The 88,723-nt window shown below is 72.5% G+C and carries 75 protein-coding genes; 26 read left to right on the plus strand and 49 right to left on the minus strand.

The window, feature by feature from the left end:
* Window positions 1-502: 502 nt before the first annotated feature.
* Entirely contained in the window at window positions 503-1,885 is a 1,383-nt protein-coding gene (locus tag D3P35_RS20225; protein WP_118137250.1) for a phosphomannomutase, read from the plus strand.
* A 490-nt stretch (window positions 1,886-2,375) separates the two neighbouring features.
* Here the strand turns inward: D3P35_RS20225 and D3P35_RS20230 are convergent, their stop codons facing one another.
* Both D3P35_RS20230 and D3P35_RS20235 read right to left on the minus strand, forming a co-directional pair.
* Window positions 2,376-2,921 carry a DUF3291 domain-containing protein gene (locus D3P35_RS20230; RefSeq protein ID WP_118137252.1) on the minus strand — a complete coding sequence of 182 codons (546 nt, stop codon included), beginning with the start codon at window positions 2,919-2,921 and terminating at the stop codon, window positions 2,376-2,378.
* 603 nt (window positions 2,922-3,524) lie between these two features.
* Window positions 3,525-4,841, minus strand: coding sequence for a UDP-glucose/GDP-mannose dehydrogenase family protein (locus D3P35_RS20235; protein WP_118137388.1), 1,317 nt, complete (start codon window positions 4,839-4,841; stop codon window positions 3,525-3,527).
* Window positions 4,842-5,230: 389 nt separating this feature from the next.
* On the opposite strand from D3P35_RS20235, the gene D3P35_RS20240 reads away from it, so the two are divergent.
* Complete coding sequence (locus tag D3P35_RS20240; RefSeq protein ID WP_157982238.1) at window positions 5,231-8,872, plus strand: hypothetical protein; 3,642 nt, start codon at window positions 5,231-5,233, stop codon at window positions 8,870-8,872.
* Window positions 8,873-9,240: 368 nt separating this feature from the next.
* Window positions 9,241-10,188 (plus strand): helix-turn-helix domain-containing protein, encoded by a 948-nt coding sequence (locus D3P35_RS20245; RefSeq protein WP_118137256.1) that lies wholly within the window; start codon window positions 9,241-9,243, stop codon window positions 10,186-10,188.
* Window positions 10,189-10,264: 76 nt separating this feature from the next.
* On the opposite strand, the gene D3P35_RS20250 is transcribed toward D3P35_RS20245, so the two are convergent.
* The 10 genes from D3P35_RS20250 to D3P35_RS20295 all read right to left on the minus strand — a co-directional run bounded on the left by D3P35_RS20250 (window position 10,265) and on the right by D3P35_RS20295 (window position 17,571).
* On the minus strand, window positions 10,265-10,525 hold the full coding sequence (locus D3P35_RS20250) for a hypothetical protein (protein ID WP_118137258.1): 261 nt from the start codon (window positions 10,523-10,525) through the stop codon (window positions 10,265-10,267).
* A gap of 62 nt (window positions 10,526-10,587) precedes the next feature.
* Window positions 10,588-11,022, minus strand: coding sequence for a hypothetical protein (locus D3P35_RS20255; protein WP_118137260.1), 435 nt, complete (start codon window positions 11,020-11,022; stop codon window positions 10,588-10,590).
* Window positions 11,023-11,025: 3 nt separating this feature from the next.
* On the minus strand, window positions 11,026-12,117 hold the full coding sequence (locus D3P35_RS20260; RefSeq protein WP_118137262.1) for a flagellar biosynthesis protein FlhB: 1,092 nt from the start codon (window positions 12,115-12,117) through the stop codon (window positions 11,026-11,028).
* Window positions 12,114-12,944 carry a flagellar biosynthetic protein FliR gene (locus D3P35_RS20265; protein WP_118137264.1) on the minus strand — a complete coding sequence of 277 codons (831 nt, stop codon included), beginning with the start codon at window positions 12,942-12,944 and terminating at the stop codon, window positions 12,114-12,116. Before D3P35_RS20265 ends, D3P35_RS20260 begins: the two co-directional genes overlap by 4 nt.
* Before the next feature lie 127 nt (window positions 12,945-13,071).
* Entirely contained in the window at window positions 13,072-15,162 is a 2,091-nt protein-coding gene (gene flhA, locus D3P35_RS20270; protein WP_232830576.1) for a flagellar biosynthesis protein FlhA, read from the minus strand.
* A gap of 12 nt (window positions 15,163-15,174) precedes the next feature.
* Window positions 15,175-15,930: a lytic transglycosylase domain-containing protein gene (locus tag D3P35_RS20275; RefSeq protein ID WP_157982239.1), complete on the minus strand. Its 756-nt coding sequence runs from the start codon at window positions 15,928-15,930 to the stop codon at window positions 15,175-15,177.
* 70 nt (window positions 15,931-16,000) lie between these two features.
* The gene (locus D3P35_RS20280; RefSeq protein ID WP_118137268.1) at window positions 16,001-16,267 is read right to left on the minus strand and encodes a flagellar biosynthetic protein FliQ; all 267 of its coding nucleotides are present in this window, start codon (window positions 16,265-16,267) and stop codon (window positions 16,001-16,003) included.
* 170 nt (window positions 16,268-16,437) lie between these two features.
* Window positions 16,438-16,734 carry a flagellar hook-basal body complex protein FliE gene (locus tag D3P35_RS20285; protein WP_118137270.1) on the minus strand — a complete coding sequence of 99 codons (297 nt, stop codon included), beginning with the start codon at window positions 16,732-16,734 and terminating at the stop codon, window positions 16,438-16,440.
* A 34-nt stretch (window positions 16,735-16,768) separates the two neighbouring features.
* Window positions 16,769-17,158, minus strand: a complete 390-nt coding sequence (gene flgC / locus D3P35_RS20290; protein WP_118137272.1) for a flagellar basal body rod protein FlgC — start codon at window positions 17,156-17,158, stop codon at window positions 16,769-16,771.
* Between the two features lie 11 nt (window positions 17,159-17,169).
* Entirely contained in the window at window positions 17,170-17,571 is a 402-nt protein-coding gene (locus tag D3P35_RS20295; protein ID WP_118137274.1) for a FlgB family protein, read from the minus strand.
* A 106-nt stretch (window positions 17,572-17,677) separates the two neighbouring features.
* On the opposite strand from D3P35_RS20295, the gene D3P35_RS20300 reads away from it, so the two are divergent.
* Window positions 17,678-19,027 carry a FliI/YscN family ATPase gene (locus D3P35_RS20300; protein ID WP_118137276.1) on the plus strand — a complete coding sequence of 450 codons (1,350 nt, stop codon included), beginning with the start codon at window positions 17,678-17,680 and terminating at the stop codon, window positions 19,025-19,027.
* Window positions 19,028-19,057: 30 nt separating this feature from the next.
* On the opposite strand, the gene D3P35_RS20305 is transcribed toward D3P35_RS20300, so the two are convergent.
* From D3P35_RS20305 to D3P35_RS20320, 4 genes are all read right to left on the minus strand, one after another.
* Entirely contained in the window at window positions 19,058-19,906 is an 849-nt protein-coding gene (locus D3P35_RS20305) for a DUF1217 domain-containing protein (RefSeq protein ID WP_118137278.1), read from the minus strand.
* Entirely contained in the window at window positions 19,903-20,334 is a 432-nt protein-coding gene (gene flbT, locus D3P35_RS20310; RefSeq protein WP_118137280.1) for a flagellar biosynthesis repressor FlbT, read from the minus strand. The genes D3P35_RS20305 and flbT overlap by 4 nt, the downstream gene beginning before the upstream one ends.
* Window positions 20,334-20,711, minus strand: coding sequence for a flagellar biosynthesis regulator FlaF (gene flaF, locus D3P35_RS20315; protein ID WP_118137282.1), 378 nt, complete (start codon window positions 20,709-20,711; stop codon window positions 20,334-20,336). Before flaF ends, flbT begins: the two co-directional genes overlap by 1 nt.
* A gap of 128 nt (window positions 20,712-20,839) precedes the next feature.
* Window positions 20,840-22,051, minus strand: a complete 1,212-nt coding sequence (locus tag D3P35_RS20320; RefSeq protein ID WP_118137284.1) for a flagellin — start codon at window positions 22,049-22,051, stop codon at window positions 20,840-20,842.
* 361 nt (window positions 22,052-22,412) lie between these two features.
* Between D3P35_RS20320 and D3P35_RS20325 the strand changes: the two genes are divergently transcribed.
* Window positions 22,413-23,873, plus strand: coding sequence for a sulfotransferase (locus D3P35_RS20325; RefSeq protein WP_118137286.1), 1,461 nt, complete (start codon window positions 22,413-22,415; stop codon window positions 23,871-23,873).
* 174 nt (window positions 23,874-24,047) lie between these two features.
* Here D3P35_RS20325 and D3P35_RS20330 read toward each other — a convergent pair whose 3' ends face one another.
* Window positions 24,048-24,419 (minus strand): hypothetical protein, encoded by a 372-nt coding sequence (locus tag D3P35_RS20330; protein WP_118137288.1) that lies wholly within the window; start codon window positions 24,417-24,419, stop codon window positions 24,048-24,050.
* Window positions 24,412-24,747, minus strand: coding sequence for a rod-binding protein (locus tag D3P35_RS20335; RefSeq protein WP_118137392.1), 336 nt, complete (start codon window positions 24,745-24,747; stop codon window positions 24,412-24,414). Before D3P35_RS20335 ends, D3P35_RS20330 begins: the two co-directional genes overlap by 8 nt.
* A 1,326-nt stretch (window positions 24,748-26,073) precedes the next feature.
* Between D3P35_RS20335 and D3P35_RS20340 the strand changes: the two genes are divergently transcribed.
* Both D3P35_RS20340 and D3P35_RS20345 read left to right on the plus strand, forming a co-directional pair.
* Window positions 26,074-26,670: a flagellar hook-length control protein FliK gene (locus tag D3P35_RS20340; RefSeq protein WP_157982240.1), complete on the plus strand. Its 597-nt coding sequence runs from the start codon at window positions 26,074-26,076 to the stop codon at window positions 26,668-26,670.
* A 17-nt stretch (window positions 26,671-26,687) separates the two neighbouring features.
* Complete coding sequence (locus D3P35_RS20345) at window positions 26,688-27,362, plus strand: flagellar hook capping FlgD N-terminal domain-containing protein (protein ID WP_118137292.1); 675 nt, start codon at window positions 26,688-26,690, stop codon at window positions 27,360-27,362.
* A gap of 185 nt (window positions 27,363-27,547) precedes the next feature.
* On the opposite strand, the gene D3P35_RS20350 is transcribed toward D3P35_RS20345, so the two are convergent.
* The 10 genes from D3P35_RS20350 to fliL all read right to left on the minus strand — a co-directional run bounded on the left by D3P35_RS20350 (window position 27,548) and on the right by fliL (window position 36,453).
* Entirely contained in the window at window positions 27,548-28,072 is a 525-nt protein-coding gene (locus D3P35_RS20350) for a flagellar basal body-associated FliL family protein (RefSeq protein ID WP_118137294.1), read from the minus strand.
* A gap of 12 nt (window positions 28,073-28,084) precedes the next feature.
* Window positions 28,085-28,828, minus strand: a complete 744-nt coding sequence (gene flgH, locus D3P35_RS20355) for a flagellar basal body L-ring protein FlgH (protein ID WP_118137296.1) — start codon at window positions 28,826-28,828, stop codon at window positions 28,085-28,087.
* Window positions 28,825-29,256 (minus strand): flagellar basal body P-ring formation chaperone FlgA, encoded by a 432-nt coding sequence (gene flgA, locus D3P35_RS20360; RefSeq protein ID WP_118137394.1) that lies wholly within the window; start codon window positions 29,254-29,256, stop codon window positions 28,825-28,827. The genes flgH and flgA overlap by 4 nt, the downstream gene beginning before the upstream one ends.
* A gap of 5 nt (window positions 29,257-29,261) precedes the next feature.
* Window positions 29,262-30,047: a flagellar basal-body rod protein FlgG gene (gene flgG, locus D3P35_RS20365; RefSeq protein ID WP_118137298.1), complete on the minus strand. Its 786-nt coding sequence runs from the start codon at window positions 30,045-30,047 to the stop codon at window positions 29,262-29,264.
* Between the two features lie 19 nt (window positions 30,048-30,066).
* Window positions 30,067-30,789, minus strand: a complete 723-nt coding sequence (locus tag D3P35_RS20370) for a flagellar hook-basal body complex protein (RefSeq protein WP_118137300.1) — start codon at window positions 30,787-30,789, stop codon at window positions 30,067-30,069.
* Between the two features lie 16 nt (window positions 30,790-30,805).
* Window positions 30,806-33,436: a hypothetical protein gene (locus tag D3P35_RS20375; protein ID WP_118137302.1), complete on the minus strand. Its 2,631-nt coding sequence runs from the start codon at window positions 33,434-33,436 to the stop codon at window positions 30,806-30,808.
* Entirely contained in the window at window positions 33,433-34,302 is an 870-nt protein-coding gene (motA, locus tag D3P35_RS20380; RefSeq protein ID WP_118137304.1) for a flagellar motor stator protein MotA, read from the minus strand. The genes D3P35_RS20375 and motA overlap by 4 nt, the downstream gene beginning before the upstream one ends.
* 129 nt (window positions 34,303-34,431) lie before the next feature.
* The gene (locus D3P35_RS20385) at window positions 34,432-35,031 is read right to left on the minus strand and encodes a MotE family protein (protein ID WP_118137306.1); all 600 of its coding nucleotides are present in this window, start codon (window positions 35,029-35,031) and stop codon (window positions 34,432-34,434) included.
* Complete coding sequence (locus tag D3P35_RS20390; protein WP_118137308.1) at window positions 35,028-35,840, minus strand: hypothetical protein; 813 nt, start codon at window positions 35,838-35,840, stop codon at window positions 35,028-35,030. Before D3P35_RS20390 ends, D3P35_RS20385 begins: the two co-directional genes overlap by 4 nt.
* Window positions 35,841-35,925: 85 nt before the next feature.
* Window positions 35,926-36,453 (minus strand): flagellar basal body-associated protein FliL, encoded by a 528-nt coding sequence (gene fliL, locus D3P35_RS20395; protein WP_118137310.1) that lies wholly within the window; start codon window positions 36,451-36,453, stop codon window positions 35,926-35,928.
* Window positions 36,454-36,600: 147 nt separating this feature from the next.
* Here fliL and fliF point away from each other — a divergent pair, with 147 nt between their 5' ends.
* From fliF to D3P35_RS20420, 5 genes are all read left to right on the plus strand, one after another.
* On the plus strand, window positions 36,601-38,193 hold the full coding sequence (fliF, locus tag D3P35_RS20400; protein WP_118137312.1) for a flagellar basal-body MS-ring/collar protein FliF: 1,593 nt from the start codon (window positions 36,601-36,603) through the stop codon (window positions 38,191-38,193).
* A complete protein-coding gene (locus tag D3P35_RS20405) occupies window positions 38,190-38,807 on the plus strand; it encodes a hypothetical protein (RefSeq protein WP_157982241.1) in 618 nt (205 codons plus the stop codon). Before fliF ends, D3P35_RS20405 begins: the two co-directional genes overlap by 4 nt.
* Window positions 38,800-39,120: a FliM/FliN family flagellar motor switch protein gene (locus D3P35_RS20410; protein WP_118137317.1), complete on the plus strand. Its 321-nt coding sequence runs from the start codon at window positions 38,800-38,802 to the stop codon at window positions 39,118-39,120. The genes D3P35_RS20405 and D3P35_RS20410 overlap by 8 nt, the downstream gene beginning before the upstream one ends.
* Before the next feature lie 64 nt (window positions 39,121-39,184).
* Complete coding sequence (fliP, locus tag D3P35_RS20415; protein WP_370032052.1) at window positions 39,185-39,955, plus strand: flagellar type III secretion system pore protein FliP; 771 nt, start codon at window positions 39,185-39,187, stop codon at window positions 39,953-39,955.
* Window positions 39,952-41,037, plus strand: a complete 1,086-nt coding sequence (locus tag D3P35_RS20420; protein WP_118137321.1) for a flagellar motor switch protein FliG — start codon at window positions 39,952-39,954, stop codon at window positions 41,035-41,037. The genes fliP and D3P35_RS20420 overlap by 4 nt, the downstream gene beginning before the upstream one ends.
* A gap of 240 nt (window positions 41,038-41,277) precedes the next feature.
* Here the strand turns inward: D3P35_RS20420 and D3P35_RS20425 are convergent, their stop codons facing one another.
* The 10 genes from D3P35_RS20425 to D3P35_RS20470 are packed head-to-tail and all read right to left on the minus strand — an operon-like array spanning window position 41,278 to window position 51,528.
* Entirely contained in the window at window positions 41,278-41,658 is a 381-nt protein-coding gene (locus D3P35_RS20425) for a response regulator (RefSeq protein ID WP_118137323.1), read from the minus strand.
* 28 nt (window positions 41,659-41,686) lie between these two features.
* Window positions 41,687-42,775 carry a chemotaxis response regulator protein-glutamate methylesterase gene (locus D3P35_RS20430; RefSeq protein ID WP_118137325.1) on the minus strand — a complete coding sequence of 363 codons (1,089 nt, stop codon included), beginning with the start codon at window positions 42,773-42,775 and terminating at the stop codon, window positions 41,687-41,689.
* Window positions 42,775-43,371, minus strand: coding sequence for a chemoreceptor glutamine deamidase CheD (locus D3P35_RS20435; RefSeq protein WP_198670719.1), 597 nt, complete (start codon window positions 43,369-43,371; stop codon window positions 42,775-42,777). Before D3P35_RS20435 ends, D3P35_RS20430 begins: the two co-directional genes overlap by 1 nt.
* 23 nt (window positions 43,372-43,394) lie before the next feature.
* Window positions 43,395-44,219 carry a protein-glutamate O-methyltransferase CheR gene (locus D3P35_RS20440; RefSeq protein ID WP_118137327.1) on the minus strand — a complete coding sequence of 275 codons (825 nt, stop codon included), beginning with the start codon at window positions 44,217-44,219 and terminating at the stop codon, window positions 43,395-43,397.
* A 2-nt stretch (window positions 44,220-44,221) separates the two neighbouring features.
* Entirely contained in the window at window positions 44,222-47,254 is a 3,033-nt protein-coding gene (locus tag D3P35_RS20445; protein WP_118137329.1) for a methyl-accepting chemotaxis protein, read from the minus strand.
* Window positions 47,255-47,285: 31 nt separating this feature from the next.
* On the minus strand, window positions 47,286-47,774 hold the full coding sequence (locus tag D3P35_RS20450) for a chemotaxis protein CheW (RefSeq protein ID WP_118137331.1): 489 nt from the start codon (window positions 47,772-47,774) through the stop codon (window positions 47,286-47,288).
* On the minus strand, window positions 47,771-49,918 hold the full coding sequence (locus tag D3P35_RS20455) for a chemotaxis protein CheA (RefSeq protein ID WP_118137333.1): 2,148 nt from the start codon (window positions 49,916-49,918) through the stop codon (window positions 47,771-47,773). Before D3P35_RS20455 ends, D3P35_RS20450 begins: the two co-directional genes overlap by 4 nt.
* Before the next feature lie 16 nt (window positions 49,919-49,934).
* The gene (locus D3P35_RS20460; protein ID WP_118137335.1) at window positions 49,935-50,294 is read right to left on the minus strand and encodes a response regulator; all 360 of its coding nucleotides are present in this window, start codon (window positions 50,292-50,294) and stop codon (window positions 49,935-49,937) included.
* On the minus strand, window positions 50,291-50,566 hold the full coding sequence (locus D3P35_RS20465; protein ID WP_118137337.1) for an STAS domain-containing protein: 276 nt from the start codon (window positions 50,564-50,566) through the stop codon (window positions 50,291-50,293). The genes D3P35_RS20460 and D3P35_RS20465 overlap by 4 nt, the downstream gene beginning before the upstream one ends.
* Window positions 50,563-51,528, minus strand: coding sequence for a FliM/FliN family flagellar motor switch protein (locus D3P35_RS20470; protein WP_157982242.1), 966 nt, complete (start codon window positions 51,526-51,528; stop codon window positions 50,563-50,565). Before D3P35_RS20470 ends, D3P35_RS20465 begins: the two co-directional genes overlap by 4 nt.
* A 263-nt stretch (window positions 51,529-51,791) precedes the next feature.
* Here D3P35_RS20470 and D3P35_RS20475 point away from each other — a divergent pair, with 263 nt between their 5' ends.
* The 7 genes from D3P35_RS20475 (at window position 51,792) to D3P35_RS20505 (ending at window position 60,860) form a co-directional block, all read left to right on the plus strand.
* Window positions 51,792-52,652: a flagellar motor protein MotB gene (locus tag D3P35_RS20475; protein ID WP_232830577.1), complete on the plus strand. Its 861-nt coding sequence runs from the start codon at window positions 51,792-51,794 to the stop codon at window positions 52,650-52,652.
* Between the two features lie 263 nt (window positions 52,653-52,915).
* Complete coding sequence (locus D3P35_RS20480) at window positions 52,916-54,205, plus strand: flagellar hook protein FlgE (RefSeq protein WP_118137341.1); 1,290 nt, start codon at window positions 52,916-52,918, stop codon at window positions 54,203-54,205.
* 37 nt (window positions 54,206-54,242) lie between these two features.
* Window positions 54,243-55,703, plus strand: a complete 1,461-nt coding sequence (flgK, locus tag D3P35_RS20485) for a flagellar hook-associated protein FlgK (RefSeq protein ID WP_118137343.1) — start codon at window positions 54,243-54,245, stop codon at window positions 55,701-55,703.
* A gap of 4 nt (window positions 55,704-55,707) precedes the next feature.
* The gene (locus D3P35_RS26945; protein WP_118137345.1) at window positions 55,708-56,715 is read left to right on the plus strand and encodes a flagellin; all 1,008 of its coding nucleotides are present in this window, start codon (window positions 55,708-55,710) and stop codon (window positions 56,713-56,715) included.
* A gap of 79 nt (window positions 56,716-56,794) precedes the next feature.
* Complete coding sequence (locus D3P35_RS20495; RefSeq protein WP_118137347.1) at window positions 56,795-57,913, plus strand: flagellar basal body P-ring protein FlgI; 1,119 nt, start codon at window positions 56,795-56,797, stop codon at window positions 57,911-57,913.
* 268 nt (window positions 57,914-58,181) lie between these two features.
* Window positions 58,182-58,847, plus strand: coding sequence for a sulfotransferase (locus tag D3P35_RS20500; protein ID WP_157982243.1), 666 nt, complete (start codon window positions 58,182-58,184; stop codon window positions 58,845-58,847).
* A gap of 510 nt (window positions 58,848-59,357) precedes the next feature.
* Window positions 59,358-60,860 carry an oligosaccharide flippase family protein gene (locus D3P35_RS20505; protein WP_118137351.1) on the plus strand — a complete coding sequence of 501 codons (1,503 nt, stop codon included), beginning with the start codon at window positions 59,358-59,360 and terminating at the stop codon, window positions 60,858-60,860.
* Between the two features lie 111 nt (window positions 60,861-60,971).
* Here D3P35_RS20505 and D3P35_RS20510 read toward each other — a convergent pair whose 3' ends face one another.
* Window positions 60,972-61,898 carry a glycosyltransferase family 2 protein gene (locus D3P35_RS20510; protein WP_118137353.1) on the minus strand — a complete coding sequence of 309 codons (927 nt, stop codon included), beginning with the start codon at window positions 61,896-61,898 and terminating at the stop codon, window positions 60,972-60,974.
* A gap of 404 nt (window positions 61,899-62,302) precedes the next feature.
* Here D3P35_RS20510 and D3P35_RS20515 point away from each other — a divergent pair, with 404 nt between their 5' ends.
* A complete protein-coding gene (locus D3P35_RS20515) occupies window positions 62,303-63,193 on the plus strand; it encodes a hypothetical protein (protein WP_118137355.1) in 891 nt (296 codons plus the stop codon).
* Window positions 63,194-63,204: 11 nt separating this feature from the next.
* Here D3P35_RS20515 and D3P35_RS20520 read toward each other — a convergent pair whose 3' ends face one another.
* The 6 genes from D3P35_RS20520 to D3P35_RS20545 all read right to left on the minus strand — a co-directional run bounded on the left by D3P35_RS20520 (window position 63,205) and on the right by D3P35_RS20545 (window position 71,431).
* Complete coding sequence (locus tag D3P35_RS20520) at window positions 63,205-64,656, minus strand: hypothetical protein (RefSeq protein ID WP_198670720.1); 1,452 nt, start codon at window positions 64,654-64,656, stop codon at window positions 63,205-63,207.
* Between the two features lie 7 nt (window positions 64,657-64,663).
* Window positions 64,664-65,473 (minus strand): glycoside hydrolase family 16 protein, encoded by an 810-nt coding sequence (locus D3P35_RS20525; protein WP_118137357.1) that lies wholly within the window; start codon window positions 65,471-65,473, stop codon window positions 64,664-64,666.
* A 69-nt stretch (window positions 65,474-65,542) separates the two neighbouring features.
* Window positions 65,543-66,631 carry a glycosyltransferase gene (locus D3P35_RS20530; RefSeq protein ID WP_118137359.1) on the minus strand — a complete coding sequence of 363 codons (1,089 nt, stop codon included), beginning with the start codon at window positions 66,629-66,631 and terminating at the stop codon, window positions 65,543-65,545.
* 200 nt (window positions 66,632-66,831) lie between these two features.
* On the minus strand, window positions 66,832-67,515 hold the full coding sequence (locus D3P35_RS20535) for a sugar transferase (RefSeq protein ID WP_118137361.1): 684 nt from the start codon (window positions 67,513-67,515) through the stop codon (window positions 66,832-66,834).
* A 302-nt stretch (window positions 67,516-67,817) separates the two neighbouring features.
* A complete protein-coding gene (locus D3P35_RS20540) occupies window positions 67,818-68,963 on the minus strand; it encodes a polysaccharide biosynthesis/export family protein (protein ID WP_118137363.1) in 1,146 nt (381 codons plus the stop codon).
* 182 nt (window positions 68,964-69,145) lie between these two features.
* Entirely contained in the window at window positions 69,146-71,431 is a 2,286-nt protein-coding gene (locus tag D3P35_RS20545) for a polysaccharide biosynthesis tyrosine autokinase (RefSeq protein ID WP_118137365.1), read from the minus strand.
* Between the two features lie 438 nt (window positions 71,432-71,869).
* On the opposite strand from D3P35_RS20545, the gene D3P35_RS20550 reads away from it, so the two are divergent.
* Window positions 71,870-73,414, plus strand: a complete 1,545-nt coding sequence (locus D3P35_RS20550; protein ID WP_118137367.1) for an O-antigen ligase — start codon at window positions 71,870-71,872, stop codon at window positions 73,412-73,414.
* Window positions 73,415-73,996: 582 nt separating this feature from the next.
* Here D3P35_RS20550 and D3P35_RS20555 read toward each other — a convergent pair.
* Window positions 73,997-75,637 (minus strand): hypothetical protein, encoded by a 1,641-nt coding sequence (locus tag D3P35_RS20555; RefSeq protein WP_118137369.1) that lies wholly within the window; start codon window positions 75,635-75,637, stop codon window positions 73,997-73,999.
* A gap of 438 nt (window positions 75,638-76,075) precedes the next feature.
* Between D3P35_RS20555 and D3P35_RS20560 the strand changes: the two genes are divergently transcribed.
* Window positions 76,076-77,374 (plus strand): NAD(P)/FAD-dependent oxidoreductase, encoded by a 1,299-nt coding sequence (locus D3P35_RS20560; protein ID WP_118137371.1) that lies wholly within the window; start codon window positions 76,076-76,078, stop codon window positions 77,372-77,374.
* Between the two features lie 412 nt (window positions 77,375-77,786).
* Here D3P35_RS20560 and D3P35_RS20565 read toward each other — a convergent pair whose 3' ends face one another.
* From D3P35_RS20565 to D3P35_RS20575, 3 genes are all read right to left on the minus strand, one after another.
* A complete protein-coding gene (locus D3P35_RS20565) occupies window positions 77,787-79,163 on the minus strand; it encodes a glycosyltransferase family 4 protein (protein WP_118137374.1) in 1,377 nt (458 codons plus the stop codon).
* The gene (locus tag D3P35_RS20570; protein WP_118137376.1) at window positions 79,160-80,416 is read right to left on the minus strand and encodes a polysaccharide pyruvyl transferase family protein; all 1,257 of its coding nucleotides are present in this window, start codon (window positions 80,414-80,416) and stop codon (window positions 79,160-79,162) included. Before D3P35_RS20570 ends, D3P35_RS20565 begins: the two co-directional genes overlap by 4 nt.
* Before the next feature lie 348 nt (window positions 80,417-80,764).
* Window positions 80,765-81,754, minus strand: coding sequence for a replication initiator protein A (locus D3P35_RS20575; protein WP_232830579.1), 990 nt, complete (start codon window positions 81,752-81,754; stop codon window positions 80,765-80,767).
* 688 nt (window positions 81,755-82,442) lie between these two features.
* Between D3P35_RS20575 and D3P35_RS20580 the strand changes: the two genes are divergently transcribed.
* The 4 genes from D3P35_RS20580 (at window position 82,443) to D3P35_RS26820 (ending at window position 88,458) form a co-directional block, all read left to right on the plus strand.
* Entirely contained in the window at window positions 82,443-83,831 is a 1,389-nt protein-coding gene (locus D3P35_RS20580; RefSeq protein WP_118137380.1) for an AAA family ATPase, read from the plus strand.
* Entirely contained in the window at window positions 83,831-84,853 is a 1,023-nt protein-coding gene (locus D3P35_RS20585) for a ParB N-terminal domain-containing protein (RefSeq protein ID WP_118137382.1), read from the plus strand. The genes D3P35_RS20580 and D3P35_RS20585 overlap by 1 nt, the downstream gene beginning before the upstream one ends.
* A 117-nt stretch (window positions 84,854-84,970) precedes the next feature.
* Window positions 84,971-86,242 (plus strand): nucleotide sugar dehydrogenase, encoded by a 1,272-nt coding sequence (locus D3P35_RS20590; protein ID WP_118137384.1) that lies wholly within the window; start codon window positions 84,971-84,973, stop codon window positions 86,240-86,242.
* A 941-nt stretch (window positions 86,243-87,183) separates the two neighbouring features.
* Complete coding sequence (locus D3P35_RS26820; RefSeq protein WP_118137386.1) at window positions 87,184-88,458, plus strand: glycosyltransferase family 4 protein; 1,275 nt, start codon at window positions 87,184-87,186, stop codon at window positions 88,456-88,458.
* Window positions 88,459-88,723 lie beyond the last annotated feature (265 nt).

Genomic DNA, 88,723 nt, shown 5'->3' on the forward strand with positions numbered 1-88,723 from the left:
GGGGGCGTGCCGCGCGGTGGCTGCGCGGGGGCCGCGCGGTGGCTGCGCGGGGGCCGCGCGGGGGCGTGCCGGGCCCGCGGGGCTCGTGCCGGGGAAGGGTGACGGGCGCGGCAGGAGAGATCCGCTGCCGCATCGGTCCCCCCGGGAGCAGGGGGCCGGGGACGCAGGGCAGGGCGATCCTTCCGGGGGGCAGTGCCGGGGGCGGGCCGGTGGCGCTGCGCGGGGAGGCGGTGGCGGGGAGGGGCGCGCCCCCCGGGCGGCTCCGGACGCCCGGGGGGAAAGATGGCGGGCGGGCGCGGGACAAGGCGCTTGATGTGGCCGGGCTTTGCGCCGAGACTTGGGGCTGCGGTCCGCGGGCGCGCCTGCGGGTGCGCGGGAATTTCCCCCGCCGGTCCCGGGCCGCGACGACCCCGCCCGCCGGGGCGGCCGCCCGGGAGCGGCCGGCGCGGGGGGCGGGCAGACGGCCCTTTTCATCATGCTTTCCCGCTACAAGGACATTGCCATGCCCGCGTCAGACCTCACCCGCCCCGCCGCCCCGCTCACCTGCTTCAAGGCCTACGACATCCGTGGCCGGCTGGGGATCGACCTCGACGAGGCGATCGCCCGGCGCATCGGCCTCGCCTTCGCCCGGGTGATGCTGCCCGGCACGGTGGTGGTCGGCGGCGACTGCCGGGCCTCGAGCACCGCGCTGAAGGCCGCCCTCGCCGAGGGGCTGCGCGACGGCGGCGCCGACGTGATCGACCTCGGGCTCTGCGGCACCGAGGAGATCTACTTCGCCACCGCGCACCTGCGCTGCGGCGGCGGCATCGAGGTGACCGCCTCGCACAACCCGATCGACTACAACGGCATGAAGCTGGTCGCCGCGGGCGCCCGCCCGCTCGACCCCGCGGCCGAGCTCGGCGCCATCCGCACCCTGGCCGAGGCCGGGCCCGCCCCCGCCCCGGTGCGCGGCAGCTACCGCGAGGCCGACACCCGCGCGGCCTATGTGGAGAAGGTGCTCTCCTTCGTCGATCTCTCCGCGCTGAAGCCGCTGAAGATCCTGGTGAATGCCGGCAACGGCACCGCGGGCCCCGCCTTCGACGCCATCGAGGAAGCCCTCGCCGCCGCCGGCGCGCCGCTCAGCTTCGTGAAGCTCCACCACACTCCCGACGGCAGCTTTCCCAACGGCATCCCCAACCCGCTCCTGCCCGAGAACCAGCCGGTGACCGCGGAGGCCGTGCGCGCGCATGGCGCCGATTTCGGCGTGGCCTGGGACGGGGATTTCGACCGCTGCTTCCTGTTCGACGAGACCGGCGCCTTCATCGACGGCTACTACATCGTCGGGCTGCTGGCGCAGCAGGCGCTCACCCTCGTGCCCGGGGCGACCATCATCCACGACCCGCGCATGACCTGGAACACGCTCGACATCGTGGCCGCGGCCGGCGGGCGGGCGGTGCAGTCCAACACCGGGCACGCGCTCGTCAAGGCGGCGATGCGCCGGGAGGGGGCGGTCTACGGCGGCGAGATGAGCGCGCATCACTATTTCGCCGGCTTCATGAACTGCGACAGCGGCATGATCCCCTGGCTGATGATCGCCGAGCTGGTCTCGCGCGCCGGGCGGCCGCTCTCGGCCCTGGTCTCGGAGCGGCTGGCGCGCTTCCCCGGCTCGGGCGAGCGCAACTTCACCATCGCCGACCCCGAGGCGGCGCTGGCGCGCGCCCATGCCGAATACGCCGGGGCGGCGCTGGCGGTGGACTGGTCGGACGGGCTGAGCATGGAATTCGCCGACTGGCGCTTCAACCTGCGCCGCTCGCAGACCGAGCCGCTGGTGCGCCTCAACCTCGAGACCCGCGGCGACGCCGCCCGGGTGGAGCCGCTGGTGGAAGGGATCGTGGCGCTGCTCTGAGGGCGGCGCGACCCTGGCCGGCCAGGCCGCCGCCATGGCTTCAGCGCGGAATGGGGACCTGCGGGGCCCGCCCGGGCGGGGGTGCCCGGCGCGCCTCGGCCGGAGCCGGGACATACCGTGTGGGGCCGCGCCGGAAGCGCGAGGCGCGGGGGCGCCCGGGCGGGCCGGGGCTCCATCTGTCCGTCACGGCGGTGGTGACGGGGCCATGGTGTCCGGGCTGGGGCCGGGAAGGGATTGGCGGAGGACCGGCCCCGTCGCACCCGGCGGGGATCTTCCCCCCGGGGGCACCGAGCCCCGTCGAAGAAGAGCCGTCGGGGAAGGGCCGGGAGGACCGGCCCCGTTGCTCCCGGCGGGGATCTTCCCCTCGGGGGCATCGAGCCCCGTCGGGGAAGGGCCGGGGGGGCCGGCCTGCACGTCGCCGTGGCGCAAGGGCCGGGCGTGCAGGGTACGGGTACAAGGCAGGGGCACGAGGCAGGGCGCGCGCGGGCGGTCAGAGCCCGGCGAGCCGGGTCTCGTTGGCCCGGGCATGGCGGGCGAGGAGGGCGGTGTCCTGACCGCAGGGGGCACCGGCGGCATCGAAGAGCGGCCGGCCGCCGAAGGCGCCGGGGCCCGGTCCGTGGTCGGCCAGCTGCTCGAGCCGGGCCACGCCCTCCGCCCAGTCCGGCACATGGCCCCCCGCCACCCACCAGAACACGAAGGGCGGCCAGGCGGGGGTCTCGAACCACTCCCGGCCGCGGGCCATCGCCTCGCGGTGGATCGCGGCGCGGTAGGTGAAGGCCAGGGCCGCCTCCGGGCTCTCCCAGAGCGACAGCGTGGCCGGCGACCAGCCGTCGCCCCGCTCGGTGTAGAAGCGCGGCCAGACCTGCGGGCCCCAGCTCGACGGCCCCGGCTCCCCGGCATAGCCCGAGCGGCCGAGAAAGCCCGAGGCCGCCTCCGCGGCGCGGAAGTTGCGGTCGTTGCGGGCGTGGAACCCGTCGTTCTCCGGCGCCGCGGAGGGGCGGGAGAACATCCCGAACGTGTAGAGGGCAACCGGCATCCGCCTGCTCCTGTGTCGAATTCCTGTCCCGGAAGGCCGGGAGCCTGTGCCCCCGGCCCGGGCCCGGGCCGGGCAGGAGCGCCCGGGCATCGCCGCCCTGCGGCGTGCCGCCCGCCAGCCCGCCCGCCCGTGCAGGCCGCCCGTGCAGGCTGATCGTGCAGGCCTGCCGCGTAGTGCCGGGGGCGCTGGCCCTGCCGCCCCCCCCGATGGGCCCCGTGAGCCCCCGCGGCGCCGCTGTGCCCGCGGAAGGCAGCACCGTGCCTGCCCTGGCCGGGCCGCGCGGGACCCTGCCCGGGGGCTGCGCCTCGCTGCCGGGTGCGGGTGCGCGCCGGCTGAGCCCCGGGGCGGCCCCCGTGCGCGCCATCGGCCCGGCGCACCGGGCGGGGCTGCGGCCCGCGACAGCGGGCTCGTTCCCCGAGCGGGGGCTCGATGCCCCCCGAGGGGAAGCCGCCCCGCGCTTCGGCCGGGGCGGGGCGCCTCGGCCGAAGCGCCGCAAGGGCGCCGAGCGGCAGCGGATCGCGCGGGCGGGCGTCCGGGGGCTCCCGCCGCAATCCCTCTCGCCTGGCGGGGAAAGGGGACCCCGCGCAACGCCCCCCGGGGGCCTCAGCCCCCCACGGGCGCCCGGCCCACCGAGACATAGGCGAGCCCGGCGCGGGCGGCCTCCTCGGGGGAATAGATGTTGCGCAGGTCCGCCAGCCGCGGCTCGGCCATCGCACCGGCCAGCCGCGCGAGGTCGAGGGCGCGGAACTCGTTCCACTCGGTGAGGATGACCGCGGCCACCGCGCCCGAAGCCGCCTCGTAGGGGTCCTCCATCCAGGTGACGCCGGGCAGGAGCGCCTCGCCCTCCTTGCGCCCCTCGGGGTCGACCACCCGCACCACGGCGCCCGCGCCCACCAGCGCCGGCACGATGGTGAGCGAGGGGCTGTCGCGCATGTCGTCGGTGTTGGGCTTGAAGGTCACGCCGAACACCGCGATCACCTTGTTCGCCACCCGGCCGCCGCAGAGCTCGAGGATCTTGTCGACCATCGCCCGCTTGCGCGCCTCGTTCACCGCGATCACCGTCTCGACGATCTCCATCGGCGCGGCATGGTCCTGGCCGATGCGCGCCAGCGCCTTGGTGTCCTTGGGAAAGCACGAGCCGCCGTAGCCCGGCCCGGCATGCAGGAACTTGTTGCCGATCCGCCCGTCGAGCCCCATGCCCTTGGAAACCGCCTTCACATCGGCGCCCACCTTCTCGCACAGCGCCGCGATCTCGTTGATGAAGGTGATCTTGGTGGCGAGGAAGGCATTGGCGGCGTACTTGATCATCTCCGCGCTCTCGAGCCCGGTGTAGACCATCGGCGCCTCACGCAGGTAGAGCGGCCGGTAGAGCGCGCCCATCACCTCGCGGGCCCGCTCGCTCTCCACCCCGACCACCACCCGGTCGGGGCGCATGAAATCGTCGATCGCCGCCCCCTCGCGCAGGAACTCGGGGTTGGAGGCCACGTCGAACTCCGCCTCCGGGTTCGCCTCGGCGATGATGCGCGCCACCTCGCGGTTGGTGCCCACCGGCACGGTCGATTTCGTCACCACCACCGTGTAGCCCTTCAGCGCCGCGGCCACCTCGCGCGCGGCGGCGTAGACGTAAGTGAGGTCGGCATGGCCGTCGCCGCGGCGGGTGGGGGTGCCGACCGCGATGAACACCGCGTCGGCCGCGGCCACCGCGGAGGCGAGATCGCCGGTGAAGCTCAGCCGCCCGGCGGCGACGTTCTTGGCCAGCAGCGCCTCCAGCCCCGGCTCGAAGATCGGCACCTCGCCGCGGGTGAGCTGCGCGATCTTGTCGGCATTCGTGTCCACGCAGGTCACGTCATGGCCGAAATCCGAGAAACACACACCCGAGACCAGGCCCACATAGCCGGTACCGATCATTGCCACGCGCATGGCGGTCATCCTTGTCCTGGGGAGCCCGCGGCGCGGGGCTCCGGCCCGTCCCCGGGGCCCGCAGGCCACTGATGCGCCGGGAACATCGGCTGCCTGTTTATCCGCTTCGCGGCATGAACGGAACCCGTGCGCGGGCGGGGCTGCCCGGGGCTGCGGGGGGCGCAGCGGGGCCGGGTCGAGGTTAATGGATCGTCAGCAATTGCTTGCTAGCGTCCCTCCCGGCGGCGCCCCCGGAAGGTTTCGGGGAGAGACCGCATTTCGAGTCGGCCCTGCCCGGCTCCGAGGGCAGAACGCCCCGAGGCCCGCGGGCCACGGCGGCCGCACGGCTCCCGGAGGCGGCCGGGCCCGGGCCCCGGGCGCCGGTCCCGGCCCCCAGAGCGGAGCGGAGCATGGACGGAAGCGGATCTCCCGAAGACATGACCGGGGACATGAGCGGCGACATGGCCGAGCGACTGGCCCGCGCCGGCCTCATCACCCATCGCATCGAGCTGGACCCGGAGGCGCTGGCCGCCCCGGAGGATCCCGGCCTCGAGACCGCCCTGCTGGAGGCGATCTGCGAACGCGTCTCGGGCCAGGTGTTCCGGCTGGGCGCCTTCTCCTACGGCGTGCAGGTCGAGGGGGGGGAGGAGCCCGGCGCGGAGGAAACCCTCGCCGCCGGGCTGGCCGGGGCGCTCGGCCTCTCCACGGGGTTCGGCGTCGTGCGGGTGGAACCGCTCGCGCCCGCGGGGGGGCCGCTCCCGTCGCTCTCCTCGCTCGACGACCAGGCGCTGATCCTCGTCGGCGCCCTGCAGGACGCGGCGCGCAGTGCCGCCGGCCCGGGCGTGCGCTCGGTGCTCGACGCGGGCTATGCCATCGCCGCGGCCCGGCTCACCGCCGGGCGCATCACCGAGCTGGTCGATGCCGCGCTCTCCGGCGTGGCCGAGCGGGTGCGCGCCATCATCCCCGCCCCGGTCGCCGTGCCCGCCTCGGAGGACGGGGCGCGGATGGTCGAGCGGCTGGAGGCGATCGAGGCCCGGATCGGCGAGACCGACCCGCAGGCGCTCTCCGCCCTCGCCGAGGCGCTCTCCGGGCTCGACCCGCGGCTCGCCGCCCTGCAGGAGGCGGTCTCCGCCCCCGACCCGGAGGAGCTCGCCACCGCCCTTGCCGCCGCGCTCTCCGCCCGGTTCCCCGCCCCCGAGGCGGAGCCGGAAGAGACCGGCGAAGAGGCCGGCCGGCTCGCCGAAGCCCTCGCGCCGCTGCTTCCCGGCCCGGACCCGGAGGCCCTCTCCGAGGCGCTCGGTGCCCGGCTGGACGCGGCGCTCGCCGCCCTTCCCGAACCCGCCTCCCCGGAGGCCCTCGCGGAAGCCCTCACTGCGCTGCTGACGCCTGCGATCACCGAAGCGCTGCCGCGGGGCCCCGACGCCGAGATCCTCTCCGAGGCGCTCGCTGCCCGGCTGGACGCGGCGCTCGCCGCCCTGCCGGCCCCTGCCGAGCCCGTCTCCCCGGAGGCCCTGGCGGAAGCCCTCACCGCGCTGCTGACGCCTGCGATCACCGAAGCGCTGCCGCAGGGCCCCGACGCCGAGGCCCTGTCCGAGGCGCTCGGTGCCCGGCTGGACGCGGCGCTCGCCGCCCTTCCCGAACCCGCCTCCCCGGAGGCCCTGGCGGAAGCCCTCACGGCGCTGCTGACGCCTGCGATCACCGAAGCCCTGCCGCGGGGCCCTGACGCCGAGGCCCTCTCCGAGGCGCTCGCCACCCGGCTGGACGCGGCGCTCGCCGCCCTTCCCGAACCCGCCTCCCCGGAGGCCCTGGCGGAAGCCCTCACGGCGCTGCTGACGCCTGCGATCACCGAAGCCCTGCCGCGGGGCCCTGACGCCGAGGCCCTCTCCGAGGCGCTCGCCACCCGGCTGGACGCGGCGCTCGCCGCCCTTCCCGAACCCGCCTCCCCGGAGGCCCTGGCGGAAGCCCTCACGGCGCTGCTGACGCCTGCGATCACCGAAGCCCTGCCGCAGGCCCCCGACGCCGAGGCCCTGTCCGAGGCGCTCGCCGCCCGGCTGGACGCGGCGCTCGCCGCCCTGCCGGCCCCTAGCGAGCCCGCCTCCCCGGAGGCCGTGGCGGAGGCGGTTGCGGCCGTGCTGCCGGCCGCCCCGTCTGCCGAGGCCTTCAGCGCGGAACTCGCACCCCGGCTCGCCGCCACCCTGGCCCCGGCGCTGGCCGCCGCCCTGCCGCCCGGGCCGGATACGCAGGCGCTCTCGGATGCGCTGTCCGACGCCCTGGGCACCCGGCTGGACGCGGCCTTCGCCGCCCGTCCCGCCCCGCCCGAGCCCGATGAGCAGGCCCGCAGCCTCGCCGAGGCGCTGTCGGGAAGCTTCACCGCCCGGCTCGCCGCCGATCTCGCCCCCATGCTCGCTGCCGCCCTGCCGCCGCCGCCCTTCGAGGCGCTGGACCGCCGGCTGGAGGCGATCGAGGCCCGGCTCGCCGCCCTCGCCCCCTCCGGCCAGGAGGAGGCCGGGCGCCTCGCCGCCGGGCTGCGCGACACCCAGCGCCGGCTCGACACCCATGCCGCCGATCTGGAGGAGGCCCTCTCCCGCCTGCTCGCCCGCGAGGAGGAGCGCCAGGGCCGCACCGTCGATCTCGACGAGCGGCTGGGGGTGATCGAACACGCGCTGATGCGCTTCGGCGATGCCGCGCTCTCGCGCCGTGCCGACCCGCCCCTGGGCGAGAAGGCCATGGCCCGGCATGTGGAGATCGTGCAGGCGCGCCTCGCCGATCTCGCCGGCAGGGTGGAGGCGATCGCCGCCCGCCCGCAGCCCGAGGCGCCGGACATCGAGGGGCTGAAACAGGCGCTCGAGGCCGGTTTCGAGGCGGGGTTCGGCCGGCTCGACGGCACGATGGCCGCCCTTCCCGCGCCCGAGCCGGTGGACCTCGCCCCGCTCGAGGCCCGGCTCGCGGCGCTTTCCGACCAGCTCTCCGGGGCGCTCGGCGGGCTCGCGCCCGGGGTCGCGGCCGAGCTTGCCGCCCCGCTCGAGGCACTGGGGCGCGAGCTCTCCACCCTCGCGCACTCCCTGCCGCAACCGGAGGACCCGGAAGCCCTGCGCAGCGCCCTCGCCGAGGAGATCCGCGCCGGCCAGGCCGCCGCCGAGGCCCGGATGGAGCCGCTTGCCGCCCGGATCATGGCCCTGCCCGAAACCGCCGATGCCGCGCTGGAGCCGCTCACCCGCCGGCTCGACCGCATGCACAAGACCCTGCAGAGCCTCTCCACCCGTGCTGCCGTCGTGGGCCAGAGCATCGGCCCCGAACGCGCCCGGCTGCAGGGCATCGTGCTCTCGCTCCAGGCCGTGGCCGAGCACCTGCAGGGCGGCGGCGAGGGCGGCAGCGCGCCCGCGCCCGATTTCTCCGCCCTTGAGGCGGCGATCGCCCGGCTCGACACCCGGCTGGAGGGGCTGGCCGAAACCCTCGCCTCCGGCACGGCCGGGGCGGAGCCGGAGGCCCTCGCCGAGGCGCTCGCCCGACTCGAGACCCGGCTCGACGGGCTGGCGGGCGAACTCGCCCCCCCGCCCCCCGGCGAGGAGGGGGACAGCGCTCAGGCAGCGCTCGCCCGGCTCGAGGCCCGGCTCGACACGCTGGCCGAAAGCCTGGCCGCCGCCGCCCCCGGCGGGACGCCCGGCGCCGAGGCGCTGGCCGCGGCTCTCGGCCCGGTCCTGGCCCCCGTTCTGGCTCCGGTCCTGGCCGAAGCGCTCGGGCCCGCGGGCGAGGCGCCCTCCGCCGCGCAGGACATCGCCCGCATGGAGACCCGTGTCTTCGGCGAGATCGGCAACCTGCGCCTGATGCTGGGCGGCATGCGCACCACGCTCAACGAGCTCGGCCGCACCACCGCCCCGGAGCCCGACCCGGAGCTGCGCGCCCGGCTCGACCATATCTCCTTCATCCTCTCGGAGTATCTCTCGCGCCTGCAGCCGGGCGGCGAGGGCCTGTCACGCCGCCCGGCCGCCGAGGCCCCGGCGCGTGATCCCGAACCGGTCGGAGCCCCGGCCGACAGCCCGGACGAGGCCTGACCACCGGCCCACCTTCCCCCTGTCCGACCCGGCCCGGGCGCATGCGCTGCGCCCGGGCCGGCACGCATGTGCGCCCCCGGGGCGGCAGCGGCCGGTGCCGCATGATGCGACTGCGCCCGGCGCGGAGCATGAATGCATTCCGGGCCGCGGGCGTGTATCGGTTCGGGGAGAGCACGCGGGCAGGCGGGCGGGGAGAAAGCGGGCACACCCTTTCCGGGTGAGAAAGAGCTACGCCCGTGCCGGACGAGAAAAGGTACACCCGTTCCGGAAGGGAAAAAGTCACACCCGTGCCGGACGAGAAAAGGTACACCCGTTCCGGGTGAGAAAAAGTGACACCCGTTCCGGGTGATGCGGGAGAGCGGCGCCGGATGAACGATCGGGATGCAGACCTGGCCGACCCGGCCCCCTGGGCGGCGGCGGAGCGGCAGATGCCGCGGCGGCTGGCCCGGGTGGCGGCGCTTCTGGCGCGGCTCGACGAGCGGCTGGGTGGCGCCGGGGCCATGCCGGCGCGGCTGGCAGAGGAGGAGGCCGTGGCTCTCGCGCGCGCCGATGGCGCGCGGCTGGCGCTGGAGGCCTTCCTGCTCTGGCGGCACGGGGCGCCGGCGGGCGGCACGGCCCCGGGGGCGCTGCTCGCGGCCGGCTGGGCGGCGCGCCGGCTCACCGGGGCCGCGCCGGAGATCGGGGCGGGGGCGGCCGGGCTGCGCCGCTTCCTCGGCCATGACGGCAGCGAGACCGACCTCGCCCTGCGCCCGCTCCTGCGCCGCCCCACCGGGGCGGACTGGGATGCCGAGGCCGAGGCCTGGTCGCAGGAGATGGCCGGGCTTGCCGCCCTGCACCCGCTCACCCGCGGCGCCGCGGCGCTGGCGCTGTGGCACGGGCACGGGCTGGGGGGCGCCGGGGCGGTGCTGGAGGGCACCGTGCTCGCCGCCCGGATCGCCGCGGCCGACCAGGCCCGGGCCCGGTTCCTGCCGCTGGGCGATGCGCCGCGCGCCGCCGGACCGGGGCCGGAGGCCCGGCTCGCCGCCTTTCTCGAGCGCGCGGAGGCCCGGCTGGAGCCGGTGCTGGCCGGGCTGGCGCGCCGGGCCGACTGGGCCGGCCTCGCCCGGACCCGGGCCGCGGCGCTGCCGGGGCGGCTGCCGCTGGCCGCGGCCGAGCTCATCGCCGCGGAGCATCTCGTCTCCGCCAACCTGCTGCGCGACCGCCTGGGCGTGAGCCAGCAGGCCGCGAATGCCGTGCTGCGCCGTTTCGAGGAACTGGGGCTGGTGCGCGAGATGTCGGGCCAGAAACGCTACCGGCTCTGGCAGATACGCGCCTGACCCCCCGGGCTGTCGGTGCCGTGGTGACGGGTATCGGGTGAGCGGGATCCGGTGAAGAGGCCGCGGCGACCGGGCTTCAGGCGTCGGGGCCGCGGGCCGGCTCGGGCCGGGCGGACCAGCCGCGGGCCGGGCGCGGCGCGCCGGCCTCCTCCGCCTCGCGGCGCGGCGGGCAGATGTCGGGGAAGACCATCGGCAGCAGGAAGACGAACCCCGCCCCCGAGAGCCAGAACACCAGCCCCGCGGCCAGCGCCGGCAGCCCGATCCACCAGCAGGCGAGGGCCAGGATGGCACCGCTGCCATAGGCGCTCAGCAACAGGCGGAAGGGGAACGCGTTCATCTGGGCCACTCCAGGAAACCGGACATGTACGACAACCTTAGGATGCACATCCTAACGCACTATTAATCTAATAGCCCGAGCATTTTCCCGCCCCGGCCGGCCATGAGCATGGAAAGGGCGCGTTCTTCGGCCCGCTCGCGGCGGCGCCGCTCCCCGGCTTCTGCGCGTTTCGCGAGCATCGCCACCGCCCGGCAGCGGGCGAAGGCCTCCGCCGCATCGGCGCGGCGGGCCGCGGCCTCGCGGCGGGCGGCGGCGATCCGGGCCTCGAGCCGGGTGGTCTCCTGCCCGTGCCAGACCAGCCAGGCCTCCAGCACCTTCGGGTCGGTGTCCGGTGCGCGCAGTGCGGGGGCGCGGCGGGCGAGATGGGTCGCGAGGGCCGCCTCGGCGGCCTGCTGCGCGGCGGTGGCCGCACCCAGCCGGGCGCGGCGGTTGGCGAAGGCGCGGTCGGCGAGATCGGTGAGCCGGGCGATGGAGGCGGGCGAGAGCGTGTCGGCCATGGCTCAGCTCCAGCCGGCCCGGGCCCGGGCGCGCATGGTCTCGGCAAAGCGGATCGCCGCGGCCACGGCGCGGTAGAGGTCGGGCGGCACCTCCTCGCCGATCTCCACCAGCGCGTGCAGGGCGCGGGCGGTGGGCGGGTCGGCGTGCAGCGGCACCCCGGCGGCGGCCGCCGCCTCGCGGATGGCGCGGGCGGTCTCGTCGACCCCCTTGGCCACGCATTCGGGCGCCGAGCCGGGCTTGCGCGACCATTTCAGCGCCACGGCGTAATGACTGGGGTTGGTGATCACCACATCGGCCTTCGGCACGTCGGCGAGCATCTGGTTGCGGGCGATCTCCTCGGCGCGGCGGCGGCGGGCGGCCTTCTGGTGCGGGTCGCCCTCGGCCTCCTTGGCCTCGTCGCGCATCTCCTTGAGCGACATGCGCAGGCGCCGGGCGTGGTTGAAGCGCTGCCAGAGCACGTCGAGGGCGGCGATCACCACCGCGATGGCGGTGATGGCGCCGAGCAGCCCTGTGCCCAGCCGCACCATCTCGCCCGGCAGCATGCGGGCCGGCGCGCGCATCACCCCGATGATCCGGTCGCTCTCCGAGGCGAGGTAGAGCCAGAGCACCCCGGCGATGGCACCCATCTTCACCGTGCTGCGCAGGAAATCCATGATGCCGGTGGGGCCGAACTTGTTGCCCGCGTTCGACACCGGGTCGATGCGCGAGATCTTCGGCAGCAGCTTTTCCGGCGCGAAGGCGAAGGCGCGCTGTGCGAGCAGGGCGATGAGGGCGGCGAGGGCGGGCAGGGCGAGCAGCGGCAGCAGGCCGAGCATGGCCTCGCCGATCAGCGCCCCGGCGAGCCCGGCGCCGCCGGGCCCGAGGATGCGGCCCTCGAGCTGGTCGGCCCGGTCGATGAACCGGGCGAGCGCGCCGCCCGTGGTCGCGACCGGCGCCGCTCCGGCCGCGAAGATCGCCAGCAGCAGCCCCAGGTAGGCCGCCGCCGCCGAGAGGTCGGTCGATTTCGCGACATCGCCCTGGCGGCGGGCATCGGCGAGTTTCTTCTCGGTGGGCTCGAAACTCTTCTCGCCGCCGCTGTCGTCCGCCCCGCTCATCGGGGCAGCGCCAGCGGGTCGGCCAGCACCTCGTCGAGCGCCCCGGTCCAGATGCGCAGCATCACCGGGGCGGCGAGGAACAGCAGCGCCAGCCCCGCCCCGGTGATGAAGGGCGCGCCCACGAAGGCCACCATCAGCTGCGGCATCGCCCGGTTTATCGCCCCGAGTGCCACGTTGTAGAGGAAGGAGAGCAGCACGAAGGGCCCGGCCAGCGTGACCGCGAGCGCGAAGCCGCGCGCCACGCTCGCCGTGCCCCAGGCGGCCATGTCCGCGCCATCGGGGAAGCGGCCGAAGGGCAGCATCTCGTAGGACCAGGCGATCATGATCGCCGCCTTCACGTGCAGCCCGAGCGTGACGGCCAGCGCGATGCCGGCCATCACCAGGATGTTGCCCATCGCCGGCATCGGGTCGGGGGTCACGCCTGCGCCGGCGATCTGGGAGATGGCGGTGGACTGGGCGGCGATGGAGCCCGCGAGCTGCAGCACGATGAGCATGAAGCGCAGCGCGAGCCCCAGCACCAGCCCGGCCACGCTCTCGGCCGCGAGCACGAGGAACAGCCCCGGTGCGGTGGGCGCCCAGTCCGCCCCCGGCAGCTCGGCATGCGCGGCCAGCATCGGCCAGACCGCGGCCGAGAGCGCAAGCGCCAGCGCGAGCCGGGTGCGCATCGAGATGGTCTGCTCGCCGATGCCCGGCAGCAGGGTCACCACCGCGCCCACCCGGGCGAAGACGGCGATGAAGGTGAACACCAGCGCCGGCCCGCTGTTGCCCGCGATCCCCAGCGCCGCGAGCGCCTCGGAGATCCCGGCGAGCCCCTCGAGCCCGGTCATCGCGGCGCGCCCCGGGGGGCGGGCGCGCGCGCGGGCACCGCGCGTCGTTCCCCGAAGCGGGGGCTCGATGCCCCCCGAGGGGAAGGCCCGGCCGGGCCCCCGCGCTCCGGGGTCCGGGGCGCGGCCATCACGCCACCCCCAGCAGGGCGGGTTTCACCTCCGTGCCGATCTCCTCGAAGGAGAGCACCGGGTTGCGGATGCCCTTGGCCGAGAGCACCGTGCGCAGGAAGCGCCGCCGCCGGGTGGAGGTGGCGATGGCCGGGTAGCGTCCCTCGGCCCCGGCCTTGGCGAGCTTCTCGGCCACCGAGCGGGCGAGGCGGTTGAAATCCTGCGGCGGCAGCGCGACATCGACCCCGCTCTCCGCCCCGTCGATCTGGTGGGCGAGGAAGGTCTCCTCCCACTCGGGGGCGAGCTGGATCAGCGGCAGCGCCCCGTCAGGCTCCACCAGCTCGGCCACGAGCTGGAAGCCCAGCCGGTGGCGCACGTGCTCGCAGATCGCCTCGGTGTGGTTGACCACGGTCTTGGCCTCGGCGATCGCCTCGAGGATCAGCGGCAGGTTGCGGATCGACACCCGCTCCTCCAGCAGCAGCCGCAGCACCTGCTGCAGCAGGTCCACCGGCACCCGGTCGGGGATGAACTCGTCGAGGATGCGCCGGTTCGCCTCCGCCCGCGCGGTGTCGGAGACGCGGGTGAACTCCTCGAGCAGCTTGCGCAGGGTGCGGCGGCTGAACAGCCGGCCGAAGTTGAGCTTGAGCACCTCCATCAGATGCGTGGCCACCACCTCCACCGGCGTGACCACCGAGAGCCCGTTGAGTGCCGCCTCCTCCTGGTCGGCCTCCGCGATCCAGCGCGCGGGCGCGCCGTAGACCGGCTCGGAGACATCCTCGCCCGCCGGCGCCTCGCCCATCGCCTCGTTGAGCAGCACCAGCACGAAGCCGGTCTTGAGCTGGGCGCGCGCCATCTCCACCCCCTGGATGCGGATGGCATAGGTGCCGCGCGGCAGGAGCGCGTTGTCGGTGAGGCGGATCTCCGGGATGATCAGCCCCCAGGTCTGGGCGATGTGGTTGCGCATGTTGAGGATGCGCCCGTCCAGGCCCGTCGCCTCGTCCATCACGGTGGCGACGAGGTCGGGGGCGAACTCGAGGTGGATCTCGTCGAGGTCGAGCATGTCTCCCAGCCGGCGGGCGGGGGCGGGCGCGGGGGCCTCGGCCTCGGTGCGCTCGGCGGTCTTCGCCCGCTCCTGGCGGCCGGCGGAGATCCAGGCGATGGAGCCCAGGATGGCGGAGGCGGCGACGAAGGGCAGGGTGGGCAGGCCCGGCAGCAGCCCGAAGAGCCCCAGCAGCCCGGCCACGGTGGCGAGCGCCAGCGGGTAGCGGCCGAGCTGGCCGAAGAGCGCCTTGTCCGCCGTTCCCAGCGCGCCGCCCTTCGAGAGCAGCAGGGCGGCGGCGATGGAGATGATCACCGCCGGGATCTGGGTGACGAGCCCGTCGCCCACGGTGAGGATGGCATAGGTCTCGAAGGCCTCGCCCGCCGGCATGCCGTGCACGAGGATGCCCATGGCGAGGCCCACGAGCAGGTTCAGCAGGGTGATGAGCAGCCCCGCCACCGCGTCGCCCTTCACGAATTTCGACGCGCCGTCGAGCGAGCCGAAGAAGGTGGTCTCCTCCTGCTCGGTCTTGCGCCGCTCGCGGGCCTGCTCATGGGTGATGGCGCCGGCGGCCATGTCGCTGTCGATGGCGAGCTGCTTGCCGGGCATGCCGTCGAGCGCGAAGCGCGCGCCCACCTCGGCCATGCGCCCCGCGCCCTTGGTGATCACGATGAAGTTCACGATCAGCAGCACGCCGAACACCACGAGGCCCAGCCCCACCGAGCCGCCCATGATGAACATGGCGAAGCCCTCGATCACCCCGCCCGCGGCCTGGGGCCCGTTGTGCCCCTCGCCGATGATCAGCTTGGTCGAGCTCACGTTGAGCGACAGCCGCAGCATCAGCGAGGCGAGCAGGATGGTGGGGAAGGCCGAGAAGTCGAGCGGGCGCTGGATGAACAGCGTCACGGTGAAGATCAGGATGGCGAGGGCGAAGGAGGCGGTGAGGCCGACATCGAGCACCCAGGCCGGCATCGGCAGGATCATCATCACGATGATCGCCATCAGCGCCAGCGCCAGCATCACCGTGGGCTGGGAGAGCATTGCGGGAGAGAAACCGGCGCGGGTGGCCATGGGCAGGGACCTTCAGTCGAAAAGCGGGCGGCCGCGGGTGAGCAGCCCTTCGGGCGAGGCGGTGGCGAGCAGCCCGCCGGTGGAGGCGGGCAGCACCAGCGAGACCGCCCCGGCCGTGCGCGGCAGTGCGACCATGGCGACGGTGACGGGCAGTTCGGGGGCGCGCGGCGGCAGCGGGGTGAAACCGCCCTCCTCGGGCATCGGCGGCAGGCTGGCGCGCAGCCGGGCGAAGCGCGCGCCGTAGCGGTTGGCGAATTCCGGGGTGCGGGAGTGGTAATGGCTCGCCGCCGTCTCCCAGTTGCCGCTCTCGGCGTAGAGATCGGCGAGGAAGCGGGCCGCGTAGCGGGCATTGGCCAGCGGGTCCATCATCTCGTCAAGGGAGGCGAAATGCTCGCCGTGCCAGCGGAAATTCACCTGGTAGCAGCCCATGTCGAAGCTGCGCGCGCCCTCGGCATGGCGGGCCCGGGCGTAGGCCACGGCCTCCTCCGGCCCGTCGAACCACAGGCCCTTGCCTTCCATGTTGATGGTCCAGGGCCAGGGGCGGAACTCCCCCTCCAGCTTGCGGCCGGTCTCGGTGCGGGTGATGGCGCGCAGCACGTCGAGGGGCACGCCGCTCTCCGCCGCGGCCTCACGCGCGACGATGTCGCAGATCGCCGCCGTGGCGCGGGCCCCGCCCTCGCCCGGGGGCGGGGCGGCCGCGGCCGGCAGGCCGGCGAGCAGCAGGAGCAGCAGGACGAAGGTCTGCAGCGCCCGGGCGGCCCGAAACACACCCGCCGCGAGGCGGGCCGGCCCTGTCGCGCGGGCGGGCGGGGCGGCCGCGGGAGGGCGGGCCCGCATCTCAGGACCCGACGATGGCGGGCAGCACCCGGTCGTGGAAGAAATCCACCAGCAGCCCGCTCATGAAGCCCATGGTGATCCAGTAGACCACCATCATCGCCGCGAGCTTGGGCACGAAGGTGAGGGTCATTTCCTGCACCGAGGTGAGCGCCTGGAACAGGCCGATGGCCAGGCCGATGGCCAGCGCCACGCTCAGGATGGGCAGGCAGAGCAGGAACCCGGCCCAAAGCGCCTCGCGCAGGATGTCGTAGATCTGGGTGTCGCTCATGGAAACGGCTCTCCCGCGGGGCGGTTGTGGCGGCCGCGGCGCCGGCCGGTCGGGCATCGGCCGCGGCGCGGGCGGGTCCTTCCGGCAGGCCGGTCAGGGGCCGGGAGGAAGGGCATATCAGACGGGCAGGTCAGGCAGGCATATCAGGCGGGCATGGCAGCCGGGCCGGCTCAGACGGGCATGCGCAGGATTTCCTGGTAGGCTTCCACCACCCGGTCGCGCAGGGTGACGGCGGTCTCGATGGCAAGCTCCGTGGAGGCGAGGGCCATCACCACCGATTGCGGCTCGGCCCGGCCGGCGAGCCCGGCCTGGGCCACGGCCTCGTTGCGGCGCAGGTCGTCGACGATGCCGCGGGCGATCTCGGCGAAATCCGGGCCGGCGACGGCCTCCTTCGGCTCCGCCGGGGCGGGGGGCATGCTGGTCTGGGCGCGGGAATAGAGCTGGGAGACGAGATTCTGGGGTTCCATTGCGGGCTCCGTGGGGTTGGGCGTGGGCGCGCGCTCAGGCGCGCAGCAGGTCGAGGAAGGAGGAGGCCATCTGGCGCGCCTGGTCGAACATGCGCAGGTTGGCCTCGTAGCTGCGCTGCGCCTCGCGGGCATCGGCGATCTCGACCATCAGGTCGACGTTCGAGCCCATGTAGGTGCCGTCGGACCCGGCGAGCGGGTTGGAGGGGTCGAGGATGCGGGCATGCTCCTCCTGGCCGAAGGTGATCGGGCCGGTGGTGACCACCTCGCCGCCCTCGTCGGTGGCGAGCTGCTCGAAGGTGACGATCTTGCGCGTGTAGCCGGGCGTGTCGACGTTGGCGATGTTCTCGGAGGTCACCCGCAGGCGCGTGGACTGGGCCACCATGCCATGGGCCGAGGCGATCATGCTGCCGAAGAAACTCTCCATCATCTTCCTCCTCAGCGGATCCGGCCGAGGCCGGCCCGCAGGATCTGCAGGGATTTGTGGTAGACGCCCAGGGCGAGGTCGTGCTGCAGCTGCAGCTCGGCCGAGCGCATCATCTGGTCCTCGATGGCGACGGAATTGCCGTTCGGGCTCACGGCGCCGGGGGCGGCGTCCTCCTCCAGCGCGAAGCCGGCGAGACCGTCCTTGCCGATGATGAAATGCCCCGGCCGGCTGGGCCGGGCCTCCGGGATGCCGTGCGCGGCATCGGCATAGGCATCGGCGAAGGGCAGGAGGTCGCGCGCGCGAAAGCCCGGCGTGTCGGCGTTCGCGATGTTCTCGGCGATCACGCTCTGGCGCACCGAGGCATAGGAGGCCAGACGGTCCGCAAGACGAATGATGGCGAGATCGAGGTTCATGACAGGGCTTCTCCCTTGGCGATCCCTTCCCGCTTAACCCTTCTTTCTTGATAAAAGGTTTTAGTTCCGGAGGGCCCTGAGGGGGGCGCCGCCGGAGACACCTTTCATGTTCGAGACGCTCGAAGACAGCCTGTCGCGCATCACCCCGCACCGCCGGGCGGGGTCCGTCACCTCGGTGGACACCGGCTCGCTGCAGGTGACCGGGGTGCAGGGCTTTGCCGGGCTGGGCGACCGGGTGGCGATCGACTGCGCGCCCACGGGCGAGGCGGGGGCGCCTTCGCGGGTGCCGGGCGAGATCGTGGCGCTCTCGGCGCAGGGCGCGCGGGTGATGACCTACGGGCCGACGGACGGGCTGAGCCTGGGTGCGCGGGTCTGGCTGGAGCCGGACCTGCCGGTGGCGCCGGGGCCGGGCTGGGCGGGCCGTGTGGTCGATGCCTTCGGCATGCCGCTCGACGGCCGGCCGCTGCCGCAGGGGCCGGCGCCGGTGCGCCTGCGCCGCCCGGCGCCGCCGGCCAACGACCGCCGGCTGCTGGGCCCGCGGCTGCGCACCGGGCTCGCGGCCTTCGACACCATGCTGCCGCTGGCGCGCGGCCAGCGCATCGGCATTTTCGCGGGCTCGGGGATCGGCAAGTCCTCGCTGCTCGCCGCGCTTGCGCGCGGGGTGGAGGCGGACCGGGTGGTGGTGGTGCTGATCGGCGAGCGCGGGCGCGAGCTGCGCGAGTTCATCGAGCACACGCTGGGGCCGGAGGGGATGGCCCGCGCCGTGGTGGTGGTGGCGACCTCCGACCAGTCGCCGCTGATCAAGCGCCGGGCGGCTTGGATGGGCATGGCGGTGGCCGAGGCGTTTCGCGATGCGGGCGAGCACGTGCTGCTGCTGGTCGATTCGCTCACCCGTTTTGCCGAGGCGCATCGCGAGGTGGCGCTCACCTCCGGCGAGCCGCCCAGCCTGCGCGCCTACCCGCCCTCCACCGCCGCGCTGATCGCGGGGCTGGCGGAGCGGGCGGGCCCCGGCCTCGCGCGCGCCGGGCAGGGCGACATCACCGGCGTGTTCACCGTTCTGGTCGCGGGCTCGGACATGGAGGAGCCGGTGGCCGACATCACCCGCGGCATCCTCGACGGGCATGTGATCCTCGATCGCGAGATCGCCGAGCGCGGGCGTTTCCCGGCGGTGGACATCCGCCGCTCGGTCTCGCGCGCGCTGCCGGGGGTGGCGAGCGGGCCGGAGAACGCGCTGCTCTCGCGGGCCCGGCGGCTGCTGGGCACCTACGAGCAGGCGCTGCCGATGATCCAGACCGGGCTCTACGCTCCGGGCAGCGACGCGCAGATCGACGAGGCGATCCGCCTGCACCCGGGGCTGGACGCGCTCTTCGCGCGCAGCAGCGCGTCGGTGGAGGAAAGCTTCGCCGGCCTCGCCGAGGCCCTCGGCGCCCCGGCTCCGGGCCAGAAACCGGTGTAGCCGGCGGGCCCGGGGCCGGGGCGCGGGGGATCAGGTGCGGCTGAGCAGCAGGTTGGCGATGCCGGCGGAGCTCAGGGCGGAAGAGTTTCCGCCCTGCAGCAGGCTGAGCGCGGCGAAGCCGGGGGTGGAGGCGGAAGGGCCGGCCTCGGCCTGGACGCGGGCCATGTAGATGCGGATCGCCTTCTCGACATTCTCTTCCGAGACGAGGTCGGAGAGCTTGCTGGAGCCGAAGACCGAGGAGGCCTTGTCCTTGAAGAAGACGAGCTGCTGCTCGACGTCGAGGGCGCCGAGCTTTTCGGGCAGGCCGAGGGCCTTTTCCATCACCGTGCGCAGCGGCGTGTCGCCCATCAGCGTGTACCAGGCGGCGTTCTCGCCCATGTCGCGGTCGACGAGGGCCTGCAGGCTGTTGGAGTAGTTGAGCGCGAGGCGCATGCTGTTGTCGACCTCGCCGACGGCGACCTCGAACATGTGGTTCTTGTATTTCTCGACGATCTTCTCGCCGAAGCCCTCGTCGCCGGTGCGCGCGCCGAGCACGTTGCCGAAGCCGAAAGCCTCGGAGAACTGGCGGTAGCGCCGGTCGGTGAGGCGCATGGCGAAGGCTTCCGGGTCCTCGGTGCCTTCCTCGAGGATCTTGCGCACCCAGGCGCCCTTGGTGATGTCATCCTCCAGGCTGAAGGCGCCGAGGGCGACCTTGAGCAGGGTGCGGTCGCCCATGAGCTGGTCGACGCTGGTCACATCGCCGATCTTCTCGAGGAAATACTCGGTCTCGCGCTTGACCTGCACGCTGGTGTCGAAGGCGGCGCGCTGGGTGTCCTGGGTGCGTTGCAGGAACTGCCAGCCGGCCATGCCGGAAAGGGGGATGACGGGTGTGTAGGTCACTGGGCCATCCTCGTCTCTGAGGGGGGGCGCGGGACGGCCTGCATCAGCCGCGCCTCGCGCGAGAGCAGGCTGCGCAGGGCCTTGAGGGCAGGGTAGTATTTCGCCTCCATCGCGTGGGTGGTGGCGGCGTCGAGCTTGGCGCGGCTGTCGGCGTCGGTGAAGACCTGGGAGAGCTGCTCGATGCCGGTCAGCAACTGCTGGCGGGCGAGGCTCTCCTCCGCCTCGCCGGCGAGCACGAGCTGGGCGATGTAGCACACCCGGCGCACCGGGGTGTTCACCTCGCTGGGGTGGATGGCATCGCGCAGCCGCAGCACGTTGGCGTTCTCGGTGACGACGCAGATCCGCGCCCGGTGGTCGCCGTTCTCCATCACGACGCCGTTGACCATGAAGCGCTCGCCGGGCGTGAGCTTGAGGATCAGGCCGGGCATCAGGCGTTCTCCGTTCCGCCGCGCAGGCCGCGCATCACGGCCGTGTTGATGTCGACGAGGGCGGCGACCGTGGCGGTGCCGTCGAGGATCTTGCGGCTGTGCAGCCGGGTGAACTCGGCGAGGTAGAAGATCTGGGCGCGCAGGGGGGCGGGCAGGCCGTTGGCGCTGTCGGCCACATCGGCGGCGAGCAGGGTCCAGAGGCGCTGGTTCTCGCTCACGGCCTCGGCCAGGCGCGGGAAATCGAGAGGATCGGTCTGGCCGGCACGCGAAAGGCGGTGCGTGGCCTGGGCGAAGGCCCGGTATTCGGTGCGCCGCGGCGTGCCCTGGGCAGGGGCGGCACTGTCGTATCCGGTCCGGGCGAAAGCAGCACTGTTCATTCGTTCGGTCCTCGCTCCTTCAGGTGACGCGACGGATCCCGGGGGCGGCCCGAAGGCGCGGCGGGCCCCCGGGGGGAGCCGCCGGCCGGTCAGGCCGGGGCGGGCCGGAGCCCGCCCCGCTCATCGGATCAGCGGAACAGCGACAGGACGTTCTGCGGCGCCTGGTTGGCGATCGAGAGCGACTGGATGCCGAGCTGCTGCTGCACCTGCAGGGCCTGCAGGCGGGCGGAAGCCTCTTCCATGTCAGCATCGACCAGTGCGCCGATGCCGGTCTTGAGCGAGTCCGTCAGCTTGCTGACGAATTCGTTCTGGATGTCGATGCGGGCCTGGGCCGAACCGAAGGCCGCCGAGGCGTCGATCGCGGTCTGGATCAGCGGCTCGATGGCGGTGAGCGCGCCGGCGGCATCCGCCGTCACGTCGATGCCCTGCAGGCCGGAGAGGCCGCCCGCACCCGGCGCGGTGATCTCGCCGGAGAAGGCGAGGTCCACGGTCGTGGTGTTGGTGAGCGTGATCGTGCCGGTGCCCATGGTCACCACGAGGCCGGAGATGCCGAGCGAGGAGATCGCCGTGGCCACCTTGGACATGATCACCGTGTTCGGGTCCGACCCGTTGGTGGTGTCCATGTCGTTGGCGGTGACCGTGTAGGTCGCGGTCTGGCCGCCGATGGTGATCGAGATCTTCTCGCCGCCGGTCGCGCCGGCGAAGTTTGCGGTGTCGAGCGACAGGGTGTTGGTGCCGGTGCCGCCGTCGATGATGCCACCGAAGCTGGTGCCGTTCGCCGAGACCGAGCCGTTGGCCACGGTGAAGAAGCCGGTCGGCGCGGTGCCGGCGGCGGAGGCGAGATCCTGGCCGGAGACCTGGATGCTGGCCACGCTGACGTTGCCGGTGCTGCTGCGGTTGAGCGAGGCGAGCACGTTGATCGAGCCGGTCTGGCCGTTCACGAGGTTGAGGCCGTTGAACTGGGCGGCGTCGACCACCGAGCCCACCTGCTGCACGAGCTGGTCGATGTCGGTCTGCAGCTTGGCGCGGTCGGACGCGGGGTCCTGCGCGGCAATGATCTTTTCCTTCACCTGGCCCAGCAGGCCGGTGACCGTCTCGGCGGCGGTGCGGGCCACGGCCACGGCGGCGGAGCCGGTGTTCAGGCCGTCGGAGATGCCGGAGAAGCCGTCGACATCGGTCTGCATGGTCTGGGCGATGGCCCAGATCGAGGCGTTGTCACGCGCGGTCGCGACCGACTTGCCGGTCGAGATCTCGTTCGTGGTCATCGCGAGGTTCTTGTTGGTGGAGTTCAGGGTCTGCAGCGCGACCATGGCGCTGGTGTTGGTGAGGATCGAGGACATGTTCCGTCTTCCTTTGGCGTGGGGCGTTTTAACCCCTATTGAATGGGTGGCCGGGTTTGCCCCCGGCCCGTGAGCCGCCATTCTGACGTGTGCAGTTCCGCGAGGCTTTCCGCCAGGCAGGCGGACCCCTGTCGGTCCGTCTCTGCTTGCCTGCCGTGCACCCGCCCGGTCTGCGCCAACCCATCCCGGGCCGCAGTCCGGAAACTCGCCCAGAATCCATAACGGAGTGTTACCGCGCACCGGGAATTGCGTAAAACTTACAACGATATACCGGCATTTCGGCGAGAGGATCCGTTAACCGTGAGGCGAGGATTTCTGCCTAGCCTTCCCTCGCGCCACAGGGGCGCGCGAAGAGGAGGGCATGATGCGGGTCGTTCAGGACAAGAAGCCGAAGCCGAAGGGGCCCGAGCGGCCGATTTCCAAGAAGTTCCGCTACGGGATCCGGCATTTCGAGGAGGGCGTGACCTTCATGGGCCGCAGCCAGTTCGCCGAGGCGGCCGCCTGTTTCGAGCGTGCGCTGAAGAAGGACCGGCGCAATGCGGGGCTGCTGTTCTACCTCGGCGCCTGCCTGTGCAACATGGACGAGACCGCGCGCGGGCTGCGGCTGCTGCGCGAGAGCCTGTCGATCAAGCCCGACGAGCCGAACCGCTGGTGGAACTACGCGAATTTTCTCTATTTCGCCGGCGAGCTGGAGGAGGCGGGCCGGGTGATGCGCCGGGCCATCGACATGCAGCCCGGCAAGGTCAACCCGATGTACAACTACTGCACCATGAGCAATGCCGGCCCGGACGACCCGATCGTGCACCGGCTGGAGGCGCGGCTGGAGGACGAGGGGCTGTCGCGGCTCGACCGCAGCTTCGTGCATTACGGCCTGGCCAAGGTCTACGACCGGGCGAAGCAGCATGACCGGGCCTTCGAGCAGGCGCTGCTGGGCGGGGCGGCCTACGGGGTGGAGTGCAACCTCGACGACGAGAACGTGGAGCGCATCATCCGCGCGAACACCCGCGAGGCGCTGACCCGCCGGCCCTGCGGGGGGAACCCCACGGAGGCGCCGGTGTTCATCCTCGGCATGCCGCGCTCGGGCACCACCTTCACCGAGACGGTGCTCTCGCGCCACCGTGACGTGCTGGCGGCGGGCGAGCTGTCGGGCTGCCGCACGGCGGAGATCCTGGCGATGAACTGGGCGGCGCAGAATACCCCGATCTCCAACGCCTTCGAATCGGTGCGCACCATCGTGCCGCAGGTCGAGGAGGTGGCGGCGCAGTACCTGCTGGACCAGGTGCGCGGCTTCGCGCCCGGGCGGGAGTTCCGCCGCTTCACCGACAAGCTGCCGGAGAACGTGTTCCGGCTGGGGCTGATCTCGCGCATGTTCCCCAATGCGCGGGTGGTGGTGATTCACCGCCATCCGCTGGACAATTGCGTCTCCTGCCTGTTCCAGCGCTTCAACGACATCCAGTATTCCTACACCAACACCATCGAGACCCTGGCCACCCAGTACCGCGCCTACCAGAAGGTGCTGGCGCATTGGCGCGAGGTGCTGCCGCTGCGCATGCACGAGGTGGTCTACGAGGACATGGTGGCGGATTTCGAGACCCATGTGCGCCGGCTGGTGAGCTTCCTCGACCTCGAGTGGGACCCGGCCTGCCTCGATCCGGCCGGCAGCACCCGCGCGGTGCGCACTGCCTCGGCGGCGCAGGTGCGCGAGGGGGTGAACAGCCGTTCGGTGGACAAGTGGAAGCGCTACGGCGCGCGGATCGGCCCGCTCGTCGAGGCGCTCGGCGGCATGGAGCAGATCGAGGCCTGGGCCCGTCCTCGCGGCTGACACCCTCCCCTCGCCCCCGGTTCCGCCTGGCGCCCGGCCGGGGCGGAGCGCCGGGGCGCGCATGATCCGGAAATCCGGATCATCTTTCCGGCCGATGGCCGGAAAGCGGCATGCCTGCATGCCGGCGCGCCGTTCCGCCCCCCACCGGCCGGGGGCGGCGGGCGGCAGGCGGGGTCAGGCGCGCCGATCGGAGCGGGCGCGGGCAGGCGGGTCGGGCAGGCGGTCACCGCTGCGCGAATAGAGCCCGATCTCGGAGGTGGATTTCTCGATGCGCTCGAGCCGGGTGCGGGCATCCTCCACGCCCTTGCGGAAGGCCTCGATCAGGCGCTGGTTGCGCCCGGCCTCGCTGCGGATGCGCTCCAGCATGGCCTGCGTATCCTCGCCGCCGGGCCCGGGACGGGCGGCGAGCTCGTCCACCAGCCGGTCGCGCTTGCGCGCGAGAGCGACGAGCTCGGTGAGCCGGGCGCGCTGCAGCAGGCTGCGCTCCTCGGCCAGCATCGAGAGCACGCGGCGGGCGCGGTGGCCCCAGGAGAGACGCTCAAACATCGCCTGCCCCCTCCCGCGCCACGAGGGAGCGGTAGATGTGCTCGGCCAGGCCCACGCCGCCGCGCGCGGCCAGCAGCCCGGCCTGTTCGCGCAGCAGCAGGCTGGAGAAGGCCTCCTCGCCCGCCCCGCCGCCGAAGTTTTCCCGTGCCTTGCCGACCCCGGCGGATTTCAGCATCTCGGTGAGGAACCCCGCCTCCAGCTCCTGCGCGAGCTGGTGCAGCCGGGCCTGCCTGTCCCCCGCCCCCCCGGGCAGGTCGGGCAGCGGAGCGGTCCTGCCCGGCAACAGGCCGGGAACGGCGGCCGGGGCGGTGAGGATAGGGCTGGTCATGCGCGGCTCCATGATCGGTGCAGGGGGCCAGTTTCGCGGGTTTCGGTAAATGATTGGTAAGGCTTGGGCCGCATGCTGTGCGGGCAGTTTCCAGCAACGAAGAGAGCGGTACCCTGGCATGAGCGGCAAGAGCGCGACCCCGGCATGAGCGTGCCGGTATTCCCATCCGCCGGCCCCGCCGGAGCGCCTGCCGGCACGACCCGCGGAGCCGGGCATGCCGGCAGCACGCAGGAGGGCGGAGAGGCCCGGCTCGCGGGAAGCGCCCGGGGGGAGGAGGGCCTGCGCCGCGAAAGCCGCCGCGAGGCGGAGGGAAGCGGGGAGACCGGCGCCGCTGCCCGCCCCGCGCCCCGCCGCCCCGCCGCCGCGGAGGACGGGGCGGAGCCTGCTCCTGCGCTCGCGCCCCCGCCGGCCGATCCGGCCAGGCCCCTGCCGGGCGGGGATTTCGCCGAATTCCTTTCCGCGGGCAACGCACCCGCTCCGGCCCCGCCCGCTCCGGATCGGGCGGGCGCCGTGCTTCCGGTCGCGGCCGGTCAGGCCCGGAATGCCCTGCCCGCCGGCGGGGCGGAGGCGGATGTCGCGGTGCCCGGCACCGGCAGGACACAGCCCCCGGCGGCGCGCGCCGACGGCGCCTTCGCCCTCTTCACCGCCCGGCAGGGCCGGGCCGACGCCGGGCATCCCGTCTCCTCCGCGCGCCCGGCTCCGGTCACGGAGACCGCCGAGGCGCCGCTTCCCGCAGCCCCGCAGGTGCAGGCCCGGGCTCCCGCCGGCAGCACCCCGGACCCGGCCCCGGCGCAAGCCCCGACACAGGCTCCGACGCAGGCCCCGACGCAGCCCCCGGCGCAGGCATCCGCCTCCGCGGCGCCCGGGCCCGCGGGCGCTGGCCCCGGCCCGGCTCTCGCCTCGCCCGTCGCCGCCGCTGCCCCCGCGGGAGCGGAGGAGGCACCGCAGCCGCCGGCCCCGCCCCCCGCGGCCGGCGCACCGGCCCCGCAGCCCTCGGCACTGCCGGCACCGCCCGTCGTGCCGCCCGGGAGCGGGGTTTCCGCCGAACCTGCCGCGAACCCGGCGCCCGAGGCCGAAATCCTGCCCGGGCTGCGCGCACCGCAGGAAGCGGCCGGCCCGGACCATCCGCCCGCCCTCCCGGCGCGCAGGCCCCTGGCGCCGGGGGCGGTACCCGGCCTCGCCGCACCTCCCGCGCCCGAGACCGGGCCGGGTGGCGTGCCGGAGCCGGACCTGCCGCCCGAGGCCAGCCTGCGCGGCCTCCCGGCGGAGCGTGCGGGCCCCTCCGCTCCGCCCCCCGCCGCCACCGCGAGCCCGGCAGCGCCCCCGATGGGGCTCGCCGCGCCGGTGCAGGCCCTGCAGCCGCTGCCGAAGGCCGGTGGAGACACCGGGCGGGGCGGTGAACCGGCCGCCGATCCGCTGGGCGCGCCGGAGTTCGCCACCCTGCCGCCGCCGCGCATGGCCGGGTTCCTCACCGCCGCCGGCCCCGCCGTGCCCGCCTTCCCGCTGCCGGTCCGCCCGGCCGAACTCGTCGCCCAGATCGTCAGCGCGATCGATCGGCGCGACGCCGGCCGGCGGGTGGAGCTGCGGCTCGACCCGCCGGAGCTCGGCCGGGTCACCCTTCACATCGCCACCGATGACGGCAATGCCGTCGCGGTGGTGACGGTCGACCGGCCCGAGACACTCGACCTGCTGCGCCGCCATGCCGAGCTGCTGCAGCGCGAGCTCACCGATGCCGGATTCCGCGGCGCGCAGCTCTCCTTCGGGTCCTCCGGGCAGAGGTCCGAGCACCCGGGAGGCGGCGGTCAGCCGGCACGCTTCGATGCCTTCGCCGGCCCCGCGCCCGGCCTTGCCGCCACCGGCCCGGCCGGCGGCGCCCCGGCCGGGCCGCAGCGCCGCGACGGCCCGCTCGACATCCGCCTCTAGTCCGATGGAGCCAGACCATGGAGATCAACAGCACCACCGCCGCGAGCGCCACCGCCGCGAGCAAGGCCGCCACACCGGCCGACAGCACGGGCACCCGCGGCCTCACCGCCGATTTCGAGACCTTCCTCACCCTGCTCACCACCCAGCTGCGCAACCAGGACCCGCTCGAGCCGGTCGAATCGACCGAGTTCGTCGCCCAGCTCGCCTCCTTCTCGGCGGTCGAGCAGCAGGTGCAGGCCAACGAGAGCCTCAAGGCCATCGCCGAGCTGCTCTCCAACGGCTCGGCCGCCGGCCTGTCGGAATGGATCGGAACCGAGGTCCGCGCCTATGCCGCCGCCCCCTATGACGGCACGCCGCTCACCCTCTACGCCGACCCGGTGGAGGGGGCCGATCTCGCGGTCCTGGTGGTCAGCGACACGAGCGGGGCCGAGGTCGGCCGGGTAACGGTGAACCCCGCCGCCGAGCAGATCGTCTGGGACGGCGAGGGCACCACCGGCACCCTGCCCGAGGGCAGCTACAGCTTCACGGTGGAGAGCTACCGCGAGGGCACGCTCGTCGACCACCGCGCGGTGGAAGTGTTCTCCCCGGTGGTCGAGGTGCGGCGGGAGGAGGACAGCACCGTCCTCGTGCTCGCCGACGGCAGCCGGATCGACAGCGAGGACATCACCACCCTGCGCGCCGCCGGCGGCTGATCCCCCGGGGCGCTTGCCCCGGGCCAACCCGGAGACGGGGCCGGCTCACGGCCGGCCAGGATCGGGACGAAACAGGGGGCGGTGCGAAATGCGGCGGCGTCCGGAACGCGGAACGCATGGAAGAGGGGGCCGCCGGCCCCCTTTCTGCTGCGTGCCCCTGCCGCCGCTCTTCGCGCCCGGGGGGATCACATATCCTGGCGCAGGATGTCGGTGACCAGCACGTCGTTCACCCCCGGCCCGATGATGTTGCGGGCCACCTTGCGCAGGCTGATGCGCAGGTCGGAGAGGGTGCGCGGGTCGGTGAAGACGCCGGAGAACCCGCCGCTGCGCTCATGCTCGAAGAGCACGCGCAGGAAGGCGTCGCGCAGCTTGGGCTCGCGGGTGGCGATCTGGGTGTCGAGCCCGGGCTCGGTCTCCAGCGAGATCGACATCACGATCAGCGCGCGCACCCTGGTCTCGCCCATCACCGGGATGATGAACTGCTTGTCGAGCTTGTTGTATTCCCAGCCGTCCTCCGGCGCGGGGGCGGGGGCGGGCTCCAGCGGGTCGCCCTCCGGGGCGGCATGCGGCTCCTCCTCGCCATGGCCGGCTCCGGTCATCGCGAGATTGGCCTGCTCACCCTCCTCCGAGGGGGCGCGCAGCATCTGCCCGGCGAAGAGCCCGCCGCCGAGGCCGAGCAGCACCAGGATCACGGGCAGGAGCTTTTTCATCGGTCCATCTCCTCAGAACGGCAGGATGATGTCGGCCACCTGCTGGCCGTAGCGCGGTTGCTGTACGTCGGTGATCTGGCCGCGGCCCCCGTAGAGGATGCGGGCGTCGGCGATCTTGTCATAGGTGATCTCGTTCTTGCGGGTGATGTCCTCGGGGCGGATGACGCCGGCCACCTGCAGGTCGCGCAGCTCGTAATTCACCCGGATCTCCTGGGTGCCGGCAATCACCATGTGCCCGTTGGGCAGCATGTCGGTGACCGTGGCGGCGATGCGCAGGGTGATCTCCTCCTCGCGGTCGACGGTGCCGGCCCCGGAGGAACCCGAGCTCGAGGCGACGCTTGCCGCCGGCTCCAGCGTGCCGGCCCCGGGCAGGATCGTGTCGGCCACCGAAGGCAGGCCGAGCAGGGCGGCGATGCTGAGATTCTCGTTGCCGGTGCGGTCGCGGGTGGTCTCGTTGGAGATCGAGGCGCTCTCGTCGATCTCGATCACCACGGTGACGATGTCGCCCAGGGTCTGGGCGCGGCGGTCGCCGAAGAGCGAGGTCGGCCCGTTGCGCCACAGCGAGCCCGCGGCATAGCTCTCCGGTGGCGGCGGCAGGCGCGGGGTGGCCAGCGCGATGCGCTCCGGTGCGATGGGGGCCATCACCGGCATCGGCCGGCCGGGCGGGGTCATCTCCGGCGGCTTGCCGACATTCTCGAGCCGCGAGCAGCCCGTGGCGGCCAGCGCGAGCCCCAGCAGGACAAGGGCGCGCCTCATTGCCCGACCTCCACGCTGCCGTCGGGTGCGACCCGGCCCTCGACGATCTGGCGCGAGGACAGGTTCATCACCCGTATCGTCTCGCCCTCCCCGGCGCGGTCCAGGGCGCGGCCCTCGGTGGTGATGAACAGCGGCCCGTGGCGAAAGCTGAGCGTGACGGTGGCATTGCGCTCCACCAGCGCCGGGGGGCCGACCTGGGTCTCGTAGATCGGCCGGCCGGGGTAGAGGGCGGCGCGGGTCTCCTGGCCGATCGCCTCATCGGCGGAGGAAAGCGCCCCGGGGGTGCCGCCGGGCAGCAGCGTGACATCGTCGGCCGTGAGCACGGTCGAGGGGCGCACCGCGCGGGTGGCGACCAGCGTGTTGTCCCCGGCGAGGGCGGCAGCCGGCACGAGGAGCGCGAGCAGCAGGGCGGGAAGGGCGCCTGGCATCATGGTTACCTGAGCTGGGTGGTGGCGCCGAGCATCTGGTCGGCGGCGGTGATGACCTTGGCGTTGAGCTCGTAGCCGCGCTGCGCCTCGATCAGCTCGGTGATCTCGCGCACGGCGTCGACCGAGCTCTCCTCGAGGTAGCCCTGGCGGAAGGTGCCGCGACCGTCGACCCCGGGGTCGCCCGCCACCGGCTGGCCGGAGGCGGCGGTTTCCTTGTAGAGGTTGCCGCCGAGCGCCTCGAGCCCTTTCTGGTTCACGAAGGTCACCAGGGTGAACTGGCCCAGGAGCTGGTCGTCCACCTGGTCGTTGAAACTGGCATAGACCTCGCCCGCGGCATTGACGGTCACGCCGGTCGCGTCCTCGGGGATGGTGATCTCGGGAACGACGGAGAAGCCGTCGGAGGTGACGATCAGCCCGTCGGCATTGCGCTTGAGCGCGCCGTCGCGGGTGTAGGAGGAGGAGCCGTCGGGCATCAGGATCTCGAAATAGCCGTTGCCCTCGATGGCGACGTCGAGCTCGCCCCCGGTCTGCATCAGCGCGCCCTGGGCGACGTTCATCGACACGGCGGCGGTGCGCACGCCCAGGCCGAGCTGCACGCCCGCCGGCAGCAGCACCCCGGTGGTCGAGTTCACCGTGCCGGCGCGCTGGACCTGCTGGTACTGCAGGTCGGCGAACTCGGCCCGGCGGGTGTTGTAGGCGGTGGTCGACATGTTGGCGAGGTTGTTGGAGATCACCTCGACCCGCATCTGCTGGGCCTGCATGCCGGTGGCGGCGATGTTGAGCGCGCGCATGGGAGTGTTCCTTTCGTGGTCAGACCTGCTGGCCCAGGGTTCGGACGAGGTTGCGGATCCGGTCATCCTCGCGGTCGGCGAAACCGGCGCCGAGTTCGTAGGCGCGCTGCACCTCGATCATCCGGGTCATCTCGACCACCGGGTCGACGTTGGACTGCTCGAGCCGGCCCTGCAGGATGCGGCTGGTCGCGGAGGGCAGGAGCACATCGTCGGTGGCGAAGAGGCCGGAGGCCTCGCGCAGCAGCGTGCCGGGGTCCTCGACCTCGACGAGGCCGAGTTCGCCGATGGTCTGGCCGTCGGCATCGATCGTGCCGTCGGCGGCCACCGCGATGGCGGCGGCATCGGGGGGCAGGAAGATCGGGGCGCCGCCGGCGTCGAGCACCCGGTTGCCGTCGAAGGTGACCAGCTCGCCGTCGAGGCTGCGCGCGAAGGCGCCGTCCCGGGTCAGGCGCGGGCCCTCGGGGGTGTCGATCATGAAGAAGCCGGGGCCGTCGATGGCGAAGTCGAACGTGCCGCCGGTGGTGGCGAGCGGCCCGGGCGAGAAATCGGTCAGGCGCACCCGTGCCGCGGTCATCGCCATCGTGTCGGGCTGGCCGGGGATCGGGGCGTACATCTCGGCGAAGAGCACGCCTTCGCGGCGGAACCCGTTGGTCGACATGTTGGCGATGTTGTTGGCGATGATGGTCATCGCCCTCTGCAGGCCGCTCTGGCGGCTCAGCGTGACGTAACTGGGGTTGTCCATGTCCGGCTCCTTCCGGTCAGCCGCCCGGCGCCGGGGCGGGCGGCGGGAGATCGAGGGTCTCGGCGATGAGGGCGCGGGCGCTGCGGGCCAGTTCCATGGTCTGCCGGGCGCCCGAGAGGCTGATCTCGGCCTCCGGCACCGGCGTCTCGAGGAAGGCGGCGAGGCCGGCGGCATCCTCCGTCTCCGCGAGGCCGGCGGCATCGGGGCCGAGCCCGGCCATGTAGGCGGCCATCACCCGGGCGACCGGGTCCGGCGCCTGCAGGGCGGCGGGCCAGTCCCCGGCGGCGAAGGCGAGGGTCGCGGCCTGCTGCGGATCGTCCAGCCCGGCGATGGCGGCGCGCGCGCCGGCGTAATCCTGCTCGCGGGCGAAGGCGGCGACGCGCAGCCGGGCCACGTCCGGCCCGGCCATGCCCTCGAGAAGGTCGAGCACCGGGCCCGGCTCGCCCAGCATGTCATGCGCCCGCGCCGCGGCGAGCCGGGCCTCGGGCGCACCGCGCGCCAGGGTGGGGGCGAGGATGTCGAGCGCCGCGTTGGGCAGGCCGATGCGGGTGAGCTCGCCCGCCACGATCAGCCGCGCAGGATCGGCCTCCGTGCCCTCCGTGAGCAGGCCGCGATGGGCGAGCACGGCGGTGGCATAGCTCGCCGGATCCTCCTGCGGCGCGCTGGCCCGGGCCAGCACCCGGGCGGCGGCCTCGTGCAGCTCCGGGCCGCGCTCCGGCGCCTCGGCCAGGTCGTCGGCGATCAGGCGCAGCGCGCGGTCGAGCTCGCCCCCCGCGGCCCTGGCCTCGATCTCCGCCGCCTCCAGCCGGCGGCCCTGCTCGGTGCGGCGGGCCTGGCGGGCGCGGTCGGCGAGGTCGGAGGCCATCGCGCCGGGCGGCGGCAGGCCGCGCTGCAGCCGGCTCTCGGTGAGCGCGATCATCGCCGCCGGGGCATTGGGCCGGTTGCCGTCGATGAGCTGGCGGTAGATCGCCTCGGCCGCTTCCGGCGCGCCCTGGGCCTCGAGCAGCTTCGCGCGGGCGTACTGGTAGGCGTCCCCCGGCTCCCCGGGATGGACGGCGGTAAGCGACAGGATCAGCCCGGCATCGGCCTCGCGCCCGAGATCGAGCAGCCCGAGCGCCATGCGCGGCCCGAGCAGCCGGCGCGGCACCGCGGGAAACTCGGAGAAACTGTCGCGCAGGGCGGCACTGTCGGGGGCCGGGATGCCGGGGGCCACGGCGCCGGTCTCCGGGTCGATGCCCGCGAGCAGGCCCCAGAACCCGGCCCGCCCCGGGCAGCCCGCCTGGCGGGACAGCGGCCCGTCGGGCGCCGGCAGGCCGCCTTCGACCACCCGCGCGAGATCGCGCAGCAGCGGGCTGCGCGGCACCTCGGTGCCCATGTTGTCGAGCAGGTCCTGCGCCTCCAGGCCGAAGCCGTAGTGGATGTAGAGCCGCACGAGACGGCTCACCGCCTCCGGGTCGGGCCGGTCGAACTCGCCGATCAGACCGGCGCGGGCCGTGGCGATCTGGGCGGCCACCGGCTCGCCCCCCGCCCAGGCGGCGAGGTCGAGCGCCTCGTCGGGCAGGCAATGGGCCGGCGGCGGCAGGTCCGGGTCGGTGTCGGCCGCCCGGTCCCGCTCGCGTGCGGTGGTGACGGAGAGCTGCGACGCACCGGGGGGCGGCGGGGGCCCGGCCGTCTCGGTGCTCTCGCCCTCCTGCTGCCCCTCCTCCCCGGCGGTCTCTTCGCCGGGTGCCGCGGCCGTGTCGTCGGAGCCGGTGTCGGCCGCCTCGGGGGCGGGGCCCTCGCCGGCCTCGGGGCTGCGGAATTCCACCAGCCCCTGCTCGGCGGCGCGGGCGAGCTTTTCCATCAGCCGCGCACGCGCCGCCTCGATGGCGGCGAGATCGTCGGCGGCAAGCGGCGGCCCGGTCTGCGGGCGGGGCATCGGCGTGGCGGCCGGCACGTCGGGAGCGGCGCCGATGCGCGGCGGGCCGGCGGGCCCGTCCTGCGTTCCCGGCTCCGGCGGGATCTCCCCGGCGGCAAGGCCGGTGCGCAGCGGGTCGGCCCCGGCGCCCTCCTGGCCGGAGGCGGCCTCCTCGCCGGAGGGGTCCTCGTCCCCGTCCGGCAGGGGCGCGCCCCGGGGCGTCCCGCCGCCGACACCGGTGCCCGGCGCCCGGGCGGTGACCGTGCCGGTCACCGAACCCTCCGGCGCCGCGGGGGCGGTGGCCTCCTCCTTCGGAGCGGTGCGGTCCCGCACGTCGATGATCAGCTTGCGGGGGCCGAGCGCGAAGCTCTCCGCCGTGCAGTCACAGGCCAGGGTGAGCAGCAGGATCGTGCCCGTCACCTCGTTGCGGACCTGGGCCGAGAGCACGCGGCTCGCCCGGCGGTCGGGGAAGATGGCGCGGGTGTCGAAGTCGAGCGCGATGCCGGGGAAGCGCACGGTGACCGTGCGCCCGTCCTGCCCGGTCGACCAGGAGGTGCCCGGCGGCAGGTCGAGCACGAGGCGCGACATGCGGCTCTGGTCGCCGGCGCGCAGCAGGAGCGGGGCCTGGGCCAGGGCCGGCAGGGCGAGGGCGCAGGCGAGCAGCAGCGCGGGCAAAAGGCGCAGCGGCGCGGGCCACATGCGCAGCCGCGCGGACCGGCCGCCTGCGGGATGGCGGAGGCCCGGGCTCATGCCGCCGCCCCCTTGGTGTTGCGCAACGCCTCGTCCATGGCGTTGAAGCTCGGACGTACCGCGTGCGGCGTGTTCTGCCGGCCCACCTCGATGCAGATGTTGGGCGCGTGGTTGTGCAGGTTGGCCACCAGCACCTCGCGGATCAGCACGTAGAACTGGTGATCGGCCTCGCAGACCGTCTTCACCCTGGCCGCGAAGGGCCCCATGATGCCGTAGGCGAGGAACACGCCGAGGAAGGTGCCCACCAGCGCACCGCCGATCAGCGCGCCCAGCACGGCCGGGGGCTGGTCGATCGAGGCCATGGTCTTGATCACGCCCAGCACCGCGGCCACGATGCCGAGCGCGGGCAGGCCGTCGGCGATCTGCTGCATGGCGTGGCTGGAGTGCAGGGCGTGGTGCTTCTCGGCGTCGAGCTGCTTGTCGAGCACCTCCTCCACCTGGGCGGGGTCGTCATAGTTCATCGTGGCGTTGCGGAACGTGTCGCAGATCATGTCCACCGCGGCATGGTCGTGCTGGATCTTGGGGTATTTCGAGAAGATCGCCGATTCGTGCGGGTTCTCGATATGGCCCTCCAGCTCCACCGGGTTCTGCCGGGCGATCTTGATCAGCTCGAAGAGCAGGCACAGCAGGTCCTGGAAGTCCTGGCCCTTCCACCTCACCCCCTTGAACACCTTGCCCATGTCCTTGAGCGTCTGCTTCACGGCAGCACCGTCATTCGAGATGATGAAGGCGCCCACGGCGGCGCCGCCGATGATGATCATCTCGAAGGGCAGGGCGTGCAGGATGATCCCCATCTTGCCCCCGGCCGCGATGTAGCCCCCGAAGACCATGACAAGGATGACCACGATCCCGACGATTCCTGTCACTGGGCTTCTCCCGGTTGCTGAGGGACAATGGAGCGGGTTTCCCGCCTGATCCTGACACTGATCCTGACGGGGCCGAGTATCGGCCCGGCGAGGTTAAGAAACTGCGAAGCAGGCAGGGCTGCCGGCGCCTTACTGGGTGGGTGCCCGGGCGTTGCGGCCGGCCATGGTGGCGGAGATCGCGTAGGCGCGGTCGGCCTCGATCCCGGCCAGGATCGCCGCCGCGCTCTCCGGGCGCATGCGCGACAGGAAGCCGGCGGCGAAGCCCACGTCCATGGTGGCGAAGATCTGCGAGGCGGCCTTGGGGTTCATGGTCTCGTAGACCGAGACCAGCCGGGCCACGTCCTGCTCGGCCGCCTTGTCGGCGATGGCCAGGGTCTCGGCCAGGCGCTTCTCCGCGTCGTCGAGGGCGGCGACCTGCTCCTCGAGCTTGGCGCGGGCGATGCTGAGCATCTGCTCGCGCCCGGCAAGCTCGGTCTCGCGGGCCGCGAGCTGGGCTTCGCGGTCACGGATCGCGGCAAGCAGGTCGTTGGCACCGGGATCGGCGGTGCAGCCGGCGACCGGGGCCGGGGCGGCCGCGACCTCCTCGCCCTGGCCGGTGATCTCGGCCGCGATCGCCTCGCCGTGCTCGGTGAGGCGCAGGGCCAGCGAGCCGCCGAAACACACCGCGACGAGCATCAGCGCCCGGGGCGCGGCCTGGCGGCGACGGAGCTGGAGACGGGGACGGCTCATGTCTCTTTCCTTCCCAGGAGGTCACGAAGGGCATTGCGCAGGCTCTCGGCCGCGGGCGTCTCCGGCACGGGCCGGTCCGGCGGCGGGGCGAGGGCGAGTTCGCCGTCCTCCTCCTCTGCCGCCTCGGAGGCGGGCAGGGGGGCGCGGCTCTCCCGGCCGGACCGCTCCTGGGCGACCGGTTCCGGCAACTCGGGGTCGGGCCCGGGCGCCTCCTCCACGATGCCGGGCCCAGCATCGGCGCGCGCGTCGGGCTCGGGCTCCGGTTCGGATTCGGGCTCCGGCTCCGGTTCGGGTTCAGATTCGGGTTCGGAGAATAGGGTCTCCTCCTCGTCCCCTTCCTCCGGCAGGGCGGCGAATTCCTCGGCGAAGACAGAGGGCCGCGGTGCGGCCGGGGCCTCGCCCGCGTCCTCCCGCGGGGGGGCGGCCGTGGCCGCGGTGCCGGGTGCGGCCGTGGCCGCGGTGCCGGATGCGACCGTGGCCGCATTGCGGGCGGCGGCGCGCAGCTCCGGGTCGAGCGGGCGCGCGCCGTCCTGGGCGTGCAGCGCCGCGAGCAGCAGCTCCAGCCGGCCCGCCGCGGCCTCGGCCTTCGCGGTCATCTCGCGCAGTTCGCGCACCGAGGCGCCCGAGACCCGCTTGGCCTGTTCCAGCGCGCCCTGCATGCCGTCGACCTGGCGCGAGAGCCCGGCGATCGCCGCTCCCAGCCCCTGGTCGAGATTGCTCAGCCCGTGCACCCGTTTCGAGAGCACGATGCAGTAGATCGCCGCGACCAGCGAGGCCACGATCATCAGTCCGTCCGCGATCAGCGCCATGGCACTCTCCTCGGGTCTTCTCCGCCGGGCCTGCGGAGCATCGGTTGCAGGGGCCCGGCTGCGGCCGCGGGGGGGGTCCCGGGCCTCAGTTCAGCACGAAATTGGTGATCAGCAGGTCGCGCACCCGGCCCTCGCCGGTGACGATCTGGATGCGGCGCAGGAGCTGGGCACGGATGCGCCCCATCGCCGCGGGGTCGGCAAGGTCGCGCAGTTCCACCGCGCGCAGGTAGGTGTTGACCACGTCGAGCATGCGCGGCTGCAACAGCTCCACGTCGGCCCGGTAATCCGGGTTCACCTCCACCTGGCCGGAGAACTGCAGCTGGCGCGCGCCCGCGGGCGCGCCCAGCGTGATCACGATGTCGCCCAGCGGCAGGAAGGCCATGGGCGACAGCGGCTCGGGCGCCGGGGTCTCCGGCGCGGCATGGCCGGCCTCCCCCCCGCCGCCGAAGGGCAGCGAGACCATGCCCGAGAAGGTGGCGTAGAAGCCGCCGGCCCCGAGGAGAATCGCGGCAACGAGCCCGAACAGCAGGCCCTTGCCCTTCTTCTTCGGCGTGGAGCCGGCCTCCGCCGCGTCTTCCGCGAGGGCCTCCGCATCCATCGTCGCATCGCTCATCGCGCATCCCCGGCAGCCAGTGGTCGATGAGCCCATCTAGCGCGGCAGGGACTAACTTAATGTTAAGTGTGCGGCAGCGAAGATCCCCCCCAGGCGAAGGGGGGCCAGAACGGCCCTTCAGGCGATTAGCAATGAGAGCACCCTGCCTTGGACCGACTGGCCTCACTCTGGAAGGAGATGGATGCGCGGAAGCGAATCCTGGCGATCCTGGCGGGTCTGGCGACCGTCGCCGTCGTCATCGCCCTCGCGCGTCTCGCAAGTGCGCCCTCGATGGCGCTGCTTTATGCCGGGCTCGAGCCCCGCGCCGCCGCCGAGGTGATCACCTCGCTGGAACAGAAGGGCGTGCCCTACGAGCTGCGCGGGCAGGCGATCTACGTGCCCGCGGACGAGCGGGACAGGGTGCGCCTCGGGCTCGCCTCGGAAAACCTGCCCGCCACGGGAATCGCCGGCTACGAGCTGCTCGACGGGCTCTCGGGCTTCGGCACCACGGCGGAGATGTTCGACGCCACCTACTGGCGCGCGAAGGAGGGGGAGCTGGCGCGCACGCTGCTCGCCGCCCCCGGCATGCGCGCCGCGCGCGTGCATATCGCAAACCCCGTGCGCCGGCCCTTCGAGCGTGACAAGTCGCCCACGGCCTCGGTGATTCTCACCTCCGGCGGCGGCACGGTGGACGAGACCCAGGCGCGCGCCGCGCGCTACCTCGTGGCCTCCGCCGTGGCCGGGCTCAACCCCGAGAACGTGACGGTGATCGATTCGGTCGCCGGCGTCGTCCTCGCGGCGGGAGACGATGCGCCGGCCCAGGTGAAGGACCTCTCGGGCACCGACCGGGCCGAGGCGCTGCGCGCCAAGCTCGAGCGCCTGCTCGCCGCGCGCGTGGGCGAGGGCAGGGCGGTGGTCGAGGTCACCGTGGACACGGTGATGGAGAGCGAGACCGTCTCCGAGCGGGTGATCGACCCGGCGAGCCGCGTGGCGGTGGCCGAGGAATCGAGCGAGAAGAGCGAATCCTCGGAAGGAGGCGGGCCCGGCGGCGTCACCGTCGCCTCCCAGCTCCCCGACCCGGCCCAGGCCGGCGAGGGCGGCCAGACCTCGCGCCGCTCCAGCTCCGAAACCCGCGAACGCTCGAATTTCGAGGTCTCCGAGGTGCGGCGCGAACGCGTGCGCATGCCCGGCGACATCCGCCGCCTCTCGGTCGCGGTGCTGGTCGACGGCATCACCACCACCGCGGCGGACGGCACCACCACCTGGGAAGCCCGCCCGGAGGCCGAGCTCACCGCCCTCTCCGAGCTGGTGCGCTCCGCCGTCGGCTTCGACGAGGCGCGTGGCGACGTGGTGACCATCGACAGCCTGGAATTCTCCCCCGAGCCGGTGCTGGGCACCGCGGCGGAGGCCGGCGTCTTCGACCTCTTCGCGGTGAACGCGATGACGCTGATCCAGCTCGGCGTGCTGGCCGGCGTGGCGCTGCTGCTCGGCCTCTTCGTGCTGCGCCCGATGCTCGCCGCCCCGCCCGCCGCCCTGGCCGACGAGCGCGAGGACGACGCGCCGGAGGGGGCGGACGGCCCGATCAACCCCGAGGAGCTCGCCGCCTCGCTGGAGGCCGCGCAGGAAGTGCTCGGCCCCACCCCCGAATCGGAGGCGCGCCTCCTCACCCTGCGCGAGGCGATCGCCGAGCGCTCGGAGGAGGCGACGCTGCTGCTGCGCAACTGGCTGGAGACCCGTGAACCGGGCGAGGATGCCGCATGAGACAGGTCGTGATGTCCCTGGAGAATTTCTCCTCCGCCGCCCCGCGCCAGGCCCCGCGCCCCACGGTGGACGCAGCCGAGATGGAGCGCGCGCTCACCCGGGCGCGCAGCGAGGCGCATGCCCGCGGCTACGAGGAGGGGGCTGCCGCCGCGATGGCGGCCGGCGATGCCGAGCAGCGCCTGCTGCTGGGCCAGATCGCCGAGGCACTGGCCGATTTCGACATCGCCGGGCAGGAGGCGCGCGCCGCGGTGCTGCGCGCCCTGCACCCGCTGCTGCGCGCCTTCGTCGGCGCGGTGAGCCCGGCCCTCGCCCGCGCCGGCCTCGCCCATGAGATCGCCGACCGGCTGGAGGCGGCGCTGCGCGAGGCCCCGCCGGAGCAGGTGGCGATTCTCGTCGCCCCGGAGATGGCCGAGCGGCTGCGCGCCACGCTCGCCCCGGGGGTCGACATCCGCCCGGACCCGGAGCGCCGGGCGCTGGAGGCCCGCATCGCCTGGGCCTCGGGGTTCGACGAGATCGATCTCGAGGCCAGCATGGCCGGCGCGCTCGCGGCGGTGGACCGGTTCCTCGCCGAGGGCGGCGCGACCGATGAGACAAGGAAGCAGATCCATGGATGAGCAGGACGACATCACTCCCGAGGCGGGCCTGCCGGCCATGGAGCCGGCGCAGAACCGGCGCCGCTCCAGCGCGGTGCTCGGGGTGCCGATCGAGGTGATCATCTCGGTGGGCAAGGCCCGGCCGCTGGTGAGCGAGCTGGTGAACCTGCGGCGCGATTCCGTGCTGCCGCTGGACAGCAAGATCGAGGACCCGGTGGAGATCTACATCGGCGAGCGGCTCATCGCGCGCGGCGAGCTGCAGGAAATGGATGGCGACAGCGGCCGGCTCGGCGTGCGTCTCACGGAAATCGAAGACCTCTCGAATGGCATCTGACCCCCCCTGCTGCCGCCCGTCCCGGCCGGGGCGGGTCCCGGCGCATGTCCCGGTGCCGCGGCCCGTGCCTGTGCCCCTGCCCCTGCGCGGGCTGGTGCCGGTCCTCGTGCTCGGCCTGGCGCTGCTCCTCTGCGCCGGCCCCGCGGCGGCCCAGCAGTTCACCCTCGACCTGGGCGAGACCGGGGCGGAGGGCGGCTCGCTCACCGGGCGGGCGATCCAGCTCTTCGCCATCGTCACCCTGCTGAGCCTCGCGCCCGGCATCGCCATCATGGTCACCTGCTTTCCCTTCATCGTCACGGTGCTCTCGATCCTGCGCCAGGCGGTGGGCGTGCAGCAGGCGCCGCCCAACATGCTGATCGTGAGCCTCGCGCTGTTCCTCACCTGGTTCGTGATGGAGCCGGTGTTCACCGAGGCCTGGGAGAGCGGGGTCTCGCCGCTCATCGAGGGCACGGCCGAGCCGGAGGCGGCGCTGCGCGCCACCGCCCTGCCGTTCCGCAGCTTCATGGAGGCGCGGGTCGACCCGGACACGGTCGCCGAGATGCAGGCCGCCGCCCCCGCACGCCTCGCCGGGGCCGGGCCGGACGACCCGGTGAGCTTCGGCGTGCTCGTGCCCGCCTTCCTGCTCTCCGAGGTCACCCGCGGCTTCGAGGTCGGCTTCCTCGTCTTCCTGCCCTTCCTGGTGATCGACCTCGCCGTGGCCTCCATCCTGATGTCCATGGGCATGATGATGGTGCCGCCGGCGGTGGTCTCGCTGCCCTTCAAGCTGGGCTTCTTCGTGCTCGCGGACGGCTGGAGCCTGCTCGCCGGCGCCCTGGTGCGGAGCTACGGCACATGAGCGCTCCCGACAATCTCCCGGCGCTGGCGCGCCAGTCCCTCGCCCTCGCCCGGATCAACGGCGAGGAGCGGACGACGGACGAACTGACCCCGACCCAGAAGGCGACGATCATCCTCGCGGCCCTCGGGCCCGTGCAGGCCGCCGGCGTGCTCAAGGAGCTCGGCGAGGCCAATGTCCGCCGCTTCGCCCGCACCATCGCCACCATGGGCCGCATTCCCGCCCAGGTGCTCGACCAGGTGAGCCAGGAATTCCTCAACGAGCTCGGCGGTGACTACGACGTCTCCGGCGGCATCGTCACCGCGCGCAAGATCCTCTCCGAGGCGCTCGACCGCGAGGATTACGACCGCATCATGGAGGACGTGCAGGGCAATGTGCGCCTGTCGATCTGGGACAAGCTGGGCAATGCCCCGGTGGGCTCGCTGGCGAATTTCATCGCCGCCGAACACCCGCAGATCGGCGCCGTGGTGCTGGGGCGCATGCGCGCCGACCGCGCCGCGCGCGTGCTCGAGCGCCTGCCCGGCGAGATCGCCCATATCATCGTGCTGCGCATGAGCCGGGTGCCGCGGGTCGACCACGTGGTGCTCGAGCAGGTCAAGCAGGTGATCGAGGAGGAATTCCTCTCCGTCATCCAGCGCGAGAGCGGCACGAAGAAACCGGCCGAGCTGCTGGCCGGACTGATGAACCACGTCTCCAGTGCCGCGCGCGAACAGTTCCTCGCCCAGCTCGAGGAGGACGAACCGGTCTTCGCCGCCGAGGTGCAGCGGGTGATGTTCACCTTCGGCGACATCGTGGCCCGCGTGGTGCCGCGCGACATCACCCAGATCACCCGCGAGCTGGAGGAGCCGGTGCTGATGGCAGCACTCAAGACCGGGATGGAGACCAATCCGAAGGTGGTGGAATTCATTCTCGGCAACCTCTCCAAGCGCCTCTCGGAGCGCATGAGCGAGGATCTCACCGCCATGCAGGCCCCGCCGCTGAAGGAAGGCGAGGCGGCACAGGCCGAGCTGGTGAAGGCGATCCAGGCCCTGGCGCAGCGTGGCGCGATCCGGCTCAACCAGCCCGAGGCCGCGGACGAGGACTGACCCCCGGCCGGGGTGCGTATCCGTCGGAGAGGGGCAGGGCCCCCGCCTCCGGATCCGCGTCGGGACCTTGCGGTCCCTCCCGCCCGCCCCGGCGATCTTCCCGGGGCAGGCGTGGTCTCTGCAGTCATCCGATGCCGCTGGCCGCCGCGCAGACGCGGCGAGCGCCGGGAGGGGGCTCGATGCCCCCTCCCGGCGCTTTTGCCCTGCACTGACCTCCGTGTTGCCGGGCGCCCGCGGCGCTCAGCTGAGCGCCCCGAGATGGGCTTCGAGCGCCTGGCGCATGTCCGCCGCACTGAAGGGCTTGGCCACGAACTGGTCGACGAGGTCGGCCGTCGCCTGGTCGCGGTAGGCATCAGAGGTGGCCAGGAACACCGGGATCCGGTTGAACACCGGGTGGCTCTTGATCTTGCGCGCCAGGTCCAGCCCCGAGAGGCCGGGCATGTTCAGGTCCGAGATCACCACGTCGAACATCTTGGTGTTCATCACGTCGAGGGCGCCTTCGCCGGTGGCGGCGAGCGAGACGTCGACGACACCGATATGCTTGAGGGCCTGCCTGGCAAGTCCCCGCATGGTCTGCTGGTCGTCGACGACGAGGACTTTGAGGGATTTGGCTGCGGGCATTGGGAGGTCTCCTTGCTTGGCTTGGGGGTCACATGGCCTGGCGGGCGGACCCGGCGCTGCCCTGCGCCGCGATCCGCTCCGCGAGAGCGGGGATGTTGAGTTCCTCGTTCACGGCGCCGAGCTGCATCGCGGCCTTGGGCATGCCGTAGACGACGCAGCTCTCCGGCGACTGGCCGAGGCAGCGCGCACCGGCCTGGCGCATGGCCAGCATCCCGTCCGCGCCGTCCCGGCCCATGCCGGTGAGGATGACGCCGAGCGCCTGTTCTCCCGCGGACTGGGCCACGGAATGGAACAGCCGGTCGACCGAGGGGCAGTGGCCCGAGACCGGGTCCGTGCCGCCGACCTGGACAATCAGCCCGGCGCCGCTCCGCGTCACGGTCATGTGCCGGTCACCCGGGGCGATGCGGATCATCCCGGCCCGCAGGGGCTCGCCGTCACGGCCCTCGGCCACGTCGAGCCCGGTCTCGGCGGCGAGCCGGCCGGCGAAGCGCTCGGTATAGCCCGCAGGCATGTGCTGGGTGATCAGGATCGGCAGGGAACAGCGCCGCCCCAGGGCCTGGAAGAGCTGGCCGAGCGCGCCCACCCCTCCGGTCGAGGCGCCGATGGCGACCATGCGCCGGCCGGTGGGGGCAGCGGTGACCGCCGGGCGCCGCGCGGCCACGGCCGCGACGGCAGCGGGCGCGGGTGCACGCACCGCGCGTCGCTGCACCTTCGCCGCCGCCGCCACCCGCACCACGCTGCGCAGCAGCGGGCCCCAGGCCGCGGTGGCCTGCGGGCTGTCTGGCTTGGCGATCGCATCCACCGCCCCGATCGACAGCGCCTCCAGCGCCGTCTCGGTGCCGCGGGCGGTGAGCGAGGAGACCATCACCACCGGCGTGGGGCGCAGGGTCATGATCTTCTCGAGGAAATCGAGCCCGTTCATCCCCGGCATTTCCACGTCGAGGGTGATCACGTCCGGGTCGAGGTTGCGGATCATCTCGCGCCCCTCGCCGACATGCGCGGCGAGGCCGACGACCTCGATGTCGCCATCGCCCGAGAGGGCGGAGCGGATCATCGCCCGCATCAGCGAGCTGTCGTCGACGACCACGACGCGGATGGGGCGGCCCCGGCCCGGCATCAGAACAGCTCCACGCCGCCGGCCTTCGGCGCGGCCTGGGCCTTGGTGCGCAGCGCCATTTCCTCGTTGCGCAGGCGGCGGTTGTCGGAGATCGGCAGCTTCAGCACCGAGGCGCGGCCCGAGTCGGGGAAGAAGAACACCCGGCGCGCCCGGTCTCCGCCGAGGTCCTGGGCGGTGATGCGGATGCCCTCGCGGCGCAGGTAATCGGCCACGAAGCGCGAGTTTCGGTCGCCCACGGTCTCGGCCGCGGAGACGTCGATCACGTTGGCACCGCCGAAGACCTTCGCCTCCAGCCGGCCCTTGGAGCCGCCGCGCTTGAGGATGTCGTTGATCAGCACTTCCATCGCGTGCACGCCGTAACGGGCCGATTTCTGGTCGGAATTCGTGTCACCGGGCAGCAGGAAATGGTTCAGCCCGCCGATGCCGAGCTGCGGGTCGCGGATGCAGGCCGCCACGCAGGAGCCCAGCAGGGTGACGAGGGCGAGATCCTTCTCGTCGGTCACGGCATGGAACCCGGGCAGGACCGTCTGGGTCATGGCGTTGATCTTGGGGTCCCAGAAATGGCCCTGGCGGCCGCGGTCGGCAGCGGTGCTCATGCGCGTCTCCTGTAGGTGGTCCGTCAGCAGGACAGAAGCTTGGGGTGTTCGCCGAGAAGCGATTCCGAGTGACCCAGGTAGAGAGCGCCGTGCGGCGCGAGCAGGTCGGCGAAACGGTCGACGATGCCGAGCTTGGTCTCGGTGTCGAAATAGATCAGCACGTTGCGGCAGAAGATGGCGTCGAACGGGCCCTTCACCGGCCATTGGTGCAGCAGGTTGAGCTGGCGGAAGCGGATGGGCGCCTTGAGCACCGGGCGCATCTCGAGCGTGCCGTCGGGCCGCTGGCTGGCAGCGGCCGAGAGCACCGCGGGGGGCACGCCGGTCACCCGGTCGGCGGCATAGACCCCGGCCGCGGCGCGGGCCAGAACATTGCTGTCGAGGTCGGTGGCGAGCAGCCGGTAATCCCAGCGATGCGCCAGCCCGCCCGCCGCCTGCATGGTCATCTGGATGGTGTAGGGCTCCTCGCCCGTCGAGCAGCCCGCAGACCAGATGCGGAAGCGCGAGGCCCCCTTCGCCATGCAGGGCTCGATCACCTCGCTGCGCAGGTGGTCGAAATGATGGCTCTCGCGAAAGAAGGAGGTGAGGTTGGTGGTGATGGCATTCATCAGCTCGCCGATCTCCGCCGCGCTTTCCGGGGAGTCGAGCAGGCGCAGGTAGCTGTCGAAATCCGTCAGCCCCAGCGCCCGCAGCCGGCGGCTGAGCCGGGTATGGACCATCTGGCGCTTGTGTTCCTTCAGCACGATGCCGGTGAGCTGGTAGACGCGCTCGGCGATGGCCTTGAAATTGGCCTCGGTCAGGACGGCGTCCTTGCCGGTTTCGGGCGAGGGGGAGCGGGGTGCGAGCGACATGTTCAGAACTCCGACCAGTCGTCATCGTGCGGCTGCGAGGCCGCGGGAGCTGCGGCCCGGGGCCGGGCGGCGGGGGCCTGGGGCGCCCGGGGCAGCGGGGTGGCAGGCTTGCCGCCGGGCCGGGGCGGGGCGGCTTTCGCCGGGGCGGGCTTTGCCGGCGCCGCTGCGGGTTTTGCCGCTGCGGGCTTTGCCGGAGCCGGGGCGGGCTTCGGCGCGGCGGGAGCTTTCGCCGGCGGCGCAGGGGCCCGGGAGGAGGCGGGGGCCGCCCGGCGGGCCCGGGCCAGCCGCTCCCATTCCGCGTCCTGGTGCCGCTCGCCCGGGGTGGCGGAGGGCGCGGAGGCCGGGCGGCGCGCGGCGGTGTCTGCCGGCGCGGCGCCGGCCACGGGCGGCAGGTCGGTGGCGGTTTTCCCGGTGCGGAACACGCCGATCAGCGCGCCGAGCTCGCCGGCGATCTCGGTGATCTGGCGCGCCGAGCCCGCACTCTCCTCCGCGGCCTGGGCATTGGCCTGGGTGCGCTGGTCCATGCTGCTGACCACCGAGGAGATCTCCTCGATGCCGGTGGACTGCTCGCGGCTGGCGTTGGAAATCTCCTCGATGGTCTCGGCCACGCGGCCGACGGATTCCACGATGCCCTTGAGCGAGGTGCCGGTGCCCTTCACCAGTTCCACGCCGCGCGCCACATGGGCCGAGCTGTCCTGGATCAGGTCCTTGATGTCGCGCGCCGCCTGGCTGGAGCGCTGCGCGAGGGTGCGCACCTCGGAGGCGACCACGGCGAAGCCCTTGCCGGCATCGCCCGCCCGCGCCGCCTCCACCGCCGCGTTCAGCGCCAGCAGGTTGGTCTGGAAGGCGATGGAGTCGATCACCGCGGTGATGTCGGAGATCTTGCCCGCACTCTCCTCGATCTCGCCCATGGCCGAGACCGCGTTGCCCACCACCGCCTGGCCCTCGCTGGCCCGGCCCGCGGCATCCCGGGCGAGCCCGGTCACCTTGGCGGCGTTCTCGGCGCTGGCGCGCACGTTGGCGGTCATCTCCTCCATGGTCGCGGCCGTCTCCTCCAGCGAGGCGGCCTGTTCCTCGGCGCGCTTGGCGAGATCGGTCGCCCCGGTGAGGATGGCGCGGCTGCTGTTGGTCATGCGGCCCTGGGCGGCGGAGAGCCGCGTCACCAGGTCGCTCAGGGTCTCGAGGCTGCGGTTGGTGACCTCGGCGAGGCGCTGGTACTGGCCGCCGCGCGCAGCGTCCATGCGCCGGGTCATGTCGCCCTCGGCCAGCGCGCCGAGCACGCCGTCGAGCTCGGCGAGGAAGCCGCTCACCAGCTCGCCGATCCGGTTCACCCCCTGCGCCGCCTCGCGGATGAACCCGTCCTGGCTCTCCACCTCCATGCGGCGGGAGAAATCCCCCGCCCCGATCGCCGCGATCATCTGGGAGATCTGCTGCTCGGCCGCGCGCTGGCGGGTGCGCTCGGTCCATTGCGTGACGTAGCCCAGCAGGCTGCCGTCCTCCAGGTGCACCGGGGCGAGGATCATCTCGAAGACCCGGTTGTCGAAGGCAAGCTCGCTGGTGACCGGGCTCTCCATCACCTCGAGATTGCGCCGCTCCAGCACGCCGCCGCGCCCGAACGTGTCGAGGTAGCGGCCGATGAACCGGCCGTCCCAGCCCGGGATCTGCTGCTGGAAGAAGCCGCGCGAGCTCTCCAGCGCCTTCTTCAGCGCGGTGTTGAGATAGACGATCTGGCGGTTCTCGTCGGCGAGCAGGAACAGCGCGGAGGAACTCTCCACCGCCGCCCCCACGCGCTTGGCCTCGGCGGAGGATTCGTGGATGGCGAAGAGCGCGCGCGACAGCTCGCCGATCTCGTCGCGCCGGGTGGCGGCGGGCACCTCGGCCGGCTCGCCCTCCGCGAGCTTCTTCACCGCGCCGGTGATGCCCAGGATCGGGCCGGTGAAGCTGCGCGACAGCAGGTAGCCCAGCAGCGCGGCGCCCAGCACCAGCAGCGCCGAGATGCCCAGGATCCGCAGCCCCAGCGCCCGTACCGGGGCCAGGAACACCTCCTCGGGCACCTGCGAGACCATGCGCCAGGGGATGGTGGCGCCGGGCATCTGCGGCACCGGGGCAATGGCGACATGCGCGGTTTCGCCGGTGAGCCCGGTCGCGGTGCCCACGCCCCCTTCCGGCGCGCCGGCATCGAAGCGGGAGGCGAGGATGTCGTTCTCCGGCGTCAGGCTCGTGTCGCTGCGCAGCAGGCCGTCCGGGCCGACGAGAAAGGAATAGCGCCCGGTCTCCGGGTCGTCCTCCGCCTCGAACAGGCTCTCGATCCGATCGGAGGGGATCTGCGCGGCCATCACCCCCTCGAGCGCGCCGGACGCGCTCCAGACCCCCAGGGCCATGAAGCTCGCCGGTGCGCCGGCGCTCGGCCCGTAGGGGCGGAAATCGGAGAAGGCGACGCCGCCGCCCGGACCGGCCTCCCGCACCCGGGCATAGACCTCGCCCAGGCCGGAGGCGGCCAGCGGCCCGGCGGAGAGGTCATCGCCGAAATCCGCTTCCTTGAACACGGTGTAGAGCACCTGGCCCGCGGGGCCGACCAGGAAGAGGTCGTGGTAGCCGCGGCTTTCCTGGAAGGCGCGCAGGCCCGGGTGCCAGAGGGCATGTGCGGCGGAATAGGCCGAACCGTCGCCGGCATCGTCCAGCGCCTGGCGGCTGCCGGCGGGATTGGGGTTGTCCTCGAGGTAGCGCCGGCGCAGCGCGCCCGCCTCCCCCGCCGCCCAGCCCTCGCGGAAGGCGGCGATCCCGCCGCCGGCCCGCACCGAGCCCGCCAGGTACGCAAGGTCGTTCCGGACCTCGCCGAGATACGCAGCCACCGCCGCCGCCTCGCGCCGGACCCGGGCAGTGAGGTTGTCCTCGGCCCGCGTCACCGCCGCTTCCCGCGCGTTGAAGTAACTCATGCCCCCCACCGCCGCGGCGACGACGAGGCACAGCCCCGCCACCATGAAGGTGAGCTGGGTGCGCAGGCTGCGGGACAGGACGGCGGGCAGGAGACGCATGGCAGGGGTTCCGTTGGCGAGGGCCGGTGCTTCAGAGGGTCTCGAAGCCCTGGGTGACGAAGAGCGAGGCGAGGTCGAGCAGTGCCACCATCACCTCCTCGGTGTTCACCAGGCCCGAGATGGCGCTGGCGTCCCCCTCCCCGGCCGAGGACGGCACCGGGCGGATCTCGTCGGCGGAGACCGAGACGATGTCGGAGACCGCGTCGACCAGCACGCCCACGGTCTGCTCGCGGATGGCCACGATCACCACCACGTGGTTCTCGGTCGCCTCGGTCATCTCGCCGCTGAAGCGCGCGCGCAGGTCATGCACCGGCACGATGGTGCCGCGCAGGTTCAGCACGCCGCGGGTGAAATGCGGCTGGTTGGGCAGCGCCGTGGTCGGCGACCACTGCTTGATCTCGCGCACCTGCTTGATGTCGACGCCGTAGACACGGTCGCCCACCAGGAAGGTCACGTACTGTTTCGTGCGTCCGCTGCCCTGGGCCTGCGGATCGTCGAGTTCGAGGCCGAAGTCGCTCAATGGTACATCTCCATGCCGGAAGACGCCCCGGGGCCGCCCCTTACGAGCGCGGGCACGTCTAGGATGAGGGCGACGCGGCCGTCGCCGAGAATGGTGGCGCCCGAGACACCCTCGACGCGGCGGAAGTTCGCCTCGAGGCTCTTGAGCACCACCTGCCGCTGGCCGATGAGTTCGTCTACGAGGAGCGCCACCAGGCCGTTGGTCTCGGTGTCGACCACGATGGCCATGTCCTCCTGGCGCACCGGCCCCTCCACCCGCAGCGCCTGGCGCAGCGAGATCAGCGGCAGGTACTGGCCGCGCAGGAACATCACCCGGGAGCCGTTGGGCAGCGCCTCGGTCTGTTCCTCCTCGATCCGGAGCGCCTCGATCACCGAGGAGAGCGGCAGGATGAAGCGCTGGTCGCCGACGCAGATGGTCATCCCGTCGAGCACCGCGAGGGTGAGCGGCAGGGTGATCATGAACTTCAGCCCCTTGCCCGGCACGTTCTTGAGCGTGCAGCGGCCGCCGAGGGTCTGGATCTTCTTCTTCACCACGTCCATGCCCACGCCGCGCCCGGAGACCGAGGAGATCTCGGAGGCGGTGGAGAAGCCGGGGTGGAAGATCAGGTTGTCGATGTCGTCGGGGGAGAGCTGGTCCTCGGGCTGCACGAGACCCTTCTCGATCGCCTTGGCCAGCACCCGGTCGCGGTTGATGCCGCGGCCGTCGTCCTCGATGGAGATGATCACCCGCTCGCCGCGGTGCTCGGCGGCGAGGCGGATGGTGCCGATGCGCGGCTTGCCGATCTGCTCGCGCTCGTCGTTGCCCTCCAGCCCGTGGTCCATCGAGTTGCGCAGCATGTGGGTGAGGGGCTCGGCGAGCTCCTCGATCACCGTGGTGTCGACCTCCGTATGCTCGCCCGAGAGCACCAGGCGCGCCTCCTTCTTCAGCGTGTCCGACAAATCGCGCACCACGCGCGGCATGCGCTGGAACACCGACTTCACCGGCTGGGCGCGGATCGCCATCACGCTTTCCTGCAGCTCGCGGGTCTGGCGGGTCATGCTCTCCACCGCGTGGCCGAGCTCCAGGTTTCCGGAGGTGTCGATCTCCGAGAGCTTCTGCGCCATCACCGCCTGGGTGATGACGATCTCGCCCACGAGGTTCACCAGCCGGTCGATGCGCGGCAGCTCGACGCGCAGCGACTTGGCGATCTTGGGCTTTTCCACCGGGTGCTCGCCATCGTCGCCGCCGGAGGCGGGCTTGCCGCCCCCGTTCCTGCCGCCGCCGCCGCCGCCGGACGCGGCGGGCGGGGCCGCCGGCGGCGGGGCCGCGGCCGCGGTCGGGCGCGTGTCGGGTGCGGGAGCCGCCGGGGCCGCCGCCGCTGCCGGCGCTGCCGCCGGCGCTTCAGGCTCCCCCGCGGGGTCCGCCCCCTCCTCGGGGGCGGGCAGGATCACCTCGATGTCGACGGCATGGCTGTAGAAGTCGAAGAACCCGTTGAGCGCCGTGGCCGGCGCGTCGCTCTCGAAATCGAGCAGCCAGGACAGGCCCGGGGCATGCAGGTCCAGCTCGCCCAGCGGCGCGATCTCCTCGGGCGCGGTGACCCGGCTGAGCCCGTGCGCCTTGAGCGCCCGGATCATCTTCAGCGGATCATGGCCGGAGAAGAGGAAATTCTCCCCCAGCGTGAGACGGACGGAGAATTCGTGGAAACCGCCCTCCTCGAGCAGCTCCTCGACCACCGGGGCGGGGGCCGCCTCGGCCGGCTTCTCGGCCGGGGCCTCGAGGTTGCCCAGCTCGCGCAGCTCGCCCAGCACCCGCTCCACCCGCTCCTCGGGCAGGCTGCCCCCGTCGCGCGCGTGCTCCACCAGCACCGCGATCACGTCGCCGGCCCGCATCAGGATGCTGCACACCTCCGGCGTGAGCTCGAGCGTCTCGGAGCGCACCTGGTCCATCACCGTCTCGAAGACATGCGCGAAGGCGATCAGGTCGCGGAAGCCGAAGGCCGCAGCGCCGCCCTTGATCGAGTGCACGGCCCGGAACGCGGCGTTCACCGTGTCCATCGACCCCTCCCCGTCGAGCAGCTCGTCCAGCCGCTCCTGCAGGTCGACCAGCAGCTCGGAACATTCCGAGAAGAAGATCGCCTGGTAGTCCTCAGCATCGTCCATCGCCATGTCGCGCTCCCTCCGCTCAGGTCAGCTGGTCGACCAGTTTGAGAACCTGGTCGGGGTCGAAGGGCTTGGTGAGCCAGCCGGTGGCGCCCACCGCGCGGGCGCGCTGCTTGAGCCGGTCGGCGGTCTCGGTGGTCAGCAGCAGCATCGGCAGGCCCTGGCCCTCCGGCTCCTTGCGGGCGGCCTCGATGAAATCGAGCCCGTCCATCACCGGCATGGTGAGGTCGGTGATCACGATGTCGGGCTTGTGGGCCTTGAGCTGGTCCAGCGCCTCCTGGCCGTTGCCGGCCTCGTAGACGTCATGCCCGGCGCCGCGCAGGCAGTCGCAGAGCATGTTGCGCAGGGATACGGCGTCATCCACGGCCAGAATCCGTTTCATTGGCAGAACTCCATCTTCATCAGGTCCTGGAACAGACCGAGATCCGAAAACGCATCGACAAACCCGGCACTTGGCCGGATCACGCTGATCTTGCCGCCCTCCTCGGCCAGCGCCCGCCCCACGGCGGTCAGCGCCAGCACGAAGGCGGTGGGCAGGTCCTCGACGCCGCTCGCGTCGATGACCGGAGCGGCGGGGGTCTGCCGCATCTCGGCCAGGAAGGCCTCCGCCGCCGGCAGGGTCGGGCGGGCCGGTAGGGTGTGGGTCGGTGTCATGCGCCGGTCTCTCCTGTCAGGCTGCGGATGTGCTTCACGAAATCGGGGTCGGGCGGCAGGGTGAGCTTCACCGCCTTTTGGCCCTCGAAGGCGCCGAGCCGGCCCACGGCCAGCGGCACCTCGTCCTGGCCGGGCAGCATCAGCTCGATGCGGCTGCGCCCCGAGGCCGGGATCTCGAGCACATCGCCCTCCTTCCATTCCTGGATGGCGCCGAGGTCGAGATGCAGGCGGTGGATGACGGAGGTGACGCGCACCGGCGCCTCGCGCGCCGCCCGGCTCATGCGGTTCGACCACAGGTCGAGCAGGTTGCGCTCCGAGGCCGAGGAGGTGCGGCGCTGCGAGGCCGCCTTGAAACTGTCGAGCACCGAGAGGGGGATGACCATGTCGAAATCCCCCGAGCGCGCCGCCTCGCCGATGTCCAGGCTCACGTTGAGCACCAGCACGTCGGCATTGTCGGGGGCGATGCGGGCCATGGTGACGTGCTGCTCGAACTGGCGCAGCGACATCCACTCCAGCTCCGGCGCGCCGAGGTAGATGCTGATCGCCTGGGTGAAGGCGCCGATCAGCGCATTGACGAAATCCGAGCACAGCGCGCAGTCGAGCGGCGTGATCGAGCGCGCGGTGGGCACCGGCGACTGCTCGGTGTCCCCGCCCATGCGCAGGTCGACGATGTGGTAGATCAGGTCGTTGGAGATGTTCACCAGCGCCGAGGCCGGGGAGTTCTTCACCTCCACCACGCCCAGCATCGCCGGCACGGGGATCGATTCGAGCACCCGGGAGAGCTTGCGCACCTCGCAGTCCAGGATGATCGAGGAGGTGATGGTGCGCAGCAGCCGGCGCAGCCGGTCGTCGAGGATCTTGGCGAAATCCTCCCCGATCATCTCCACCTGGGGGATCGGCGATCGGCTCACGCGCGCCGAGCTGATCTTTCGCGCAACGATGGTCTGCCCGGCTTCGCTCATCTGGTCCCCTGCCTCGAACGGCTTCTCCGCCACCCGGAGCACCGCACCCGTTCGGGGGGGATCTCCGGGGCCCGGGCACACCAGCGGCCCGGGAACGAGGCCGGAGTTTTCGCCGCTCTCTATTGCCAAGGGCTTAAGCGCGCGCCGATTGCATCCGCGGAAAGCCTGTCGAATTGTCGCGATCCCTTCGCGGCCGCAGCAACCGCTTGGCAAGCTTTCCGCCCGAGCCTGCGGGCGGGACAGTGACGCCGAGGAGAGTGAGCGTGGCCAAGGGAGACAACACGCGGCCGATCATCAAGCGCAAGAAGATCGTCGCGGGCGAGGGCCATCACGGCGGCGCCTGGAAGGTGGCCTATGCCGATTTCGTCACCGCGATGATGGCCTTCTTCCTGCTCATGTGGCTGCTCAACGCCACCACGGAGGACCAGAAGAAGGGCCTGGCGGACTATTTCAGCCCCTCCGTGCCGATCTCGCGCCTCTCCTCGGGGGGCGACGGGCTGTTCGCCGGCAAGACGGTCGCCGCCGACGACGAGCTCACCGAGAACGGCATCGGCGCGCGCGAGGATTACCGCGGCGACGGCACCAACGACGAGAAGGAGCCGGACAAGGATTACGAGAGCACCGACCCCAGCCAGGAGGACCAGGCCTTCTCCGCCATCCAGAACCTGCTGCGCGGCGACAGCGGCGAGAGCGACGTGGAGGACGAGCTGCTCGCCCATATCTCCACCCGCGTCACCGACGAGGGGCTGATCATCGAGCTGATCGACCGCGACGGCCCGCCGCTGTTCCGCGCCGGCACCGCCGAGCCCTCGCCCAAGATGCGCGCCCTGCTCGACCTCGTGGCCGAGGTGGGGGGGCTGCTGCAGAATCCCGTTGCCGTGGAAGGACATACCGATGCCCTGCCCTTCGCCGGCCAGGGCTACGGCAACTGGGAGCTCTCCACCGACCGCGCCCAGGCCGCCCGCCGCCTGCTGGAGACCGACGGCATCGACACCGCCCGCTTCCGCCGCGTCACCGGGCACGGCTCCTCCTCCCCCGCCGTGGAGGACCCGCTCGCCCCGCAGAATCGCCGCATCGCCATCACCTTCCTGCGCACCGACCTGGAGCGCGCGAAAACGCCTTGAATGCGATGCATTTCCGCCCCCGCCCCGGCACTCACGGTTAGGGGAAGCTTAAGGGCTCGCGGGGCAGAGAGGGACGACAGGGCCGGCTCCCCTCCGCGCGGGGGCCAGGCCGCCGCCCCGGGCACCGGGCCGGAGACACCCGCAAAGCCGGGACAGGACCAGCCGGGACACCGGAGACAGATCCCCGGGGAACCGGGAAACAGATACCCGGAAACCGGGCCCGTGACACCAGAGAGCCGTTTGCTTCCGCCGAAGGGAAAGACATGACCATCTCCTCCTCGCTCAACGCCGGCGTGACCGGGCTGTTCGCCAACGCCTCGCGCCTCGCGACGATCTCCGACAACATCGCGAACTCGGCCACCTACGGCTACAAGCGCGCCGGCACGGATTTCTCCTCGCTGGTGCTCACCGAGAGCGCGGGCAGCTACACCGCCGGCGGCGTGCGCACCCAGAGCTTCCGCGAGGTCTCGGGCAAGAGCACCCTCGTGGGCACCACCAACCCCACCGACATCGCCGTCTCCGGCGTGGGCATGCTGCCGGTGAGCACCCTCACCTCCATCGAGGCCGGCGCGCTGAACCCGCCGCTGCTGCTCACCACCACCGGCTCCTTCCGCCCCGACGAGCAGGGCTACCTCACCACCACCTCCGGCCTGGTGCTGATGGGCTGGGCGGCCAACAGCGACGGCACCATCCCCGCCAACGCGCGCGATTCCGCCTCCGGGCTGGAGCCGATCCGCGTCTCCACCGGCTATTCCGCCCAGCCCACCACCGAGATCGAGCTGGGCGTGAACCTGCCCGCCACCGAGGCCCAGGCCGCGGTGCTCGCCGGCACGCCGGGCGACACGCTGGAGCTGCCCATCGCCTATTACGACACGCTCGGCGCCTCCCAGACGCTGGACATCTCCTTCACCCCCACCGGGGCGAACGACAACGAATGGACGATGGAGATCTCCGATGCCGGCGGCGTGCTCGAGACCCTCACCGTCACCTTCGACGACACCTCCGGCCTCGGCGGCGCGCTCCTCAGCGTGACCCCCACCACCAATTACGACACCACCACCGGCGTGCTCAGCCTCACCCTCTCGGACGGCAACCCGCTGGCCGTGGACATCGGCGCCCCCGGCGACATCGACAACATGACCCAGGTCGCGGCCGAGTTCGCCCCGGTGGGCATCTTCCGCGACGGCGCGCCCGCCGGCACGCTGGTGAGCGTCGAGATCGACCAGAGCGGCATGCTCAACGCCATCTACGACACCGGCTTCACCCGCACCATCTACCAGGTGCCGCTGGTCTCGGTGCCCAACACCAACGGGCTGAGGGCGGAAAGCAACCAGACCTTCTCGGTCACCAAGGAATCGGGCCAGTTCTACCTCTGGGACGCGGGCGCGGGCCCGACGGGCGAGGTGAACGGCTACGCGCTGGAGGAATCGGCCACCGACATCGCCGCCGAGCTCACCCAGATGATCCAGACCCAGCGCGCCTATTCCTCCAACGCCAAGGTCATCCAGACCGTCGACGAGATGCTGCAGGAAACCACCAACCTCAAGCGCTGACGGTCCCGCCGGCCGGCACCCCTGAAGGAGCAGAGCGATGAGCATCAGCCAGGTCCTCAACAACGCCTATTCCGGCCTCGTGGCCAGTTCGCGGCGGGCCGAGGCCGTGTCCGACAACGTCGCCAACGCGATGACCGAGGGGTTCGGCCGCCGCTCGGTGGAGCTCTCCTCCTACGTGCTGGGCCGTTCCGGCGGCGGCGTTCGGGTGGAGGGGATCGTCCGCGCCACCGACATCCGCGCCACCGCCGATCGCCGCCGCGCCGAGGCCTTCGAGAGCGGCGCCGCGATGATGAAGGAGGCCCTCGCCCGCCTCACCGACGTGCTGGGCGAGCCGGGGGCGGCCGGGGCGCTTTCCACCCGGGCCGATGCCTTCGGAACCGCGCTCTCCGCCCTGCGCGACACGCCCGAATCCACCACCCTGCAGGGCAGCCTGCTCGAGGCCGCGCGCGGCTATGCCGGCGCGCTCAACGCCGCCGCCGCCGAAACCCGCGCCCTGCGCGAGGAGGCCGACAGCGCCATCGCCACCGACGTGAAGACGGTGAACACCAACCTCGCCCGCATCGAGGACCTGAACCGCGAGATCCTCGTGCGCAACGCCGCGCGTGACGACACCGCCGGGCTCGAGGACGAGCGCCAGCGCCTGATCGACCAGGTGAACGAGATCATCCCGCTGCGCGTCGCGCGCCGCGACGGCGACCAGGTGGCGCTCTACTCCGTGGGCGGCGCCACCCTGCTCGACGGCCGCAGCTTCGAACTCGGCTTCCAGCGTACCGCCACCATCACCGCCGACATGACCCTCGCCGCAGGCGGGCTCTCCGGCCTCACCCTCAACGGGCGCGACATGGAGATCGGCCAGGGCTCCGGCCTGCTCGAGGGTGGCCGCCTCGCCGCCGCCTTCGCCTTGCGCGACGTCACCCTGCCGGAGGTGGGCGGCCGGCTCGACGCCCTCGCCGCCGACCTGATCTCCCGCTTCGAGGACCCCGCCGTCGACCCCAGCCTCGCGGCCGGCGACCCCGGTCTCTTCACCGATGCCGGCAACGCGCTCGACCCGCTCGATACCATCGGCCTCTCCGGCCGGATCGAGGTGAACGCCGCGGTCGACCCCTCGCGCGGCGGCAGCCTCTGGCGGCTGCGCGACGGCATCAACGCCACCGCCCAGGGCCTGCTGGGCGACGACACGCTGCTGCGCGCCATGGACGCCGCCTTCACCGCCCGCCTGCCCGCGCCCGCCGCCACCGGGGTGAGCGGCAGCCTCTCCGCCGCCTCTCTCGCCTCCGAGGTCTCCTCGCTGCTCTTCGGCGAGGCGGCCGCACAGGACGCGACGGCGAGCTACGCCGCAGGCCAGGCCGGCGCGCTGCGCGAACACGAGCTTGCCCTCACCGGCGTCGACACCGACCAGGAGATGCAGGACCTGCTCCTGGTCCAGACCGCCTATGCCGCCAATGCGCGCGTGATCACCGCGGTGGACGAAATGCTGCGCCAGCTTCTGGAGATCTGACACCATGATCGGCACCACCCCCGACCTGCTCTCGCACCTGCGCCTGTCGCGCTCCAATGCCTCGCTCTCCGCGGCGCTCGAACGCGCGGGCACCGAGCTTACCACCTTCCGCAAGTCCGACATCCTGGAGGCGACGGGGGGCGACCCGCGCCGGCTCTACGGCATCGAGACCCGCATCGCCCGGCTCACCGCGCGCACCGACACGCTGTCGCTCGCCGCCTCGCGCGCCTCGCTCAGCCAGTCGAGCCTGCAGACCATCTCCGCCGCCACGGTCGACATCGGCGTCGACCTGCTGGCCGAGATCGGTCGCCAGGACCTCACCTCGGCCCGCACCGAGGCCTCCCAGGCGCGCAACGCCCTCGGCTCGGTGATCGGCGCGCTGAACGCCAGCTTCGCGGGGCGCAGCCTGTTCTCCGGCGCCGCGGTCGACACCGCGCCGCTGATCTCCTCCGAGGAGATGATCGCCGAGCTCCGCACCCTGGTCGATGCCGCCCCCGACGTGCCCTCCGCCCTCGCGGCCATCGACACCTATTTCAACGACCCCGCCGGCGGCTTCGCCACCTCCGCCTACCGCGGCGCCACCCAGGACGCGCCCCCGGTGGAAACCGATGACGGCGAGTTCGCCGATTACGCCCCGCGCGCCGATGCCGACCCGCTGCGCGCCATCATGCAGGGGCTCGCCACCGCGGTGATGGCGGTCGAATCCGACTTTTCCGCCGATCCCGGCTCCCAGACCCTGCTCCTGCAGCAGGCCGGTGACGAGATCGTGAACGCCCGCCTCGCCGTGGTCGAACTGGGCAATGCCCTCGGCGTCCAGGAAGCACGGATCGAGGAGGCCGCCACCAGCACCGCCGCCGAGCAGGCCGCGCTCGAACTGGCGCGCTCCGGGATCATCGCCGTCGACCCCTACGAGGCCGCGGCCCGCTTCGCCGAGCTGCAGGGCCAGCTCGACTCGCTCTACACCGTCACCGCCCGGCTCACCTCCATGTCGCTCACCTCCTACCTCAGGTGACCGCCCCGATCCCCCGCCCGCTGCCCTGCTCCCCGGCCGGTACCGCCCCCGGCCGGAGCGCCCCTGAAAGGTCCCGCCCATGACCCGCCTCGCCCGCCTCCTGCTGGGCCTCTGCGCCCTCTTCGCCGCCGCCCTGCCGGGGGCCGGGCAGGCCGCCTCGGCGCGCATCAAGGACCTCGTGGAGGTGGACGGCGTGCGCGGCAACGACCTGGTCGGCTACGGGCTCGTGGTCGGGCTCAACGGCACCGGCGACGGGCTGCGCAACGCCCCCTTCACCGAGGAGGCACTCGCCAACCTGCTGGAACGGCTGGGGATCAACGTCTCGGGCGAGCAGTTCCGCCCCAAGAACGTCGCCGCGGTGCTGGTCACCGCCACGCTGCCACCCTTCGCGCGGGCGGGCGGACGCATCGACGTGGTGGTCTCGGCCATCGGCGACGCGAGCAGCCTGCTCGGCGGCACGCTGATCATGACCCCGCTCAACGCCGCGGACGGCCAGATCTACGCCGTGGCCCAGGGCGGCATCCTCGCCGGGGGCGTCGTCGCCCAGGGCGCGGCCGAAAGCGTGACCCAGGGCGTACCCACCGCCGGCACCATCCCCGGCGGGGCCCGGGTGGAGCGCGAGATCGCCTTCAGTTTCGCCACCATGGACAACCTGCGCCTCGCCCTGCGCGACCCGGATTTCACCACCGCCAGCCGCATCGCCGCGGCGATCAACACCGGGCTGGGGCGCCCTGTCGCGCGCATGCAGGATTCGGGCACCGTCCAGCTCGACCTCGCGGCCTCCGGCGTGCCCCCCGCCCAGCTCATCGCCCGGCTGGAGAACATCGAGGTCACCCCCGACCAGCGCGCCCGCGTCGTGGTTGACCAGCGCTCGGGCACCATCGTGCTGGGCAATGACGTGCGCGTCTCCCGCGTCGCCATCGCCCAGGGCAACCTCACCCTGCGCATCTCCGAGGCGCCGCTCGTGGTCCAGCCGAACCCCTTCACCCGCGGCGGCGACACCGTGGTGGTGCCGCGCACCGATGCCGAGATCATCAACGACCCCGGCACCCAGCTCGCGGTGGTCGACGACACGGTCTCGCTCTCCCAGCTCGTCCAGGGCCTGAACGCCCTCGGCATCGCCCCGCGCGACATGATCGACATCCTCAAGGCGATCAAGGTCGCCGGTGCCCTGCACGCGGATTTCGTGGTGCAGTGACCCCCGGGACCACTGCCCCCGCGCCTGCATGACAGTTCTGTGATATGCTGCCTCGGGCGCATTGCGCCCGCCCGCGAGGCAGGGTCCGAGGTGGTGCACCGCCATCGCCTCTCTCCGCCGCGGCGAAGACCAGGCGAAGCCCTTCGGGGGAGGCGACCGATTTTCCGCTTCCCATCGTTAACTCTTATTGGTACCTCTCCCGGGCACGCGCGATGATGTCCGGGTCGGAAAGACATCATTTTTATTAGAAAAAACAGAGAGATACCCCGTGCAGAACCCCTCCCGGAAGTACGTGTTCATCATCACCTACGGCCGCTCCGGCTCCACGCTTCTGCGCAGGATCCTCGGCACGCTGCCCGGCTGCCACATCACCGGTGAAAACTACATGACCCTCTACCCGCTCTTCCTGAGCGCAGAGGCCGCCCGGCAAACCAAGAAGAGCTTCGGGGAGAAGCCGCTGGCCGACATCGACCCCTGGTTCGGCGCCGACCGCATCGTGCCCAGGCGCTACGCCCGCCGGCTGGTGAATGTCTTCATCGACGAGGTGATCGCGCCCCCCGAGGACGCCCGGATCATCGGCTTCAAGGAAATCCGCTACTTCGAGGGCGGCCGCGACATGGAGCGCTTTCTCGATTTCATGGCCGAGCATTTCGCCCCGGCGAAATTCGTCATGAACACCCGTAACTGGGAGGCGGTGGCGAAATCGAGCTGGTGGAAGAAGCAGGACCCGCAGAAGATCCGCGGCCTGGTCGAGACCGCCGATCAGCGCATGCATGCCTATGCCGGGCAGAACCCCGACCGCGCTCACGTGATCGACTATTCCGACTTTTCGCGCAACGACCCTCACGCCCTGGACGCACTGTTCGATTTCCTCGGCGAAACCCCGGACCACGAGAAGATCGGCGAGATCATGGCCGAACGTCTCACCCACTGAAGCGCAGCGGACGCGGAGAGCCGAGATCGAGGCGATCTCCGAGGAACATCACTTCGACTGCGCCTTTTACAGCGCGATCACCCGCACCGAGAACACGCTGAACGCATTCCGCCGCATCAGGGTGGCGGAGCGCGCCTGACGCCCCGGACGCGGCATTTCTCCTTGGTTGCGGCGCGGCATCCGGTGTAGATTCTCGTCCGGGCGGCGGGGGAATTTCTCCCCTGTCCGCTTGCCTGCGTCGCCCTCCGGCGGCCCTGACCGTTGTCCTGTGCGGGGCGTTCCGCGCAGGGGGGGCGCGGCCCCGTTTCCGATACCGAATTGATCCGCATCGCATTTTTCCCGGGCCGGCCCCGTCACGCCGGCCGCTGACACCAGGGGGAGCTTCCCCGGCCGGCCGCCGTTGCGGCGTCGCCCGCGCCACCCGTTCCCGGCCCCGGCATTTCCCGACGGCCGGCCCGCGCGCCCCGCGGCGCGATTGTTGCCGATATCCGTTTGGTTCGAAGTGATTCCATGAAACAAGACACCCCCCGCAGCCTGTCCGATCGCACGGCCGGCGCCGGCATCTGGCTCGTCGCCGGAAAGCTCGCCTCCAAGGCCATCGACTTCCTCATCCTGCTTCTCCTCGCCCGGCTGCTCGGCCCGGAGGATTTCGGCCTCGTCGCCATGGCGCTCACCGTGGTGCTGATCGTCGAGGCGGTGCTCGAGCTGCCGCTGATGCAGGCGCTCGTGCGCGTGCCCGAGCCCAGCGTGGCGATGTTCGACACCGCCCTCACCCTGGGCCTGCTGCGCGGGCTGGTGATCGCGGGGCTGCTCGGCGCGCTGGCCTGGCCGGTGGCGGCCTTCTACCAGGAGCCGCGGCTCGCGCCGCTGCTGGTGGTGCTCGGCCTCGGCCCGGTGATGCGCGGCATGATGAGCCCGCGCATGGTGCTGTTCATGCAGCGGCTCGACTTCCGCCGCGAGGCCGCGCTCGACATCACCGGCAAGACCGTGTCGCTGCTCGTCGCGGGCGGCATCGCGCTCGCCACCGGCAGCTACTGGGCGATTGCCGCGGGCACGGTCACCACCCCGGTGGTCACCACTTCGCTCTCCTACGTGATGGCCCCGCACCGGCCGCGCCCCACCCTGTCCGAGTGGCCGCGCTTTGCCGACATGGTGGGCTGGAACAGCCTCTACCAGCTGTTCTCGGCCATCAACTGGCAGATGGACAAGCTGATGCTCGGCCGCTTCCTCGCCCCCGGGCTGTTCGGGCGCTTCTCGCTGGCCAACGACCTCGCCACCATCCCCTACCAGGCCATCCTGATGCCGCTGCTGCGCCCGCTCATGGCCGGGTTCGCGCCGCTCGCCCAGTCGCCGGAGGCGCTGGGGGCGGCCTATTGCAAGGCGGCGAACGCAGTGGTCTTCGTCACCGGGCCGCTGCTGCTGGGCCTCGCGCTGCTGGCCGAGCCGGCGGTGCGCATCGCCCTCGGGCCGCAATGGCTCGAGGTGGCGCCGATGCTCACCTGGCTCGCCCTCTGCGGGCTGATGCCGCTGCCGGTGCGCCCCATGCAATCCCTCGCCATGGTGCTCGACCGCACCCGCTACACCACGCTGCAGATCGGGCTGGAATTCGCCTTCAAGCTGCCCGCCACCCTGCTGGGCATCCTGTGGTTCGGCATCTGGGGGGCCATCGTGGCCCGCGGCCTGGCAAACCTGGTGGTGATCGCGGTCTCCGCGCTGATCGTGCGCCGGCTGATCGGCCTGTCGCTCACAGCCCAGGCCCGGGCGGTCTGGCGGCCCTCGGCGGCCCTGCTGCCCATGGCGGCGGTGCTGCTCGCCGGCGCGCCCTGGCTCGGGGGGATGCCCGCCGGCGCCGGGCTGCTCGCGGCCGGCGCGCTCCTCGGCGGGGCGGCCATGGCAATGTTCCTCGCCGCCGACCTCGCCCTCTGGCGCCTCACCGGCCGGCCCGGCGGCATCGAGGCGGTGGTGGTGGCGCGCGCCAGCCGCATCCTCTCCCGCCTCCTGCGCCGCCGCTAGCCGGGCCGGCCGGGGCGGGGCCGCGCGCGCCGCGCGTCGTTCCCCGAGCGGGGGCTCGATGCCCCCCGAGGGGAAGGCCCGGCCGGGGGCCCCGCGCGCCCCTTTGCCGGCTCAGCTCATGTCGCGCACCCGCCCCGGGCTCAGCCGCCCGGTGAGCGCGTGCAGAAGGGCCAGCAGGTTCCCCCCCAGCCGCCCGCGCCGGTCCACCCAGGGCTCGGGGCGGAGCGCCCGCCCCGCATTGGCGATCAGGTTGCGCTTCATCTGCGCGAAGGCCCGCCCGCGCGACATGGTGCCCTTGCGGCTCAGATACACCGGGTTGGCGATCTGCGAATAGCCCAGCCGCCGCCCCGGCGAGCGCCCGCGCTTCGAGCCCAGGTGCACCCCGCGCAGCCGCGCGCTCTTCACGATGCGCCCGTGTGCGGCGATCTGCCGGCTGAAATCCACGTCCTCCAGCCAGGCGTAGAAGGGCAGCCCCTCGTCGAAGGCGAGCCCATGCGCGCGCACCGGCGCCAGCCGCACCACCATGTTGCAGCCATAGCCGTTGTAGGCCTCCGCCAGCCCGTCGCCCTCCCCCATGCCCGGCGCGGGCGGGGCCACCTGCAGCGCCGCCATCCCCTCGGCCAGGCTCAGCCCCGGCCCGAGGATCCCGTCGGCCAGCACCGTGCCCGTGGCCATCACCACGTCGGGCGCCTGCAGGAACAGCCGCTCCGTCTCGGCCAGGAACTCCGGGCAGGGCAGGAAATCATCGTCGAGGAACACCATGAGATCGGCCTCCGGCGCCGCGCGCATCAGCGCGTTGCGCTGGTTGCACAGCCCGCGCGGCGCGCTCACCACCGCCGAGGGCCCGGGATAGCCCGCCCCCAGCCGCCCGGCGTCGAGATCGGCGCGCGGGTCGGCCGGGCAGATCAGCAGCCGGTCGGCCGGCCGGGTCTGCCGGGCGAGGAGGTCGATCGTGTCGGCCAGCACCTCGCGCCGCCCCGCGGTGGCGATGGCGATGGCGATATTCAGTCGGTTGGGGGTCGGCCGGTCGGGGGTCATGGGCGATGTGCTCCTCTGCGCCGCCTGTGTCCGGATGCGCCATTGACGCGGCGCATCCGAGACGAAAGGATCAGGGATATTGAGATGGCCTGTCCCGCGCGGGGCAGGCCGGAAGAGCGCCCCCGGCCCTCGTGCCGGGAGCAGGTTCGAAAGTCGTTTTTGCCGGGCCGGTGTTTCCGGCCCTCCATTGCAGTTCGCATCCCCGGGGCCAGGCTCCGGGCCCGCCTCCGCGTTTTGTTCCGGAGGGGCGCCCGGCCAGGCGAGACGGCCCGGCTCCCGGCTCCGTGCGTGGTCAGGTCAGGTATGATGTCAGCAGTTCTCCCGCCGGTGGCGCCCCGCCCCGGCAGCATTCTCCCGCCCCGTGTCGCCGGCGCCCCGCGCCGCCCCGCGCCGGGAGCCCTCTCTTGAGCCCCGCGCCGCGCCGTTTCCTGCTGGTCTCGCGCGTGGGCGCGCAGAGCCTGCATGCCGGCTGGATCGCCCCGGGCGAGGACCGGCTCTACGATGTCTTCCTCTCCGCCTACGACCCCGCGCTGCCCGAGATCACCGGCGAGGGCCTGTTCTTCGAGCGCCGCGAGGGCACCAAGGTGGCGGGCTATGCCGGCTTTCTCGACGATCACGCCGCCCTGCTCGGCCGCTACAGCCATGTCGCCTTCTTCGACGAGGACCTCGCCGCCGATGTCGCCACCCTCAACGGGCTCTTCGCCTGCTGCGCCGAGCATGACCTGCGCCTGGCCCAGCCCGCCCTCACCCTCGACAGCCATTTCTCCTTCGCCGCCCTGCTGCAGCAGAAGAGCTTCCGGCTGCGCTACGTGAACTTCGTCGAGATGATGTGCCCGGTGTTCCGCGCCGACGCGCTGCAGCAGGTGCGCCCGCTGTTCGGCATGGGGCTGGAGAGCGGCATCGACCTTGCCTGGTGCAACCTGCTCTACCGCTCGCCGCGCGATTTCGCGGTGATCGACGCCTTCCCGGTCACCCACACCCGGCCGGTGGGCGCGCAGAAGGAGCGCAACGGCTTCGAGGGCGCGCGCGGCTACGAGGACGACATCGGCACCGTGCTGGGCCTGTTCGAGCTGCCCTGGCTGAGCTGCGTGCCCTACGCGGCCGAAACCCGCTCCGGCCGCCCGGTGACCTCGCGCGCCCGGCTGCTGCTCGGCGCGCTCGGCCTCGCGGCGGCCCCCTTCCGCCAGCGCCCCGTCGCGCGGCGGCTCAAGGCCATCGCCCTGCACTGGTACCACCTGGTCGAGCGCCCGCCGCGCAACATCCCGCGCGGCCTGCCCGCCAGCCTGCGGAGCTGAGGGCCCGCCGCTCATGCCGGCAGCGCCCCGGCCGGCCGGCCGGGGCCGGGGGCGGCCCTCGCCACCCGCTCGCGCGCCGCGCGCCGCTCGCCGGCGAGCGCCACGGCGGTGATCAGCCCGTACTGGAAGGCCACCATCGGCCCGGGGTCGGGGGTGGTGCCCACCAGCAGCACCAGCACGAAGCCCGGCGGGTAGGCCCAGCGGATGCCCGAGATCATCGCCGCCCCCTCCGCGTCCTGCGGGTGGGCGCGGCGGGTGAAGGTGCGCAGCAGGAAGACGGCATAGAAGAACGCCCCGGCAAAGCCGGTGTTGCTCGCCACCGCCACGGCGAAGTTCGAGGCCCGGGTCGAGCCCACGCCCACCCCCAGCCCCCAGGTGTCGAGCGCCGCCTGCCAGGAGACCGCGGTCCACATGCCGCGCTCCTCGAAGGAGCTCGAGGAGGTCTTCTGCAGCACCATCCGGTCGATCATCGCCACCAGCGGGTCGAGCACCGCGGGGTGGAAGGCCACGACGGCGGTGAGGGCGCCGAACCCCGCGAAGGCCAGCCAGAACTCCGCCGCGAGCCCCCGCCTGCGGTAGGCGCCGCGCTTCAGCGCGCCCGCCCGCCAGGCCCATTCCATCACCACCATGCAGATGAACAGCGCGAGGCCCACATAGGTGGCCGAGGAGGTGGAGAACCAGCCGAACAGCACCAGCCCGCCGCAGAGCAGCGGCGCGCGCCGGTTGCGCAGCCGCTCGTCGCGGATCGCGCGGCGCAGGAACCACAGCGCGGTGAGCATGGCGATGCACACCGAGCCGTAGGAGGAGGCCTCGGGCATCAGCCCCACCACGCGCTTGGCGCCCAGCACCTCCACGTCGGTGAGCAGCGCGTAGGAGGCGGTGCGGAACGGCGCCAGCACCGGCTCCAGCGGCACGAACTGGGTGGCATAGTCGAGCGCCCCGGTCACCAGGGTCATCGTGGCGCCGAGGCAGAGCGCGCGCAGCGCGTGCTGGCGCATCTCGGCCCCCTGCAGCAGCCGCGAGAAGGCCACCACCGCCAGCACCGAGATGGTGAGATAGGTGAGCTGCGAGATGTTCTGCGTGCTCGGCATCAGCGGCGCTGCCTGCGACAGCAGCCCCCGCACCGGGATCACCCCCACCGTGCCGGCGAAGATCCGCGGCATGGTGAAGGTGGTGAGCACCGCCACCAGCCAGAAGGCGAAGAGCCACATCAGCCGCCGCTCCTCGATGGCCGAGGTGATGACATAGGCCAGCGCCCGCTGCCCCATGAACATCCGCGCCGTGATCAGCAGCGCCACGATGGGCGTGGGCGTGAAGGTGAGCCCGCCGAGCGCCTCCGGCGGCACCACGGCGAAGGCCCCGAAGGGCATGGAGCCGAAGAACAGGTACAGCAGCACCGGCTTGCGGCTCACCAGCCCCCAGATGGCAAAGCCCCAGAACAGCGCGAGCGGCAGGAACACCATCGCCCCCTCACTCCGGCAGGGCGTAGACCCGCACGTGATCCACCAGGAGATACGAGGGGTCGGGGGTCTCGTCGATCGGCCAGCCCGAGCCGAGCGCGAGGTTCACCAGCGGGTAGAAGGGCATGTCGAACTCCGGCGGGCGCGGCACGTCCCACACCGCCCGGCGGTCGAAGTAGAAGGTGATGTGGTTCTCCTCCAGCAGCACGCCCCAGCTGTGGAAGGCCTCGGCCAGCGGCGCGCCCACGGTGGTGCGATGGGTGCGGCTGCGGTCCTCGCCGCCGGTGCGCGCGCCCCAGACATGGATCTTGCTCGAGAAGCGCTCGGGCATGTGGCCGTAATGCTCCATCACGTCGATCTCGGCCGACATCGCGCTGCGGTCGAGCCCCATCAGCCAGAAGGCCGGCCACACGCCCTTGCCCGGCGGCACGCGCATCCGCGCCTCGAAATACCCCGTGCGCGCCGAGAAGCCGCGCCCCTGCGGGTCGGTGGCCGAGAGCAGGCCGGCGCGCCAGTGCCCGTCCGCCTCGCGCCGCGCCTCGATGCTGAGCACGCCGTCGTCTTGCGTGAAGGGAAAGCCCGGCCCGGGGTCGGTGAACTCGGCATCGCCGAAATCGCCGTTCCAGGGCGTGTGGGCGATCCAGCGCGAGGGCCGCTCCCCCCAGGGGGTGACATCGAGGGGGGCGTCGAACTCCTCGGCAAAGACGAGGGTCCAGCCCTCGGGATCGATCAGGCTCTCGCTCGCCGCCGGGGGCGAGGCCAGCAGGCCGAGCGCGAGGGCGAGGGCGTGCATGAAACGGGGCATGAAGCGATCGGGCATGGGGCCGGTCCTTTCCGTCCCGGGCGGGGGGGTGCGGGCGGACGCGGGCCCGCTCCCCCGCCGGGGGGCTCAGAGCGTGTCGATCACCGCGCGCATGCCGCGGCGGAAGGCGTCCTCGTCGTAGCGGGCGGCATGGGCGGTGAGGGCGGCGGGGTCGAGCCGGTCCAGCCCCTCGCGCTCGAAGGCCTCCACCGCCGCGATCAGCCCCTCCACGCTCTGCTCCTCGAAGAGCAGGCCGGTCTCGCGGTCGCGGATGGTGTCGAGCGCGCCGCCCTTGGCATAGGCGATCACCGGGCGGCCGGAGGCCATCACCTCCACCGGGATGATGCCGAAATCCTCCTCGCCGGGGAAAACCAGGCCGCGGCAGCGGGCGAAATGGTGCTTCAGCTCGGCGAAGGGCACCTTGCCGAGGAACTGCACGCTGTCGCCGGCGCTCTTCTCGAGGCTCCCGCGCTCCTCGCCGCCGCCGATCACCACCAGCCTGCGCTTCATGCGGCTGAAGGCCTCCACCGCGATGTCGGGGCGCTTGTAGCGCACCAGCTCGCCCGCGAGCAGGTAGTAATCCCCCTGCTCCTCCCGCGGCACGGGCGCGAAATCCTGCACCGCCACGGGCGGGAACACCACGTCGGCCTCCCGGCGCCAGAAGCGGGTGATGCGGTTGGCGACATGGTTGGAATTGGCCACGAACCGGTCCACCCGGGCCGCACTCGTCACGTCCCAGATCCGCAGCTTGTGGGCGATGAGCGGCATCGCGGCGCGGGCCAGCAGGCCGGCATTGTCGCGGTAGGGGTGGTACTGGTCCCAGATGTAGCGCATCGGCGAGTGGCAGTAGCAGACATGCCGGGCATCGGGGCCGGGGATGATGCCCTTGGCCGGGCCGGCCTCGCTCGACAGGATCAGGTCGTAGCCGGTGAGGTCGAGCTGCTCGAGCGCATAGGGCATCAGCGGCAGGTAATGCTTGTAGAGCCGCCGCGCCGCGGGCAGGCGCGAGATGAAGCTGGTGGTCACCTTGCGGGCGCGGATCACGTCATCCACCCCGTCGGGGTCGTAGACATGGGTGAAGATGTCGGCCTGGGGGTACATCTCGCACAGCGCGCGCAGCACCTTCTCGCCGCCGCGCATGTGGAACAGCCAGTAATGGACGATGGCAACCTTCATTCGGGGCTTCATGCGGGGCCTCGTACGCGGCCTTGTGCGGGGCCGCCCCGCTGCGGCGGGCCGGCGCGGCCGCCGGACAGGATGAAAGACATGAAGAAACTCACTTGTGACGCGAAATCGACGGGTTACGGGAAAGGCCCCCGCGCCGCGATGCCGGCGCGGGAGGGCGCGGGGGCCGGGGGAGCGCCCCGGCCGGGGGCTCAATAGGCCCCGCGCCCGCTGAGCATCATCCGCGCGGTGCGCAGCACGATGCGGATGTCCCCGGCAAAGCTCCAGGAGCGCACGTAATCGGCATCGAGGCTCACGCGCTGCTCGTAGCTCGTGTCGCTGCGCCCGCCCACCTGCCAGGGCCCGGTGAGGCCGGGGCGCACCGAGAGGTAGAGCGGCGCGTGCACGCCGTAGCGGATCAGCTCCTCGCGCACCACCGGCCGGGGGCCGACCACGCTCATCTCGCCGCGCAGCACGTTGAACACCTGGGGCAGCTCGTCGAGGCTGGTGCGGCGCAGGAAGCGGCCCACCGCGCCGAGGATGCGCGGGTCGTCGCGCAGCTTGCGGGTCTCGAGCCACTCGGCCAGCGCCTCGGGGTGCTCGGCGAGGTGCCGGGCCAGGATCTCGTCGGCCTCCCGGCGCATGGTGCGGAACTTGAGGCAGGCGAAGGGCCTGCCGTCACGCCCCACCCGCTCGTGGCGGAACAGCACCGGCGCGCGGTCGGTCAGCAGGATCATCAGGGGGACGATGAGGAACACCGGAAGTGCCAGGCCGATCAGGCCGAGGCTGAACAGGACGTCGAAGAACCGCTTGCTCCGGCTGCTCGCACCCCGGGAGGGGGGGAAGAGCACCCCGCCCGCCTCGACCCGGGCCTCGCCTACATCTCGTCCGATCATTTTGCAGCCTTCTCAAATTGCGCGTTTCCGCAAACCTCCCCGAAGGCCTTCACGGCCAGCGGCGGCGGGTTTCGCACGGGCTTGGGCAACGCATATGACAGATACATTTATGAAAGTAACAGGAACAACGAAAATAACGGTGGCGGCCTTCAGGCCGTACAATACAAAACAACGCTCATGAAAATCGCAAAACTCACGCGTTATCGGAAAACCGAAAACATTACGCAGTAAAACAATCCGGCCTTACTGCTGCAACGCCGGATTGTTGCGTTGCAGCAGGATGCAGCAGGCCCCGATTCCCATCAAGGGGAGATATCGATCGGGGTCGGGTCGACGGAGGTGATCAGGCTGAGCACCTTATCGACCTCTTCCAGGAAGGCGTCTGAGACGAAGATCACATCCTCGTCCTTCATGTCGAAGACCTGGGCGGCGAACAGGGTGGTGGGGTTCGAGAAATCGAACTGGTAGATGGTCGGCACCACCTGGGTGGTGAAGCCGCTCACGTCGGCGCCCAGGTCGGCCAGCACGCTCACCGGGGTGCGGCGGTAGAGGAACACGCCGCGCCGGTCGGCCTGGCGGTTGACCATGCCGCGGGACTGGCCCATGGCCGCGGCCAGCGACAGCTCGGGGCGGGCGAACTCGTATTCGCCGTTCTGCGCCACGCCGCCCAGCACCACGAAGCGGTGCCGCACGTCCTCCACCTGGATCACGTCACCCGGCCAGACACGGACATTGTAGACCGGCGAGGTGATCGCGGTGTCGAAGGGGATGGTGTAGCTGATGCCGTCGCGGGTGAGGGTGAGGGTGAGGTCGGAGGACTGTTTCAGCGGCCCCCCGGCCAGGCTCACCAGGTCGACCAGGCGCTGGTCCTCCAGGTCGAGGTTGAAGCGCCCGGGCTGGGCGACCTGGCCGATCACCGCGGCGCGCGAGGAGGCCCGGTTGGCGATGCGCACCACCACCGAGGGCTCGACGAGCACCTGGGAGAGCTGCGAGATCAGCCGGCTCTCGAACTGCTGGACGGTGAGGCCCGCGGCCTGCACCCGGCCCAGCGGCGGCACCTGCACCCGGCCGTCGGTGCCCACCTCCTGCAGCGGCAGCTGCGTGGTGGAGAGGGGCGAGACGCTCGACTGGGTGAAGTCGATGAAGCCGGTATCGCTCATCGAGACGATGCCGATCTCGATCTGGTCGGAGACCCCGATGGTCATGCGCGGCGGCGTGTCGTCCATGAAGAACGGCGCGCTGTCGGCCATGTTGTAGGCGAAGGCGGAGTTCACCTTGCGCGCCATGCTCTCGTCGAGCGTGACGAGGGCGAAGGGTTGCTTCGGCCCGGGAAGTGTCCGGACGGCAGCTGAGTCTGTGAGGATGGCCTGGGTGGTCGGCCCGGCCCCGGGAACCGCTTCACAGGCGGTAAGGGCCGTGCAGGCGAGGAGAAGGGCAAGTCTACGCATGGAACCTCTGACATTTTTTCGGCAACAGCTGGCTGCGGGCAAAATCCACAATCTGACGCCAAGACTTTTGAATTTTTCTTTAACGTGATGGTTAATATGTAGGCCGGTTCATGATCTCCGGTTTCGGTTTCGATGCAAAGCAAAATCGTTCCGCGGGCCCGGGAAACAGGGCGCGGAGGCTCTTATTTCCCGTAATAGTCGTTGTACTTGCCCTTGTAGTACCCGTATGAGTCGTAGGCGTACTTTCCGGCCTTGGTTTCGTTGACCATTGTCAGGACGATTCCCGCCAGCGGTGCATTCACCGAGCGCAGTTCCCGCAGGCCCTCCAGCACCGCGCCGCGCGGCGTGTGGTCCCAGCGCACCGCATAGACCACCGCGTCGGCATGGCTCGAGATGATGCGCGCATCGGTCACCACCAGGGCGGGCGGGGTGTCGAGGATCACCAGGTCGTAGGAGGCGGCGAGGTCGTTCACCAGGGCGCGGAAGCGGTTCGAGGCCAGGATGTCGGCGGCATTGATATGCGCCTTGCGCTCCGAGGCCCGGGCCATGAGCACGTGCAGCCCGGTCTCGGCATCGACGAAACGCGCGTCGTCCACGCTCGCCACCCCCTCGAGCACCGAGAGCAGGCCCGGCCGGCCGTCGTCCTGCTCGATGAGCGAGGCGAGGGCGGGCAGGCGCAGGTCGCAGTCCACGATGATCGCCGAGCGGCCCATCTGCCGGCTCGCCATCGCCACCAGCATCGAGGTGGTGGTCTTGCCCTCCTTGGGGGTGGTGGAGGTGAACATCACCACCCGCGGCGGGTGGTCGACGTTGGAATAGAGGATCGAGGTGCGCAGGTTGCGGATCGCCTCGGCGAGGCCGGAGTTCGGCCGGCTGCGCACCGCGGCCAGCACGTCGATGCGCTTCTTCTTGTTGCCGGCCGTGGGCAGGGTGGAGAGCACGCCCAGGCCGGTGAGGCTCTCGACCTGGCGGGGGTTGCGGAAGGTGTTGTTGAGGTGCTCGAGCAGGAACACCACGCCGATGCCCACGAAGCCGCCCAGCATGGTCGCCCCCAGCACGATCACCTTCTTGCGCCCCGAGCCGGGGTTGAGCGGCACCTCGGCGGGCGAGAGCACGCGGGCGTCGGCCGTCTGCAGGTCCTGCTGCTCGGCGGTCTCCTTCATGCGGCCCAGGAAGTTCTCGTAGAGCACCCGGCTCGCCTCGGCCTCGCGCTCGAGCTGGCGCAGGCGCACCTGCTTGCCGGACTGCTCGAGCACCTGCTCCTCGAGGTTGCGCACCTGGGCGACGAGCGAGGTCTCCTGCTCCTGGGCCGCCTCGAGGTCGGAGCGCAGGGCGCGGGCGATGCGCTCGCCCTCCTTCTGCAGGTTGCGGCGGATCTCGGCGATCTGGGCGTCGAGCCGCTCCAGCGCCGGGTGGCCGGCGCGCACGGTGGGGGCGAGCAGGGCGCGGCGCGACTGCAGCTCGCTCTCGTCGGCGCGGAAGTTCTGGATCACCGGCGAGTTGCGGAATTCCGAGACCGCGCCGTAATCCGCGCCGGTCTCCATGCTGTCGGTCACCCGGTTGTAGCGGGCCTCGAGGGCGAGCAGGTTGTTGCGGGTCACGGCCAGTTCGCCGTTGAGGTCGTCGAGCTGCTGCTGGGTGACCTCGAGCCCCTGGCCGCCGGCCAGCGCCAGCTCGGAGCGGGTGCTCTCCACCGCCTCCTCGGCCTCCTGCACCCGGTCGCGCAGCTCGTCCACCCGCACCGAGAGCCAGTTGGTGGCGTCGCGCGTGGCGTCGAGCTTGGCGTCGAGCTGCAGGTAGATGTACTCGTCCGCCATGGTGTTGACCACGCGCGCCGCCCGCTCGGCATTCTCCGAGGTGAAGCCGATCTCGATCACCCGCGAGTTCACCACCGGGTTGAGGATGAGGTGGTTGCGCACCTGGTCGATCACCAGCAGCCGCTCGATGGCCGCCGCCTGCTCCTCCGACAGCGGCGGCGGCGGCGGCGAGATCACCCCGAGGTCCATCAGCTTCGTCTTCAGGCTGTCGGGCAGCAGCGCGCCCTTGATCGTGTCGATCAGCGAGGGCCCCTCCTTGAGGGTGGGGTTGAACTCGGGCACCGACTTCAGGTCCAGCTTCTGGGCCACGCGGTCGATCAGGGTGGTGGAGTTGAGGATCTCCACCTGGTTCTGCAGCGAGTCCTTGTCGAACTCGGGGTTGGTCATCACGTTGGTGAGGTCGATGACATTGAGCTGCGGCGGGTCGAAGAACACCTTCGCCCCGGCATAGTAGCGCGGCGGCATCTGGCTCACCGCGAGGATGGAGAGCACCGCGGCGATGAACACGCAGACCATCACGATCCACTTGCCCCGCCACAGGGTGAGGAACAGCGCCCGCAGGTCGATGAGGTCTTCGGCCTCCGGCTCCTCCTGGGACGGCCGCGGCACCATGCGGGACGGGTACTCGATACGTTCGGGCATGGTGTTCATAAGGCCACCTCGCGCTCGACCGGCGGGGTGACACGCCGGGCGCGGCCGATGTGCAATGCGGTCAGCGGTTTCTGAAACTACAAATTCCGACCCTGAGGGGGATCGGTAAAATAAGTCTAAATTCTTCTACTTCGCCTTCTTAGCGCAGATTCCCGTGGCACCCAACAGGCTTGTTGGGCCGCGAGGCCGGAAATCGGCCCCCGGGCGCGGCGAATTGCTGCGGTTCCGCGCGCGGATGTTGCATCGCAATATTTGCTGCAACCTGTGCGCGCATCCGCGGCTCTCTGCGCGTGATGTTGCCGGTACTGTGCAGGCCGGGCTTGCCTGGGCGCCGGGCTCTGCTAGAGATCGGGAAACGCAGGGGCCCGGGCGACGCATCCGGGCCGCAGGGGGGTGCTGCCCGCGCGCGCGCGCCCTCCCCGGGAGGAGACAGCCGCCATGAGCCGATCCGCGAACAGGTTCCAGCGCCGGTCCTCCGGGTCCTTCCCCGGCGGGTCGCGCGCCTCCTCCGGGCGGCGCTGGTGGCAGTCCGACGCGCCGGCGCAGGCGGTGATCACCTGGACGGCGGTGGCGATCACACTCGGGGCGGCGCTGGCGCTGGCGGGCAACCGGCCGGTGACATGGATGTTCCTCGGGCTGGCGGCGGGGCTGCTGTTCCTCGCCCAGCTGGTGCTCGATCTCCTGCGCCCGCCGGGCCCCGCCGCCCGGGCGGTCTGGCTGCCGGGGCTGCTCTATCTCGGCGTGCTCGCCTGGGGCTGGGTGCAGACCATGCCGGCGCCGCTGCCGGGCTGGGCGCATCCGCTCTGGGCCGAGACCGAGGCGCTGGTGGGGGTGCGCGGCATCGACAGCATCTCCGCCGACCCGCTGGCCGGGCGGCAGTACCTGCTGCGGCTGGCGAGCTACGGCGCGCTGTTCTGGATCGGGCTGCGCGGCCTTGCCGACCGGGAGCGGGCGGCGACCTTCCTGCGGGTCTTCGCGCTGTTCTCCGGCCTGCTCGCGGCCTACGGGCTGGCGGCGCTGGTGCTGGGGGTGAACCCGATCCTGGGGGTGGAGAACACCTCGCCGGTGGTCACGGCGAGTTTCGTGGGGCGCAATGCCTATGCCTCCTATGCCGGGCTGGGGCTGATCGCCAATCTCGCGGTCTATCTCGAGCTCACCGGCGGCGACGCGCCCCCGGCCGACAACCGGCTGCAGGCGCTGCGCCGTTTCATGGAGCGGTTCTTCGGCGGGGCCTGGGTGTTCGTGCTCGGCGCGCTGCTCTGCGGGGCGGCGGTGGCGCTGAGCCAGTCGCGCATGGGGGCGGCGGCGGCGCTGATCGGGGTGGTGGTCTTCCTGCTCGCCACCCGCGGGCGCCGGGGCCCGGCGGATGCGGAGGCACTGGCCGAGGGCGCGCCCTCCGCCGCCCCCGCCTCGCCCGCCGGCACCGCCTGGCCGATGCTGATCACCGTGGCCGTGGTGCTGGTGTTCCTGGTGACGACGAGCATCTCCGGGCTGATGGACCGGGTGATGTTCACCTCCGACGAGGACGGGCGCTTCACCGTCTATCCGCGCATCGTGGCGGGCATTCTCGACCGGCCGCTGCTCGGGCACGGGCTGGGCGGGTTCGAGGACACGTTCCGGGCCTACCTGCCGTTCCGCTCGGCCTTCGGCGACTGGCGCGAGGGCCATGACAGCTATCTCGAGAACGCCTACGAGCTGGGCCTGCCGGCGGCGGCGGCGCTCTACGCGGCGCTGGGGCTGGTGCTGTGGCGGCTGTGGCGCGGCACGCGGATCCGCCGGCGCGACCGGCTGTTCCCGGCGGTGGCGCTGGCGGCGATGGCGGCGACGGGGGTGCACACGGTGTTCGACTTCCCGCTGCAGATGCCGGCGACGGCCGGGCTCTTCGCGCTGCTGCTGGGGATGGGCTGGGCGCAGAGCCATTCCCGCGCGGCCCTCCGCGCGCACGGATCCTCTGCCCCGGCCCCCGCCCCGCAGCCGGCCTGAGCCTTCTCTCCCCGGGGCGCAGGGCATCCCCCTCCCGCCCGGGCGACCAGCCCGGGCCGCGCCCGACCCTCCCCCCGGGAGGGCGCGATGGCGATGTCGGTTGCCGCACAGCCCGCGTCCGGAGCTTTCACGATAAACCGCTGACCACGGGCGTGGATGCGCCCACCCAGGGTCGGGCGCGGCCCTTCGCACCTGGCGGAAGCGTGGCAAAGTCCGGCCGTGCCGCAGGCACCCGTGTCGCAGGCACCCGTGCTGCATCTGCCGTCTTGCCCGGGCGACCAGCCCGGGCCGCGCCCGACCCTCCCCATGGGAGGGCGCGATGGCGATGCCGCCAGCCGCTCAACCGTCGTCCGGGGCTTTCACGATAAACCGCTGACCACGGGCGTGGGTGCGCCCACCCAGGGTCGGGCGCTGCCCTTCGCTCCCGGCGGAAGTGTAGTAGGGTCCGGCCGTGCCGCAGGCACCGCGCCCCTTCGCACCTGGCGGAAGCGGGGCAAAGCAAGGCCGTGCCGCAGGCACCCGTGCCGCAGGCACCGTGCGCCGGACACTCAGCACCCGGCGTTGCCAGCTCCCGCCGCCCCCCTAGTCGGAGCGGCGGATCTGCAGGCGGCGCACCACGTTGTCGCCGCTGACCGTCTCGCCGGGGCCGACGCGGAATTCCAGCCGGTCGCCCTTGCCTAGGGTGACGGGGAAATCCTCCAGCGCCATGTGGCCGCGCACCTCCGCCGCCATCAGCCGGGTGCCGTTGAGCAGGATCTCCAGCGTCACCCCGTCGGAGGTGTCCTTCGTCACGGTCCAGGCGGCGTCGAGCAGCATCTCGCCGGCCTCGGGGGAAACGAAGGTCTCCGAGACCGCGAGCGGGCTCGCGCCGCCGCCGCCGGGCACCAGGCTGTCGGCGTTCACCCGCAGCGGCTTCGACCAGGGCGTGCCGAGATAGGAGGTCCATTCCCAGTCGATCCGGGTGAGGGGCACGGCCTTGCCGTCGGCGCCCACCACCGCGTAGTCCCAGGGCGCGTGCCCGAATTGCAGCAGCGCGTCGCCCAGCACCCCGGTGGGGCCGGGGCGCAGGGTCTCGGGGCCCACCACCACCACCGGGTCGGGGCCGATGCGGATCTCGGCCGCCCCGGCGCGCGGCGTGCCGTCGGGGGCATAGACATCCGCGCCCGGCGGCAGCGGCACCAGGCGCGGCGCGCCCCAGATCACCTGGGCGCGGTTCGCCGCCCCCTCCGGGCCGAAGGCGTAATGGTGCAGCAGCGGATCGTCGGAGAGCCGCTCGAGCTCCCCCGCCCCCAGCAGCACCCGGCGCAGGAAGCGGAAGGCCTCGAAGGCCGGTTTCTGGCGGCCGTTGTCGTCGATCAGCCCGGTGTCGGGGTAGGCCTCCTGGTCGAGCAGCGCATACCAGTAGGCCTCGCGCACGCCCGAATCGACCATCAGCGCCAGCATGCGCGCCATGTAGCTCGGCGCCTCGGCGGGGTCGGTGAAGGCATGGGTGAACTCGGTGGCATAGACCGGCTTCGCCCCGCCGAACTCCTCCATCAGCGCGCGCAGCTGGGAAAGCTCGGTGTCCAGGTGCTCGGGCACCGGCCGGTAGGGGTGCAGCGCGATGCCGTCCATCGCCTGCAGGGCGCCGTCCTCGAACATCTCCCGGAACAGCCCCAGCGGCACCGAATGCGTGGCCCCGCCCAGCACCAGCACCTGCGGGTCATGCGCCTTCACCGCCGCATAGACCACCTCGAGCAGGGCGGCATAGCTGCCCGCGCGGTCCTGCGCCGCCGGGCCGGTGACGAAATTGCCGTTGATCTCGTTGCCGATCTCCACCGCCCGGATCAGCCCGCCCCAGTCCTTCAGCGCCTGCACCACATAGGCGGCGAAGGCGGCCCGCCCCTCGGGGGTATAGGGGGTCTCGCCACCGTCGTAGAGCGGGTTGCGATGCGCGAAGGTCATGATCATCGTCATGCCGCGCGCCCGCAGCTCCTCCATGTAGGCGGCGAGATGCGGGGGGTACTCGAACACCCCCGGCTCGCGCTCCACCAGCGCCCAGGGCAGGCTGTCGCGGATCGGCGGGTTGCCCAGGGTGTCGAGCCGGCCGTAGAGCGCCAGCGGCCAGCCCTGGGAGAAATGCAGCTGCACCCCGTATTCCATCGCGCGCTGCGCGGCGGCGGGCAGGGGCGCGCCGGCAAGTGCCAGCGCCAGCAGGGAAACGTGCCAGAGGCTCGGTCTCATCTCGGCTCCTTTCTCGCCGCCCCCGCATGCGCCGCAGCTGTCCGGCCAAGTTCCTGCCCCGGAAATCCGTGCGGTTGACTCGTTTTCCGCCACTCACGCGGAAGATGCAGAGGCAATTATGCAACTAACGATCAAGATCAGAAGAATTCAATTCGAAGCATATTGAAGATATTTACGGAATCGTGTACCAATTTTCCATTATTGGTTCCGCATTGGCGTATCTTTCGGCTTTTGCAGCATTTGCAAGCGCGCGTGCACCGGACGGACCTGCCGCCCCCCGGCAGGCAGGGTATTTCGGGCCCTCTTCTTCTCGCATCCCCTCGCCCGCGATACCCGTCCGTCCGACCTGCCGTCCGGGGATGGTCCCTCCATGCCCCACCGCGCGCCGCCTGCCCGAGCATGAAGTAGCTTGTGCGTGTGCATGAGGTTCCTTTTCCGATGAAGCATTTTCCCCCCCGCAAGAACCGCTACGACGTGCTCGTGCTCGGCGCCGGTGTCACCGGGCTCGCGCTCGCCCGCATGCTCTCGGCCCGCGGCAGTTCCGTCTGCCTGGTCGACGATTACCCCAGCCCCGGCGGCAACCACATCTCCTGGGAAACCGGCGGCATGAGCTTCGACATGGGCTCGATCTTCTTCTGGTCCGACAACCCGCTGTTCGGGCTCTTCCCCGGCCTCGCCCGGCGCTGCCCCGAAGTGCGCTTCGCCGTGCAGCGCATCGCCCCGGACGGCGCGGTGCGCGCCTACCCGTTCGACATGCGCGCCGAGGTGCTGGAGCGCCCGCTCGCCTACCGGCTGCGGGTGGCGGGCGAGCTGGCCGCCGCCCGGGCGCGCCGCATGGACCGCCGCTCCGCCGAGGGCTTCCTGCGCCACCATCTCGGCCCCACCCTCACCCGCGACAGCGGCATCCTCAACTACATGCAGCGCTTCTACGGGCTCGCGCCCTCCGAGATCAGCTTCGCCTTCGCCGAGAGCCGGATGCGCTGGGTCTCCAGCCGGGCCAGCCTGCGCGCCCGGCTCTCCGGGCTGCTGCGCCGCCGCCCCGCCGGCCCCGCGCCGCGCTGCCTGGTGCGCCCGCCCGAGGGCTTCGCCGCGCTCTATGCCGGCGCGCTCGCCCGGCTCGAGGCGGAGGGCGTGCGCAGCGTGATGGGCGCCGGCCTGCAGGCCGCCCGCCGCCACCCCGACGGGTTCGAGCTCAGCTGCGCCGCCGGCACCGTCTCCGCCGCGCGGCTGATCAGCACCATCCCGATGCTGCACACCGCCGCCCTGCTGGGGCTCGAGGTGGCCGAGCCGCCGGTGTCGCGCCGGCTCACCACCCTGTGCTGCCGCTTCTCGGGGCGGCGCGGCTTCGCGGCGCCGGTGCTCTACAATTTCCACGCCGAGGGCGCGTGGAAGCGGCTCACCATGCATTCCGACTTCTACGGGCCGCGCGGCGGGGCGGAGTATTTCTCCCTCGAGGTCTCGGCCGAGGACGACGGCACACCGCCGCAGGCGCTCTTCGCCGAGTTCGCCCGCACCGTGCGCGCGGCGGGGCTGTTCGAGGGCGAGCTGGAGCTGGTGGAGAGCCATGACACCGAGTTCGCCTACCCGGTCTACGACCATTCCGCCGCCCGGCGCCGCGACGCGCTCGCCGCGCGGCTGACGGCCGAGGGGGTGGAGCTTGCCGGCCGGCAGGGGCTGTTCACCTACATCCCCTCCTCGGCACTGGCCGTGCGCATGGCCCAGACCGCCTTCGCCTGAGCGGGGTGCCTGCGGCACTGCCGGTGCCCGCGCCACTGCCGGTGCCCGCGGCCCTGCCGGACACTGCGGCATGGCCCGGACCGGCCAGGCCCCCGCCCTCTGCCAGGGGGCGCGGTGCCTGCGGCACGGCCCGGTGCACGGCCTGCCGCCACCCGGCGCGGGGGGCCGATGGTCGGCCCTGCCAACACCTCCGCCGGGTGCGAAGGGCCGCGCCCGACCCCGGGTGGGCGCACCCACGCCCGTGGTCGGCGGTTTATCGTGAAAGCTCCGGACGCGGGCTGAGCGGCAACCGGCATCGCCATCGCGCCCTCCCGGGGGGAGGGTCGGGCGCGGCCCGGGCTGGTCGCCCGGGCGGAAGGGGGAAGCCGGGCGCCCTGCGCCCCGGCCAGCGAAAGGGCCGCCCGCCGCCATCTCAGCCGGTGCCCGCGACACGGCCAGTGCCTGCGGCGCGGCCTCCCTCCGCGGCACGGCCCCCCGCGCGGCCGGGGTCCTCTTCCCCCATTCCGGAGGCACCGCCCCATTTCCCCGTGCCGGAAGCACCATTCCAATCCCCCGTGCCTGCGGCAGCGCGGGCGCAGGCGGCTTCCAGCCCGTCGCACCAGGCTTCCGGGGTGAGGCCCAGCGAGGGGGCCACGGCCACGGCGTTGCGGCTCATCCGCGCCACGGCGGCATCGTCCTGCATCAGGCCGGCGAGGGCGGCGGCAAAGCCCGCCTCGTCAGCCACGTCGACCGCAAGCCCGGCGCCTGCCGCCACGATCTCGCCGGCGAGGAAGGCGGTCTTCGCCGCCACCACCGGCAGGCCGCAGCCGAGCGCCTCCACCGCCACCAGCCCGAAGGGCTCGGGGTAGAGCGAGGGCATCACCAGCGCCCGGGCCCCGGCGGCCAGCACCCCGATCTCCTCGCGGCTCTTCCAGCCCAGCATCTCCACGCCGGGGCAGGCGGCGCGGATCGCGGCCTCCTCCGGGCCCTCGCCCGCCACGCGCAGCGGCACCCCGGCGCGGGCGGCGGCCCGGGCGAGCGCGAGCCCGCCCTTCTCCGGGTCGAGCCGCCCGGCAAAGAGCAGGTAGCGCCCGGCCTCCGCCGCCACCCGCGGCGGGCGGAAGGGTGTCACCGGGTTGCGCAGCACCGTGAGCCGGGAGGCGGGCAGCCCGCCGCGCACCAGCAGCGGCGCCATGGCGGGGTGGATCATCAGCACCTCCGGCCCGGTCTCGTCGAAGGAGAACAGCGCCCGGCGCAGCGCCGCCCGGGCCACGCGCCAGAGCTTCTGCGCCTGGTTGCGCTTGTCGCAGCGGCTCGCGAGGCAGGCGGCCGAGAGCGGGGTGAGGGCACAGGCCTCGGCGCGCGGGTAGTTCCAGTAGCCGCCGTTGGGGCAGGCGAGGAAGAAGTCATGCGCATGCACCACCAGCCGCCCGCGCACCGGCGCGAGGGCGGAGAACACCGCCGGAGAGAGGATCTTCGACCAGCCGTGCAGGTGATACACGTCGTCCGGCCGGCCCTCGGCGGCGATCCAGTCGCGCACGAAACGTGCCGCCCCGGCATTGTAGAGCCCGCCCATGAGCGCCGCGGCCCGGCCGCGCGCCATCACGTGGCGGCCGCCCGCGCCGCGCAGGGTCACGCCGGCTGCGGCAAGCTCGGGGTTCTCGCCCGCGTCGCCGCACAGGTAGACCACCTCGCGCCCGCGCTCGGCCAGCAGGCGCGCCGAGAGCAGCGCCAGCCCCGTCGCCCCGCCCCGGGCGCGGGAGAAATCGTTCAGGATGACGATGCGTGCCCCCCGGCCCGCCCCGCTCATGCCCCGCCCCCGGAGACCACGCGCAGTTCCGGCCGGCCGGGCTGCCCGGCGAGGCCCGCGGCGGCGAGCAGCGCCGCCACCCCCTCCCAGGTTTCGGCGAGATGGGCGGCATGGGCCTGCGGGTCGATGCCCTCGGCGATGGCGCGCAGCACGAGATCGGCGAGGTCCTGCGGGCCGGTGCCGCCGCCGGTCTCCTGCACGGCATAGGCCTCGCGGCCGACGGAGGCGAAGAAGCTCACCAGCTTGCGGTCCCAGCTCAGCCCCACCGCGGGGATGCCATAGGCATGCGCCACGATCGTGGCATGCAGCCGGTGCGCGAGCACCGCGCGCAGCGGCGCGATGGTGCGGGCGAGCGCGGTCGGGGTCTCGGGCGGCGGCGCCACGTCGAGCCAGCCCTCCGAGGCCCGGGCCGCGATCTCGGGATGCGCGGCGAGCCGGGCCAGCGTGGCACGGTCCTCCGCCGCCCCGTTGCAGAACAGCCGCACCCGCTGGCCGCGCGCCACCAGCGCCAGCGCCGTGGCGGCGAGAAACGCATCCGCCCGCCCGCCGCCGGCCACCGCCATGTCCGAATGATAGGCGAGCAGCGCGGGGTCGGTGATGCAGATGCCCACCGGCCCCGGCTCAGTGCCATGCTCGGGCCCGGCCTCGGGCCGCCCGTAACAGGCGGCGGCCAGCAGCCCGGGGTCGCGGCAGAGCTGCGCCTGCGGCCCGGCCCCGCCGGTCTGCGCCACCCAGGCCTCGCGGGAGAAACCGTCGCGCAGCGCGACATGGCACAGCCGCCCCTCCAGCATCCGCCCGAACAGTGCCGCGCCGCGCGGCGACCAGTTGCGCGCCACCCCGGCGGCGAACACCGCCGTGGGCACGCCCGCCGCGGCGCTCAGCTCCGCCGCCCGGGCGATCTTGAGGGGGAAGTTGAGGTCGGCATCCGAGAAGATCTGCCCGCCGCCGAACACCGCGAGATCCGCCCCCTCCAGCGCGGCGCGCCAGCCCGGGGTGGCCCGCTCGAGAAACCGGCCCAGCACCAGCTCCACCGCCCGGGCGCGCAAGGGCCCCGGCAGCGCGTTCAGCACCCGCAGCTTCCAGCCCCGGCCGCGCACCGTGGTCTCGCCATAGCGGCTGCGCCCGGCCAGGTCGACCGAGACCATCTCCAGCCCCGGGGCGAGGCGCGTCATTGCGTGGGAAAGACATTCCGCGATCAGGCCATCACCGACATTGGCACTGTAGCGGACGGCGAAGTTGACGACCCTCACCATGAGGGCCCTGACGAAAATACCGTCACCCTGTCACCTCTGTACAAAAAATAAGACTACGTATCGAAAAACACCGCCATCCTGCCACGCCGGCGCGCACCGCACAACTCTCCTGTCCGGTGCCCGGTGCCTGGTGCCTGCGGCACGGCCTGACTTTGCAGCGCCTCCGCCAGGCGGGAAGGGCCGCGCCTGACCCTGGGTGGGCGCACCAACGCGCGTGGTCAGCGGTTTATCGTGAAAGCTCCGGACGCGGGCTGTGTGGCGGATGACATCGCCATCGCGCCCTCCCGGGGGGAGGGTCGGGCGCGGCCCGGGCTGGTCGCCCGGGCAAAAGGGAGACGCCGGGCGCTCTCAGGCCTTCCCGGCCGCGGCCCGGGTACGGCAGAAGGCGAGATAGGCCCGGTCCGGGCTGCGCAGCGCCGGGCGGCCGCGCGCCACCCACATGTCGCGCCACTCCTGCTCCAGCCAGTGCGGGTCGAACCCCGGTGCCACCGCGCGCGCCTCGTCGTGGATGCCGGCCGAGAGCAGCGGGCCGCCGCTCTCCTCCGCCCGGCCCGACAGGCCGGGGCGGCGGGGGCGGAAGGACACCAGGTCATCCTCCCCCAGCGCCAGCGCGTAATCGGGCAGATGATCCTCCTCGGCCATGTCGCGCACCATGCGCCGGAACACCCGCCGCGGGCTGGCCGAGCCGGATTTCTTCAGCAACACCTCCAGCCCCACCCGCCATTCGCGCTGCCGCCCGCAATGCTTGCGCGCCAGCTCGTACACCCGCCGCTCCAGCGGCTTGCGCAGCCGGAAGTAATCCCGGTGCAGCGTCAGCACCGATTTCGTCAGCACCGCGCGGTAGAGCCAGTCCGACAGCGTGACCGTGACATTCACCATCCGCCCCGAGCGCGTGCGCCGCACGATCGCCCAGGCGTCGATCAGCCCGAACCCGTGCGTGGTCTCGGTGCCGCCGGTCTCGATGTTGGTCACGATCCGCGTGCCCGAGAGCCGCTCGAAGGCCTCGCGCAGCCGCCGGTAGCCGTCGCCCGAGGTCTCGCGGTTGGTCGCCACCAGCAGATCATGCGCCTTCATGTGCACCTCGCGCGCGATCGGCTCGCCCCGGTTCTGCGCCGCGATCAGCTGGCTGATGCAGTAGATCAGGATGTCCTTGTCATGGATGGTCGCCAGCCCCTTCACGCTGGGGGTGATCTCGACCATCGTCTCGCCATGGACGTATTTCAGCACCCGCCGGTCGGGGCGGGTGGAGAGCGAGAACACCGGGTGCTCCATGCTCGCCATGTCGTCCTTGGGGATGACGTCGACCACGTCGCAGACGAAGAAATCCGCCCCCGCCACGGGTGGCGGCGCGGCCGGGCCCGAGCGCCTGGCCGTGGGTTTCGACGCCGATTGCGACGCCGGTTTCGGCGCGGTTTTCGGGGGGCCGGAAGACCGGGGGCGGCGGGGGGTATGCCCCCCTGCCCCGCCGGTTGCGGGTTCACCCATGACTGCCTCTGTTCCGCCCGCCGTGCTGCCCGGAACGGCGCGCCCCGGGGGGTCACGCCCGGCCCCCGGGGCCGGCAGATCTGTTCGTGTCTTTGCCTGGTTCCGGCTGCTCTGCGGCGCCGGCTCTGCTCGTCGGGTCGCGTGTCCGGGCCCGGTTTTCCCGGGTCCCGATTATCGTGGTTTCAGTGACACCGAGCCTAGACCGCCCCCGCCCGGCTGACAAGCGCGGCTTCCGTGGTTCCGGAATCGCCTGTGCGTGGTTCTGGACTCTCTCCAGCGTGGTTCCGGAATCGCCCACACCCCTTCCGGGCCGGATTTCCCTTGCCTCTTCAATACCTTGCAAATTTGCCCCGCGCCCGTAACACTTAATATAACACCCGAATAACACTCCGGCTTTTTTCCACACCCCCTCCGACCCCGGTTTTGCGCCCCTGGCAAAGCGCTGAAATGCTTAGAAAATACCTGGAATGTGCGATTTTTCGATACAGATGCGCATTTTCGTGGTACATAACTCGAAATCGAGCATGTCAGAGGCGCACCCATGCCCCCCAAGGCCGAATCCCACCTGCCGCCCTATTTCAACATCCCCCCCGCGGAGGCGCTGAAGGCTCTCGGCGATCCGGTGGGAACCGCAGGCTTCGCCGAGGCCGCGGAGGCCGCCTCCGAGGGTCGGCTCGACCTCATGCGCCGCGGCCATTCGCCCGAGGGCGAGAAGAGCCTGCGCCGCTTCTCCACCTGGGAGGTGACCCGCTATCTCATCCCCGTCGCCACCCCGCATTTCCGCCGGGTCCTGAAGGCCCATCCCGAGCTGCCCCAGGGCGTGAGCGAGACCGAGGCCGGCACCCGCTGGTTCACCCTCGAGGAGGTGCTCACCCTGCGCGAGTTCTTCGCCCGCGAGGGCCGGCGCGCGAAGGAGTACAAGCCCTGGCGCCCGGAGGGCCTGCCGGCCAAGGTCGTGGCGGTGGCGAACTTCAAGGGCGGCGTCGGCAAGACCTCGACGGCCGCCCATCTCGCCATGTCCGCCGCCCTCGACGGCTACCGCGTCCTCGTCATCGACCTCGACAGCCAGGGCTCGATGACCTCGATCTTCGGCGGCCGCGTCGAGAGCGAGTGGCAGACCGTCTTCCCCCTCCTCGCCCGCAACTACGCGGAAGGTCTCCAGGCCGAGAACCGCGCCCGGGTGAGCCGCGGCGAAACGCCCGCCCCCTTCGACGACATGCTCACCGAGGCGCTGAAGGTGCGCGCCGACCAGCTCATCGCGAAAACCCACTGGCCCAACATCGACCTCATCGGCGCCCAGCTCAACCTCTACTGGGCGGAGTTCCAGATCCCGGTCTGGCGCCTCGCGCTGCGCGGCTGGAAGCTGTGGGACGCGCTCTCGGAGAGCCTCGCCGCCGACGGAGTGCTGGAGCGCTACGACATCGTGCTGCTCGACACGCCGCCCGCCCTTGGCTACCTCACCATCAACGGGCTCTCGGCCGCCGACATCCTGCTGGTGCCGCTCGGGGCGAGCTTCCTCGAGTTCGACAGCACCTCGCGCTTCTTCGACATGCTGCATGCCACCTTCGCCTCGATCGAGGAGGGGGAGAACCGCGCCGCCCGCGCCCTCGGCCTGCCGGAGCTGCATTTCGAATGGGACGCGGTGCGCACCATCGTCACCCGCTACGACGCCGGCCAGCAGGCCGAGCTCGCCAGCCTGATGCAATCCTACATGGGCCCCTACATGAGCCATGTCCGCCAGGACTACACCGCCCTCGTCGGCCAGGCCGGCGAGCAGGTGAACGGCATCTACGAGGCCGATTACCGTGACTTCAACCGCGAGACCTACATCCGCGGCCGCGAGACCTTCGATGCCACCTATGCCGAGTTCAAGCGGCTGCTGATCGGCTCCTGGGCCCGCGAGCTGCGCGACAGGGAGGAGACAAGCTGATGGCCCGACGCCGCCTCACCCCCGCCAGCCCCGCCCCGCGCGAGGAGGGCCCGCGCGCCCGGCCCGCCGGCCTGCCCGGCATGCCGCCCATCGCCTCCGTCGCCTCCGAGGCCGCCACCGAGGCCGCCCTCACCGAGCTCACCCGCGGCCTCGAGCAGGCCCGCGCCGAGGGCAGGCTGATCGTCGCCCTGCCGCTCGCCGACATCGCGCCCGGGCATCTCTCGCGCGACCGGATCGAGGTCGATGCCGAGGAGATGCAGACCCTGATCGAGAGCCTGCGCGCCCATGGCCAGCGCACCCCCGTCGAGGTGACCGCCACCGAAGGCGCGCGCCCCTACGGCCTGATCTCCGGCTGGCGGCGCTACCACGCGCTGAGCCATCTCCTGGCCGAGACCGGCGAGGAGCGCTTCGCCACCATCCGCGCCATCGTCCGTCGCCCGGAGACCGCGGCTGAGGCCTATCTCGCCATGGTCGAGGAGAACGAGATCCGCGTCGGGCTCAGCCATTACGAGCGCGCCCGGGTGGTGGCGGCCACGGTCGATCTCGGGGTGTTCGCGGACGAGGGTGCGGCGCTGCGCGGGCTCTTCGGCGCGGCGAGCCGGGCGAAGCGCTCGAAGATCGGCTCCTTCCTCGCGCTGCACCGGGGCCTGGGCGACGTGCTGCGCTTTCCCGCCCGCATTCCCGAGCGGCTTGGCCTCGCACTGGTCGAGGCGCTGCGCGAGGGCCGCGGCCCCGCCCTGCGCGCCCGGCTCGCCGCCGCGGAGCCCGAGACGGCGGAGGCCGAGCTGGCCCTGCTGCAGGCCGCCCTGCGCGGCGATGTTTCGCGCGCGAAACACCCCCGGCCGGAAAAGCCGGTGGAGACCGGCAGCACCGAGATCCGCCCCGGGGTGCGGCTCACCATCAGCCGCGGGCATGGCGAGATCACGCTGAAGCTCGCGGGCCCCGGCGTCTCGGAGGCGCTGCACGAGGAGCTGCATGCCGGGGTGCTGGCCATGCTCACCGAGCGGGCGCGAAAGGGCTGAGCCCCCGCCCGGCCGGGTTAACCGGCCGGTGACGTTAAGACTCCGTTATTCATAACATTGCATTGCTTTCTCCTGGACGGGCGGGGGTCCGGTCCCTGTGGCTTGCGGGAGGATGCGATGCGCGTGGCGGTGTTCGGGCTGGGCTATGTGGGCTTCACCACCGCCTGCTGCATTGCCTCGCAGGGCCACCATGTGGCGGGGATGGACGCGAACGCCGCCAAGCGCGCCGCCATCGCCGCGGGCCAGGCCCCGATCTCCGAGCCCGGCGTGCAGGCGCTGTTCGACACTGCCCGGGCCGAGGGCCGCTTCACCGTGGCCGGCTCCGCCGCCGAGGCGCTGGAGGGCGCCGATATCGCGATGATCTGCGTGGGCACCCCCTCGGGGCCGGACGGCGCGCAGGACATGCGCTTCATCGCCGAGGTCACCCGGCAGATCGGCGAGGCGCTGAGCCTCGCGCCCCCGCGCGCCCTCACCCTCGCCTATCGCTCCACCCTGCGGCCGGGCTCGATCGAGGAGCTGGTGCGCCCGGTGCTCGCGAGCCGGCTCCCGCCCGCGCACATGGCGGCGCTGGAGCTGGTCTCCAACCCCGAGTTCCTGCGCGAGGCGACCGCGGTGGCCGATTACTTCGCCCCCCCGCGCATCGTCATCGGCACCGAGGCCGGGCACGGCTCGGTGGCGCTCGAGGCGCTCTATGCCGGCATCGAGGCGCCGGTGTTCCGCTGCCGCTTCCGCGAGGCGGAGTTCACCAAGTTCGTCGACAACACCTGGCATGCCGCGAAGGTGGCCTTCGCCAACGAGATCGGCCGGCTCTGCCTGCGCCTCGGGCTCGATGCGAAACAGGTGCACGAGATCTTCGTCTCCGACACGCGGCTGAACATCTCGCCGGCCTACCTGCGCCCGGGCGGGGCCTTCGGCGGCTCCTGCCTGCCCAAGGACGTGCGCGCCCTGCAGCACATCGCCGCCGATTGCGGGGCCAACACCCATGTGGTCGACGCGCTGCTGCGCTCCAACGAGGTGCACAAGCACGAGCTCTACGAGCGGGCGGTGCGCACGCTGCCCGCCGGCGCCTCGGTGCTGCTGGTCGGGCTCGCCTTCAAGCCCGGCACGGATGATCTGCGCGAGAGCCCGAACGTGGACATGGCGCGCAAGCTGCTGGCGGCGGGGTTCCGCCTCGCGGTCTACGACCCGGCGCTGGACGCGGGCAAGCTGGTGGGGGCGAACCTGGGCCATGCCTTCGCCAGCCTGCCGCGGCTGTCGGACCTGCTGGTGAGCCGGCAGGTGGCGGAGGCGGGCGGCTTCGACCTGGTGATCGCGGCCAATGCGACGATCGAGGAGCTGAGCTTCCTCGCCCCCCCGCCCCGCATCCTCGACATCGGAGTGCTCGCATGAGCCAGGACCGCCGCCCTCCCGCGCCTGCCCGTCCCTCCCGCGCCCCGGAGCGGCCGGAAGGGGCCCCGGCGCGGCCGGCCGGCTTTCCCGAGCGGCCCGCCTGTTTCCCCGAGCGCGGCGAGGCGGCGCGCGGCCCGGCCCCGCTTGCCGGAAAGGCTCCGGGCAAGGGGGCCGACACGCCGGCCCGCCCGGTCCCGGCCGCGGGCCCGGCGGGATTTGCCGAGGCCCCGGCGCGGTTCCGCCCGGCGCAGGCGCTGCTGCCGCCGGGTCTGCCGGCGGGTCTCTCGGCTCCGGTTCCCGGGGAGGAGGCAGGGCCGGGGCCGGCGTTCGGGCCGGACCCCGAGCTCGGGATCGGGCTCGGGCTCGGGCTCGGCCTCGGCCTCGCCCCGGAGGGGCGGCTCGCTGCGGAGCAGCGAAAAAGCCTCCCGGAGGGGCGGCTCGCTGCGGAGCAGCTGAAAGGACTCCCGGAGGGGCAGCCCGCTGCGGAGCAGCGAAAAAACCTCCCGGAGGGGCAGCTTGCTCCGCAGGAGCACGAAAACATTCCGCAGGCGCAGGAAAACCTCCCGCAGGAGCAGGACGGCCCCCTGGTAGCGCCGCCCGCCCCGCGGGAGGCGGAAAGCCCTCCGTCGGCGCGGTCTGCTCCGGCCGTGCCGGAAGGCGGCCCGGCGGCACGCCCCGCCCCGCGGTCTTCGGACGGCACGCCCGGAGGCCGGGCCGCGTCGTCGGCGCCGGAGACCCCTGCGCGGGCCCGGCCTGCCCCGGAGGGGCGCGCGCCCGGCGAGGACGCGCCCGCCCCGCAGCCCCGGAACCCGCTTGCGGACATCCGGCCCGAGGCCGCCGTGCTGCGGAGGGGTGCCGCGGAACGGGCCGGGGGCCCGGTTCCGGAGCCCGCCCCGGAGCCCCTCCTCGCGCAGGTACTTCCCCTGCCGCCGGCTCCCGGCGTGCTGGGCGGGTTTGCCGGGGTCACGCCGGGGCTGCTGAGCGGCCGGCGGGTGCTGATCATCGTGGAGAACCTGCCGGTGCCCTTCGACCGGCGGGTCTGGCTGGAGGCGCGCACCCTGCAGGCGGCGGGGGCGGTGGTCTCGGTGATCTGCCCGCTCGGGCCCGGGGCGCAGGCGCGCTACGAATGCCTCGAGGGCATCCACGTGCACCGCCACCCGCTCACCCAGGCGCGGGGGCCGGCGGGCTATGCGCGCGAATATGCCGAGGCGCTGTTCTGGCAGTGGCGGCTGGCCTGGCGGGTGTTCCGCACCGAGGGGTTCGACACGCTGCAGGGCTGCAACCCGCCGGACCTGATCTGCCTCGTCGCCCTGCCCTTCCGGCTGCTGGGGCGGGCCTATGTGTTCGACCATCACGACCTGTCGCCGGAGCTGTTCGACGCGAAATTCCCCGCGCCCCGGGGCCGGCTGGCGCGCTGGCTGCACCGGCTGGCGCGCCGGGGGCTGAGCCTCGCGGAGCGGCTGAGCTTCGCCTCCGCCGACATGGTGATCTCGACCAACGAGAGCTACCGGCGCATCGCGCGCACCCGCGGCCGCAAGGGCCCGGGCCAGGTAGTGGTGGTGCGCTCGGGCCCCGATCTCGCCCGGGTGCGCCCGATGCCGCCCGACCCGCGCTGGAAGGCGGGCCGGCGCCACCTCGTGGGCTATGTCGGGGTGATGGGCGCGCAGGAGGGGCTCGACCTGCTGCTGGAGGCGGCGCGCCACCTGGTGTTCGACCGGGGCCGGCGCGACGTGCAGTTCTGCCTCGCCGGTGACGGGCCGGAGCGCCCGGCGCTCGAGGCGCTGGCGCGCGAGCTGGGCCTCTCGGGCCATGTGACCTTCCCCGGCCGGCTGCCGGATGCGGATCTCTTCGAGATGCTCTCCACCGCCGATCTGTGCGTGAACCCCGACCGGGTGACGCCGATGAACGATCTCTCGACCATGAACAAGATCCTCGAGTACATGGCCCTGTCGCGGCCCATCGTGCAGTTCGAGGTGACCGAGGGGCGGGTGAGCGCCGGCGATGCCGCGCTCTACGCCCGGCCCGACGACGCGCGCGATTTCGCCACCTGCATGCTCACCCTGCTGCGCGACCCGGCCCTGCGCGCGCGCATGGGCGCCATCGGCCGCCGCCGGGTGGAGACGCGTTTCGCCTGGGAGCACGAGGCGGGCCGGCTGGTCGAGGCCTATCGCCGCCTCGCCCCGCGCGGGTTCCGGCGCGGCTCCGGCGGGGGCTGACCATGGCCCGCCGCAGCCCGGACGCCTCCGCCGACCCGCCCCGCGCCCGCCGCGCGAAACCGGGCCCCCCGGCGGCCTCGCCCCTCCTCCCGGCGCCGGAGCCCGTGTCCGCCGCGAAACCCGCGCCGCGCCGCCGCGCCGGCGGGCCTGCTCCCGCCCCCGAAACGCCCGCCCCCGAAAAGCCCTTCGCCGAGGCGGCTCTCCCCGAGGCGGCCCTTCCCGACGCGGCCCTTCCCGGCACGCCGGCTCCCGCCGCCGGCCCGCG

The organism is Oceanicella sp. SM1341, assembly GCF_003448965.1.
In the GTDB taxonomy this organism is placed as follows: Bacteria; Pseudomonadota; Alphaproteobacteria; order Rhodobacterales; family Rhodobacteraceae; genus Paroceanicella.

What these genes read in the sequence shown, in the direction of transcription:
- D3P35_RS20405 (WP_157982241.1), top strand. Translation starts at nt 38,190, where the DNA reads ATGAGACAGGTCGTGATGTCCCTGGAGAATTTCTCCTCCGCCGCCCCG.
- D3P35_RS20540 (WP_118137363.1), bottom strand. Translation starts at nt 68,963, where the DNA reads ATGCGTAGACTTGCCCTTCTCCTCGCCTGCACGGCCCTTACCGCCTGT.
- D3P35_RS20460 (WP_118137335.1), bottom strand. Translation starts at nt 50,294, where the DNA reads ATGAAACGGATTCTGGCCGTGGATGACGCCGTATCCCTGCGCAACATG.
- D3P35_RS20505 (WP_118137351.1), top strand. Translation starts at nt 59,358, where the DNA reads ATGAAACAAGACACCCCCCGCAGCCTGTCCGATCGCACGGCCGGCGCC.
- D3P35_RS20320 (WP_118137284.1), bottom strand. Translation starts at nt 22,051, where the DNA reads ATGTCCTCGATCCTCACCAACACCAGCGCCATGGTCGCGCTGCAGACC.
- D3P35_RS20250 (WP_118137258.1), bottom strand. Translation starts at nt 10,525, where the DNA reads ATGAACGCGTTCCCCTTCCGCCTGTTGCTGAGCGCCTATGGCAGCGGT.
- flbT (WP_118137280.1), bottom strand. Translation starts at nt 20,334, where the DNA reads ATGCCCGGCCTGATCCTCAAGCTCACGCCCGGCGAGCGCTTCATGGTC.
- D3P35_RS20255 (WP_118137260.1), bottom strand. Translation starts at nt 11,022, where the DNA reads ATGGCCGACACGCTCTCGCCCGCCTCCATCGCCCGGCTCACCGATCTC.
- fliL (WP_118137310.1), bottom strand. Translation starts at nt 36,453, where the DNA reads ATGAGCGATGCGACGATGGATGCGGAGGCCCTCGCGGAAGACGCGGCG.
- D3P35_RS20370 (WP_118137300.1), bottom strand. Translation starts at nt 30,789, where the DNA reads ATGGACAACCCCAGTTACGTCACGCTGAGCCGCCAGAGCGGCCTGCAG.
- D3P35_RS20335 (WP_118137392.1), bottom strand. Translation starts at nt 24,747, where the DNA reads ATGACCAGCCCTATCCTCACCGCCCCGGCCGCCGTTCCCGGCCTGTTG.
- D3P35_RS20480 (WP_118137341.1), top strand. Translation starts at nt 52,916, where the DNA reads ATGACCATCTCCTCCTCGCTCAACGCCGGCGTGACCGGGCTGTTCGCC.
- D3P35_RS20465 (WP_118137337.1), bottom strand. Translation starts at nt 50,566, where the DNA reads ATGACACCGACCCACACCCTACCGGCCCGCCCGACCCTGCCGGCGGCG.
- flgC (WP_118137272.1), bottom strand. Translation starts at nt 17,158, where the DNA reads ATGGAGAGTTTCTTCGGCAGCATGATCGCCTCGGCCCATGGCATGGTG.
- D3P35_RS20350 (WP_118137294.1), bottom strand. Translation starts at nt 28,072, where the DNA reads ATGAAAAAGCTCCTGCCCGTGATCCTGGTGCTGCTCGGCCTCGGCGGC.
- flgH (WP_118137296.1), bottom strand. Translation starts at nt 28,828, where the DNA reads ATGAGGCGCGCCCTTGTCCTGCTGGGGCTCGCGCTGGCCGCCACGGGC.
- D3P35_RS20520 (WP_198670720.1), bottom strand. Translation starts at nt 64,656, where the DNA reads ATGGTGTTCCTGCCGCTCGCGCTGTTCTGGGGCTTTGCCATCTGGGGG.
- D3P35_RS20435 (WP_198670719.1), bottom strand. Translation starts at nt 43,371, where the DNA reads ATGAGCACCGCTGCCGACCGCGGCCGCCAGGGCCATTTCTGGGACCCC.
- flgG (WP_118137298.1), bottom strand. Translation starts at nt 30,047, where the DNA reads ATGCGCGCGCTCAACATCGCCGCCACCGGCATGCAGGCCCAGCAGATG.
- D3P35_RS20445 (WP_118137329.1), bottom strand. Translation starts at nt 47,254, where the DNA reads ATGCGTCTCCTGCCCGCCGTCCTGTCCCGCAGCCTGCGCACCCAGCTC.
- D3P35_RS20225 (WP_118137250.1), top strand. Translation starts at nt 503, where the DNA reads ATGCCCGCGTCAGACCTCACCCGCCCCGCCGCCCCGCTCACCTGCTTC.
- D3P35_RS20420 (WP_118137321.1), top strand. Translation starts at nt 39,952, where the DNA reads ATGAGCGCTCCCGACAATCTCCCGGCGCTGGCGCGCCAGTCCCTCGCC.
- D3P35_RS20550 (WP_118137367.1), top strand. Translation starts at nt 71,870, where the DNA reads ATGAGCCGATCCGCGAACAGGTTCCAGCGCCGGTCCTCCGGGTCCTTC.
- D3P35_RS20560 (WP_118137371.1), top strand. Translation starts at nt 76,076, where the DNA reads ATGAAGCATTTTCCCCCCCGCAAGAACCGCTACGACGTGCTCGTGCTC.
- D3P35_RS20325 (WP_118137286.1), top strand. Translation starts at nt 22,413, where the DNA reads ATGATGCGGGTCGTTCAGGACAAGAAGCCGAAGCCGAAGGGGCCCGAG.
- D3P35_RS20240 (WP_157982238.1), top strand. Translation starts at nt 5,231, where the DNA reads ATGGACGGAAGCGGATCTCCCGAAGACATGACCGGGGACATGAGCGGC.
- D3P35_RS20525 (WP_118137357.1), bottom strand. Translation starts at nt 65,473, where the DNA reads ATGCCCGATCGCTTCATGCCCCGTTTCATGCACGCCCTCGCCCTCGCG.
- flgK (WP_118137343.1), top strand. Translation starts at nt 54,243, where the DNA reads ATGAGCATCAGCCAGGTCCTCAACAACGCCTATTCCGGCCTCGTGGCC.
- flgA (WP_118137394.1), bottom strand. Translation starts at nt 29,256, where the DNA reads ATGCCAGGCGCCCTTCCCGCCCTGCTGCTCGCGCTCCTCGTGCCGGCT.
- D3P35_RS20555 (WP_118137369.1), bottom strand. Translation starts at nt 75,637, where the DNA reads ATGAGACCGAGCCTCTGGCACGTTTCCCTGCTGGCGCTGGCACTTGCC.
- D3P35_RS20410 (WP_118137317.1), top strand. Translation starts at nt 38,800, where the DNA reads ATGGATGAGCAGGACGACATCACTCCCGAGGCGGGCCTGCCGGCCATG.
- D3P35_RS20565 (WP_118137374.1), bottom strand. Translation starts at nt 79,163, where the DNA reads ATGAGCGGGGCGGGCCGGGGGGCACGCATCGTCATCCTGAACGATTTC.
- D3P35_RS20345 (WP_118137292.1), top strand. Translation starts at nt 26,688, where the DNA reads ATGGAGATCAACAGCACCACCGCCGCGAGCGCCACCGCCGCGAGCAAG.
- D3P35_RS20545 (WP_118137365.1), bottom strand. Translation starts at nt 71,431, where the DNA reads ATGAACACCATGCCCGAACGTATCGAGTACCCGTCCCGCATGGTGCCG.
- D3P35_RS20470 (WP_157982242.1), bottom strand. Translation starts at nt 51,528, where the DNA reads ATGAGCGAAGCCGGGCAGACCATCGTTGCGCGAAAGATCAGCTCGGCG.
- D3P35_RS20300 (WP_118137276.1), top strand. Translation starts at nt 17,678, where the DNA reads ATGTTCGAGACGCTCGAAGACAGCCTGTCGCGCATCACCCCGCACCGC.
- D3P35_RS20285 (WP_118137270.1), bottom strand. Translation starts at nt 16,734, where the DNA reads ATGGAACCCCAGAATCTCGTCTCCCAGCTCTATTCCCGCGCCCAGACC.
- D3P35_RS20530 (WP_118137359.1), bottom strand. Translation starts at nt 66,631, where the DNA reads ATGAAGGTTGCCATCGTCCATTACTGGCTGTTCCACATGCGCGGCGGC.
- D3P35_RS20260 (WP_118137262.1), bottom strand. Translation starts at nt 12,117, where the DNA reads ATGAGCGGGGCGGACGACAGCGGCGGCGAGAAGAGTTTCGAGCCCACC.
- flhA (WP_232830576.1), bottom strand. Translation starts at nt 15,162, where the DNA reads ATGGCCACCCGCGCCGGTTTCTCTCCCGCAATGCTCTCCCAGCCCACG.
- D3P35_RS20390 (WP_118137308.1), bottom strand. Translation starts at nt 35,840, where the DNA reads ATGGCGCTGATCGCGGACGGACTGATGATCGTGGCCTCGCTGGTCGCG.
- D3P35_RS20440 (WP_118137327.1), bottom strand. Translation starts at nt 44,219, where the DNA reads ATGTCGCTCGCACCCCGCTCCCCCTCGCCCGAAACCGGCAAGGACGCC.
- D3P35_RS20385 (WP_118137306.1), bottom strand. Translation starts at nt 35,031, where the DNA reads ATGAGCCGTCCCCGTCTCCAGCTCCGTCGCCGCCAGGCCGCGCCCCGG.
- D3P35_RS20425 (WP_118137323.1), bottom strand. Translation starts at nt 41,658, where the DNA reads ATGCCCGCAGCCAAATCCCTCAAAGTCCTCGTCGTCGACGACCAGCAG.
- D3P35_RS20510 (WP_118137353.1), bottom strand. Translation starts at nt 61,898, where the DNA reads ATGACCCCCGACCGGCCGACCCCCAACCGACTGAATATCGCCATCGCC.
- D3P35_RS20455 (WP_118137333.1), bottom strand. Translation starts at nt 49,918, where the DNA reads ATGGCGATGGACGATGCTGAGGACTACCAGGCGATCTTCTTCTCGGAA.
- D3P35_RS20585 (WP_118137382.1), top strand. Translation starts at nt 83,831, where the DNA reads ATGGCCCGACGCCGCCTCACCCCCGCCAGCCCCGCCCCGCGCGAGGAG.
- D3P35_RS20430 (WP_118137325.1), bottom strand. Translation starts at nt 42,775, where the DNA reads ATGCCGGGCCGGGGCCGCCCCATCCGCGTCGTGGTCGTCGACGACAGC.
- D3P35_RS20495 (WP_118137347.1), top strand. Translation starts at nt 56,795, where the DNA reads ATGACCCGCCTCGCCCGCCTCCTGCTGGGCCTCTGCGCCCTCTTCGCC.
- flaF (WP_118137282.1), bottom strand. Translation starts at nt 20,711, where the DNA reads ATGAACAGTGCTGCTTTCGCCCGGACCGGATACGACAGTGCCGCCCCT.
- D3P35_RS20265 (WP_118137264.1), bottom strand. Translation starts at nt 12,944, where the DNA reads ATGACCGGGCTCGAGGGGCTCGCCGGGATCTCCGAGGCGCTCGCGGCG.
- D3P35_RS20590 (WP_118137384.1), top strand. Translation starts at nt 84,971, where the DNA reads ATGCGCGTGGCGGTGTTCGGGCTGGGCTATGTGGGCTTCACCACCGCC.
- D3P35_RS20235 (WP_118137388.1), bottom strand. Translation starts at nt 4,841, where the DNA reads ATGCGCGTGGCAATGATCGGTACCGGCTATGTGGGCCTGGTCTCGGGT.
- D3P35_RS20280 (WP_118137268.1), bottom strand. Translation starts at nt 16,267, where the DNA reads ATGAGCGACACCCAGATCTACGACATCCTGCGCGAGGCGCTTTGGGCC.
- D3P35_RS20375 (WP_118137302.1), bottom strand. Translation starts at nt 33,436, where the DNA reads ATGAGCCCGGGCCTCCGCCATCCCGCAGGCGGCCGGTCCGCGCGGCTG.
- D3P35_RS20535 (WP_118137361.1), bottom strand. Translation starts at nt 67,515, where the DNA reads ATGATCGGACGAGATGTAGGCGAGGCCCGGGTCGAGGCGGGCGGGGTG.
- D3P35_RS20580 (WP_118137380.1), top strand. Translation starts at nt 82,443, where the DNA reads ATGCCCCCCAAGGCCGAATCCCACCTGCCGCCCTATTTCAACATCCCC.
- D3P35_RS20570 (WP_118137376.1), bottom strand. Translation starts at nt 80,416, where the DNA reads ATGGTGAGGGTCGTCAACTTCGCCGTCCGCTACAGTGCCAATGTCGGT.
- D3P35_RS26945 (WP_118137345.1), top strand. Translation starts at nt 55,708, where the DNA reads ATGATCGGCACCACCCCCGACCTGCTCTCGCACCTGCGCCTGTCGCGC.
- D3P35_RS20340 (WP_157982240.1), top strand. Translation starts at nt 26,074, where the DNA reads ATGGGGCTCGCCGCGCCGGTGCAGGCCCTGCAGCCGCTGCCGAAGGCC.
- D3P35_RS20230 (WP_118137252.1), bottom strand. Translation starts at nt 2,921, where the DNA reads ATGCCGGTTGCCCTCTACACGTTCGGGATGTTCTCCCGCCCCTCCGCG.
- D3P35_RS20330 (WP_118137288.1), bottom strand. Translation starts at nt 24,419, where the DNA reads ATGTTTGAGCGTCTCTCCTGGGGCCACCGCGCCCGCCGCGTGCTCTCG.
- D3P35_RS20245 (WP_118137256.1), top strand. Translation starts at nt 9,241, where the DNA reads ATGAACGATCGGGATGCAGACCTGGCCGACCCGGCCCCCTGGGCGGCG.
- D3P35_RS20295 (WP_118137274.1), bottom strand. Translation starts at nt 17,571, where the DNA reads ATGAACCTCGATCTCGCCATCATTCGTCTTGCGGACCGTCTGGCCTCC.